This window comes from Rhodospirillaceae bacterium (assembly GCA_002728255.1).
In the GTDB taxonomy this organism is placed as follows: domain Bacteria; phylum Pseudomonadota; class Alphaproteobacteria; order UBA7887; family UBA7887.
This window is the reverse complement of sequence record PBWV01000001.1, coordinates 1-115,343: the sequence shown is the minus strand read 5'-3', so window position 1 is coordinate 115,343 and position 115,343 is coordinate 1. Positions and strand designations below refer to the sequence as shown.

Annotated in this window: 108 protein-coding genes and 1 tRNA gene (1 of these 109 running past the window's edge); 80 read left to right on the top strand and 29 right to left on the bottom strand. The window is 46.9% G+C overall.

Going from position 1 to position 115,343, the window contains the following annotated elements:
- The 10 genes from tkt to CMM32_00500 all read left to right on the top strand — a co-directional run.
- Positions 1-13, top strand: the 3' portion of a protein-coding gene (gene tkt / locus CMM32_00545; GenBank protein MBT05397.1) for a transketolase. The gene continues 1,994 nt to the left of window position 1, outside the view; 13 of the gene's 2,007 nt are visible here — the last part of the coding sequence; its start codon lies off the left edge, out of view; it ends in the stop codon at positions 11-13.
- 33 nt (positions 14-46) lie between these two features.
- Positions 47-1,057 (top strand): type I glyceraldehyde-3-phosphate dehydrogenase, encoded by a 1,011-nt coding sequence (gap, locus tag CMM32_00540; protein MBT05396.1) that lies wholly within the window; start codon positions 47-49, stop codon positions 1,055-1,057.
- A 27-nt stretch (positions 1,058-1,084) separates the two neighbouring features.
- Positions 1,085-2,296, top strand: coding sequence for a phosphoglycerate kinase (pgk, locus tag CMM32_00535; GenBank protein MBT05395.1), 1,212 nt, complete (start codon positions 1,085-1,087; stop codon positions 2,294-2,296).
- Entirely contained in the window at positions 2,289-2,726 is a 438-nt protein-coding gene (locus CMM32_00530) for a hypothetical protein (GenBank protein MBT05394.1), read from the top strand. The genes pgk and CMM32_00530 overlap by 8 nt, the downstream gene beginning before the upstream one ends.
- Positions 2,727-2,749: 23 nt before the next feature.
- Entirely contained in the window at positions 2,750-3,394 is a 645-nt protein-coding gene (gene thiE, locus CMM32_00525) for a thiamine phosphate synthase (protein ID MBT05393.1), read from the top strand.
- A 102-nt stretch (positions 3,395-3,496) separates the two neighbouring features.
- The gene (gene efp, locus CMM32_00520) at positions 3,497-4,063 is read left to right on the top strand and encodes an elongation factor P (protein ID MBT05392.1); all 567 of its coding nucleotides are present in this window, start codon (positions 3,497-3,499) and stop codon (positions 4,061-4,063) included.
- 28 nt (positions 4,064-4,091) lie between these two features.
- On the top strand, positions 4,092-4,862 hold the full coding sequence (locus CMM32_00515; protein MBT05391.1) for an inositol monophosphatase: 771 nt from the start codon (positions 4,092-4,094) through the stop codon (positions 4,860-4,862).
- 111 nt (positions 4,863-4,973) lie between these two features.
- Positions 4,974-5,897: a hypothetical protein gene (locus CMM32_00510; protein MBT05390.1), complete on the top strand. Its 924-nt coding sequence runs from the start codon at positions 4,974-4,976 to the stop codon at positions 5,895-5,897.
- A 56-nt stretch (positions 5,898-5,953) separates the two neighbouring features.
- Positions 5,954-7,018: a flagellar motor protein MotA gene (locus CMM32_00505; GenBank protein ID MBT05389.1), complete on the top strand. Its 1,065-nt coding sequence runs from the start codon at positions 5,954-5,956 to the stop codon at positions 7,016-7,018.
- 71 nt (positions 7,019-7,089) lie between these two features.
- Positions 7,090-8,241: a hypothetical protein gene (locus CMM32_00500; protein ID MBT05388.1), complete on the top strand. Its 1,152-nt coding sequence runs from the start codon at positions 7,090-7,092 to the stop codon at positions 8,239-8,241.
- Positions 8,242-8,263: 22 nt separating this feature from the next.
- On the opposite strand, the gene CMM32_00495 is transcribed toward CMM32_00500, so the two are convergent.
- A complete protein-coding gene (locus CMM32_00495; protein ID MBT05387.1) occupies positions 8,264-9,388 on the bottom strand; it encodes an FAD-dependent oxidoreductase in 1,125 nt (374 codons plus the stop codon).
- Between the two features lie 121 nt (positions 9,389-9,509).
- Between CMM32_00495 and CMM32_00490 the strand changes: the two genes are divergently transcribed.
- The 3 genes from CMM32_00490 (at position 9,510) to fieF (ending at position 12,126) form a co-directional block, all read left to right on the top strand.
- On the top strand, positions 9,510-10,448 hold the full coding sequence (locus tag CMM32_00490) for an acetoin utilization protein (protein ID MBT05386.1): 939 nt from the start codon (positions 9,510-9,512) through the stop codon (positions 10,446-10,448).
- Positions 10,449-10,580: 132 nt separating this feature from the next.
- Positions 10,581-11,168: a pyridoxamine 5'-phosphate oxidase gene (gene pdxH / locus CMM32_00485; GenBank protein ID MBT05385.1), complete on the top strand. Its 588-nt coding sequence runs from the start codon at positions 10,581-10,583 to the stop codon at positions 11,166-11,168.
- Between the two features lie 88 nt (positions 11,169-11,256).
- Positions 11,257-12,126: a divalent metal cation transporter FieF gene (gene fieF, locus CMM32_00480; GenBank protein ID MBT05384.1), complete on the top strand. Its 870-nt coding sequence runs from the start codon at positions 11,257-11,259 to the stop codon at positions 12,124-12,126.
- A 34-nt stretch (positions 12,127-12,160) separates the two neighbouring features.
- Here the strand turns inward: fieF and CMM32_00475 are convergent, their stop codons facing one another.
- From CMM32_00475 to CMM32_00420, 12 genes are all read right to left on the bottom strand, one after another.
- Positions 12,161-13,927 (bottom strand): 4-diphosphocytidyl-2C-methyl-D-erythritol kinase, encoded by a 1,767-nt coding sequence (locus CMM32_00475; protein MBT05383.1) that lies wholly within the window; start codon positions 13,925-13,927, stop codon positions 12,161-12,163.
- On the bottom strand, positions 13,824-14,516 hold the full coding sequence (locus CMM32_00470) for a xanthine dehydrogenase (protein MBT05382.1): 693 nt from the start codon (positions 14,514-14,516) through the stop codon (positions 13,824-13,826). Before CMM32_00470 ends, CMM32_00475 begins: the two co-directional genes overlap by 104 nt.
- A 3-nt stretch (positions 14,517-14,519) precedes the next feature.
- On the bottom strand, positions 14,520-14,843 hold the full coding sequence (locus CMM32_00465; GenBank protein MBT05381.1) for an XdhC/CoxI family protein: 324 nt from the start codon (positions 14,841-14,843) through the stop codon (positions 14,520-14,522).
- On the bottom strand, positions 14,843-16,006 hold the full coding sequence (locus tag CMM32_00460; GenBank protein MBT05380.1) for a VWA domain-containing protein: 1,164 nt from the start codon (positions 16,004-16,006) through the stop codon (positions 14,843-14,845). The genes CMM32_00465 and CMM32_00460 overlap by 1 nt, the downstream gene beginning before the upstream one ends.
- A 77-nt stretch (positions 16,007-16,083) precedes the next feature.
- Positions 16,084-16,998, bottom strand: a complete 915-nt coding sequence (locus CMM32_00455) for an ATPase (protein ID MBT05379.1) — start codon at positions 16,996-16,998, stop codon at positions 16,084-16,086.
- A gap of 37 nt (positions 16,999-17,035) precedes the next feature.
- Positions 17,036-17,830 (bottom strand): carbon monoxide dehydrogenase, encoded by a 795-nt coding sequence (locus CMM32_00450; protein MBT05378.1) that lies wholly within the window; start codon positions 17,828-17,830, stop codon positions 17,036-17,038.
- 28 nt (positions 17,831-17,858) lie between these two features.
- Complete coding sequence (locus CMM32_00445; GenBank protein ID MBT05377.1) at positions 17,859-18,323, bottom strand: carbon monoxide dehydrogenase; 465 nt, start codon at positions 18,321-18,323, stop codon at positions 17,859-17,861.
- A 91-nt stretch (positions 18,324-18,414) separates the two neighbouring features.
- A complete protein-coding gene (locus tag CMM32_00440; protein ID MBT05376.1) occupies positions 18,415-19,005 on the bottom strand; it encodes a carbon monoxide dehydrogenase in 591 nt (196 codons plus the stop codon).
- A gap of 90 nt (positions 19,006-19,095) precedes the next feature.
- The gene (locus CMM32_00435) at positions 19,096-19,476 is read right to left on the bottom strand and encodes a cytochrome c family protein (GenBank protein MBT05375.1); all 381 of its coding nucleotides are present in this window, start codon (positions 19,474-19,476) and stop codon (positions 19,096-19,098) included.
- A gap of 116 nt (positions 19,477-19,592) precedes the next feature.
- Positions 19,593-20,135 carry a sulfurtransferase gene (locus tag CMM32_00430; protein ID MBT05374.1) on the bottom strand — a complete coding sequence of 181 codons (543 nt, stop codon included), beginning with the start codon at positions 20,133-20,135 and terminating at the stop codon, positions 19,593-19,595.
- Between the two features lie 43 nt (positions 20,136-20,178).
- Positions 20,179-21,549, bottom strand: a complete 1,371-nt coding sequence (locus CMM32_00425; protein ID MBT05373.1) for a C4-dicarboxylate ABC transporter — start codon at positions 21,547-21,549, stop codon at positions 20,179-20,181.
- Positions 21,550-21,572: 23 nt separating this feature from the next.
- Positions 21,573-22,235, bottom strand: a complete 663-nt coding sequence (locus CMM32_00420; GenBank protein MBT05372.1) for a C4-dicarboxylate ABC transporter permease — start codon at positions 22,233-22,235, stop codon at positions 21,573-21,575.
- A 213-nt stretch (positions 22,236-22,448) separates the two neighbouring features.
- On the opposite strand from CMM32_00420, the gene CMM32_00415 reads away from it, so the two are divergent.
- Positions 22,449-23,723 (top strand): hypothetical protein, encoded by a 1,275-nt coding sequence (locus CMM32_00415; GenBank protein ID MBT05371.1) that lies wholly within the window; start codon positions 22,449-22,451, stop codon positions 23,721-23,723.
- Positions 23,724-23,734: 11 nt separating this feature from the next.
- Here CMM32_00415 and CMM32_00410 read toward each other — a convergent pair whose 3' ends face one another.
- The gene (locus CMM32_00410; GenBank protein MBT05370.1) at positions 23,735-24,454 is read right to left on the bottom strand and encodes an oxidoreductase; all 720 of its coding nucleotides are present in this window, start codon (positions 24,452-24,454) and stop codon (positions 23,735-23,737) included.
- Between the two features lie 129 nt (positions 24,455-24,583).
- On the opposite strand from CMM32_00410, the gene CMM32_00405 reads away from it, so the two are divergent.
- A complete protein-coding gene (locus CMM32_00405; protein MBT05369.1) occupies positions 24,584-25,330 on the top strand; it encodes a hypothetical protein in 747 nt (248 codons plus the stop codon).
- Between the two features lie 25 nt (positions 25,331-25,355).
- Here the strand turns inward: CMM32_00405 and CMM32_00400 are convergent, their stop codons facing one another.
- From CMM32_00400 to CMM32_00385, 4 genes are all read right to left on the bottom strand, one after another.
- Positions 25,356-26,141 (bottom strand): hypothetical protein, encoded by a 786-nt coding sequence (locus CMM32_00400; GenBank protein ID MBT05368.1) that lies wholly within the window; start codon positions 26,139-26,141, stop codon positions 25,356-25,358.
- Between the two features lie 342 nt (positions 26,142-26,483).
- Positions 26,484-26,684, bottom strand: coding sequence for a hypothetical protein (locus tag CMM32_00395; protein ID MBT05367.1), 201 nt, complete (start codon positions 26,682-26,684; stop codon positions 26,484-26,486).
- A gap of 21 nt (positions 26,685-26,705) precedes the next feature.
- Complete coding sequence (locus tag CMM32_00390) at positions 26,706-27,797, bottom strand: histidinol-phosphate transaminase (protein MBT05366.1); 1,092 nt, start codon at positions 27,795-27,797, stop codon at positions 26,706-26,708.
- Entirely contained in the window at positions 27,794-28,237 is a 444-nt protein-coding gene (locus tag CMM32_00385; GenBank protein MBT05365.1) for a 3-dehydroquinate dehydratase, read from the bottom strand. Before CMM32_00385 ends, CMM32_00390 begins: the two co-directional genes overlap by 4 nt.
- Positions 28,238-28,548: 311 nt before the next feature.
- Between CMM32_00385 and CMM32_00380 the strand changes: the two genes are divergently transcribed.
- Together CMM32_00380 and CMM32_00375 are read left to right on the top strand one after the other, a co-directional pair.
- Positions 28,549-29,586 carry a 5-methyltetrahydropteroyltriglutamate--homocysteine methyltransferase gene (locus tag CMM32_00380; protein ID MBT05364.1) on the top strand — a complete coding sequence of 346 codons (1,038 nt, stop codon included), beginning with the start codon at positions 28,549-28,551 and terminating at the stop codon, positions 29,584-29,586.
- 76 nt (positions 29,587-29,662) lie between these two features.
- Positions 29,663-30,298 carry a glutathione S-transferase gene (locus tag CMM32_00375; protein ID MBT05363.1) on the top strand — a complete coding sequence of 212 codons (636 nt, stop codon included), beginning with the start codon at positions 29,663-29,665 and terminating at the stop codon, positions 30,296-30,298.
- A 66-nt stretch (positions 30,299-30,364) separates the two neighbouring features.
- Here the strand turns inward: CMM32_00375 and CMM32_00370 are convergent, their stop codons facing one another.
- Positions 30,365-31,387 carry a dehydrogenase gene (locus CMM32_00370; protein ID MBT05362.1) on the bottom strand — a complete coding sequence of 341 codons (1,023 nt, stop codon included), beginning with the start codon at positions 31,385-31,387 and terminating at the stop codon, positions 30,365-30,367.
- Positions 31,388-31,574: 187 nt separating this feature from the next.
- On the opposite strand from CMM32_00370, the gene CMM32_00365 reads away from it, so the two are divergent.
- The 3 genes from CMM32_00365 (at position 31,575) to CMM32_00355 (ending at position 35,152) form a co-directional block, all read left to right on the top strand.
- Positions 31,575-32,978, top strand: a complete 1,404-nt coding sequence (locus tag CMM32_00365) for an amidase (GenBank protein MBT05361.1) — start codon at positions 31,575-31,577, stop codon at positions 32,976-32,978.
- A 7-nt stretch (positions 32,979-32,985) separates the two neighbouring features.
- A complete protein-coding gene (locus CMM32_00360) occupies positions 32,986-34,227 on the top strand; it encodes a Zn-dependent hydrolase (GenBank protein ID MBT05360.1) in 1,242 nt (413 codons plus the stop codon).
- A gap of 133 nt (positions 34,228-34,360) precedes the next feature.
- Positions 34,361-35,152 (top strand): hydroxyacylglutathione hydrolase, encoded by a 792-nt coding sequence (locus tag CMM32_00355; GenBank protein ID MBT05359.1) that lies wholly within the window; start codon positions 34,361-34,363, stop codon positions 35,150-35,152.
- A gap of 20 nt (positions 35,153-35,172) precedes the next feature.
- Here CMM32_00355 and CMM32_00350 read toward each other — a convergent pair whose 3' ends face one another.
- Positions 35,173-36,300 (bottom strand): glycosyltransferase family 1 protein, encoded by a 1,128-nt coding sequence (locus tag CMM32_00350; protein MBT05358.1) that lies wholly within the window; start codon positions 36,298-36,300, stop codon positions 35,173-35,175.
- Between the two features lie 144 nt (positions 36,301-36,444).
- Here CMM32_00350 and CMM32_00345 point away from each other — a divergent pair, with 144 nt between their 5' ends.
- Together CMM32_00345 and CMM32_00340 are read left to right on the top strand one after the other, a co-directional pair.
- Positions 36,445-37,146, top strand: coding sequence for a MarR family transcriptional regulator (locus tag CMM32_00345; GenBank protein MBT05357.1), 702 nt, complete (start codon positions 36,445-36,447; stop codon positions 37,144-37,146).
- Positions 37,143-37,640: a transcriptional activator RfaH gene (locus tag CMM32_00340; protein MBT05356.1), complete on the top strand. Its 498-nt coding sequence runs from the start codon at positions 37,143-37,145 to the stop codon at positions 37,638-37,640. The genes CMM32_00345 and CMM32_00340 overlap by 4 nt, the downstream gene beginning before the upstream one ends.
- 104 nt (positions 37,641-37,744) lie before the next feature.
- Here the strand turns inward: CMM32_00340 and CMM32_00335 are convergent, their stop codons facing one another.
- Positions 37,745-39,688: a hypothetical protein gene (locus tag CMM32_00335; protein ID MBT05355.1), complete on the bottom strand. Its 1,944-nt coding sequence runs from the start codon at positions 39,686-39,688 to the stop codon at positions 37,745-37,747.
- 149 nt (positions 39,689-39,837) lie between these two features.
- Between CMM32_00335 and CMM32_00330 the strand changes: the two genes are divergently transcribed.
- The 11 genes from CMM32_00330 (at position 39,838) to CMM32_00280 (ending at position 52,347) form a co-directional block, all read left to right on the top strand.
- Entirely contained in the window at positions 39,838-40,674 is an 837-nt protein-coding gene (locus tag CMM32_00330; GenBank protein ID MBT05354.1) for a hypothetical protein, read from the top strand.
- A complete protein-coding gene (locus CMM32_00325) occupies positions 40,671-41,651 on the top strand; it encodes a hypothetical protein (protein MBT05353.1) in 981 nt (326 codons plus the stop codon). The genes CMM32_00330 and CMM32_00325 overlap by 4 nt, the downstream gene beginning before the upstream one ends.
- Complete coding sequence (locus CMM32_00320; GenBank protein MBT05352.1) at positions 41,579-43,231, top strand: hypothetical protein; 1,653 nt, start codon at positions 41,579-41,581, stop codon at positions 43,229-43,231. The genes CMM32_00325 and CMM32_00320 overlap by 73 nt, the downstream gene beginning before the upstream one ends.
- Positions 43,107-44,480 (top strand): hypothetical protein, encoded by a 1,374-nt coding sequence (locus tag CMM32_00315; GenBank protein ID MBT05351.1) that lies wholly within the window; start codon positions 43,107-43,109, stop codon positions 44,478-44,480. Before CMM32_00320 ends, CMM32_00315 begins: the two co-directional genes overlap by 125 nt.
- On the top strand, positions 44,477-45,616 hold the full coding sequence (locus CMM32_00310) for a hypothetical protein (protein MBT05350.1): 1,140 nt from the start codon (positions 44,477-44,479) through the stop codon (positions 45,614-45,616). The genes CMM32_00315 and CMM32_00310 overlap by 4 nt, the downstream gene beginning before the upstream one ends.
- 164 nt (positions 45,617-45,780) lie before the next feature.
- Positions 45,781-46,518: an SAM-dependent methyltransferase gene (locus CMM32_00305; GenBank protein MBT05349.1), complete on the top strand. Its 738-nt coding sequence runs from the start codon at positions 45,781-45,783 to the stop codon at positions 46,516-46,518.
- A gap of 122 nt (positions 46,519-46,640) precedes the next feature.
- On the top strand, positions 46,641-47,633 hold the full coding sequence (gene pseB, locus CMM32_00300) for a UDP-N-acetylglucosamine 4,6-dehydratase (inverting) (protein ID MBT05348.1): 993 nt from the start codon (positions 46,641-46,643) through the stop codon (positions 47,631-47,633).
- Positions 47,634-47,865: 232 nt separating this feature from the next.
- The gene (locus CMM32_00295) at positions 47,866-49,032 is read left to right on the top strand and encodes a hypothetical protein (GenBank protein ID MBT05347.1); all 1,167 of its coding nucleotides are present in this window, start codon (positions 47,866-47,868) and stop codon (positions 49,030-49,032) included.
- A 41-nt stretch (positions 49,033-49,073) separates the two neighbouring features.
- Entirely contained in the window at positions 49,074-49,844 is a 771-nt protein-coding gene (locus CMM32_00290) for a nucleotidyl transferase (protein ID MBT05346.1), read from the top strand.
- Between the two features lie 122 nt (positions 49,845-49,966).
- Positions 49,967-51,226: a hypothetical protein gene (locus CMM32_00285; GenBank protein MBT05345.1), complete on the top strand. Its 1,260-nt coding sequence runs from the start codon at positions 49,967-49,969 to the stop codon at positions 51,224-51,226.
- Positions 51,217-52,347, top strand: a complete 1,131-nt coding sequence (locus CMM32_00280) for an alcohol dehydrogenase (protein MBT05344.1) — start codon at positions 51,217-51,219, stop codon at positions 52,345-52,347. Before CMM32_00285 ends, CMM32_00280 begins: the two co-directional genes overlap by 10 nt.
- Positions 52,348-52,355: 8 nt before the next feature.
- Here CMM32_00280 and aepY read toward each other — a convergent pair whose 3' ends face one another.
- From aepY to CMM32_00260, 4 genes are all read right to left on the bottom strand, one after another.
- Positions 52,356-53,483, bottom strand: a complete 1,128-nt coding sequence (gene aepY / locus CMM32_00275) for a phosphonopyruvate decarboxylase (protein ID MBT05343.1) — start codon at positions 53,481-53,483, stop codon at positions 52,356-52,358.
- On the bottom strand, positions 53,483-54,796 hold the full coding sequence (gene aepX, locus CMM32_00270; GenBank protein MBT05342.1) for a phosphoenolpyruvate mutase: 1,314 nt from the start codon (positions 54,794-54,796) through the stop codon (positions 53,483-53,485). The genes aepY and aepX overlap by 1 nt, the downstream gene beginning before the upstream one ends.
- 94 nt (positions 54,797-54,890) lie before the next feature.
- A complete protein-coding gene (locus CMM32_00265; GenBank protein ID MBT05341.1) occupies positions 54,891-55,133 on the bottom strand; it encodes a hypothetical protein in 243 nt (80 codons plus the stop codon).
- Positions 55,134-55,185: 52 nt separating this feature from the next.
- A complete protein-coding gene (locus tag CMM32_00260) occupies positions 55,186-56,673 on the bottom strand; it encodes a hypothetical protein (protein MBT05340.1) in 1,488 nt (495 codons plus the stop codon).
- Positions 56,674-56,837: 164 nt separating this feature from the next.
- On the opposite strand from CMM32_00260, the gene CMM32_00255 reads away from it, so the two are divergent.
- The 14 genes from CMM32_00255 to CMM32_00190 all read left to right on the top strand — a co-directional run bounded on the left by CMM32_00255 (position 56,838) and on the right by CMM32_00190 (position 72,954).
- On the top strand, positions 56,838-58,064 hold the full coding sequence (locus CMM32_00255; protein MBT05339.1) for a hypothetical protein: 1,227 nt from the start codon (positions 56,838-56,840) through the stop codon (positions 58,062-58,064).
- A gap of 296 nt (positions 58,065-58,360) precedes the next feature.
- Entirely contained in the window at positions 58,361-59,569 is a 1,209-nt protein-coding gene (gene pseC / locus CMM32_00250; GenBank protein ID MBT05338.1) for a UDP-4-amino-4,6-dideoxy-N-acetyl-beta-L-altrosamine transaminase, read from the top strand.
- Positions 59,539-60,195 (top strand): hypothetical protein, encoded by a 657-nt coding sequence (locus CMM32_00245; GenBank protein MBT05337.1) that lies wholly within the window; start codon positions 59,539-59,541, stop codon positions 60,193-60,195. Before pseC ends, CMM32_00245 begins: the two co-directional genes overlap by 31 nt.
- 126 nt (positions 60,196-60,321) lie before the next feature.
- The gene (locus CMM32_00240; protein MBT05336.1) at positions 60,322-61,371 is read left to right on the top strand and encodes a hypothetical protein; all 1,050 of its coding nucleotides are present in this window, start codon (positions 60,322-60,324) and stop codon (positions 61,369-61,371) included.
- Entirely contained in the window at positions 61,334-62,401 is a 1,068-nt protein-coding gene (locus tag CMM32_00235) for an N-acetylneuraminate synthase (protein ID MBT05335.1), read from the top strand. The genes CMM32_00240 and CMM32_00235 overlap by 38 nt, the downstream gene beginning before the upstream one ends.
- Before the next feature lie 54 nt (positions 62,402-62,455).
- Positions 62,456-63,301, top strand: a complete 846-nt coding sequence (locus CMM32_00230; protein MBT05334.1) for a hypothetical protein — start codon at positions 62,456-62,458, stop codon at positions 63,299-63,301.
- Entirely contained in the window at positions 63,298-65,520 is a 2,223-nt protein-coding gene (locus tag CMM32_00225; GenBank protein MBT05333.1) for a hypothetical protein, read from the top strand. The genes CMM32_00230 and CMM32_00225 overlap by 4 nt, the downstream gene beginning before the upstream one ends.
- Positions 65,517-66,644, top strand: coding sequence for a hypothetical protein (locus CMM32_00220; protein ID MBT05332.1), 1,128 nt, complete (start codon positions 65,517-65,519; stop codon positions 66,642-66,644). Before CMM32_00225 ends, CMM32_00220 begins: the two co-directional genes overlap by 4 nt.
- A gap of 2 nt (positions 66,645-66,646) precedes the next feature.
- A complete protein-coding gene (locus CMM32_00215) occupies positions 66,647-67,360 on the top strand; it encodes a pseudaminic acid cytidylyltransferase (GenBank protein MBT05331.1) in 714 nt (237 codons plus the stop codon).
- Positions 67,360-68,355: a hypothetical protein gene (locus CMM32_00210; protein MBT05330.1), complete on the top strand. Its 996-nt coding sequence runs from the start codon at positions 67,360-67,362 to the stop codon at positions 68,353-68,355. The genes CMM32_00215 and CMM32_00210 overlap by 1 nt, the downstream gene beginning before the upstream one ends.
- The gene (locus CMM32_00205; protein ID MBT05329.1) at positions 68,352-69,620 is read left to right on the top strand and encodes a pyridoxal-5'-phosphate-dependent protein; all 1,269 of its coding nucleotides are present in this window, start codon (positions 68,352-68,354) and stop codon (positions 69,618-69,620) included. The genes CMM32_00210 and CMM32_00205 overlap by 4 nt, the downstream gene beginning before the upstream one ends.
- Positions 69,621-69,627: 7 nt before the next feature.
- Entirely contained in the window at positions 69,628-70,680 is a 1,053-nt protein-coding gene (locus CMM32_00200; GenBank protein MBT05328.1) for a hypothetical protein, read from the top strand.
- A gap of 90 nt (positions 70,681-70,770) precedes the next feature.
- A complete protein-coding gene (locus CMM32_00195; protein ID MBT05327.1) occupies positions 70,771-71,448 on the top strand; it encodes a hypothetical protein in 678 nt (225 codons plus the stop codon).
- Between the two features lie 21 nt (positions 71,449-71,469).
- Complete coding sequence (locus CMM32_00190) at positions 71,470-72,954, top strand: hypothetical protein (GenBank protein MBT05326.1); 1,485 nt, start codon at positions 71,470-71,472, stop codon at positions 72,952-72,954.
- Positions 72,955-73,009: 55 nt separating this feature from the next.
- Here the strand turns inward: CMM32_00190 and CMM32_00185 are convergent, their stop codons facing one another.
- Positions 73,010-73,189 (bottom strand): hypothetical protein, encoded by a 180-nt coding sequence (locus CMM32_00185; GenBank protein MBT05325.1) that lies wholly within the window; start codon positions 73,187-73,189, stop codon positions 73,010-73,012.
- On the opposite strand from CMM32_00185, the gene CMM32_00180 reads away from it, so the two are divergent.
- From CMM32_00180 to CMM32_00080, 21 genes are all read left to right on the top strand, one after another.
- Entirely contained in the window at positions 73,188-74,468 is a 1,281-nt protein-coding gene (locus tag CMM32_00180; GenBank protein ID MBT05324.1) for a hypothetical protein, read from the top strand. The genes CMM32_00185 and CMM32_00180 overlap by 2 nt on opposite strands.
- Before the next feature lie 111 nt (positions 74,469-74,579).
- On the top strand, positions 74,580-75,437 hold the full coding sequence (locus tag CMM32_00175; GenBank protein ID MBT05323.1) for a hypothetical protein: 858 nt from the start codon (positions 74,580-74,582) through the stop codon (positions 75,435-75,437).
- Between the two features lie 35 nt (positions 75,438-75,472).
- On the top strand, positions 75,473-77,023 hold the full coding sequence (locus tag CMM32_00170) for a hypothetical protein (protein ID MBT05322.1): 1,551 nt from the start codon (positions 75,473-75,475) through the stop codon (positions 77,021-77,023).
- An 88-nt stretch (positions 77,024-77,111) separates the two neighbouring features.
- The gene (locus CMM32_00165; GenBank protein ID MBT05321.1) at positions 77,112-77,990 is read left to right on the top strand and encodes a hypothetical protein; all 879 of its coding nucleotides are present in this window, start codon (positions 77,112-77,114) and stop codon (positions 77,988-77,990) included.
- Positions 77,991-78,107: 117 nt separating this feature from the next.
- Positions 78,108-79,487, top strand: coding sequence for a hypothetical protein (locus tag CMM32_00160; protein ID MBT05320.1), 1,380 nt, complete (start codon positions 78,108-78,110; stop codon positions 79,485-79,487).
- Positions 79,488-79,516: 29 nt separating this feature from the next.
- Positions 79,517-80,362, top strand: coding sequence for a hypothetical protein (locus CMM32_00155; protein MBT05319.1), 846 nt, complete (start codon positions 79,517-79,519; stop codon positions 80,360-80,362).
- Positions 80,363-80,490: 128 nt separating this feature from the next.
- Positions 80,491-81,264: an N-acetylneuraminate synthase gene (locus CMM32_00150; protein ID MBT05318.1), complete on the top strand. Its 774-nt coding sequence runs from the start codon at positions 80,491-80,493 to the stop codon at positions 81,262-81,264.
- 31 nt (positions 81,265-81,295) lie between these two features.
- Positions 81,296-82,009, top strand: a complete 714-nt coding sequence (locus CMM32_00145; GenBank protein MBT05317.1) for an acylneuraminate cytidylyltransferase — start codon at positions 81,296-81,298, stop codon at positions 82,007-82,009.
- A 151-nt stretch (positions 82,010-82,160) separates the two neighbouring features.
- Complete coding sequence (locus CMM32_00140) at positions 82,161-83,747, top strand: hypothetical protein (protein ID MBT05316.1); 1,587 nt, start codon at positions 82,161-82,163, stop codon at positions 83,745-83,747.
- Position 83,748: 1 nt separating this feature from the next.
- Positions 83,749-85,335: a hypothetical protein gene (locus CMM32_00135; GenBank protein MBT05315.1), complete on the top strand. Its 1,587-nt coding sequence runs from the start codon at positions 83,749-83,751 to the stop codon at positions 85,333-85,335.
- A 29-nt stretch (positions 85,336-85,364) separates the two neighbouring features.
- A complete protein-coding gene (locus tag CMM32_00130) occupies positions 85,365-86,423 on the top strand; it encodes a hypothetical protein (GenBank protein MBT05314.1) in 1,059 nt (352 codons plus the stop codon).
- A gap of 6 nt (positions 86,424-86,429) precedes the next feature.
- Entirely contained in the window at positions 86,430-88,232 is a 1,803-nt protein-coding gene (locus CMM32_00125; GenBank protein ID MBT05313.1) for a hypothetical protein, read from the top strand.
- 3 nt (positions 88,233-88,235) lie between these two features.
- Positions 88,236-89,012 carry a hypothetical protein gene (locus CMM32_00120; GenBank protein ID MBT05312.1) on the top strand — a complete coding sequence of 259 codons (777 nt, stop codon included), beginning with the start codon at positions 88,236-88,238 and terminating at the stop codon, positions 89,010-89,012.
- The gene (locus CMM32_00115) at positions 88,940-90,841 is read left to right on the top strand and encodes a hypothetical protein (GenBank protein MBT05311.1); all 1,902 of its coding nucleotides are present in this window, start codon (positions 88,940-88,942) and stop codon (positions 90,839-90,841) included. The genes CMM32_00120 and CMM32_00115 overlap by 73 nt, the downstream gene beginning before the upstream one ends.
- A gap of 6 nt (positions 90,842-90,847) precedes the next feature.
- Positions 90,848-92,695 carry an asparagine synthase (glutamine-hydrolyzing) gene (gene asnB / locus CMM32_00110; protein ID MBT05310.1) on the top strand — a complete coding sequence of 616 codons (1,848 nt, stop codon included), beginning with the start codon at positions 90,848-90,850 and terminating at the stop codon, positions 92,693-92,695.
- A complete protein-coding gene (locus tag CMM32_00105; protein ID MBT05309.1) occupies positions 92,688-93,797 on the top strand; it encodes a hypothetical protein in 1,110 nt (369 codons plus the stop codon). The genes asnB (CMM32_00110) and CMM32_00105 overlap by 8 nt, the downstream gene beginning before the upstream one ends.
- Positions 93,787-95,010 carry a hypothetical protein gene (locus CMM32_00100; GenBank protein ID MBT05308.1) on the top strand — a complete coding sequence of 408 codons (1,224 nt, stop codon included), beginning with the start codon at positions 93,787-93,789 and terminating at the stop codon, positions 95,008-95,010. The genes CMM32_00105 and CMM32_00100 overlap by 11 nt, the downstream gene beginning before the upstream one ends.
- Complete coding sequence (locus CMM32_00095) at positions 95,011-96,171, top strand: hypothetical protein (protein MBT05307.1); 1,161 nt, start codon at positions 95,011-95,013, stop codon at positions 96,169-96,171.
- A gap of 19 nt (positions 96,172-96,190) precedes the next feature.
- Positions 96,191-98,149, top strand: coding sequence for an asparagine synthase (glutamine-hydrolyzing) (asnB, locus tag CMM32_00090; GenBank protein ID MBT05306.1), 1,959 nt, complete (start codon positions 96,191-96,193; stop codon positions 98,147-98,149).
- A gap of 14 nt (positions 98,150-98,163) precedes the next feature.
- Positions 98,164-99,435, top strand: coding sequence for a hypothetical protein (locus CMM32_00085; protein MBT05305.1), 1,272 nt, complete (start codon positions 98,164-98,166; stop codon positions 99,433-99,435).
- Entirely contained in the window at positions 99,422-100,294 is an 873-nt protein-coding gene (locus CMM32_00080) for a hypothetical protein (protein ID MBT05304.1), read from the top strand. Before CMM32_00085 ends, CMM32_00080 begins: the two co-directional genes overlap by 14 nt.
- Before the next feature lie 73 nt (positions 100,295-100,367).
- Here the strand turns inward: CMM32_00080 and CMM32_00075 are convergent, their stop codons facing one another.
- Positions 100,368-101,315: a 3-oxoacyl-ACP synthase gene (locus tag CMM32_00075; GenBank protein ID MBT05303.1), complete on the bottom strand. Its 948-nt coding sequence runs from the start codon at positions 101,313-101,315 to the stop codon at positions 100,368-100,370.
- A gap of 293 nt (positions 101,316-101,608) precedes the next feature.
- Here CMM32_00075 and cysQ point away from each other — a divergent pair, with 293 nt between their 5' ends.
- The 6 genes from cysQ (at position 101,609) to pyrE (ending at position 109,327) form a co-directional block, all read left to right on the top strand.
- Positions 101,609-102,391 carry a 3'(2'),5'-bisphosphate nucleotidase gene (cysQ, locus tag CMM32_00070; protein MBT05302.1) on the top strand — a complete coding sequence of 261 codons (783 nt, stop codon included), beginning with the start codon at positions 101,609-101,611 and terminating at the stop codon, positions 102,389-102,391.
- 91 nt (positions 102,392-102,482) lie between these two features.
- Positions 102,483-103,946 (top strand): glycosyl transferase, encoded by a 1,464-nt coding sequence (locus CMM32_00065; protein ID MBT05301.1) that lies wholly within the window; start codon positions 102,483-102,485, stop codon positions 103,944-103,946.
- Positions 103,947-104,308: 362 nt separating this feature from the next.
- A complete protein-coding gene (locus CMM32_00060; protein MBT05300.1) occupies positions 104,309-105,091 on the top strand; it encodes a glycosyl transferase in 783 nt (260 codons plus the stop codon).
- Complete coding sequence (locus CMM32_00055) at positions 105,052-107,031, top strand: nucleotide sugar dehydratase (GenBank protein ID MBT05299.1); 1,980 nt, start codon at positions 105,052-105,054, stop codon at positions 107,029-107,031. Before CMM32_00060 ends, CMM32_00055 begins: the two co-directional genes overlap by 40 nt.
- An 86-nt stretch (positions 107,032-107,117) precedes the next feature.
- Positions 107,118-108,704, top strand: coding sequence for a bifunctional phosphoribosylaminoimidazolecarboxamide formyltransferase/inosine monophosphate cyclohydrolase (gene purH, locus CMM32_00050; GenBank protein ID MBT05298.1), 1,587 nt, complete (start codon positions 107,118-107,120; stop codon positions 108,702-108,704).
- 59 nt (positions 108,705-108,763) lie between these two features.
- Positions 108,764-109,327, top strand: coding sequence for an orotate phosphoribosyltransferase (gene pyrE / locus CMM32_00045; GenBank protein MBT05297.1), 564 nt, complete (start codon positions 108,764-108,766; stop codon positions 109,325-109,327).
- Between the two features lie 7 nt (positions 109,328-109,334).
- Here the strand turns inward: pyrE and CMM32_00040 are convergent.
- Positions 109,335-109,409 (bottom strand) — tRNA-Gly (locus tag CMM32_00040).
- Between the two features lie 290 nt (positions 109,410-109,699).
- Here CMM32_00040 and trxA point away from each other — a divergent pair.
- From trxA to CMM32_00020, 4 genes are all read left to right on the top strand, one after another.
- Positions 109,700-110,614, top strand: a complete 915-nt coding sequence (gene trxA / locus CMM32_00035; protein ID MBT05296.1) for a thioredoxin — start codon at positions 109,700-109,702, stop codon at positions 110,612-110,614.
- Positions 110,615-110,618: 4 nt separating this feature from the next.
- Entirely contained in the window at positions 110,619-111,266 is a 648-nt protein-coding gene (locus CMM32_00030; GenBank protein MBT05295.1) for a peptidase S16, read from the top strand.
- A 62-nt stretch (positions 111,267-111,328) separates the two neighbouring features.
- A complete protein-coding gene (locus CMM32_00025) occupies positions 111,329-111,556 on the top strand; it encodes a hypothetical protein (protein MBT05294.1) in 228 nt (75 codons plus the stop codon).
- On the top strand, positions 111,553-111,918 hold the full coding sequence (locus CMM32_00020; GenBank protein MBT05293.1) for a hypothetical protein: 366 nt from the start codon (positions 111,553-111,555) through the stop codon (positions 111,916-111,918). The genes CMM32_00025 and CMM32_00020 overlap by 4 nt, the downstream gene beginning before the upstream one ends.
- Before the next feature lie 5 nt (positions 111,919-111,923).
- Here CMM32_00020 and CMM32_00015 read toward each other — a convergent pair whose 3' ends face one another.
- Positions 111,924-113,141 carry a 2-octaprenyl-6-methoxyphenyl hydroxylase gene (locus tag CMM32_00015; protein MBT05292.1) on the bottom strand — a complete coding sequence of 406 codons (1,218 nt, stop codon included), beginning with the start codon at positions 113,139-113,141 and terminating at the stop codon, positions 111,924-111,926.
- A 138-nt stretch (positions 113,142-113,279) separates the two neighbouring features.
- On the opposite strand from CMM32_00015, the gene CMM32_00010 reads away from it, so the two are divergent.
- Together CMM32_00010 and CMM32_00005 are read left to right on the top strand one after the other, a co-directional pair.
- Complete coding sequence (locus CMM32_00010) at positions 113,280-114,677, top strand: amidase (GenBank protein MBT05291.1); 1,398 nt, start codon at positions 113,280-113,282, stop codon at positions 114,675-114,677.
- Between the two features lie 158 nt (positions 114,678-114,835).
- Positions 114,836-115,343 (top strand): ammonia channel protein (locus CMM32_00005; GenBank protein MBT05290.1); only part of this gene is annotated, 508 nt, incomplete at its 3' end.

Genomic DNA, 115,343 nt, shown 5'->3' with positions numbered 1-115,343 from the left:
TGAGAAATTTTAATTTCAAACAATTGCGAAAGGAAACACCTGACTAATGACAACTAGAGTTGCAATCAACGGCTTTGGACGGATTGGAAGGCTCGTTCTGCGAGCTGCCTTTGAAAGCCGAAGGAAAGATATCGAATTCGTTGCAATCAATGATCTTGGAAGCATTGATGCCAATGCATTGCTACTGCAGCGCGACACCATCCACGGACCATTCCCAGGAAAAGTTAGAACTACTAAAACTGGGATTAATATTGGAAAAGGGAATATTAAAATTTTCTCGGAGCGCGACCCAGCCAAGTTACCATGGGAAAAGCTTGGCATTGACGTAGTCATGGAGTGCACAGGTATCTTTACTAAGCGTATACATGCGGAACAACACCTTGCTGCAGGCGCGAAAAAGGTATTAATTTCCGCCCCCGCTCAAGGTGAAGACCTTACAGTTGTGCGCGGTGTAAATGATGGCAAATTACGCAAAAGCCATAGGATTGTGTCTAACGCCTCGTGCACCACAAACTGCTTAGCCCCAGTAGCTGCTGTTCTTCACAAAGCAATTGGTATTCAGCAAGGCTATATGACAACTATCCACGCTTACACTGGCGACCAACGGCTGCAAGACACATTGCATCCAGACCCGCGCCGCGCTCGAGCGGCTGCCTATTCGATGATCCCGACTTCAACCGGGGCGGCAAAAGCCGTAGGCCTGGTATTGCCAGAGTTAAAGGGAAAGCTTGATGGAACGTCAATTCGGGTGCCTACAGCAAATGTTTCNGTGGTTGACCTGGCCTTTACGGCAAAGCGTAAAACGACCATCGAAGAAATAAATAAGAGCGTAGCTAAAGCAGCAAATAGCCAGCGTCTTAAAAATATTTTGGAGATAAACGATGAACCTTTGGTGTCTTCTGACTTTAATCATAACGCAGCAAGCTCCATATTTGATTTGACTCAAACTCAAGTTATTGAAGGTCGCCTTTGCCGGGTTGCTGCCTGGTACGACAACGAGTGGGGGTTTTCCAATCGTATGTCCGACACTGCCGTCATTATGGGGAAACTTGGATAGCTTCTTGATCAACCTGGGATGTGCTGCATGCCGCGTATTGAGACCATCGACACTTTATCGGTTCTGAACCAAAGAGCAGCTGGGACCCGCGTATTGGTAAGAGGAGATCTCAACGTTCCAATGCAAGATGGGCTAATTACCGATGCTACTCGCATCGAACGGCTTCTCCCAACAATCACGGAACTAACAGAGCGCGGCTGTAAAGTGGTAATTATGTCGCACTTTGATCGCCCTAAGGGAAAGGTGGTTCCCGAAATGTCACTAAGAGTCCTACTCCCTTTCCTTGTGAAGATTTTTGGTGGACGGGAAATAGCTTTCNTAGAGAATCCCCTTGGAGAAGCTGCCAAAGAAACTGTAGCTAACTTGCCTGATGGAGGCATTGCCTTAGCCGAAAATCTTCGATTTTTTTCTGGCGAAGAAAGTAATGACGAAAAATTTGCTCGCGCCCTTGGTAGACTAGGCGATGCCTTCGTGAATGATGCATTTTCTGTGGCCCACAGGGCCCACGCTTCGACTGAAGGGCTTGCCCGCATCATGCCAGCCGCTGCAGGAAGGTCCATGCAGTCGGAGCTAGAAGCCCTTGAAACAGCCCTGGCAAACCCTGAACGCCCAGTAGCCGCAGTAGTCGGCGGAGCGAAGGTATCAACCAAACTAGATATCCTTACGAATCTGGCCAGCAAAGTTGATCGATTAGTAGTTGGCGGCGCGATGGCCAACACCTTTCTTTTCGCCCAAGGGACCAATGTTGGTGTGTCACTGTGCGAAAAAGAGATGGCTAAGGCAGCTGTCACAGTAATGAAGAATGCAGATAAAGTTGGGTGCAAAATAATTCTGCCATCCGATGTGGTCGTCGCTGAACAGCTGAAGGTGGGTTCCAGCGCGCAAACAGTACATATTTCGGCAATACCGCCCAACATGATGATCCTGGACATCGGCACAAACACCATCCAGGCCATTGCCGCTGAGCTAGAAAGCTGCAGAACAGTCTTGTGGAATGGTCCCCTAGGTGCATTTGAATGTCCCCCTTTTGACGAAGGGACTAAAGTGGTCTCCCAAATGGTAGCCGAGTTGACAGCCNAGTCAAAACTCCATTCTATCGCTGGTGGTGGAGATACCATAGCCGCACTAGTCTCATCTAATACACTTTCGCGTTTTTCATATGTTTCTACAGCAGGTGGTGCCTTCCTAGAATGGCTTGAAGGCAAAAATCTTCCTGGGGTAGCGGCCCTTTATGGGTGAAAGCCAGCTAATTAACCGAGGCGAAATTATCTGTTACCTAGAGGAACACTTTCAGGCCACATTTGAGGTNATCTCAAAAATGCGCACGGACACTCAGCCAATTATCCGAACCGCACCCGGGGCCGCCGAATACGCCGGTGTTCAATTTCTGTGGGACTTAATTAAGCTAGCCCAAGGCCGATCGCAAAAGTATACTGAAGTAGTCTTAGACTGTGGTCACAACCCGGCAACTGTCTTTGGTGCATTAAGAACGGGCTGGAAAAACATTGGTTTTACAGGACCACCAAAATTACAAAGGAAAGTGGTCAGTCTACTGAACCAGCACGATGGACAGGTCTTTGACTTAAACAAGGGGCCAGTTTTAAGTCTTCAGCATAGTGCCGATCCGACCGAAGACTGTATTTGCTGGCTTAAAGGACTACAAAAGTGAAACGCCCCAACCAAGACCGAAGTATACCGGCTTGCCAACTTTATCTTATTAGTCCACCAGATTTTGAAGTAAGGGACTTTTCCACAAGCTTGCATGCAGCCCTAGCGACTACCCACGTTTCGTGCTTTCAGCTTCGCTTAAAGGGCGTCGAAGACGAAGATATCTTGAATGCAGGACGGGCCTTATTACCGATCTGTCGGGATTTCGAAGTTCCGTTTATTCTAAACGATAGGCCTGACCTAGCGGCAGAATTGAAGGCCGAAGGCGCACACTTAGGGCAGGACGACATGAGTTACAAAAACGCCCGCCAATGGTTGGGAAACGACGCTATAATTGGCGTAAGTTGCTATGATTCCTCACATGCCGCCATGGTGGCCGCGGAATCCGGGGCAGATTATGTCGCCTTCGGAGCGTTCTATGCCACCACCACCAAAAAGCCCCGGACCCAAGCGACCCCACAACTGCTTTCTCTCTGGCAACAGGCNACAACGATACCATGTGTCGCCATCGGCGGAATAACTGTCGATAACTGTCCACCTTTAATTAAGGCCGGAGCAGACTTTATAGCTGTTGTAAGTGGCGTGTGGAATCACCCGGAAGGACCATCCACAGCAGTGAACCATTTCAACCAACTGTGCCTATCGAACAAAGAGGCTTCCTCCAATTAGAGCTTGAACCTCTACACCCATCGCCTTACTCGTTGCCACGAGCGCTTCAAATTGATACCTTCCCAGTTATCCCTCACACGAACTAAACTCACAGTGGAAAAAATGAAAATAAATGGCAATGCCATTCGACCTGGCATGATTATAGAACATAAAGAACAGCTTTGGCGCGCCATTAAAACCCAAGCGACCCAACCTGGAAAAGGAGGCGCCTACAACCAGGTTGAACTTAGAAATCTTAGGGACGGGAGCAAATTAAACGAGCGCTTCAGAGCAGCTCAAGATGTAGAAAGAACGCGACTAGACGAACACCCGCACCAGTTTTTGTATCGTGAGGGAGACGAGCTGACCTTCATGAATGCTGAGAGCTATGATCAAGTTTCCCTTAACACCAGCTTTGTGGGAGATAGAGCAGCGTTTCTGCAAGATGGCATGGAAGTAATATTATTATCTTTTGATGGGGAAGTTTTGGATATCACACTTCCAGATAACATCACTGTCACGGTGGCTGATACGGAACCGGTGGTAAAAGGTCAAACAGCTGCGTCAAGCTTTAAGCCCGCCATATTAGACAACGGACTTCGGACNATGGTTCCACCACATATCGAACTCGGAGCACGTATTATAATCAATACGACCGACAGTTCTTATGTTGAACGCGCCAAAGACTAAAAATTAATATATAGAAATACCTGCAATCATGGCTGTGCGCTCACCAGTTATAAACGTGATGGTAACCGCCGCAACGAAAGTTGCCAGAGCATTAAATCGCGACTTCGGAGAAATTGAACAGCTTCAGGCCAGCAGATCAGGGAGCTGGGATTTCACCAATCGCTCCTTTCAACATGGCGCACGTATTCTGAGAGAGACCCTTTCTAAGGCTAGGCCAGTGAGCCAGGTCAACATACCGGGCTTCTCGGTTGAAGAGCCGAATAGTCGAGCCTCAGAGCTTTGGATAGCCGATCCGATTAGTGGAAAAACTAATTTTGCCCACGGCATACCGCATTTTGCGGTATCGATCGCATACCTTACGAATTCAGAGACAAAGAGTGCTGTCATATACGATTTTATTAATGACAACCTTTATTGGGCAGAGAAGGGTGCAGGAGCCTACCGAAATGACCGAAGAATACGTGTATCAAAACGGCACAATGTTTCCGACCTAGTTTTCGGGAATTTTGAAGCCCAACCCGATATTGATCGATGCCATACAGCACAAGCTGGTGTAGCTAAAATGGGTTCAAGTGTTCGAATTTTAGGTTCGCCGGCACTAGACTTAGCTCTCGTCGCATCTGGGGTTTTTGATGGATTTTGGAGCTTTTCTGCAAAACCCGCGGAACTCTCTGGCGGAAAACTGCTGATAGGCGAAGCAGGCGGCTTCAGCCAGACCGGTATATGTGAAAACTCAGGGATTGCTGCCAGCAATGGGCAGAATAACACCAAACTTATGGAGATATTAGGACTCAAATAGCCTACACTTGGATTGCGCAAGATATTTGGTTGTCGCGGGGGCCCTGGCTCGTTATTGTTGCTGTAATACCCCTGAGAGATCTCGGGCGACTAGACAACAGAATGCGACCATATGGGATACAAAGTTGGGAAAGGTAATATGCCTTTTGCTTCACACAAAATTAGCACATCTATTCGAGGAACGTCGGGCACTGGAATTATCTGGCTTCTTGTGACGTTGCTGCTAACCTCCGGGTGGCTGAACCCCGCAAAAAGCCAAGAGCCAGTTGTAATCGGATCAAGCCAACCTCAAATTCAAGTAAACGAAGAAGCCGTATTTGTAAGGGATTACCAAGGAACAAATGTCGGCCCTCGGCTGCCACTGTTTGATCCCACAAAGGATACACTAAAATCTCGAGTTATTTACCTTCCTCAAGCTGTTTCTAACGCTCCAAACCCTCAGGTTAACTCCACAAATAATAGCGGGAAAGAGCTAGTAGCTCCGGCTCCGATAACAATGGTGGAGATCAATGAAACAGGGGTTATTCCTGATCCATCTCCCCAAACCAATACTAGAGAGGAACGGGGTGAGCCTGAACTTAGCGAAAAAGGAACCGCCACCCCGATTGCGCAGGCTCAATCAGCTTCCTCCCGCGTGGAATCCACCGACAAAGAACTGGCCGCAATCCCGCCAAATTCACCAGGTATTAATGATCGAAGCGACCCCAGTAATACTAAAAGTATTTTAACAGGCCCACTCACTATTATTTTTAAGGACGGAGAAAAAGACATAAGAGCGGACGAGACAGACAAGCTGGCTGCCTTTGCAAATGAGTTAGTTGCTAATGGTAGCACACGTCTCCAACTAAGATCCTACGCAAGCGACGTTAACGAGTCGGCTAGCGCAGCACGGCGCCTGTCCCTAGCTCGTGCTCTTGCGGTCAGATCATTTCTAATCGAGGCAGGTGTAAACTCAACCAGAATAGACGTTCGCGCACTTGGTGCTAAAAATGAAGACGGCCCTGCTGACAGGGTCGACCTCGTGGTGGCAAATTGAACCAAAATAACGAGTGGTTGGTTAAGTGCGAACTCTGAAACTGATAGACCAGAGAAATGAATAAGCCAAACCGCTTTATTACTAGAATGATGCTTTTTGTAGCGGTTGCTATGGGCGTCACTGCAGTACTCTTTCCACCATTATCTAGTGCTTTCGTATCCAATCCGCCTCTTAACAGCTTGATAGTTGGCGTACTGCTTTTGGGAATAGGCTACTGCTTTCGGCAAGTGATTCAGCTGGGACCGGAAGTACGTTGGATAGAAACATTTCGAACCAATCGTCCCGGGTTGTCTACCCAAACAGCACCAAAGCTATTATCGCCTACTGCAAGAATGCTGAGTGAACGGAAGGGGAAAGTAACACTCTCGGCTACAGCCATGCGGTCCCTCCTCGATGGAATAGGAGCAAGACTTGATGAGTCGAGGGAAATTTCACGATATCTCATTGGATTACTGATTTTTCTGGGTCTCTTGGGGACTTTCTGGGGCCTGCTAGACACAGTGAGTTCTGTGAGCCGTATTATAGGAAACCTTTCGGTATCCGATAGCGACATTGTTGAAACGTTTACGGGACTAAAAGATGGGCTAGCTGATCCCCTAAAGGGCATGGGAACCGCCTTCTCGTCTTCTCTCTTTGGATTATCGGGCGCCCTCATTCTAGGTTTTCTAGATTTACAAGCTGGCCAAGCACAAAATCAGTTCTACAATGATCTCGAAGAGTGGCTATCCAGTGTAACACGCCTGAGCTCTGGTGCTGGGATGACCGATAATGACCAATCCGTACCTGCCTATGTTCAGGCTTTGCTGGAACAGACCGCTGAGAGCTTGAGCAACTTACAAACCACGTTGTCCAGAAGTGAAGAAGATCGTCGGGCAACAAATACCAATATTCTCCAACTAGCAGAGCGATTAGCAGCTGTTGGCGACCAACTACGACAAGCAGACAGCGGCATCGATGACGCATCCCGGGGGCATCTCCGCAATATTGAAATGTATTCGGGGCGTATGATCGAGGAGATGACTAGTGGCCGCGACCAAATGTTAGCTGAAATAAAAAGCGAAATTAAACTACTCGCTCGAACTATAGCAGCCACTGCAGAGCAACCCAAAGACCCTGGCTAGGCCTACAAATAAGCAGCCATCATAGATTATGCAAAATTTCCAAACCCAGTTTCACTCAGAAAAAACACAAGATGGCAGCACGTCGAAATAAGCCACTCCGGGGCCCTGATATTTGGCCTGGATTTGTAGACGCTATATCAACCTTACTTTTAGTATTGATTTTCTTGCTGGTGGTATTCGTTTTAGCTCAATTTTTTCTTTCCCACGCTTTGTCTGGCAGGGATGAAGCTTTAAGCCGCCTAAATCAACAAGTTGCTGAATTAGCCGATCTTCTCGCACTTGAAGAGTTAGCAAACATAGGCCTGCGCGAAGACATCGCCCAACTAGGCACACAATTGCAGGCTTCTAATAAGGACCGCGAAAACCTTAACCGAAGGTTATTCACGGCACTCGGGGAAAATGACGAAATAGCTCAGGAAATGGCCTCTCTTAAGCTTTCCCAGGCCGACGCCAAAGCAACCTCCCAGGAAGTATCATTGCGCCTTTCTGCCGCTCTCACGGCGCTGGAAGCCGAAAAGTTAGCCCTGAAGGAATCACAAAAGGCGTTGCTCTCAAATCAGGCTTTACTTGGAGAACAGAGGGAGCTATCCACTGCAGCCCAGAGACAAGTCGCTCTGCTAAATCAACAGATTGCGGCTCTCAGAATCCAGCTCAATAGCATTGAATCAGCATTACAAATAGCCGAGGCGCACATAAACGAGAAGGATATACAAATAGTTGACTTAGGCAAACGTTTGAACGTCGCCTTGGCAACGAAGGTTGGTGAACTTTCTCGTTATAGATCAGAATTCTTTGGTCGATTGCGGGACTCTCTATCCGATACCAGCGAAGTCAGCATTGAAGGTGACCGCTTTGTCATTCAGTCGGGCGTGCTTTTTGCGAGTGGATCCGCTGAGCTTGGTCCTTCTGGAGAGACCCAATTAGCTGGTGTTGCTGGTTTGCTGCTCAGGATAGCGTCAGATATTCCAAATGACATACAATGGGTATTAAGAATAGATGGTCACACAGATAAAAGACCAATTAACACCTCTCGGTTCCCCTCAAACTGGGAACTATCGGCAGCCCGTGCGATTTCCGTAGCCCGCTATCTAACCGCTCGAGGCGTCCCCCCGGGCCGCTTAATGACGGCAGGGTTTGGCGAATTCCAGCCAATAGTAAATCGTGACGATGAACAAGCCTATCGAAAAAATCGCCGGATAGAGTTCAAATTAACAGAGCGTTAGAAAAATTACTGCGTCTCAATAGTTAAAATAGCGCACCTCTTCCGGGAGCAAGCTCTCCTGCATCCACTCCGATTCTATCGAGACTAGCTGGCCAGCTATTCCCCAGGATAAGGGCTGTAGCAGCTTCTGCGATCGCGGGAGACGTCATAATCCCATACCCACCCTGACCCGCTAGCCAGAAAAAGCCATCTTTATTTGGGTCAAAGCCAACTACCGGGGTCTTATCTGCTACAAAACTCCGCAAACCAGCCCACTTGTGTTCTATCTGACCAACAGACACTTCCATAGCTTGTTCCACACGACTAATCGTAACGGCGATATCAATTTCCTCAGGTTGCACATCACATGGCAACGAAGGAGTTTCATCTGCAGGACTGGCGAGAATTTTGCCCGCCTCCGGCTTGAAATAAAACTCCTCGTCCACATCCATCACCATTGGCGCATTATCCGGCACCAACTCCCCAGGGGCCGAGAAAATGATTACCGTCCGTCGCTTAGGCACCAAGCCAATTGACTTAGCACCGGCCAACGCTCCCAATTGATCGGCCCAAGCGCCAGCCGCATTCACCAAGATAGGGGCCTGGTAGGTACCATTGTTTGTATGTGCAAACCACAAATCACCCTTTCTCTGGAGGGAGAGTAACTCCGACTGGCAAAGCAAAGACCCTCCATTAAGTTTTAATTTGCGAAGAAACCCAGAATGAATAGCACTCACGTCCATATACATACCTTGCTCCAGATAAGCATCGGAGCAATATCCTTTTCGGAGAATAGGACACATTTCCTCTGCTTCAGACGTAGCAACCCGGCAAATATCTGACCCCAGCTCTTGGGCAGTGGCAAAACTTTGAACAAAGTTAGCACGTTGGTCACCCCGAGCCACGGTAAGTATCCTATGCGGTGACATGAGTTCTGAATCGGAGAAACCATCGGGTGGGTTTTCAAAAAACAACCGAGAAGCTTCCGTCAATCGGCGTATGGTTGAGTTTCCATAATTAGTGGTAAAGAATGCGGCCGACCTGCCAGTCGTATGGTAGCCCGCAAGCTCCTCGCGCTCCAAAAGAACCACATCGCCATGTTCACTGAGCAAAGCGCTCACAGAAGCTCCTGCCACGCCTGCTCCCACCACTAGAAAATCCGGATTCATTACCCTTTGCTCCCGAATAAAATTCACGACTTATTCAAAGAAATACCGCCAATAGCAAATAGCTGGTTAGTTTAGTAAATGAGTTATACTTCCGCTACTTTAAGGTTCAGGGTAACAAAGAATGGATGCACATACACTGGTTTACTTTCACCCGGATTGCCTTCTTCATGATACGGGGGCCAACCATCCGGAACGGGCGGATAGGGTGGGGGCCATCCACGCTCATCTTACGAAGAACCTTAGCAGTGAAGTGCTATACCAAGAAGCGCCCCTAGCAACCTTGAAACAGATTTCTCGAGCTCACCCACCACACTTCATCCGCTTCATATTGGAGAAACTCCCCGATTCTGGAAGGGTGCACCTGGACCCTGACACCATTATATCTAATAAATCAGGCGATGCGGCACTCAGAGCAGCTGGGGCAGTATGTGCGGCAATAGATGCGGTGATCGATGGAGCGATGAGCAAAGCACTCTGCCTCACACGTCCGCCTGGACATCACGCGGAACCCACCCGCGCTATGGGGTTTTGTATTCTAAATAATGTTGCTATCGGTGCTCTGCATGCCCGGCACCACCATGGTATCACGCGAATAGCCATAATAGATTTTGACGTACATCACGGAAATGGAACACAAAGAATATTTGAAACTGATAAAAATACCCTCTTTATCAGCAGCCATGAGATGCCGCTCTTCCCGGGAACAGGAAGCAATTCCCAAAAAGGTGTGGGCAACATCCTAAATATTCCCCTGCATCCAGGGGCTTCCGGTGAGGACTTCCAGAAAAAGTGGAGGCTGAAAGGGCTTCCTCGACTGAAGTCCTTTCGACCAGAGCTAATTCTCATTTCCGCAGGGTTTGACGGGCACCGGAGCGATCCCTTAGCTTCCATTAACCTAACAACTGAAGACTATGCGTGGCTAACAGAGGAAGTCGTCAAGGTGGCGGAAATGTTCAGCAAGGGGCGTGTTGTTTCGACTCTCGAAGGTGGTTACGATCTGGCAGCTTTATGTGAAAGCGTGGCTGCTCATATAATGGCTTTGCAACCAAGCCAAAATTAAATGCCTATGCGCCCCAAACGAGGAAGACAGGCACCTTCATCATCGACATTCGTTATCAAAAATATTCAGCTGGTGTTTGTTATATCAAAATACGATACACTCACTCGACTATGGTAGATCTGGATTCTTACATTGATAAAAAAAAATAATGACCCACTGAGCTTGTTCCACGAATGGCTGGAAGAGGCCAAATCGCACGAGCCTAACGACCCGACCGCAGCCTGTTTGGCTACCGCCGATCAAAAGGCTGTCCCCTCCGCCCGAATGATACTCTTAAAATCTTTTGGTTCCAAAGGATTTGTATTCTATACCAACATGGAAAGTCGGAAGGGTGATGAACTAGCCAGCAACCCCTCCGCAGCACTTTGCTTCCACTGGAAATCTATCCGCCGCCAAGTGCGAGTGGAAGGTGTTACTGAAGAAATTTCCAGCGACATTGCCGATGCATATTTTCGAACCAGAGCGCGCTCCAGTCAAATCGGCGCGTGGGCTAGCGCTCAGTCCCAGACCTTACCAAACAGGGCCGCCTTGGAGGGTTATTTTGCGGAATACGAAGAGAAGTTTCGCAGTGAAGCTATACCCAGACCTCCCCACTGGTCAGGATATACATTAAAGCCGCGGAGGATCGAATTCTGGTTAAGCAGAGAATCGAGACTGCATGAACGGCTTTCTTATTCTCAAGAAAAAGGCGTATGGCGCCAAGATTGGCTGTTTCCATGAACAGCCAAGACAACCGACAAACAGTTTCAAAGTTTATCACTCGGATGCCATACAAGACGTGAGCTCGCTTGGACCCAATAGGAGACTTTTGCGCATCTCCACATATGCCTCCGTGGTGGTTGCATCGTCTCTAGTGGTTCTAAAGCTGCTAGCTTGGTTACTAAGTGATTCTGTTGCAATTTTGTCGTCCCTAATTGATTCTGGCTTGGATACGCTTGCTTCTGTTGTAACACTAGTTGCAGTTAGCCACGCCCTAGTGCCCGCGGATCGGGAGCATCGTTTTGGCCATGGCAAAGCAGAGGCTATTGCTGCCCTCGGCCAGGCCGCTTTTATTGCCGGCTCAGCACTATTTTTGATTTTTGAGTCTGGAAACAGGTTAATGCGTCCGCAACTCATAGAGTATGGCCAACTAGCAATATCCGTAATGGGTGTGTCTATTTTACTAACACTCGGCCTCGTTTTCTTCCAAAACTATGTGGTAGCACGTACACAGTCCATGGCTATCGGAGCTGACTCCGCCCACTATAAAGCTGATCTCTTCGTAAATTGTGGAATTATTACGTCACTCATCCTCACCACTCAATTGAATGTCCCAATTGCAGATCCGTTAATTGCTCTCGCCGTAGCTCTGTATATTCTGTATACAGCTCGAAAAATAGGCATAACTGCTTTAGATGCCTTGATGGATCACGAACTTTCTGAAGACGATCGTGAAAGAATTGCCAAAATAGTACGGACCCATGCAGAGGTAAGAGGGTTACATGATCTCCGTACTCGGATGGCGGGAACTCAACCATTCATCCAGCTACATTTAGAGTTACCGGGAGATATAACTCTAGACGATGCTCACATTATTTCGGATCAAGTAGAGGAGCAGTTACTACAAGAATTCCCAGACGCCGAAGTAATTATTCACCAAGACCCAGAAGGCCTAAACGAGGTCAACGATAATTTTTAGGCGGCTGTAAAGGGTCATTCCACCTTCTCTTGAGCTAGGCCTCTGACCTTACGGCACTCAGCACTTCCGGTGTATCGATATCAAGCAGAACACCTAGGCCTTCCATTTCTACCTCATACACCGCTTCTGAGTGTTCCCCAATCAAATGTCTTGCTCCCACGTCCCCTGCCACGTCTAAAATTTCTGAGAAATATTCCGAAGCCCACAACACTGGATTCCCGCGTTTCCCCTCTGCTGTCGGAACACAGATTGCTCGACCCTCTGCCGGGTCAAATGCGGCTAGCAATAGGTCAATATGTTTTGAGGATACTCTTGGCATATCGCCCTGGCACACCACAATGCCATCCACTCTATCTGCCAGAAAGCGAACACCCGCCTGAAGACTGGTACTTAGGCCCTCGCCATACCTTGAATTGTGAATGAATTCCACTTCAAAACCTTTTAGAGCTTCCTGGACCTTTCCCGCCTCATGCCCAGTAACAACGACTAGGGGTCGAGCACCAGACCCCTCTAACGCCGTCGCTATATGGCGGATCATTGGAATGCCATCGATTTCCTCCAACAGTTTGTTCAGCCTGCCCATTCTACGTGACTGCCCTGCTGCCAATAATAGCCCCGCCACAACTGGCGCCCTCTTTACTGCAACCGAAGGATTCTCGGACTCATTCCGAGGTTGAGGGCGAGATGCTATCTCTTTTAAGAGACCCCCTGCACCCATCCCCATAATATCCTTCGCCGTCACTTCTTGATCAGCAACCAAACGTTCTAGAACCCAATCAAAACCATTCAATTTTGGGGAACGCGCACAACCCGGTAAGCCCAATACCGGAACGGGGCCTAGATCATTTGTAATATGACCCAGCAAGAGTAAATTTCCCGGATCTACGGGCATGCCAAAATGATCAATATGACCGCCAGCTATTTCGATTCCCATTGGGACTACATCCCTCCGGTCCACAATTGCAGAGGCCCCGCTAATCAGAACCATGTCGCATCCCTGATCTAAGACCTGCCGAAGGGTCTTTGCTATTTCCGCTTCCTGGTGCTCTATTGTTCTCGTCTCAATCAACTCGGACCCAAGAGCTTCTATTCGATTAGTCACCGTTTTAATGGTGCCAAGAAGAACCTTATCCTTAGTACCGCAGAGCTGCGTCAAAATTAAACCAACTTTTTTTGCCGTAAATGGCACAACCTTAATTAATGGGCTTGGATTCTGTGCGGCCTTAACAGCTGCATCAACAACATGTTCCGGTGCAGAAAAAGGGATTACCTTCACCGTAGCGACCATTTGCCTGGGTGCCACCTTCTCATATGGCTCCAAAGTGGCAATTGTAAGCGACTCATCAAACAAATTAATACTGTCAACGCGCGCTCGATCAATAACTACCATTCCAGCAACATCTGCATAGATATTGCACCGGCCGGTAAATGCAGCCCGAGAACTAACACCACAGCCCATTGCAGCCTCAGTCACCCGCGTGGCAGCCACATCCTCTGGAACATCACCCGGCTCTAAGACAGCAGCAACGGCTTTCTCCACACCAACGGTATGCAATTGTGCGACGTCAGCCTCACTTAGAACACGACCCTTTTTAAAATTGACTTCTCCTACCCGAATACTGTGACCAAGCACTGCACCCTTTAGGTGATCAAGAGGAAAACGCGAAAATTTCACCGATTTTAACCCTTTTCTAGCATTAGGGCCTCGCTTGGGAATACCTAACCTGCGTAATCTGGGACATGATTGCCAACGCGATCTCCGCTGGGGATCGCGCCCCAATAGGTAAACCAATAGGACCATGTATTCGGGCGATTGCCTCTTTATCTATCCCCAACCGCTCCAGTCGTTTCAGACGGGCTCCATGAGTTTTTTTACTTCCTAAGGATCCTACATAAAATACCTCCGAGGCGAGAGCTACTTCCAAGGCGGCGTCGTCTAGTTTTGGATCGTGTGTTAACGTAACTACAGCACTCCGATCATCTAAAGCCAATTCCCGTAACGCTTCATCAGGCCACTCATTAGATATTTCTAAACCAGGAAACCTGTCTTCTGTAGCAAAAGCTCCTCGAGGATCTACTATAATGACCTCATAACCAACCGCGGACGCTATGGGCGCCAGCGCCTGCGCAATATGAACAGCACCAACAACCACTATTCGAAGCGGAGGATTATATACATGTATAAAATAACAATCGCCCTCATCATTGACCAACTGGCTCCTATCTTCAGCTAAGGCAGCACGCGCATTACCAACAATGTGATCAGGAGCACCTCCATCCGAATCGTTATCAATTAGCCACTGGCCTGGCTCCTTAAGCCTAGTAGCTACTGCAGCCGGCATTTTTTTCTCTCGCCTATGATTTAGAGAAGCAAGCAATCCTTTTTCCATAGTTCAGTCTACTTTCTCCACATAGATTTGGATTTTTCCGCCACAGGCGAGCCCTACTTCCCACGCCTGTTCATTGGTAACACCATAATCCAGCAGCCGAGAGTTTCCATCTGCAATAGCTTCACGGGCCTCAAGAATAACTGCTCCCTCAATGCAGCCTCCTGATACAGAACCCAGCATTGACCCTGTCTCATCAACCACAAGCTGACTACCAATAGGCCTGGGGCTCGAACCCCAAGTTCTAACAACTGTAGCTAACGCAACGCCTCTACCTTCCGCTCGCCACTTAGCCGCAACTCCTAACACATCCTCCAGATTATCTTCCATCAGCCATAACTCCCATCCCTATGTTTTGGTTCACGCCCAGCCACGAAATCATTTGCCGCTAATGCCTCAGCCAACGCAGCCATGCTCGCCAAATTGTGAACTGGCCTAAACTCATCGACGTGGGGTAACATAGCTTTAACACCTAATGCTCTTGGTTCAAACTCAGAATACCGCAAAAGTGGGTTTAACCAAATCAAGCGTCTGCAGGATTTTTGGATACGTTCCATCTCTTCGCCCAAGCCAACGCTAGGGTCTCTATCCAGGCCATCAGATATTAAAATCACTACCGCCCCCTGACTTAATACCCGCCGTGACCAATGAATATTAAACATCCGAAGGCACGTCGCTATCCGGGTACCACCAGACCAATCCCTAATTACTGCCTGAGCAGATTCTAAAGCCACGTCCACATCACGCGCAATCAAGAATCTCGTGATATTAGTCAGCCGGGTCCCAAATACGAAGGAATGCACCCGTTCTCTCTTCTTTGTAAGGGCATGAGTGAAGTGTAACAACAATCGTGAATACTTCGCCATTGAGCCTGAAATATCACAAATAACAACAAGTGGTATGGCCCTTTTCTTTGCCTTCCGATATTTTAGTTGGAGCATTGCCGAGCCTGTTCGGAGATTTGCCCGCAGGGTGGACCTGAGGTCCACCAAAGGGCCCTTATGAGATGGTATTAAGTGCCTCGTCTTGCGCTCGGGGATAGGCAGGGGCAAACCCTTGATAATCTTTTCAGCCTCCGTAATCTCCTTCACCGACATTTTCTCAAAATCCATTGTCCGAAAAACCTCGGTCGAGGAAGCTCCGGTATAGGCCTGTCTCTGCTCAGAGTCTAGCAGGCTAGACCCAAAATTTCTAAGTCCCAAAGCATCTGATAACCTCCGACTGCCTGCCGACTTTTTGTTGGCCGGTGGTGGGGGGCTTAACAAGCCCGTTTGAAGCAACTTGCCCAAGAGTTCGGGGCGTCTCCAAAAAATGTGAAACCCTTGGCTAAAAATAAGTTCGTGTTCCGGCCTACTCACAAAAATACCATGTAAGGCCCAATAGAAATCGTCCGAGGACCTAAATCCCGCAAGTTCTACCGCTCTGACTGCATCAATGATCTTTCCGGTACCTATCGGCAGCCCTGCTGAACGCAATGACCTGCCAAAGTGCATTATATTCAGGGCTAGCTTAGACGGCTCAGCCTGTTTTTGAGTTGTATTACCGGTCAATATTGGCGACCCCGTCTACTTTATGGTTTTTCTATATCCTCATTACCCAGTTCAATGCTTCTCAGAATTTCAGAAACTTCGCTGCCTCGAATTCGGCTTATGTCATCCTGATACTTCAACAACACACCCAAGGTAGAGTCTACCCCTTCTTGATCGAGCTCCAACTGGCTGATCAAATGCAAAGCACCCGCCCAGTCTATTGTTTCCGAAATCCCCGGAGGCTTATAAAGATCTAGCTTTCTAAGCTCTTGGACAAAGGCCACAACCTGATTTGCTAGTCTTTCCCCAATCCCAGGCGCTTTGAGATCCAAAATTTGTCTCTCCCGCTTCACATCAGGATAATCTAACCAATGGTATAGGCATCGACGTTTTACTGCGTCGTGCACTTCCCGAGTTCTATTAGAGGTAATTATGACGATGGGGGTATGGCTCGCATTGACCCTACCTATTTCTGGAATGGTCACCTGAAAGTCAGATAATAGTTCTAAAAGAAACGCCTCAAAGAGCTCATCGCTTCTATCTAACTCGTCGATAAGAAGAATACCTGGCCCTCGGCCATCCGCCTCTAAAGCCTGCAGTAAGGGGCGTTTTATCAGGAAGCGTTCAGAAAACACTGACTGAGATAGTTTTTCCGAGTGAGTTCCACCGCGAGCTTCGGCCAACCTAATTTCAACCATTTGGCCTTGATAATTCCAATCGTATAGCGCTGAAGCTTGATCCAGGCCATCGTAGCACTGCAGGCGAAAAAGTGGGCGCTCCAAAACTTGGGACAATACCTTTGCCACCTCAGTCTTACCAACCCCAGCCTCGCCCTCCAAAAACAGTGGGCGCTCCATTCGGAGAGCAAGAAACAAAGTGGTAGCTAGGCTTCTATGGCCAACATAATCTCCCCGGCGTAACAAGGCCAAACATTCATCTATGCTTTCGATAATCATTGGCGGGACTTTAAGAACTACTCAAGACCAGCGGGCATCACCCACACATTTCAACTGCTCTGGCTGCCATGACACTAACCAAGTTTGCTCTGTACTCCTGACCCGCATGGATGTCACTGTTAAGTTCGTCCGGCGCAACCTTCACCCCATCAATAGCCCCTATGCTAAATTGCGAAGCTAAAGCCTGTTCCATTTCCCCAGATCTAAAGACGGCTGGCCCCGCACCCGTTATTGCTACGCGAACTTCGCCCGGAAATTTGGCGACCATTACCCCAACAATAGCATAACGAGACGCGGGGTTCGCAAATTTCATATAAGCAGCTTTATCCGGAATATTAAATCGTACATGTGAAATCAATTCGCCTTCAACAAGGCTAGTCTCAAACATACCAATAAAAAATTCTTCGGCAGGTATCTCTCGCTGATTAGTAATAACGATAGCATCTAGACCAACTAGAGCCGCAGGGTAATCCGCAGATGGGTCATTGTTAGCGACAGATCCCCCCAGGGTGCCTTTATTTCGAACATGAGGATCACCGATCCCGCCCGCTAGGGCTGATAGAGCAGGAATTATCGAAGACACGACCGAATTTGCGGCCACGGCTGCGTGGGTGGTCATGGAGCCTATAGTCAACGTTTCAGCACTTTGCTTTACATCCGACAGCCCATCCACGCCACTCAAATCAATAACATCGCTGGGCTTTGCCAGACGCTGCTTTAGAGTCGGGATAAGGGTCATCCCCCCTGCTAGGTAAACCGGATCTTCGCTTTGGCTATAGATTTCTGCAGCTGATTCGAGAGACGTGGCTCGATGATAGTTAAACTCATACATGGTTCACTCACTTCTTTCGTGAAACGGGCTAGCTGCTTGCAGCGCCGGCTAAAACAGCCTTGACGATATTATGGTAACCGGTGCAGCGGCAAAGATTACCCTCCAACTCTTGCCTAACCAGGGCCTCGTCCAAGTGGGGGTGGCGAGCCGCAATATCAACTGCCGACATGACCATGCCTGGAGTACAAAAGCCACACTGTAGACCATGATTATCTCGGAAAGCCTCCTGCATGGGATGTAGCGTATCTCCGTCGGCCAAACCTTCTATAGTTACGATCGTCGAATCTTGGCATTGTGCGGCAAGGATAGTGCAAGACTTTATAGCTTTACCATCAACATGTACAACACATGCACCACACTGGCTCGTGTCACAACCAACGTGTGTACCAGTCAAACCAATATGGTCCCGAATGAATTGCACAAGCAACGTCCTAGCCTCAACTTCCGCCGATACCGCGTTGCCATTCACTGTCATCTTTACTGTTAAAGTCATATCCCTTCCCAACCTCTCAAACTGCAGAAGCCATAAGAGTGTGCTTTCTGATTGAACCCCCGTCAAGCACCTAACAATCCTCCCGACGAGCCTAGGAGCTTAACCACCAGGCTAGCACGACAATTACAATTACCCCGCCTATCCAAACTCCCGGACTAAGCCCCCTTCCACTCGATTCGGCAACTCCTTCAAGGCCCGTATTTACCCTGTCTTTATCAGGGCCCTCGCCCGCCTGGAAGATTTTGCCCTCTACCTCGACCTTAAATGCCTCAAAGAACTGATCCGCTGTCTTTTTTGCTACCCCGACAACCATTCGGGACCCAATTTGTGCAAGCTTACCGCCGACCTGCGCCTCAGCTTCATACCTCAGGTCCGTCTGGGCCTGTGCCTCAGTCAACCTGACCAAGCAAGTTCCTTTGGCAAAACCCGCCACTCCACCTTGGCCTTCTCCGCTTATTTTATAACCATTAGGTGGATCTAGGTCGCTTAAGGTAACCTCACCTGAAAACGTAGCCTTAACAGGACCCACTTTGGTAGTTACCGTCGCCGCAAATTCGGTATTAGATATTTTTTCCAGCGTTTTTACACCCGGGATACATCTGCTAAGGACCCTTTCGTCGTTCAAAGCCGCCCATACTTGATCCCGTTCGGCACAAACCAAATATCTTCCCTGAATTTTCATTAGGCCTAGCCTATTAGAGAATCAAAACCAATGACTTCAAGACAAGTAATTCGGTCATGCCAACCAGATCCTACTAAAGAAAAACCAAAGTTATTTGGACTTCTCAATAATATAGGCAATCACATTTTCAATCTGTTCTGGCTTTTTAAGGCCAGGAAATGGCATTTTGTTGCCAGGAAGAAATTCCTTAGGTTTGGTCAGATAAGCCGTCAAATTTGCTTCGTCCCAAACCAAACCAGATTCCTTCATCGCCTTCGAGTACTTGAAGCCATCGACGGCAGCAGCAGCCCTACCAACAACGCCATGCAGGTTTGGCCCAATTGTACTTTTCCCGCCTGCCTTAATTGTATGACAAGCCTTACATTTGCGAAAAACCTTCTTGCCCTTTTCTATATCCGCGGCGAGCGCAGATCCAGCACTTAGAAGGAACAGAGTACCAAAAAACGCGGCGAGGCAATTACGATAATTCATCGACATTAAATCCTGTTTAGTTAGTTCTACAAAACTTAGCTGAATCTCCGGCCGAGGCCAAGCCCCCATAGAAATCTCAGCGTAGGTCGATGCCTACAACGCCTGGCCACCCATCGTCAACAGTTGTCACAATCACGCATAGGTAAATCTCTCGCCACCCAGCCCGGCAGGGTGCCATTCCCCAGCATTCCTTCTCCAATATTATATACCTGAGAAAAGCCTGCCTCTCTCAACATTCCAGAAGCGTAGCCAGAGCGCCCGCCCGTAGCACAAATGAGTGCTATCGGTCTCCGCAAATCCCCATCCACAAGGTTTATAATATCCTTTGTGAAATCCTTCCGAATCTTTTTCAAAAAGTTTTGCAAACTTATACCATGGCTATTCGCTGGCATTCCTGTTTTACGCCACTCGCTGGCCCGGCGGATATCTACAATAATTAGGCCCTGGTTTACGGCTAAAGAGTGCGCCTCCCCTGCATCCAACTCATCCGCAGCAGCCGACAAGGAGAGAAACAAAACGCTGATTGCAACCAGGAGACAACGTAACCAAGGATTCGAGCGGCATAAAAGAGCAAGGACACACGGCCTAGAACAGACCTCTATGGGGACTAAGAAACTTTCTCCCCCCGCTTTCTCTCTCACNTTCCNCTCCTTAGGCATGTGCTCTATGNTACAGAATCAANCCNCTACANTGACCTCAAACTCAGTCCAAAAGTGCATGNGGGAGCCACAGNGCTAGNTGGGGAAANCCNATTACAAAGCCTAANCCTATCAACTGCAACGTAACAAACGGAATTATCCCACCATANATCTGTTGCATCTTNACATGTGGNGGNGCCACCCCCTTCATATANAACANNGCAAACCCGAACGGNGGCGTCAAAAACGAGGTCTGCAAATTAACAGCCAANAGTATGGCTATCCAAGGAACAATATCTACTGCCCCAAACGGGATATGNGNNCCAAAATCCATTAGCTTCATAAGGGGGGCAAAAAGAGGNANNACGATTAACGTGATTTCTATCCAATCAAAGAAAAAGCCAAGCAGAAAGACCATTCCCATCATCAGAAATAACAAGCCCCAGTCGCCAAGGCCAATGTGCATGATGAAATTGTGGACCACGTCATCCCCACCCAGAACCCGATAAACATATGAAAAACAAGTAGCCCCAATAAAAATTCCAAAGATCATTCCGATGGTCAGAGCCGAACGAATCAAGACATCTTTGAGGACTTGATAATTAAGACGTCGATTCATTAGTGCCAACAAAACTGCCCCCAAAGCACCAACGCCTGCCGCCTCAGTTGGAGTTGCCCATCCAGCAAAAATCGACCCGAGAACAAAGACAATCAAACTAATTGGTGGGACAAAACTCCTGATCACCATGACATACAGTTCGGCTCTGGTATCAGGGCCTAATGAGTCAGGCAATGGTGGAGCAAGGCTAGGGTTCAAGCGAGTCCGTATATATATATAAACAAGGTAAAGAAGGGCCAATAGTAACCCCGGAAAGATTGCTGCCAAGAAAAGCGTGCCCACCGAGATAGACAGTAGATCCGCCATAATCACGAGCATTATACTGGGCGGGATAAGAATTCCAAGGGTTGCCGATGCAGCAATGGTTCCAGAAGCCAGTTGCACCTGATAACCACGCTCCAACATTACAGGCAGCGCTAAAAGACTCATCATTACAACCGATGCGCCGATAATCCCCGTAGTAGCGNCCATTATCGTCCCCATTATCGTAACAGATAAAGCTAAACCGCCTGGGGTACGTTTGAGCAATACTTGAAGACAGTGAAGAAGGTCAGTTGCAACTCCCGACTTCTCGAGCATAGTACCCATAAAAATAAACATGGGGACAGCTACCAAAATAAGGTTTTCGGCCGCACTCCCCCAGATACGGGAAATAACATTGAAGAAGTAAATAAACTCAAACACACCATAGTGCATTCCGATAAAACCAAAACCTATCCCAACACCGCCCAGCACCCAAGCAACAGGAAAACCGCTGAACAAAAGCAAAGCCAACGCTAAAAACATCAAGGCTGGAAGCAAATAAACGAGATCCATGAATGCTACTCCGATTTAATTTATTAGGTGCTTTCAACGCCAGGNGGCTTCGCCCCTTCAGATGATAATTCAGGGCACATCTCCTTTGCCACAGCACTCTCCTCAGATGTTCCGAAAAGAAAAACCAGATTTCGCAAAAGAACTGCCAGCGCACCCAAAAATAATAAGACCATTCCCAGAGGGAGAAATGCCTTAATAATCCAACGATGGCTTAGGCCAGTCAAAGCTGCCGACACCTCATTCATCTGAAATGACCGTTCAGCAAAATTGAACCCAAAACGAAACAATAAATATGTATATGGAATGATAAAAATCACGATTCCAATCACTTCCAACCAGGACTTTGTCTCAGCGTCAAATCTCTCACGTACTATTTCGATGCGCACGTGTGAGTTCTTTACATAACCAAATCCCATNCACAACAAAAATAGGGCAGCATGAAGATGCCACTCCAATTCCTGCATCTTTGTTGATGTGATATATTTGTCTACTACATCGTGGGACCCCTGCATGCCACTAGCCAAGAAAAAGTCCTTAACACTGGTCAACAAGCCGAACTTTCGAGTGATTACATCAACTATTATTACCAACATCATGGGCAACAAAAGCCACGCCGCAATGCGCCCAATACTTGATAAAAAGCCATCTAGCGCGCGGCTTACTGTCAACAAATGTTGCATCAACATCTCTCCTCAAGCTCACGTTACCATCACACACCAGCTTCGCACGCAAAATCCTCGCGCTCCCACACTTATTAAAACTAGAAGTAGGGATTTATATCGGGGCGCATTCTTTCAGGGGTGGGCTAGAAATACAACACCATAATGATTGAGCCCGTCGTTTTAAGTTGACTAGTCTATAATGAGATTGCTACCCCACCAACCTCTTTGTTCACCTTTATGGCACCCNTAAATATGGCTCGCATAGTATCCATCAGGCTTACCGCAATGGTAGCTATACTTTGTTTTGCTTTCCTTATTAGCCAGTTTTACCGGGCATCAATAGGCGTCCTAGCTCCAACCCTAATGGAAGAGTTTGCCTTATCCGCTAACTTGCTGGGGACGCTAGGGGGCGCCTATTTCCTTGTGTTTGCAATGGCGCAGGTCCCATGTGGCGTTCTTTTGGACCGATATGGCCCCCGAAGAGTTAACGCCTTGCTTTTCTCACTCGTCGCCCTAGGAGCGATCATATTTGCTTCCGCCCAAACCCCCGCCCAACTTATTGCAGGGAGGAGCATAATCGGGCTTGGCTGCGCCACTTGTCTTATGGGAACGCTCGTAATCTTTTCGCGTTGGCTGCCAGTCCAGCGATTTCCTTTCATGGTCGCAATAGCCAGCGGCATTGGGGGGAGTGGAGCCCTAGTAGCCNCCCTGCCACTAGCTTGGGCAGAAGAGTGGCTGGGTTGGCGGGGGGCTATTCTCGTTATGGCCGCCGTTACGACGCTGATTGCCTACCTAATTTGGCTCCTGGTAAGAGATTATCCTCCAGGTACCAAATGTACACCAGCTGCATCTGAAACACTAAAGCAGACAGCACGTGGGATCGGGCACATCGCAAAAAATCCTCAACTGATTCTTCTTTTGCCATTAAATACCGTGGCTTACGGGGCCACGATGGTATTGTTAGGCTTGTGGGGCACCCCATATTTTCGTGACATACACGGAACCACGACTATCGAGGCATCACGTTTGCTTATGGGCATGGCAGCCGGCCTTATTGCTGGCGGCTTCCTCTATGCCTGGCTCGCTCCCAAGTTTTGGACGCTGAAAAGCATGGTTCTGTTCGGATCGATAGCTTCGGGGTTCATGTTTTTAGCTATAGCTTTTCTGCCCCCAAGCACTCCCACCTTGCTCATGGGCATCGTATGCTTACAGGGAGTCTTAAGTGGCTACGGAGTCCTAATAATTAGTCACGTGAGAACGCTTATGCCACAACACATGATGGGCCGCGGCCTCACTCTGGCTAATTTATTTGGGTTCGGCGGAGTGGGATGTATGCAGGTCCTGAGCGGGGGGGTGATGAACCAATATAACACTACAGATGGCGCCTATCCCACCACCGCTTATGCAGTACTTTTCACAATAGTCGGATGCCTGGTGCTAACTTCCAGTCTAATCTACTTTAAGACAGCGGAAGTAACTCTTGNCTCTGATAGTGAGCACCCNAACAATTAGCCAAACAAATCTTAAATGGCCCCGTGTTTTGGTAACACCATAACCTTGGGGATCAAAACATGCGCAGGCTGCGTCGCAACCTGGAGGACTATTCTAGCTATATCATCTGGCACTAACGGTTCATCTAGCCCTGACGCATCCTTCGGGTGCACATCAAAATGGTCATGTAAATCGGTCATTACTAGCCCTGGCTCCACGCACGTAACTTTTACATTTGTCTCGGATAGCTCCATCCGCATCGTCTCAGATAAAGCTTCAACCGCATATTTTGTTGCGCTATAGGCACCCGCGTTGGGACGCACTTTAGTACCCAAAACACTCGAAGTATTTATGATGTGCCCCGAATTCTGTTTGTAAAAATGTCTCACGAATAAATGGGCAACCCTAAATGCCGCCTCAATATTGACACGTACCATAGAAATAACGTGTTCGATATCAATTTCGTGACTTGCCCCCGCCCACATGACGCCCGCATTATTAACAACTATATCGCATTTCCCAAACCTTGATATTGCGGTATCCAAGAGGTGTCCTGCAAAATCGGGCTCGGTTACATCTCCAGCTACTAATTCTAACTGTTCATGCTGACCTAATCGTTCCAACTTCTTCATACGGCGGCCCGTTGCCACCACTGAAGCCCCGGACTTAAGAAATGATTGCGTCACGGCAGCACCAATTCCGCTGCCTGACCCAGTAACCACCGCCACCCTACCTTCAAGCAACTCTTTCATATTCCCCCCCCTCATCTATAATATTACCAAGCATTATGAGACGACAACCTCGCGCCTAATTCATCTCGATTGGCAACACACTACCAGTGTAAACCAAACGGCGCGTGTACATGATAATGGGAACTATCAATGGGAACAAAGGAAGATATTCAAANTCAGCGAGAAGATCTAGCGGCCGCTTATCGACTGGCCGCACAATTTTCATTCAATGAGGGCATTGATAATCACCTAACAGTGAAGGTGCCCGGGGCTCCAAACCAATTTCTTTTAATCCCTTATGGCCTGCATTGGGAAGAGGTTACCGCAAGCAACCTGCTGAGGGTCAACAATGAAGGTGAACGGCTAGAGGGAGAGGGCTTTGTGGAACCCACCGCCTTTCATATTCATAATTCCATCTACACAGCAAGACCTGACACAAACTGTGTCATGCATTGCCACCCACCTTACCCTTTGGCCTTGTGTATGATTGAGTCTGGGCGNCTAGAATATGCGGATCAGAACTCCTGTCGATTTTTTGGGAAGGTGGCCTACGACGATGATTATCCCGGGGGCGCTTTCNACGCCACTGAGGGAGAACGCATAGCCAAGGTACTCGGAGACAAGGACATTTTATTTATGGCTAACCACGGAATTACCGTCCTGGCAAATAGCATAGCACAGGCATGGGATAAGCTCTATTTTCTNAACCGCGCGTGCGAAGCCCAAGTTATCGCTATGTCAACGGGTAGACCTTTGCGAAAATTGCCAGAAGAAGTAGTGCGAACAACCGCTTTGCAGATAGAGGCTGAGGAAAGCGGTGCAGCAGCAAATTTCAACCGACATTTTGCTGCTCTAAAAAGGCTTCTCGAAAGAGATAACTCCAACTACAAAACCTAATGGATCCGATGCGCCTATAGCGGCTTTAGACGGCAGTCCATCCACCATCAACTGCCAATGTTTGTCCTGTCACCATACTGGCCGCCGGACTTGCTAGAAAAAGGAATGCTCCTGCCAACTCTTCTGGCTCAGCAAAACGCCCCATCGGGGTCTTATCGATAATCCACTGAGTAGCTATGGGGTCCGCTCTCACCGGAATGGTAAGATTTGTCTTCACAAAGGTCGGGGCAATTGCGTTAACCCGAATGCCACGTCCTGCCCATTCCGCCGCCAAGGCCCTGGTCATATTTACCACGGCCCCTTTGGTCGCGTGATAGGGCAGATTCGGGTAAAAACCGCCACCAACCAAACCCATAATTGAAGAGACGTTGATAATAGAGCCTTCCCCTNCACGCAGCATNTGTTTCCCAGCTTCACGAGAGCACACAAAAACTTGGGTCTGATTTACTTGGACAATCTCATTCCAATCTTCGAGGGATAACTTCTCCGTTGGCGCACGCTTTGCCAGNCCCACGTTGTTAACAAGAATATCGATCCTTCCATGCTGACCAATTATGCCCGCTATTCCTGATTCAATCTCAGGATTATTAGCAACATCCATTTTCCTGGCNTCGGCAGCACCCCCTGCTTTCATTATTTCTTCGGCTACTTTTTCGGCCCACTCGAGGTTTATGTCAGATACACACACATGCGCACCTGCCTCACCCAAAGCAAGCGCCGCAATCCGCCCCAAACCGTCCCCAGCGCCTGTTATAAAAGCAATTTTATTATCTAGTCGGAATTGGGCAAATACAGAATCCACTTTAGTCATCGCTCCCTTTAATCAAACGATAGAGTTAGTAGACAAAAAGAGGCCTCTTATTCATCTGCAGTGCTCGGCCGAAATCACCTGACTCTCCAATACTTACTAACCTCAGTCCCCGCCCCTCTTTACGACGAATCTGTTGCCGGCAGAACCAAAGTAGCCAGGACACTAAACCTGCATAGGGTTAACTACATCCCTATAATCTTGACAGCGCCTAGTCCAAATACCACTGGCACTATGAAAACAACAACCCAAGCCCGGGCCCACTTTATTAGTTTGGCGCCCATCTCCGAAACGAGAACTGCCCAACTGAATTTGAGCTTACGCCAGGGGCAAAGTGTCTAGCTTTTACAATAGAAAAATAGCCATCAGAACTAGTATCGCTATAACTCCAACTGTTCCATATATCGATAGCTTTATAAAAGTCTCCCAGGTCGCCTGGTGCTCCTGAGTGTATTGTTCAATATCCAAACTCATCTTTCCGCCCCTTATATTTCTCTTAAACTCCATCAACAGATATCCGAGAAGCCCCAAATAGGCAAGACACATTGCCCCGTCTTACTACTCCCACTAGTTATTTTGGAAATTCCTAAGCAATGTTAACAGCTTCTTGTTCTCGGCTTCCAACCCAATAGAAAACCGCAAATGTTCGGAAAGCCCATAACCATCAAGGCGTCGACCTATTACACCGTTCTCCATCAAGTAATTGTAAGCCTGTTTTGCTTTACCCACAGCACCCTCACCAAAACTGATAAGAATGAAATTAGCAGCACTTGGATGGATGGTCAGACCTATACCCCCAAGCTTCCCCTCCAACCATGGTCTCCACATTTCGTTATGCTTAATAGCTGCCTCAACAAATGCCGTGTCTTGGAGGGCAGCAACACCTGCTGCCTGGGCAGCTTCACTAACATTGAAAGGGCAACGGACTCGGTTCAGAATATCTACCACCTGGGGAGGGCCATACAACCAGCCAAGTCGTAGCGCAGCAAGTCCATAAATTTTAGAAAAAGTGTGCGTAACTACAGTATTGCTATAACTATCTACAAGATCGATGCCATCTGAGTAGTCCGGCTGCTGCATGTACTCGGAATAGGCTGCATCGATTACCAACAGAACATTTTCCGGCAGCTCCCTCCTTAACCTCGCAAGTTCTGCGGCTGGCAGATAAGTGCCCGTCGGATTGTTAGGGTTAGCCAAAAAGCAAACCTTTGTTTGGGCGGTAACGCCCTCTAACAAGTTATCTACNTTGCTACCAAGCTCCTCGTCCGCAGCAGCAATAGGGGTGGCCCCCACGGATTGAGCTGCAATTTCGTACATGGCAAAAGAATACCGGGNGAAAAGCACCTCAGACCCCCCGCCCGAAAACGCCCCAGCAAGTAGGTAGATGAGATCATCCGATCCGTTTCCGCAAACGATCNGGTTAGGATCAAGATTAAACCTNTGCCCNATNGCCAACCGCATTTTTTCTGCCGACCCATCTGGATAACGATGCAAATCAGGGGCAGACGCCCGGTACGCCTCTATTGCTAAATCACTTGTACCAAGTGGGGTTTCGTTGGAAGACAACTTTGCTATTGGCCCACTGCCTGGTGCCTTGGAAAGACCTGGAACGTAGGGAGCAATATCCATTATACCCGGTTGGGGGACTAGTTTGCTCATGCCTTATTATTTTTTAACAAATCCAACATACCATCTAGCGCCAAAACGTAGCCATGGAGTCCAAACCCCATTATCATGCCATCCGCCGCACTCACTAAAGCTGACTTAATATCACGTTTACCTAAGTTCGATATATGCACCTCTATGTAGGGCAACCCCCCACATGCCAAAATACAATCGCGCAANGCCTCTCCCCTATACGTAAAGCCCGCGGGGTTCATCACCAACCCATCAATAGACTCATCTACACCCTGATAAACCCGGCCAATCGCCTCACCCTCCAGGTGGGTATAGAAAATCTCAAGGTCGTAGGAGTTCTTAGCAGCATGAGCCTGCAGATCTTGATCTAACTGGTTAGCAGTGACGGTCCCATAGATCTCGGGTTGCCGACGCCCAAGCCAAGCCATATTGGCCCCCTGAATTAACAGTATCTTTGTCATACCTCGCCCAATCCTAGTAATCTGAATACCTGCATACGCAAGCACATCAAAAAGCACCCATAGAACAATCGTTTTAACCATTCCCCCTATAGTATGCCATCGTAAGCTAAAATTATCCACGCCTACCCACATCCCAACAAATTAGTATAAATTGTCTATCCTGCTAAAATCCGACCTACCACAAAATTATTTTCCAGTTGTAGAGCCATATGCTGTGCCAATATTATAAAGACTTGAGAAACTGAATTACGTACCCAGCGAGGCCACAAGTTAGACACGTTTCCCGCACTCAGAAATTGAAAGCCAAGATGATGACAAATACTACACCTCTCTTTCCGACCTCCGTTACAGGTAGTTATGCCCAGCCCGACTGGTTGATCGACCGCGAAACGTTGACTGCCGGGTCGCCACCTCGTGCCCAACGGCCCGATCTTTGGAGAGTTGAGGAGCAGTGGCTTTCTCAGGCCCAAGACGATGCGACAATTTTGGCAATACGAGATCAGGAACGCGCTGGCATCGATATCATTACCGACGGAGAGATGCGGCGCGAAAGTTACTCAAACCACTTTGCAACCGCACTAGAGGGGNCCGATCCAGAACAGACGGGCACCGCCATTTCACGAAAAGGAACCCCAAACCCTGTGCCTCTAATTGTGCAACCAATCCGAAGAAAACACCCAGTCGGCGTGGAAGATATCAAATTTCTGCGATCTCACACTGATCGAATAATCAAGGCTACCCTCCCCGGGCCTTTCACAATGTCAGAACAGGCCGAAGACCAATATTACAAAGACCCCAAAGCACTCGCCATGGATTATGCCATAGCAGTTAACGAAGAAATCAAAGACCTTTTTACGGCTGGAGCCGATATTGTTCAAATTGATGAGCCTTGGGTTCAAGCTAGACCAGGGCCAGCGAAAGAATATGCAATTGAGGTAATCAACCGCTCTCTTGAGGGCGTTACCGGAACCACAGCACTACATCTATGTATGGGCTATGCCGCTATGATCAAGGATCGTCCTGATGAGTATCAGTTCCTTGAAGAATTGAGCGAGTGCAGCATCGACCAGATCTCCCTTGAAACAGCTCAACCAACCCTTGATCTCTCTGCACTTGAGCCCATCGCACACAAGACNATTATTTTAGGTGTAATTAATCTCGATGATATGACAGTGGAGACCCCAGAAACGGTTGCCAAACGGATAGAACGGGCTCTGCCACATATCCGCCCAGAAAATATCGTCCCTGCACCCGACTGTGGTTTCAAATATGTCCCCCGCGAAGTTGCTTTTGCCAAACTCGAAGCGTTAGCCAAAGGATCCGAAATCGTTAGGCAAAAAATCAGCTAAACTGGCGCCTCATAGGAGTCGTTNCGTTCCACCAGNTGACTGAGGGTTTTCCACAATATGAAAGGCAGTATAACTGATGAAATTTTTTGATTTTGGAATGGCGCCGAATCCAAGGCGTGCGCGGATTTTTATGGCCGAAAAAGGGATCGAGGGAGTTGAGATCATACAAATCGATCTAGGCGATAACCGTGAAAACGTAGGAGACGAATATCGGTCGATTAATCCATCCTGCACCGTGCCCGCCTTGGTTCTGGAAGACGGAACCCTAATATCGGAATCCGTGGCAATCTGCAGATATTTTGAGGAAGTACAGCCTAATCCGCCTCTGATGGGTAGGGACCCGAAGGAAAAAGCAGTAGTAGAAATGTGGCAACGCCAAGTAGAACTGCAGGGTTACATGCCAGCTGGGGAGGCTTTTCGGAACTACAACAAGCGATTTGCTGGCCGCGCACTAGCGGGAAATGATAGCTATGAACAAATACCGGAACTGGTTACCAGAAGCCGCACTCGTGTAGAGCGTTTCTTCAATCTCCTTAACGACCATATGGAATCCCGGAAATTTATTGCGTCGGATATTTTCTCCATCGCCGATATAACGGCATACGTAATGGTAGATTTTGCGGGCTGGTCCAAAATGGGCATTACCGAGAGTCAAACTCATCTAAAAAGATGGTACGAGAACATCAAAGCCCGGCCAAGTAGCAGTGCATAAAAAGGAACAGACNGGACACCTACGATGCATTAGAAACCAGGTCTGGCAATGCGTCGGGCTTTGCTTCTAACCCGTTTTCAAGAACTCTAGGTTAACGCAATTACGGAGACGCCCATTCTCAAGGCGATCTATGCATGTCGTAATGGCTTTTTCTCTAAGCTCTCTTGACGACGTCGGACTAAAGAACGCTGAATGAGGGGTTGCCACAAAGCGGCCCTCGAGCCAANCCTCCCGAGCTCGCCACGCGGTAATTAGCGGATGGGTATTGGCTGGGGGCTCATGCTCAAATACGTCTAGCCCGGCCGCCCCAATCCGACCCGACTTTAAGCCATCATAGATCGCGTCCAAATCGCAGATCCCACCACGAGCCGTGTTCACAAGCACGGCCCCCTCCTTCATTTTGGATACAGCGGCCTTGTTAATAAGGTGATGGGTTTCATCCGATAAGGGGGAATGGATACTTACAAAGTCAGCAGAGCTTAACAACTCTTCTAAGGAGTGAACTCTGTCNACCTGCAATGCCAGCTCCTGACCATGAGGGATATACGGATCGTAAGCTATTACCTTCATGCCAAACCCCTTGGCCCGCATGGCTGCAGCCGTGCCGATACGACCTAGTCCCACAACCCCAAAACACTTGCCGACCATTCTCGTCATTACCGGAGTAATTTTGTAATCCCATCCGTCTGAGCCAGCGTTCCGATATGTCTCTGTATATTGAGAAATTCCGCGCGTTAACGAAAGAAGCAAGGCAAGGGCATGGTCCGCTACTTCGTTGGTTCCATAGTCTGGCACATTACAGACTGGAATTCCCTTGGCNCCTGCCGCCTCGATATCGATGAGGTCATATCCCACGCCGAGGCGGGCAATGATCTTGCACTCTTCCAATTTTGCAATAACTGCCGCGCCGATCGGCATAGATAGCCCTGTCACCATTGCCTCAGCCGAGCCCCAAACATCGTCTCCAATATTGCTAGGGCTCTTCTCATTAAAGATGAAGAACTCAGCTGAATCCCCCGAAATTTTCCGCTCCACCGCGTTATCATCCGCCGATAACACATCGGGATACAACACCTTGAATTTTGCCATTTTACTAACCTTTTCTCAAAAAATTACTCACACCGACTGTGGTAGCGTAAAAGACTGCTCTACAAAGAGCCTGATAAAGATGCTAAGTAATATAATAGAACAGCGCGCAAGAATTTTACGTATTTGGTCTCAGGTAGCAAGAAGGCAACGTTAATCACATCAACCCCGCAGTTAGGAAAGCCCCAAAATGTCTAATGACCTAGCCTTTATGTCAGCCACGGACTTGCTGGAGAATTATCGTAAGGGCTTTGTATCCCCCGTTGANGCATTAGAGGCGTGCTTAGACCAAATAGAACTTCACAATTCAAAACTTAATGCTTTCACCCTGGTTGACCGCGACAATGCCCGGCAANAAGCTTTGGAATCCCAGGCAAGATGGCAGTCTGGGAATCCTCTTGGATTATTGGATGGTATCCCAACAACCATAAAGGATATGGTGATCACCAAGGGCTGGCCAACACTAAAAGGCTCTAGGGCTACCAGTAAAGACCAGGAATGGAATGAGGATGCACCTTGTGTCGAGCGGCTCAAGGAGAACGGCGCTATCCTAGTTGGGAAAACAACCACCCCTGAGTTTGGTCATAAAGGGGTTACGGATAGTTTGTTGCAGGGGATAACTAGAAACCCTTGGAACCTGAAAAAAACACCAGGGGGCTCCAGTGGCGGCGCAAGCGCTGCCGTGGCATCAGGNATGGGCCAATTGGCCATAGGGACTGATGCTGGCGGATCTATTCGAATACCCGCTGGATTTGCAGGCATATATGGACTAAAACCTTCGTTCGGCCGTGTGCCTGTTTATCCAGCCAGTCCTTTTGGAACTCTCTCCCACGCGGGTCCAATGTCAAGGACCGTCACAGACGCAGCGCTCATGTTAGACGTTATTTCACAACCTGACCCAAGGGATTGGCAAAGCCTTCCTCCCATAAGTTGTAAATACCGAGGGTCTCTTAACCCCGATATTAGGGGCAAAAAAATAGCGGTTAGCATGGATCTTGGCCTAGACACTAAGGTCGATCCAGAAGTAGCTAATTCTCTGCAAGAGGCCTCTGAATGCTTCTCTTCTTTGGGTGCAGAAGTAGAGCATGTGGAAGTAAAGTGGCCTGTCGATCCACGAGAAATAGTTGTTCTTTTCTTCGCATCCGGCGCGGCACATATGGCTAGCAACTTGAGCGTGGAAGAAAGAGGGCTGCTTGAGCCGACTTTGACCGACATGGTCGAATATGGTGAAAAGCTCAGCATGCTCTCCCTCAAGGCAGCCGAGACAGATAGGGTCTCAAATGGCAGATACATGAAAAACTTCTTTCAAACTTTTGACTTTTTAATTTGCCCTNCTCTCCCAATCGCCGCTTTCGACGCAGGGCGACCAAACCCGCCGGAATACGATAACGATACGATTGGATGGACCCCTCTGACAGGGCCATTTAATCTTACAGGGCAACCAGCAGCTTCAATACCATCTGGATTTACTACACTGGGCCTGCCTATCGGATTACAAATCATAGGGTCCATGTACGATGACGCCGGGGTGCTGAATTGCAGCCGCGCCTTCGAAAAGGCNATTAGTTTTACTANCAAACGCCCACCACTATAGTTTGCNCATGCCGCANATTGATCCCAAACGCCTNTTAAATAGCCTTTCCGAAATGGCAAAAATNGGTGGAACNCAAAAAGGAGGCGTATGCCGCCTAGCAGCAACTGTTGAGGATAAAACTGCGCGCGACCTATTTGCCTCGTGGGCAAAGACCGAAAATTGCGAAATTTCAATAGACCAAATTGGCAATATTTTTGCTCGCCGGCCTGGCAAAAACAATCATTTCGCACCCGTTGTTCTGGGCAGCCATCTCGACAGCCAGCCAACCGGGGGCAAGTTTGATGGAGCCTATGGCGTCTTAGCAGCACTTGAAGTCATAAGATGTCTCAATGATAGCGGGATTGAGACAGATAGGCCTGTAGAAGCTGTCTCCTGGACAAACGAAGAAGGTTCCCGCTTCCCGCCGGCGATGATGGGATCGGGTGTATTCTCCGGATCTCTAAATTTAGAAAAAGCTCTTTCAACACAAGACATCAACGGCATTTCTATTGGCGAAGCCCTTGATGCAATAAACTATGCCGGCGAGCATCTCTGTGGAAACAGGGCCATCCACACCTACCTGGAAGCTCATATTGAACAGGGCCCCATTCTTGAACGAGAAAATACGACCATCGGCGTGGTACTTGGGATCCAGGGCATTCGGTGGTTNGACATTATCATTCAGGGGAGGGAGGCTCACGCCGGTCCAACCCCCATGCCAGCCAGGAATGATGCACTTATAGCCGCATCTGACTTAATCCTACAAATAGAGAATATTGCCCTTCAACACGCNCCCGATGGGCGAACTACTGTGGGAGAAGTGGACACCCACCCAAACTCCCGCAATGTCATCCCGGGCCAAGTTAAGTTGGGCATTGACATGCGGCACCCTGACGCGGGTGTATTGTCTGCAATGAAAAAGGAACTTCAGGCTGTCTTCCAAAAAATACGGAAGGAGCGGGGCGTGCAGGGAAGCATNNATGAAATTTGGTATTCGCCACCCACTATATTTGATGCTGAAACAGTGGATACCGTTGAGGCCATGGCCGCCTTCCGGCAATACACCTACCGAAGGATAACTAGTGGGGCAGGCCACGACGCAAAGTATATGGCGGATATTTGTCCAACAGGTATGATTTTTATCCCTTGTGATGAAGGCCTTAGCCATAATGAAGCAGAAAACGCAAAAGATGAGCACCTCGTAGCTGGGGCTCAAGTACTTCTGGATGTAGCCCTAAAAAGAGCCGGTGCGCTGAATGCCGGTAGTTGACTTTACCCCGCCACCACAACTCACTAAATTTCTGCAATGCTAGTGACACGTCACCTGAACTGCTAAGCTCTGCTTGGTGATAGCTGTTTTTCAAAAACATTTGCCTAACAACCGGGTAGTACGGAGAAGACACATGGAAGTTGAACAAATCTACACAGAGAATGACTACCGAAATTTCAACTACCTAATCGCGTGTAGCGAGACCGGGGACGCATTGGCCATCGACCCGTTAGACCATAAAAAATGTTTGGCAGCAGCGGATAAGCTAGGTTGGAACATAGTTAAGATCCTCAATACCCACGAGCATGGTGATCATATAGGCGGCAATGCCGAGATGGTTAAATCCACTGGCGCCCAGATCCTCGCTCATGCCAACGCAAAATCCAAGATACCAAATATGAATGTTGGGCTACAAGCAGGCGATATAATCAAAGTAGGTAAGACCGTCGAACTAGAATGTCTTGATACCCCCGGCCACACCATGAGCCATGTCTGTGTTTTATCCCACACCGATATACCTGCACTATTCAGCGGCGACACACTCTTTAATGCGGGAGCAGGCAATTGTCACAATGGCGGTCACCCGGAGGAGCTCTACCAAACCTTCGTTAAGCAGCTAGATAACCTCCCTGATACAACAAGGCTATACCCAGGGCATGACTACTTATTGAATAATCTTGAATTCACCATAGATCGTGAGCCCCTAAACACTAGAGCGAAACAGTTGCTCTCCGAAACTAAACAACAAAACCCTCATGACGCGCTAATCACCACTCTGGGCCTAGAAAAAGAAGTAAATACCTTTTTCCGCCTGCAGAGCCAGTCCGTTATTAATACTTTNCGAGAGTCCTTTCCTTCACTAGCCGAAAACCCTAGCCCTAAGGAAGTTTTTCTTCGCCTCAGGGAACTTCGAAATAAGTGGTAGGACCCCAAGCCACCAAAAAATCACAAAGAAAGTTCTTTGATCTGAGTGGCTATTACACCGCTTTCGTCAAATAACACACTTGCTTTCCGCAGGCCCGCTTGTCCCAGGGAACGCCGCAACGTCTCATCCTTTATCAAAGTGTCTAAAGCTTTTCTGAGGGCTTCAACGGCTCCGACGGCTACTAAAAATCCTGTAGATCCATGAGAAACTTCTTCACGAGAACCCCGTACGTCGGTGGCCACTACCGGAAGACCTGTCATCATTGCCTCTATAATTGAGCGTGGCATTCCTTCCCGATGGGAGGGAAGCACGAAAATGTCTGAGGCACGCAATAACTCCGGCACATCACTTCGCTGCCCCAAAAATTTTATCCGATCTTTGATTGGGTCATTATCCACAACTCGCTCAATTTCAGCCTCGATACTTCGAGCATGATCGCTTGGCAAACGCTCTCCTACAACCCAAAGCTCCGCATCCAAATGTTCCATAGCGCAAAACAATTCTCGGTAGCCTTTCTCCGCTACCAACCTTCCTACCATCATTATGACGCAGGCCTCNGGTTTTGTGCCGAGAGCAATCCGTCTCTGCTTCCGGTTCTCCATATTAGAATTTGGATAAAATACCTTTGGGTCTACTCCATTGCCAATGGCCCGTACTCTTCCAGTTTTACACAAATTGAATTGGCACGCTGTCGCCGCATCTTCCTGAGACTGGGTGAACAACACGTCTGTAAAACGTCCCAACAACCACTCTATCGCTATAAAAATTAGACGCTTTGGAAACCACATTCTGTCATGAAAATAAAAGCCGTGAGCCGTATAGACTACCGTCGGCACCTTTTCCCTCCAAGCAGCCAACCGTCCAATTGCCGCCGCAATAGGAGTATGAACGTGAATAATATCGAACCTTTCTTGTCTCAATAGTAAAACCAAGGCCCGATATGCTCTTACGTGACCCGACAGGGAAGAAATATTCCGCGAAAATGGAACGGCCTCAACCTTAAGGCCACTATCCCGAACATGCTCCGCGAAAGGTCCATCAGAACAAGCTGCCGTTACATGATGACCTCGCCGACGGAGCTCACCAATGAGGGGCAACAGAAAATGGTATAACGTAAAATCTACTGCGCAAACTTGTAAAATCTTCATGGTAAATCCAGCCACAAGTGGGATTACAAGTCCTATTAATTCAGAATTTTAGGATATTGTGAAGTTTTGTTCTCAAATCATATCTTAATAGCGAAGGACCATGGATGAAAGACGCCCGCCTGGTTGACGGGAGCATATTATCTAATGTACGTTCACGCTGTGAACGATGTGAGGGGCGAAGCAAAAATGCCTACAACCGGGGCTAAGAGAGATCCGCGTTTTTCTGAAGAAGACACAACTTTAAAAATCATCCATGCTATTGAGCATAATGGAGCTACCACCCAGCGAACTCTGGCAAAAGATGTCGAAATTGCCCTGGGCCTCACTAATGCATACCTAAAACGTTGCATAAAAAAGGGATGGGTGAAGGTGACTGAGGCACCGACACAACGATACTTCTATTATCTCACGCCTAAGGGCTTCTCCGAGAAGGCCAGGCTCACTGCCTCATACTTATCGAATTCTTTCGAAATGTTCCGGTCAGCCCGCGGACAGTGTGACGAAATTTTAGGACACTGTTATAAGAAAGGACTTAGTCGCATTGCGCTCGTAGGCAACAGTGATCTAGGGGAGGTAGCCATTTTATCTTCACTGAACAATGACGCTGAGATCATTGGGGTTTTAGATGAGNCGTCGAACCAACCTTCGATAGCGGGAGTTCCCATCGTCACAAAGCTAACAGACCTCCCCAACTTCGATGTGGTCATTATAACTGATATGCAAACCCCCCAAGCTACTTTTGAAAAATTACTGCTAGTTCTCCCGAGTGATAGAATCCTCGCCCCAGATCTCCTCNGAATAAATAGGGAACGGCCAAATATGGGCCAGGGGAAGGCTTACGGATGAAGCACTGGTACGTTGTTTATACTCAGGCTAATGGGGAAAATCTTGCGGCCCTGCACCTCCGTCGACAGGGATACGAGGTGTACCTTCCAAGGTACAGCAAGGTTGTAAGCCATGCTCGATACTTAAAGAAAGTTCTACGCCCACTATTTCAGAGGTATTTATTTGTCAGCCTTGATATAGAAACAGAATTGTGGCGATCTATAAACAACACACTTGGGGTTACCCATCTTGTGTCTGGCGGAGATAAACCAGTACCCGTCCCAGACTCAATAGTTGAGCAACTTCAAAGTCGTGAAGATGATTACGGGCTTATACCATTGGCCGAACCTAGGTTTACACCTGGTCAACAACTAGAAGTTGTTGACGGGCCGCTAGCCCTGTCCAATGTCCTCTTCAAGAAGCTCACGGACAATGAAAGAGTGGTGGTCCTAATAGAGCTTCTTGGGCGTGAAGTACAGGCCACGATACCCATTAAATCGGTAGCTGCGGCCTGACCTCTTGGGTGGCCAGCGCCACCCAGCCTGATCCTAATCGGATGGGATAGATCTCACCCGAGGNGCGGTAGCATGGCCATGCCAAGGCAAAAATGCAGACGCCCCTACAAACGATAAGATAAATAGAATCGTGCTAGTATGCCCGGACTTAAAAAGCCTGCTGCCTCCTCAAATTCGCGGTTAAATACATTGTCGACAGAAAGCGAGAGTTTCCAACCAGACCTTAGAGACCAGTTGGTGGAGATGTCTGCAACCTGATAGGCCTTCAAGATGCGGTCCCCCGTGGGGATCGAAGATCCCAATGCCCTCCCCACATGTCGAAAAGAGCCATTAAGATACAAGTTGTTCCCAGCATTCCACGACACATNCGCTCCAGCCCTCCATTCGGGCCTGTTTTTCAACCTCTCATTGGTTCCCCGAATATTATTTTTTGCTAAGTTTACATAGCCTTTGAGAAGAAGAGGGGACCTAGATTGCCATGAAAAGTCGACTCCGCCTCCCCAGTTAGAAACTACGGAACGATTAACAAGTTTGTTAATGGAACTATTGAAATCTATCGTATTGCTATAACGATTCTTAAAAAGAGATAATTGGATATTAGCACTCCCATCATACAGCTTCTGGCCAACCGACACTTCAAGGGCATTGTTGGACTCTGGCAGGAGCTCCGGATCACCTACTAATTCGTTACCCAACGCATACAAGCTTGGCAGCTTATATCCTTCACCCCAATTAAGCTTTATTGTTGTGCTCGTCGGCANCCTAGTGTGCACTAGTCCCAGGTTACGATTGACAACATTTCCAAAATCTTCGGGTGAATCNTGGCGAGCACTGCCACTTATGACCCATCCTGCTCGAACCCGCCATAGGACCTCCGCAAACACGCCTGTATTCTGTCGACCAAGCACAAACCTATTGTCACTTGGTGCCCCAGCGATAATAAGCCTCCCATTACTAACCCCCGCCTCGTGGCTGAAATCAGCCCCCAAAACCGCCGAGACCTTTTGACCGATTTCAACTTCGGAGGAACCNCCAACCACCACTTTTTCAAAAGTGGTTTCACTGCTATTGATGGGAATTCCCGCGGCGCTCCGAAGACCCGGAGCAACACCAGGAGAGTAAAAAATTTCCCGACGTTTGAAAGCTGAAGAGTGAGAACTAATACTCCACGTATCTAGTAAAGCGCTGTTATATTCGACACCTACCGACATCTCTGTAGCCCTGCGGTGATCCACAGATTGGCTTTTAGAAAAGAGTTCGCCACCGCTATCATCGGGAAGGGCGCTCCCTGCTGACTGTGCCGACCTTAATGCAATGTCCAGAACGTCCGAGCGTGATAAATTAAGGCCAACATTGCCCTTTATCACTGTATTCTTATAAGAACTTCCTTTTACTAACCTACCCTGATCTATACGAGTTGCCCCAAGAACTGCAAAGCCCTTGCCACCAACAATGGGTCCGCGAGCCGAAAAACTATGAGTATGACCACCGCTAGTTGAAAGCCCTTCCTTTAATACAACTAGAGCATCAGAAGAACCTCCTTTAGTAATAAAATTGACGGCACCCGCCAAAGAATCTGAGCCATATTTTGCCGACTGCGGACCTTTTAAGACCTCTATCCGTTGAACATTTGAGATATCAATCGTGCCTATGTCAAAGGAGCCTCCCCGACTATTGGTAGGATCGTTGACTGCGATGCCGTCGACAAACACCTGTGTATAATTTGGCTCGGCACCGCGTAAATATAGTGAACTTACCCCGCCGAGGCCCCCCGGATTGTCAATGTGAATATCCGAAAACTTTCTCAGCAAAGTCACGGCGTTGGCATCACCNAGAGCTTCAATAGNTGCCCTATTTATTAACAAAGCGTTGTTTGAGAGGGAGGCCATGCTAGCTGAAAGTCTCGAGGCAGTAACAACCATTTCAGGCAAAGGAGCCCGCACCTCTGCACTTAACTCCTCGCCTTTAACAGAAATAGATATAAACAAACCTACGCTTGCTATACCAATGTAAGAAAGTACTGCCTTCAATAAATAATTCTCTCTCACTTGTTGGCNACGCTTAGGGCCACCTCAAATAAAGTCGCCTAAATGTATTCGACTCATAATCTATGGGCGTCACCGGACGCATTGNAAAACCTAAGTTCCNGCATAGGGACAAGACCTCTGCATACTAGCCCCACTCTAGGACATCTCCAATGACCTTTTTTTCCACCTTGCGCTATCTCCGTCACGGCCCCCTCCAAAAGTTTGGCCCCCTATGGGTGCTTCTTGGAAAAATTTTCCGTTTTGTTCTCGCATATAGCCCTTTGAATTTTTCGGCACCGCACCTCATCGGCCCCTATGGACCTTTCATTATGGAAGGTAAGTTTGCATTTAGTGATTTTGCTTCCTGGGGAAGTGGACATAACCGGGGATTCGTCAAATGCATAGAAGCCTGCANAAAAGCAGAGTGTGTTTTTGACATTGGAGCCCATATCGGTCTGGTAACCATGCCAATGAGCAGCGCTGTAGGTGGTGAAGGTAAAGTCTATGCTTTTGAGCCTTCTACTGCCAACCGCCGAACATTAAAACATCATATGACCTTAAATAATATAAGTAATACAATTGTTATCAACTCGCTAGTAGGAAGTCAGAGCCAAGAGAATGTAATTTTTTACGAGAGTTCCTCTGTTAGCGGTATGAACACGTGCGCACCAATAAAAAATCGCTCGCAGTACACCAAAAACCACCATAAGCAAGTCTCGCTCGATGATTTTTGTAACATACATGGAGTGCAACCAAACATTATCAAAATAGATGTCGAAGGATTTGAGCTGTCTGTTTTGGAGGGGGCTAGAACGCTGTTAACCAGATCGAAACCCACAATATTTCTAAGTGTTCACCCCCAACACCTGATATCTCTAGGAAGATCACCGGAGGAGCTAAAATCTCTAATATCAGAAATTGGGTATATGGTTTCCGACATGGAAAAAAACCCCGTTAACACCTTCACCCTTGACGAGTATCTTTTGACACCGAAAGACCAATTATGAATGTATTTAGAAACATCCGCGAGGTTGCAAACACGCGAGGTTTACCCGCGCTCGCCATGGCCATCTATCACCATTTACGCGGGAAGCTACTACAAGCCCTCCTCAAGCGACAATATATCTGGCGAAAAGTAAACAATTATAAAATGCTCTTAGACCTTAAGGACCAGGGGATTAGCCGGTCACTTCTTTTATTTGGAACACGAGAGTTAGACCACAAATACTTGCTTGAACAAATAGTACGCCCCGACATGAACATATTTGATGTTGGCGCCAACATAGGCTACTACCCTCTCCTCGAACTGGGGTTACTCGATAATACTGGAAAAATATTGGCGATCGAACCCTCAAAAAGCAATATCACATTATTACAGAAAAACTTATCAGCCAATAACTACAGAGCTAAGATCACTGTTCTGGAGGGTGCTGTTTCCGACAAATCTGGCGCTTCTAGTTTTTATCTATCAACCCAATCTAATCTGGGCACTTTCCACCCAACTGGAAGCGCATCGAAACATTTGAGTGGCGATGTTATCAATGTTCGGACTTTCACCATTCCAGAGTTAGCGGTACAGCATGGCCCGCCAGACCTCATACGCATGGACGTTGAGGGCCATGAAGTAGAGGTTATAAACGGCATGATGAGTGCCATAAAGCAAGGAAAGATGCAGCCCACNATTATTTTCGAAACCCATTTAAGTCGTTATACACCCGATCACGACATGAAGGAGACTCTCCAGAAACTCTTCGGTTGCGGCTACGCAGTTTCCCTTGCAGCCACCTCTTGGAGAAGAGGCACAGAGCTTCTAGAAGCAGCTGGTTATTCGGGAGGCCAAGCGATCCAAACAGATGGAGTAGAGCGAGTAATTGTTTCCAACATTCAGTCAGGGGACGCGATCGATTTCATATGCAAAAAGGGTGGCCTGCGGACCGTGGTCCTAAGTCCGAAAAAATGGTTAAGCACATGCCAACACAAGTAATATACCTAAAGCGACCCGGATGGACGACATTTAAGCACCAAGACCTAGAAGTCTTTGTGCGAGGACTGCCAGAGACCATCAAACCTTTGCTTCACCAGGTAANTTCTAATCCCACCCGCAAGGATCAGGTGGTACAATCTTTGGAAGAAATTAAGGCTCATTTTGCGGTGATAATACGCGGTTCAAATTTTTGCCTGGCCTGCACGGATCTTTGCAGGTCCACCCCAGTCTTTTTCAGCGGAGCTGCAGTATCAAATGACGCTAACGCTCTGCGTCTGGAAAAACAGATCCACGAACCCGAGCGGCGTGGTCACCGGGACGCTGCTATGGCCGGATTTGTCACCGGGCCAGGAACCCTATACACACACTTNAGCCAGCTTGAAGCCGGAACATGTGCCCTATGGACATCCGAAAAAGAATCACCAGAGCTTTGGAGACATAGCATCTACGAGCCACATTGCATCCAAAACACCAATCACCGCTCCTTAAGTGATAATTTTCTAGCTGTAATGGATAATACCATCAAAAGAGGTATAGAGGAGGCTGCAGGCAGGCCCATTTGGGTCGCACTAAGCGGGGGTCTGGATTCACGCCTTTTATTGGCAAAATTAGTTGAGCATCGCTGCCCTAATCTATCTGCCTTCACATATGGTCCTAGAGGAAGTGATGAGGCACGAATTGCGCAGGAAGTCGCTGATCGTCTCAACGTACCCTGGTCGACGCACTTTACCACACCTCAACAGATGAAAGCGTTTTTCTTAACCCCTCAGCTAAAAGACTATTGGGCTTTTAGCGATGGCTTGTGCTCTGTACCCAATTTTCAAGACTTCCTATCACTGAAGATCCTGCAAGAACATGACAAAATTCCTAATGGTACTTTTATTATGAACGGGCAAACAGGAGACTACATCTCCGGGGGCCACATTCCAGAAACCTTGATGACCCNCTCGGTATCACCAGAAACTCTATTTTCAGCAATAATCGGAAAACATTTTTCTTTATGGCAATCACTGAAAACTCCCGAAACTTTATGTGAAATACGCGCTGAGCTTGCCACACGATTTAATATCACGTTTTCTAAAAACGTTGACCGTGAGGAAGCCATAGCGATATACGAAAGATTCGAGTACGAAGAAAGACAGGCAAAATACGTGATCAACGGGCAACGAAATTACGAGTTCCTTGGTCTAAATTGGCTCTTGCCTTTTTGGGAATCTGATATCGTCAACTTTTGGCGAGACGTACCAATTGAAGCCAAATTTCGACAAAAGTTATATCGCAACACTGTTGATTATTGGAACTATCGTGGAATATTTAGAGAAATTAAGACCACTGTAAGTCACTGGCCTGGCCTAAGGAAACTAGTCCTCGGTCCCTCCCGATTGCTGCGGGTCGCTTTCGGGAGACCGGTGAGGGATGCATATCTAAAACGCATGCTCTATTTTGGTCTCTACCATGACCAATATGCTCCTTTTGGTTACAGCACCTTTTTACGCCATGCTGCTGACCTCCGGAATCCGGTCTCACTCTTGTCCCGTGCTTGGCTGGATAACTTCAAAATACCATCGCTTCAGAAATAATTTCGTGAGGATTGCCTATATTTCCCGTTTGTTTAGCGGCATCGCTAATGGCCTTCGAAAGGGGCGCTGGGAACCTCGTGGGGTTCCTACCGTGTACCGGCTTTTGGAAAAACTGGATACGAGCTCACATGACTTACATATCGTATTCACAATCAAAGATGTATATACCGAGTGGGATGCCAACAAAACTTCGATGGTATCCGCATCAGGTTTAAGCAGCTCGATTACTGTCGTTCCTTATTTACCTTTTCAAAAATTAAAAGGTATGAAGGCAAGTGGATATCTTCGTGAGCTGTACCACTACGCACAAATACGAAAAATTCTCGCTAACATAAATCCTGATCTGGTGTACTTTGACAGGGTCAATATATATGCTGCAGCTTTGACTTCGCTAACATCCAGCCTTCCGGTTGTATGGAGGATTATGGGCGTTCCCCCTGCTATGCATGACGTTTTGATAGGAAAAGACCCGATCTCTAGGATCACCCGCCTCTCTTATCGTGCTCCATTTGCCAGAGTAATATGCTCACAAGATGGCAGTGGTGGCAAACAGTGGATGGAGAAAGCCTTAGCCCCGAATACCCCCCGCTCTCTCCTCTTAAATGGAGTAGACAAGCTAGACGGAAGGCCTTTACCTGAAAGTATAAGGTCACTCACTAACAGTGAAAAAACAAAAGTGCTTTTTGTATCTCGTTTAGTAGAACATAAGGGATGTCTTGACTTTACAAAGGCCGCTTGCAAGGTTCTTTCACAATTTCCCAATGATTTTAGTTTCTTTGTTGTAGGAACCGGACCTTTTGAACAAAGCATGCGCGAACTGGCACGAAAATCTGAATCTAGCCACAATATTCATTTCCTAGGCTCTTTAATCCACCAGGATATTGCACCCCTTCATCGGGAATGTGATATCTATGTCTCTCTAAATGAGATGAGCAATCTCACCAACGCAAACCTTGAGGCCATGCGCTCGGGGCTATGCATAATTATGCCATCCTCCCCAGGATTTCGACATATAGATGAAGACACCGACGGCTTGATATCTTCAAATCTGGTTTGGAGGCTTCCAGAAGCTAACCGAATAGATGCCTTGTCTAACGTCTTAATCCACCTACACCACAACCCCGAAGAACGGAAAGCACAGGCCCGCTCCATGCAATGTCGTGCAAATGAATTCATTCCTAGCTGGGAAGAAAGAATTCATAAAGAAGTTAGCCTACTAGAGAGAATAGTGGCGAGCCGTCCTAAATGAATATTTTCTCTGGCTTAAAACATAAGCTGACTGTGAGCTTGGATGAAAGGCTCGGACCAACTTTCTACTCGGAATTTGATAAAAATCCCATTGTAATTTACGACGTAGGCGCCGCGGGTGGAGTGTATACACCATTCAAATCGGGGGCAAAAGAGTGGGCTCAGGTTGTTGGCTTTGAACCAAACTTAGAAAGNTATGAAGAACTACGAGAGCGGATCAATTCAAAAAACATAAGAATTTTCCCTGTTGCAATTACCGACCAAGATGCACCTGTTACCCTTTATGCAGGAGTTGATCGTTCCCGCACCCAATCTTCTCTAATGCCAATAGAAGAACTCGGACTTGAACAAAGGCCAATGCCTGTGAATGGCATGCGCTTAGACTCACTAACTGCCAAATTGAACATACCCCCTCCAGATTTTTTAAAACTTGATGCGGAGGGAAGCGAGGACAAAATCCTACGTGGCGGCACAAAGATGTTATCGGACCACATTCTGGGCATAAGGATCGAAGTTTCTTTTTGGAAGGATGGAGCGCACGGAGCTTTGTTTGCAGAGGTTGATGCCCTTCTTAACAGATATGGTTTTATATTATTTGATCTGCAAACCAATCGATCCGATGTAAGATATCTTGGTGGGCGAAAGGACAAAATTAGAAGTGGCGATGCCCTTTATTTAAGGAATTTCGACTCTATATCTGAAGCCGTAACATCAAAACCTATNTTACGTAGAAAGCTACTTAAACTCATTAGCATTGCAGTGGCATGGCGATATTTGAATTATGCCTTAGAACTGGCTGACTATGGACGAGCCAAGTCTCTCTTGTCCCAGGTAGAGTTTAAGACAATCACCGAACCCTGGCTCTCAACTGTTGATATCTCTGATCGTATACCCCATTTCCGGGGTAGAATAGCATTAGCACGTCTCTTTGACTTTTTGTCGTACATTTTTAATCCCAACATTAAAAAGGGCGTGCCCTACATTTTTAACGGACTAGGAAACCATTGGGTTGTTTCGAGAATGGGCACAAATCCCAATAAAGTACAACTGCATTGCGCTGTGTTGAAACTTGGTAGGAAGAATCGCAAAAAAATTATCAACATACCCTCATCGCCATCCACGCAAAAAGGNGCATAATTATAGTGGGCGTAGAAGCAACCGGTACGCTAGGCCTCAAACCCNTAATTTAGGTCTAGTAATTATTTAACCCGCAACAGTCGATTTAGGAAATGCCTCATACGTTAAGACAACACTGGTTTTCTAGTGGCAAAGAACATCGTAAACAAAGTAAGTGAAATTTAGTGAATACTAGTCCTTCCATTAAGATACTAAATGAAGAAAGGGGGGTTTGGAACGCTAAGCCCGCCCTTAGAACCATTTATCAAGAGTGCTACCAACTAATACTTTCCACCTGCATTAAAGGGAACATTCTTGAGGTTGGAAGTGGATCAGGCAATCTTAAACGTTTCGCACCTGCCGTGATTGCCACTGATATAGTCGAAGTCCCTTNGGTAGATATAGTGACAGACGCCACCCGTTTGCCATTTCAAAATAGCTCCATATCTAATTTGGTATGCTTTGACGTACTGCATCATATTCAGTATCCCACGCACTTCTTGGTAGAGGCAGAACGGGTCTTAAGGCCGGGCGGACGCTTGATTGCATGCGAGCCAGCGATTACGCCTTTCAGCAAACTATTTTATGAATTCTTTCATCCGGAGCCTGTTGATATGAAAGCCAACCCATTTGCCTTCGGTCAACGGGATCCTTGCCGCGACCCTTTCGATGCAAACCAAGCCATACCCACCTTGTTGTTTCTGCGGGAAAATGAGCGATTTCACAGAGCTTTCCCCAATCTTATGATTCAACGCACTGATTTACTAAGTCTTTTTGCTTATCCTCTCAGTGGAGGTTTTCGATGGTGGAGCCTACTACCAAACAAGCTAATTCCATCATTATTGCGACTAGAGAAACGCCTCTTGCCTGCGGTAGGCAAATATATGGCCTTTCGTATGCTAGCCGTAATCCAACACATATGAAATCACTTATATATGCTATACATATTCCTCAAGTCAGGAGTGAAGCAACGAGACAATGCTTTTTTTAATAATCTCAAGACCAACATTTAACGGCACCAATGGCAAAATTAGCGCATAATTTCATGAATCTTGATGGTAGATCCATTCTTATAACCGGGGGAACCGGTTCGTTTGGCCAGCAGTTTGCTGAGATCCTGCTGAAACATTATAACCCACGGAAGATAATCATCCTGTCCCGGGACGAACACAAACAATATAAAATGCAACAATCGCCCACCTTTGCGGGCGTGGATAAACTTCGTTACTTTATAGGGGACGTACGGGATTTAGATCGGCTGCGAATGGCGATGCAAGGTGTTGATGACGTCTTCCATGCAGCTGCCCTAAAACATGTGCCAACAGCAGAGTACAATCCGCTGGAATGTATTCATACTAACGTTAATGGAGCCGAAAATATTGTCAGCGCAGCCCTAGATTGTGGAGTTAAAAACGTTGTGGCCCTATCTACAGACAAAGCCGTAAACCCTATTAATATCTATGGCGCCAGCAAATTTGCTTCTGATAAGATTTTTGTTTCTGCTAACCTTCTAGCTGGTGATCGTTTAACCAAATTTAGCGTTGTCCGTTATGGAAATGTGCTCGGTTCTAGGGGAAGTATTGTGCCCCTAATTAGAAACCTTGTCCGTGATGGCGCAGATACCATCCCCCTGACGGATGAGCGAATGACACGGTTTTGGATAACTCTAAATCAAGGTATTGAGTTTGTTCTTTCGAGCGCTGCAGCCATGAAGGGCGGAGAAATTTTCGTTCCTAAAGTACCCAGCATGAAAGTAGTGGACATGATGGCTGCACTAGCCCCGTCCATACCAAAAGAGGTGATTGGGGTCCGACCAGGCGAGAAGTTGCATGAAGTTCTTATTTCTGAAGAGGATACTAGCATCACGCTCGAGCAACCCGACNGCTATGTGATTTGCCCCCCGCTTGACCCTACAGTGCAGTCCTTCCATATGCAAAAAGGGGCTAAGTTATGTGCGCGAGATTTCAGGTATGCAAGCGATAACAATTCCGATTGGCTGGACGCAGCAATGTTGCAAACACTACTAGAAAATACATAATATAAAGCTGCGAAGGCGCCCTCACATACGTTGCATATATTACACCCAACTGCAAACCGAATTCTGCAGGNATATCTTTTCGGACAAATATGGTTACCTGTGATCAACGCTATCCATAACATTGGTGGGGCTTAGTTCACGGATGGAGGAGGGATTGTGAAAGAGCATTACTTCTGGTTACTTAAAGTTAATTCTTATGTAGACCCGGAGGNCAACGCTNTACAGAGGCAATATGTTTAAGCAATGGCAACAATCTTTTAGCGCATGGAAAGGTACAAAAGCTTTCTTGAGGGACTGCGTATCAAGCAGGGCTGTAACTTTTTTCTCTGAGGGCCGCCCCTACCTCGCCTTCCTGAGACCCGTCATAGATGAGTTATCAGAAATTCATAACGGCCCAGTATATTACCTATCATCTGATATTGACGACCCTTACTTGCTAAGTCCACCGAACGATGTAAAGGCATATTTCATAGGCAAAGGGGCGGCTATGATTTATCTATTCTCCAATATCAAATCTGGCACCATGGTGATGACCATGCCTGATCTCAATAAGTACCATATAAAGAGNTCGGCTCACCCACTCCACTACGTGTATATTTTTCATTCTATGGTTAGCACCCACATGGTATATCGTGAAGGTGCGTTTGATCACTTTGATACCATGCTTTGCGTCGGACCACATCAAAAGGAAGAAATTAGGGCGTGGGAAAAGTTACGGGCCCTGCCAGAAAAGAATCTCAGGGATCATGGCTATGGCCCTCTAGATACATTGATGTTATCCNCAAGAGAGCATCATACCCATGATGCGAACTGCCCAAACGTTTTAGTGGCCCCTTCCTGGGGACCGAAGGGTCTTTTGGAAACAGTCGGGCTGGACTTAATTTCCATTCTTCTATCTGCTAATTATAAGGTAATGGTACGACCACATCCCCGCACACAAGCTTTGTCGCCAAAAAAAATACTGCGCCTGAGGCAGAAATTTGGGAGGAATAAAAATTTTTCCCTTGATCTAGACACATCCAATTTTGATTCATTTTTGAAAGCGGATGTAATGATAGGTGATTGGTCAGGAGCGGCNATGGAATTCTCCCTCGGGTTACAAAAACCTGTTTTATTTATAGATCTTCCCCCAAAAATAAATAACCAGTGTTGGAGTGATNTCTGTCAGACCCCCTTTGAGGTCTCCTACCGCAAGGATGTAGGAACAATAATAACTCCCTCTCAACTAAATCGAGTCCCCCAACTTATCCGTGAGTTGCTGGCAAACACAGAACAATTTAAGTTAGCTGCCCTCGCCCTTAGGAAACGATGTATATTTAACGTTGGTAGCAGTGGCGGTGAGGGCGCCAAAATCTTGCGCGAAATAGCGCAAAACCCGCAAGCCTCTTCCATCTATTAACCTACGATGCCACTTCAACAATTGACAGAANACAAGCACACATGAACGGCCTAGACATCCCAAACGCTGTAATAATAGCTGCCGGCCTCGGAAGCAGATTGAGACCCCACACTAATTCCATGCCTAAATGCATGCTTGATTTTGGAGGAAAGACCCTTCTAGAACGACAAATGGAAGCCTACCGATCATGCGGTATTTCTGACATTAGTGTTGTCCGGGGTTATTTGAAAGAAAAAGTTAGCTACCCGAATATCACGTACTTTGATAACCGAGACTACGAAGCAAATAACATCTTGAACTCATTGTTCTATGCTGAGACCAAAATAGTTGGACCAACCATATGCGGCTATTCGGACATATTATTCGACAAAGAAATAGTCGCGAGTTTACTAACATCACCGCACGATTTTAGCATCGTTGTCGATACCGACTGGAGGGGTTATTATGAGGGTCGCACTGAACACCCTTTGGAGGAAGCAGAAAAAGTAATTTTTGACTCCGACGGAGTGGTAAGAAAAATTGGGAAGGGAATTAAAGACGAATCTAAGTTGGACGGCGAGTTTATTGGGATGCTGAAAGTGAGTGCCAAAGGGGCAAACAATTTCAAGCATTACTTTCATAAGGCGAAAGAAATGTTTTGGAACAAGCCATTTCAGAAAGCCGCCGTGTTTCAGAAGGCGTATATTACAGATATGATTCAGGAAATGGTGGATAATGGCGTGAAAATCCACTGCACTCTGATTAAAAAAGGTTGGAAAGAAATTGACACTGTTGAGGACTATAATAAGGCGCTNCAAGCCTTCCAGGAGTAGGGAATATTCCTAATAAGAAAGATTATGCTCAAAGGCTAGGATCGCGCCTCTTAGGGGAAGCTAACGATCTTAAGCGGACCCCTGCCTCTCTGGCTGCNGACCTTGGATGGAATTTGGGAGATGTGGAAAAGGTTCTCTCAGGAGAAGGAACTCCTGAGTTAGGACGAGATCTTTTGTTTCAAATGGCGGCATATTACCCGATATCGCTCCGCGATTTATGGGTAGAAACGGATGACACCGAGGATGGAATAGCAATTATGACGGCGGCCGAAAGTAAAGCCACTGCACGTATCTTTGATCGAAGCAATAGAAGTGGAACTATGTCCCCATATTATGAATATAGGGATACAGCTATGTCTAAATTTGCTCCCTACAGGCCCGAGTGGATCAAGGAACTACGAAAAGTCAACGATTGCAACCCTTCAAACCCAGACATAGCTTTTAATAATGGACATATACTCCACCAACTCACCTTTTTTGTTGGTGAGGTGAATTTCTACTGGAAAGTGAACGGGAAAACACACAGCCAAGAAATGAATACTGGGGACTCCGCCCTTATTACTCCCTTCGTTCCTCATAGCTTCGCCACTCGGAGCCTAGATCCTAAAAGGCAAGGGCTCATTATTGCAGTAACATACAGAGGAAATGTAAATCGCGCAGCCGATGATATGTCTCGTCTAGACTTGGCTGACCTCGCTACAATCACCGGAAGCCTGCGAGATCCCCTCGACACCTTAAATGCTCGCGTACACCGATACTGCCAAATCGAAAGCCTTTCTCGAACAGACCTGACACGGCGTCTTGAGCTACTCGGAATGGGAAAAAGTAAAGCTAAAACACTAGCAACTTTGTCCCAGCTACCAAATTCTGAAGAAATATCGGTGCTTTCTAATGCCTTAAATGTAAAAAATAGTGATTTATTGGTTACACCAATAAACCCAGANGAAGAAGTGGTAGTTACAACNAAAGCTAAAGGATTTAATAGGGAGTTTCCAGACTCTGTTGCGCCCTTTTGTACTCTTTCTGAACTTGCTCGCTCAAGACACCAGCCTAATCAACGAAGCTTTGACGTGCATATGACGGGAGATGACAAACATNAGTCTACTCCTGGCTTTAAGCATCATCTCCACGAATATTTATTTAATTACGGCAGCCACCCGATACAGCTAATGGTGGGNCAGGAGAAACAAAAAGAAATAGAACCTGGCGGATCTGCCTATATAAGCCCATCAATAGAACATTGGTTGCAGGGCCCTTATGGAGCCAAGCTTCTAATGGTAAGAGTTGCTGGAGGCCTCACTGACGANGCACTGAATGAATTTTCAGGATTTGCCGAAAATGGCAAGGAACGTGCCATAATGGAAAATAAACAGTGGTTTTAAGGCGGCCCTTCATTTGTTCCACGGAAATACACTTCACTAATCAACTAGAAGAACTGCTACCCCAAATAATAAAAGGCCGCTCTTTTGTCATTGTTACTAGCCCATTTTGGGCAAAAAATGCTCGCGTCAAAGAAATTCATAGTCAGCACTCCCAATGTAAAGGCGTAATTGGCTTCGTAGAGCCTAATCCAAAAGTCTCGAGTTTAAGTCAAATAGCAGCCCAGTTTCTGGACATAGAGCTTGTTATAGCACTGGGAGGTGGCAGCGTACTCGATACTGTCAAGGGTGCCGTTGCCCTTAGTGGCCTTAATGGAGATGCATCTGTTTTAACACAACACTTAATTCAGTCCACAAACTTACCGGATGATCTGGAGACACTTCCTATCATAGCAATCCCAACCACCGCCGGCACTGGCTCTGAGGTAACACCTTGGGGAACTCTATGGGGCGAAAATGGTGAAAAATATTCGGTATCCCATCCCCGGCTATATCCAGAACACGCTGTTTTACAACCTTCCCTTACTCTTTCCATGCCACTGGAACTTACACTAAGTACAGGGCTCGATGCCCTGTCGCACGCCATGGAGGCCCTCTGGAATAAACAGCACAATCCTCTAGCTGATCTACTGGCCGAACGCGCGATACATAGTATTTATGAATGTTTGCCCAAAGCCTTGACCCTTCCTCAGGACATGGACATTAGACAAAACATGCAACTAGCCTCCCTTACCGCTGGTTTGGCAATGGGCACTACACAAACTGCCCTGGCACACTCTATCAGTTATCCCTTTACTGCAACTTTTGGCATAGCTCACGGGCTTGCATGCAGCTTCACGTTGGCCGAAATAGCCAAATACAACCTTCCCGAAGGTCCCCAACGCCTAGCTATAGCGGCCAATGCTTTCGGATGCACGTCGTCTGAACTGCCTGACTTATTAACAACGTGGCTTAGGAACCTCGGTGTTGGTCGTCTCCTCTCACAAAAAACAAACATTGAGAAGATTGCAAAACTTGAAAATAATCTGATAAACCCTCAACGCACAAAAAATAACATTCGCAATGTTTCAGGAAAGATGGCACAACGTATTGCCCAAGAAGCTTTTAGGTCCTTAGTTAATTGAAAAATACTTCATCGCATTACCGATAGCGCTTCCATAAAGCCCTTTTTTGCCTCTACTGGGCTCTCTTTGGGCCGACCTAGAGCTGGTCGCGCACCGGGCTGTACAACTATTTCGAGAAAAGCAGACCCTTGACCTTTCATCATCTCACCAAGAGTTTGAGGGAGTTCNTCGGCACTCGAAACAACAAAAACAGACTTATAACCGCAAGCATTGGCTATCCCCGCCAAAGACAAATGCGACCCGCAAGTTGGTTGACCTCCGACAGAATCATGCACCCCATTGTTCAAAACTATATGACGCAAATTCTTGAAGGCGGCGGTGGTGGCCAACCCTCCCAAGTGCATAAAACATGAACCATCCCCATCTATACATACAACAGGATGATCAGCCTTAACCAAAGCTATCCCTGCTGCAATTTGAGAAGCATGGCCCATCGACCCGACAGTTAAAAAATCCCTTCCAGGCGCCTGTTTTTTCGCCTGCCTGATCTCGTATAATTCTCTGGAGGCCTTTCCTGTGGTTGCCACAATGGGAACGTCCCTTCGCAAGTGTTCAACTATTAATTCTATAGCATGTTCTCGCGTCAAACTGCTCTCATTCTCCTGAAGTTTTGGTGTCGCCCCCGAAATAGCCCCTTTCCGAACCAACAAAGCAACAGGCCGGCGACCGGCTTTACCTTTCGCTATTAGCCGGGCAATAGCATCTCCATCTTCCTCAGGTCCGACCACCACGTATGGTATTGAAAGAATGTCCAAAAGGTCGGGGGTGATTTTTCCCTGCTTCCGATGCTGCGGTTCATCTTTTAACTGACCATTCTCTGTGATTTCCCCCCTCCACCCGATGACTAAAAGAATTGGAATGCTATAAACCTCTTGATCTGCTAACGACGTTAACGGGTTTACTGCATTTCCTAAACCGGAATTCTGCATATAAACACACGGCATTTCACCAGTGGCTAAATGGTAGCCTGCCGCTAAACCAACTGCCAAACCTTCATTTGCTGAGGGGTAATGTTGGTAGTAGCCCGGATTTTCCTCAAGACACTGTGATAGCTGGGACAACAATGAATCGGGAACTCCGGTGAAAAATTTTATTTCATTGGACGTGAGTTTCTCTAGAAAATCAACCGCGCGCATTACAAGACACGATTAGGAATGAGGTCAAGCAATTCGTTAACAGGAAGGCATAGTTCATCAGCTTCTTTGGCTCGGCTATTACGCAATATACTGCTACATACCTCCCGCATCGCAGGAACCGACGCCCGTAGCATATGATTAGCGTAAATTACTATATTGACACCATGGGCCTTCAATTCAGGCTCCGTTACTACACTGTATTTAGTAGGAACAACAACTAAAGTCGTCTCTGAGTCCATGTCACGGAAGCGATCACAAAAATTTAAAACCTCGGATGGATCCTCGCTACGGCTATGGATCATAATTCCATCGGCTCCCGCAGCAGTATAGGCCGCCGCACGATCCAATGCATCCTCCATGCCAGCCCCAACAATCAAGCTCTCAAGCCTACCTATAATCATGAAATCATTGGTAACACAAGCCGCTTTGCCCATCTGAATTTTCTCTGCAAACAGATCCCTGTCTTCAAGAATATGATGTCCATCTCCCTGCAGCAAAGAGTTCCGCTTAGGGCCAGTTTTATCCTCTATTATAATCGCAGATGCCCCAAGCCGCTCCAGGGTTCTCACATTAAAAACAAAATGCTCAGGTAACCCCCCTGTATCACCATCGAATATTAGCGGTTTAGTAGTTACTTCAAACAAAGCATCCACAGCATTTATTCTACTGCTGGTATCAACAAGCTCAGTATCTGGTTTCCCTCTTATTGTGGAGTCTGTGAGGCTAGATACCCACATAGCTTCAAAGCGCGCCACACCCTCTTCTTTCTCGACTTCAACAGTCTCCGCTAATCTCCCACAAAGGGGACTATGAACTTCAATAGCGCGCACTATTTGCGCCGTATCTAGATACCTTTTTAGAGCTGTTCTTCTTATCTCCGAAGTATTGCCCAAACCACTCATTTGCTTATCGTAGCGCGCAGTATTCACTCCTCTTGTGTATGGCACCTCAATAAGACGCCCATCCCACTCTTTTATTACGTCCACAACCCGGTTGCGAAAAGTCTTCTGGGAGCCTGTCACCCAGTCATCCCCATGCATCACTATTCCAGGTTTATATTTCCGCAAATTTGGAACGAAATCCCAGTCGTTTTGTTCAACGACCCTGTCAACTCCCACTATGTTTTCTAAGATGCTTTTTCGCTGCTCAAAATCCAAATAAGGAAGTGGCTTATAAGTAGATACTGCTTTATCGGTGAGCAAGCCAATAGTTACAGGCCCAAGTTCACGCCCTGCTGCTATAATCTTAATTAGCCCATGATGCAGGATATCCGCCGTCATTCCAATGTACACACTATTATTTTTCTTCACCATTAGCCAAACACTTCTTTGTTAGGTGTTCAAAAGAAGCCAATACGTCTAAAGCACCTTCCGCACCAAGCTTGCATACCAAATCTCTTGATCTCGCTTAATCTTGGTTTTTCTTACCCCGTCCACCCATTTCCTTCTCAGTAGGACTAGAACCAAACAATTTCTTAAAGCTTTCCTTTATTCGTCCCCAATAGAATTTAACGATAACCAAACCCCCAGCAATGCCACCCAAAAGCAGCTGTATCAACATACTTCCAATGCCAAAGTCTATATAGGCCTGAGCCGGGCCAGTAGAAGCTAAAAATAAAACAGCAGCTGCAAACGGACACCACCCATCCACTGTGAATGTCCTACACGCGATTATTTTTCTAAGCGAGCCAGAAAATATTTTCCTACCTCCGTGTGGTGTCTTCAAGATATACCTCCTCTAGCTTACCATGGATTTTCTTAAAAAACCTATTGGGCAGTGTCTCTGGGACGACACCATCAATACAGGCAAATACCAAGCGAAAAGTATTAACAGGACTAAATTTATCTCCTACCTTCACATCACAGTAACTAGGCAATAGCATTGCAGAAAAATTGGCGAATCCAATGTATTCAGAAGGGACGGCAGGCAAATCCACCATCGCTTGTAAACTTGGCCCTCGAAACCCATGGTCTGACTGCAAGACAATGATTGGGTCACTGTTATCTTTTTCCAATATCAAATCAATCATATCAATAATATGGGGGTTTAGACAACGAAGGTCATTGACATAGCTCGCAACTGCATCTGCGTAGTCGCCCCCCAGGAGAGCTAACTCTACCCTTTCAATGTGCGCGCAGGCATCCGTATANCTTTGGGGGGGATGAGGTGAGAGCACATGTGCAAATAAATATTGCGGCTGGGCAAAATTAAAATCTATGTGTTCTCCGATGTCTTCCAGCCTAAGAAAATCGAAACTGATAAGATCCGGAAGCAATCTCCTTATAATCGGAAATAGGGGAGTAAGGCGCAGCAATCCAACCTCCGCCTCATTCACCCCATACCTTCCTGTCGTCTTTGCCTTTATGCACTCATCCTCCACCCCACCACAACGGGTCTTCAGATTTTCTCCACCGGGCTCAGCGTGAATATATCTGTAACCCAATTTTCTAAACCGCTGCACGACGGGGTTAAACCCTTGGATGCGGGACGTCCACAATGAGGGATGAAGCTGGGCGCCAGTGGGAATATAATAATTCATATTGACTGTTGTACTAATGGACAACTTGGTACTTACATAGTTGGCGTAGCTTTGCTTTGAAACCTGGAAGTTTTTCTCTTCAAGGCTCACAATAAAAGGAGAATTATCCATGCCAAAGTACTCACTCAAGACATCGGATCGTGCATAACCATCAAATACAAACCAATAAACATTGGGAAGTTTAGCGGCTTCTTTCTTTGTTGAAAAAGACTCAACCTTGTTGCCAACCTCGGANCCATTGTACAGGGCAAATTTTGTTAGGCTGGTGGTCGGAACTACCAACAACGCGACAGAAACCGTAAAGAGTGCTGCACCTCCCACTGCTAACCTTGCAAATCTCCAAATGAAAAAAAGAATGAGTGCGCTTAGCGCCAGCCATATAGATATGCGAATTGTTCCTAATGAAATACCGAGCCCAGAGACGAGATGTGATAAGGGAAGATAAAGAAATAGCAGCNCTCCAGCCACGCCCAAAGTGTTTGCTATTTGTGCCCAATAGGTCCAACCAAAAAATACTACAAGGACCACTGCAAATATAAGGCTTAGCGTTATAGCCAGAACACAATAAAGCGCTACTGACCAACCGTACAAATACAAGTCGTCTTGATTATGGCTTAAAAAGCTAAGGAACGGCCACGTCCAAAAAGCCATTATCGTGATCAAAGGGATTAATGACGAAAATTTCCTAAACATACAGGCACACTACTAGGTAACGACGTATCGTGTCATTTAGATTATGATAACACTCCCACCTTTCTTGGTAGGCATGACCTATAGGATTGTTGTAGTGTTGTTGCTCAATTAAACCTGATCCGATGGATATGAAAACTGAACAACAAACACAGAGCCCGGAACTACGGCACCTAGTTGCCGATCTACCGCCCGCCGCATCCGTGCAAATTAATGATGCAGTTTATCGCCTAAAACGCGACGGCAAAGATATTATCACTTTATCTCTGGGCGAGGCTTTTTTTGAACAGCCAATGATCAGTATTTCGGAGTCAGACTTTGCGGCGGGAATGCACTATTCTGACTCCAGAGGAGTGCCGGAGTTGAGAGAGAAAATTGCAACACATTACGAAAAAAAGTTCGGAGCCCAGGTGGACCCTGATAGGGAAATTCTCATTAGTGCAGGTTCAAAGGCTATACTGTATATGTGCATGCTAGCGGCAACCAATCCGGGCGGAGAGATTTTAATCCATGAGCCGGGTTGGCTCAGTTATCTGGAACAGGCCCGCCTAGCGGGCGCCTCGCCCCGCCAGCTGCAATACAAAGCAAGTACCAAAGATATTCTTTCAGAAATATCACCACGAACGAATATGTTAATTCTAAATAATCCCAATAATCCAGCTGGCCGCCTTTATAGCCGCCAGGAAATCTCCGATTTCTACAACGAATGCCTCCAGCAAAACACCTACCTTCTGCTTGACGAGTCCTACAGCGATTTTGCTCCACCTGGAGAGTTTGCTTCGCTTAGCTCAGTAGCCCCAAACAAAAGCCACGCGCTAGTTGTTAATTCTCTCTCTAAAAATCTAGGTGTGTCTGGATGGCGCATAGGCTACCTGATTGCTGAAGAACAGTTTGTGAATGCAATTTTGAAGCTAAATCAGCATCTTATAACTTGCGCACCCACACTCCTTTCTAATTATTGTGCAAAAAATTTTGAANCCATGGTAGCTAACACTGAACCGCAACTAACAACCCTCCAGGACAAGCGGACCAAAATCGCCAACGCCATAGCAAAACGCCAGCTTTCTTGCCTTACTGGCTCAACAACATTTTACTTTTTTCTCTCCATAGAAGGCTTTCCTGGAACTGATGTTGACTTTGCCAGAATGCTCTTGGTTGACGAAGGTGTTTCAGTTGTTCCTGGATCAGCCTATGGATCCAGCACCGATAGGTTTGTTCGGATCTCTATCGGCACAGAACCCACAGAACGTATAGAAACAGCCCTCGACAGCATAAAACAGCTAACGATTATCCGCAGTTTTGCCAAAGAAAACTACACAGCCAAATTTCATCACCTGGTTAATGGACCTTGAGAAAAATGCTCTGAGAGAGCAAANAAAATCATGGCGCCCTCCACCCACNTAGGAAGGCCTAGAGGTAACCTTAGCTTTTCAANACACTTTAGCTATTGTTTTTATTAAGGAAAAAAGCATCTGAATTTCACCATTCTTCAAAGTTCTATCATTGACTTAACTCTTGATACAAGTGTATGTTCACCAGATGAACGCGTGCTTCGGCTGGGGAGGGTGCGCATTGCCCGACTGGTGGGGCAAACACCCATCACCCAGTGTGCGGTAGCATGGGAATAACCTCAAAAAAATAGGTCAGCATTGTGGAACTTCCCTACGGGCGCCAAACCATCGATGATGAAGACATTGCTGCCGTGGTTNCAACGCTGAAAAGCGATTGGCTAACCCAAGGCCCCGAAATAGTAAACTTTGAAAGGGACCTGGCCAAGGTTGTTGGGGCAAAACATGCCATTAGCTGTAGTAGTGGAACAGCGGCACTCCATTTAGCACTTTTTGCGGCCAGAATAGGCCCTGGAACAAGCGTCATAGTGCCGGCTAACACCTTTGTGGCAACTGCAAATGCAGTCCGCCACGTCGGAGCCGAGATATCTTTTGCAGATATAGATCCAACCACAGGATTAATGNCGGCTGAGCACGCAGTAGAAGCGCTCCGCCAACGTAGCGACAGAGAAATATCAGGTATTATGCCTGTCCATTATGCGGGCCAATGCGAAAAACCGCCTTCGCTACGTAGCATGGCTGAGAAAGAAGGAATAACAGTTATTGAGGATGCGTGCCATGCCCTAGGCACCTCCTATAAGGTTGATGAGAATGTTCTCATGATTGGCGGGTGCCAACACAGCTCCATGGCAGCGTTCTCATTCCACCCGGTCAAAACNATAGCTATGGGTGAGGGCGGGGCAGTCACGACCAATGAAGATGTTTTAGCTGAACGCCTGCGGGAATTGAGAAATCATGGACTAACTCGCAATCCTCAACGTTTTATGCAAAAAGAGTTAGCCTTTGGTCCTGATGGCTCTCCTAATCCATGGTATTATGAGCTTTCTGAACCGGGCCTTAATTATAGAGCCAGCGGTCTTCACTGTGCACTTGGACGCAGTCAGCTTAAAAAACTTGGTCATTTCATCAGGGAAAGACGACGATTAGTCGTATATTACAACGGACTTATCAAACACCTTTCACCTCTGGTACAGCCGCTTAGAGCAATTGATTACTGTATACCCGCATGGCATCTCTACCCAGTGAGGATAGACTTTGCACAGCTTGGTATTGAGAGAAAATCCTTAATCGATGCTCTCTCGACGAATGGCATAAGGAGCCAAGTGCACTATATCCCAGTTCCATGGCAACCGTATTACAAGGATCGTTACGGGCCCATAAATTTACCAGGGACAGAAGCTTATTACAGACGCTGCTTATCCCTGCCACTTTTTGTAGGAATGGGGAAGAAAAATGTTGAACGGGTCGTGAATACTCTGTGCCAGATCTCTGGCCTTCCAAAACCATGACCCAAAACCAGCACAACAAGCTATTAGAATCGTGCGGGGGTTGGAATTTGGTTGTTGAGTGCGACAAAAGCCGATTGAAGCCTCTCAAATGTAACCATGTGTCCGCCAACTATTTAGCATGGCTCAATGACCCTTTGGTAAATGCCTATAGCCAGCGCTTAGGAAAGCTGTCTAACCAAGAAGATGTATGGCGCTATGTGGACGATGCCAACCAATCCGAAGACGTCCTCCTTTTGGGAATCTTTGATAAGGTTAAAAATTTACATATTGGCAACATACAGCTCAAATACTATGACCGCGTGAATGGACTGGCAGACCTCTCCACATTAATTGGGGAAAAGGAATATTGGGGCCAGGGGTACGCCAAAGATGTTTGGAAGCATATAATTCATTTTGGATTCCAGGTTATTAAAATCAGAAAGTTTACCATGGGAAATGCGGCTGGTAACAAGGCGGCATCTGGAAAAACCATATCCGTGGGAGCAACACTTGAAGCAACCAAGCGGAAGCATACGCAGATTGGTAAAGAGTACCATGATATTCTAGAGTACGGACTATTCCCTCAGGATTTTTACAAAACCTTCCCAAATCTCCGCACTACATGCCCCTGGAAACTCGGTCAATAAATTCTAATTCATGTTAGCCGGTAACAAAACAAGCAGATCTTTAGGGATACTTCTACGGCGGGTGGACATATACCACATCGAATTTATTGATGCCGAGAGGACGCCTGAAGAACTTGATAAACAGTCATGAAAGCTACTCACGTATTGCGCACAGATGGGGGCGCATCGCTGGGTCTTGGCCATGTGGCACGTTGCCTAACTATTGCGAAAGCAATTCGTGGACAGGGAGGCACCCCTGAAATTGCCTTAGGATATAGCAACCAACAAGTGTGTTCCCGGATCAAAGAAGAAGGCATTCCCTTTCGCTGTGTGGATCCTAAAAAGAGATTCAAGCCACAGCAAATAATGGATGGAACAAAGGTGGTTNTTTTTGACTTCTCCCACCAAGTCACTCGCGCCCACCATCAAGAAGTCGCAAATATTGTCGATGTTTTATCCCAAAGTAATATTAGGAGTGTGCTAATTGATGGGAAGGGAGGAGATTGCCTCAGTGCATTGTCACCCATGAGGGTGGATGCATTGATGATCCCATATGCGGGGGCTGAAAAACAAAAGGTTTTCCCGGGAGCTAAAATGGATGCCCGTGGACCGCATTATATGATCCTTGATGATACCTTTCTGAAAAAGTCAACCACAGCAACTGTGCAACCTTCGATTGCTCAAAATATTCTAGTTACAGCTGGAGGCAGTGATCCACACAACCTTACTCTATTTTTCATGAAGGTGTTGGCAAAGGTGACAACACATCCCCGGGTCCGGATAGTAATAGGGCCAAGTTTCAGTCGGGATCTAACACAATCGATTTCCTCAGCAGCTCATAAAGTCGGATACCCAACAACACTAGTTCGTGCCCCTGGAACACTTGCACACGAGATATGGGCAGCAGATCTAGCTCTATCGGCGAGCGGGTTAACAAAATACGAGCTCGCCTTTTGCGGAACTCCCTCGGTTTTAATTTCAATCGACGCAAATCATGCGGAAGCCAATTTACCTTTTACGAGAATGGGGACGTGCTACGATGCGGGGCGGTTAGACATGGCAAACATTGACAGTGTGGCTAAGGTGGTGGAAGAATTGATACTGAGCAAGGAACGTCGATGTAAGCTTGCCATGGCAGGCATAGCCGCTGTTGACGGACATGGAATTAAGCGCCTTATGGGTCTTATCAATGGTTGAACCCAAACAATTGAAAACACAGTTTGCAGTTGGGGATTACCCTATCGGTTCCACTGCTTCACCCTACTTTATTGCTGAGGCTGGTTCTAATTTTGACCAAAATTTGGATACCGCCCGAAGATTGATAGATATAGCAAGAATAGCCGGGGCAAATGCCGTAAAATTTCAGTTGTTCCGGGCAGATGTCTTGTTCCCCCAAGGAGGAGAAGCTCATGATGCATTCAAGGCTGTGGAACTTAACCCCGACTGGGTTCCAATACTAGCTACCCATGCATCTGATCAAGGCATAACCTTTCTTGCTTCGGCTTTTGACAAGCAATCCGTCAGCGTTCTAGAATCTGTCAATGTCTGCGCCCATAAGATTGCCTCGTCTGAAACAACGAATATGGAGCTAGTGGACACTATTGCTGCAACTGGCAAGCCTGTCTTTCTATCAACGGGGATGTGNGATCTCATTGATGTGCATGAAGCGGTATCCCGGTTTATAGCTCGGGATAATTTCGAGGTTGCACTACTGCAATGTGGTGCCATGTACCCCCTTCCGCCAGAACACGCTCACCTGCGAGTAATGGACTTATTCAAAAGCGTCTTTGACTGCCCTATAGGATTTTCAGACCACTCCTTAGGCCTACCCCTAGCGTTCGCAGCAGTAGCCCGTGGCGCCAATGTGATTGAAAAGCACTTTACCCATGATCGTTCTAGCAAGGGGCCCGATCATTTTTATGCTCTAGAACCAGAGGAATTGAAAAGCTTGATTTCNGGATCAAAATCAATATTTGAAGGGCTAGGAGTAGCCTGCAAGGAAATGCTGCCATCAGAAAAGGAATTTGGACGCCGTGAAGGCCTCTACACCGCCGAAGACATTAAAGAAGGGGCGGAGCTTACAACCAAAAATGTCACCGTTCGGCGGCCTGCTCTTGGTCTTCGTGAACGCTATTTCTCCAAAGTATTGGGTATGGTAACAAAACTTTCTATAAAAGCTGGCACACCTATCTACTGGCAAGACCTAGAGCCGAATGATCGCCAATGATCATTTACTTTTGCAACAGCATCACCTCATACTAGATTAAAGTAACCTAGATGCATGGCTAATATTAATGCTACGATAGAATCTCTGAACCGAGAGGGATACATCGTCCTTGACAATATTTTATCCCCTGAGGAATGTATCAAGCTCGTTGGTATTCTTGAGTCGCTNCACACTAACCTGTCGCCTCAATATGCGGCCAACGCTCCAGCCAAACACCGACTGAATTTTCATGAAGATGAAAAAATTGTCTACAATCTTCATAACAAGGATAGAGCATTTCTAAACTTCATTGATCGAGAACCAATATTTAATATTGTTCAAAACTTTTTACGACAAGGGTTGCACAACAAAAACGAGCCTATAACTCTTCGACAAAACACTGCGCGGACCCCAATTATAGGTGGACCTCAACAACATCTCCATATTGATTCACGAATCCCCGGGGGCACATTCCCGTTGATGGTTGTTGTGACTTGGATGCTGGAAGATTTTTCTAAGCAAAATGGGGCCACTAGAATTGTTCCCCGTTCCCACACCAAACCCGGATTTCCTCAAAACGAATCTGAAAAAGATACCGAAGTTATCATCACAGGGCCACGAGGAAGTGCAATTATTATGGATGGCGCCGTATGGCATGGAGGGGGCCCGAACCAGACAACCAACACTCGTTGGTGTATCCTCTCAACGTATACTCACTGGTTTCTGAAACCAGCTTTTGATTTCAGCAAAAACATGCCTGCTAGCTTTTATTCTCTTCTGACCCCCCGCCAGCGCCAGGTCATGGGCTATACAAGCCAGCCACCTCTTGATGAATTCACACGCATTAGCTCGAGATCATCGGAAGCTGAAGCTCCTGATAGCTACAGTTTGCCAACGTCGGAGGCGAAACTAGTAGAATGAGAAACCAAGAATGGCTTGTTTCTGTTGGAGCTGGGCGATGGCAATTATCCGGTATCTCTGCAGCTCAACGAAGCGGGATTAAGGTGCTAGCGCTTGATGGCGACACCAAGGNTCCAGGGCTTCTATTAGCTGATCACGGGATCGTTTGCGACATACGGGATACAGATGAGGTATTGGAGGTCGTTCAACAAAAGAAGTTGGTAATTTCTGGGGCGATTTCTTTTGCCACGGAAGCCGGCCTTCGTGCAGTTGGCAAACTTCGCGATACCCTGAGCCTACCTGGACCAGGATCAGAANTCATAGAAAACCTAACTAATAAAGTGGCGCAACGGAATGCTTGGGAGAAAGCCGGGNTACCTAATCCCGCTTTCTGGCGCCAAATATCAAGTTACTCTGAAGGCTACGATGCCATTAGGATGTATAATGGGGAAGTAATTGTGAAACCCATCGACTCCGCCGGAAGCCGGGGTGTGACAAGATTAGCANCAAGGGCTTCTAGAGAAAAACAAGAAGCTGCGTTACAAGCAGCTTTCGCCCACTCACTAAGTCACCGAGCTATAATTGAATCTATTCTACCTGGCAACGAGTATACAGTGGAGACCTTTGCCGATCAAAAAGGAACTCACGTACTTGCTGTTACAGTTAAAGAAAAAATACCCGGCACTAGGGGCACCGTTGCCAATGAATTGGCCACACCGAATGATAGTTGGGCTCAGTTAAGACCGCTAACTACCATTGCCACTCGCGCTCTTGAGGCGTTGGGCTACACTCAAGGGCCCGGTCACGTGGAAATTATGTGGGATAAGACAACTACTCCGGCGTTGGTGGAAGCAGCCGGCCGCGGGGCCGGGTTCATGGTATTCGACAAATTAGTTCCCCTTGTTAGTGGTTATGATGTGGTGACTGCGTCATCACTTCAAGCTGTTGGTCGCCAGACTGCCGTGGTNTCTGCACAAACACAAAAGAAGGCCATTATTAGGTTTTTCCCAAGTCGCCCAGGAGTAGTGCGGCATTTTTCCGGCTTCACCGAAGCAAATAGCAAGAGGGGTGTGGAAGCCGAAGCCTTTGTGAAGGTTGGCGAAAAAACCTCCAGCCCTGTCAGCGATGGTGATCGGCTGGGTTACATACTTAGCGTTGGAAAAACAAACGAGGANGCGAGGCAACGGATTAACCGTGCAGGGGCTCTCATCAGTTTTGAAATAACCCCCGAAGCAGCCAACAAAAGTAAGGACACAGGGCGGCCGAAACCACCTAGTAAGCTATGCTCTAGCAAATCCGAACTGCCCATTGCCCTTACGTTTGATTTAGATCCCGACTATTTCGATCCTAGCATGGGACCTAACTACAACTCGCAAAGGCTCAGCTGGCGAGGGATACAATATGGCGTGCCAGCTATAGCCGACTTTCTCTCTGGGATAAAGGATTCCTATGGGGGAAGAGCATGCGCTACTTGGCTACCCCGAGTAGATAATCAGATAGAAAATATTTATGGGGACTATGGCCAAATTCTAGACGAATTTGATCCCTTGTTGCGTAACCTTTTTAGCTCCGGCGATGAGATTGCCTGGCATCCTCACTTGCATAAGGAAGAAAACGGCACAGCACAACAAGAAACCAATGCCCAGCGACTAAAGCAGGTCCTTGTTCAGGCCCAAAATGCTTTATCACAAAGAAATTGGCGTCCCCGGGCCACCCGAATAGGAGGAAACTATGGATCTGGCCCCCTTATGCAAATTCTTGAAGACCTAGGAATTGAAGTTGACTCCTCCGCAATGCCTGGACGACGCAGAACCGACAATCACTACCTTTTTGATTGGTCATCCACCCCGACCCANGCCTATTGCCCCGCCCGTTCAAATTATCGCACTCCCGGCACACCTTCCCATACACTCGCCGAAATTCCTTTAACTATGCTGGATGTCCTGGCTGACTACGATGAAAGACCCCGAAAGAGATATTTTGACCTTTCCTTCCACTCTCGTGCCCTAAAGCCCGGGTTGGAGAAACTTTTGGCGGATGCGCCATATATTGTCACTGATACCCACCCAAGCACAATATTGGAAGAAGTTGCTCCTAGTCCTCATGGCTTGCTTTCATTTTCCCTGAAGACATTCCGCTCTAACCTGCAAACAGTGATGGAAAATTGCGCTCGTCTTAACCGACCCATCCGTTTTGTTACTCTCTCCGACCATTGCCTGCGTCCTANCAAGGTATCATGAGCTCCATTATAGAAGAGCTGGAGGATCGCCTTTGCATCCTTACTAAGAGAAAATTTTGTGTGCTTACCTCTAGGGCAACTGCCGCCTTGTTCTTGGCCTTTTCTAGTCTCCAACGAAAAACCGGATTTATTGCATTTCCAGCCATCCTTTGTCCTAGCCCTATTTTTGCTGCAATTTGTGCGGGCTACCAACCCATCTACTGTGATATTGATCCTGAGACAGGAAATATGGCACCCGACGCCCTGGAAACATTATTGAGTTCAAACCAGGAAATAGTTGCAGCTGTGCCGACACATCTATATGGCCAACCTGCCGAAATGAAACAGATCTGTGAGCTGGCAACGGCTTACAACGTTGATATCATCGAGGACGGGGCGCAGGCTTTGGGTGCCACTACAAAAGACGGCACCCCAATTGGGAACTTTGGAATAAGCAGTATTTTAAGTTTCGGACATACAAAGTTGGTGGATGTCGGCTATGGAGGCGCCCTAGTTACGGACCACGCTGAGTATGCTGACGTTGTACGAGCAGCTCAAAATCGGCTCCCTTTTACCAACCCCAAAAATACTAGGGCATTGGCTAGTGCGTACCGCAAAGAATACTACAGAATACTCAGTGAGACTCAGGTCAACCCGGATGCATGTACCCAACTTCAGAGCTTTCCCCGCAGATTTGCTAAATTGTTTATGGCTCGTTTTAATCCATTACACGCTCAAGCCATGATGGATGGCATTGACGGACTGCAAGAAACTCTCTGTGATAGGAGATACAAAGCGGCCCTGTACGATAGGCTCCTTGATAAAAAGCAAATCATCAAGTTGCGCTGGGATGAAGGGGCAGCTCCTTGGCGCTTTAATGTGCGGCTCCCGGAAGACTGCCAAGCTACGATTACCACCAAACTCNGGGAGGCTGGCTTCGACGCAAGTAATTGGTACCCTTCCCTGCACCGATTGTTTAGACCTACACACCAACCAGAAGCCGCGGACCTCCATCATGCCGTCCGTCATGAGGATTCCATAGTCAATCTATGGTTGGATGGCAAGACAAGCGCTCCGCGGGTGAAAGCATGCGCCACAGAATTGAATCGGCTATTAGCCAAACAAATGAACTTTGCTTCTGATTAATAATGCGTCGTATTGCTATAATTCCGGCACGAAGTGGAAGCAGCCGTATTAAAGACAAGAATATAGTCGAGTTCTGCGGAAAACCGATGCTTAGCTATAGCCTATCAGCCGCCAGCAAATCCGAGCTTTTCGATACTATACATGTTTCCACTGACAGCCCTCGGTACGCAGCAATCGCTAAAGCAGCTGGCCATCCCGTTGACTTTCTCCGTCCCTCCAAAATGGCAACTAATAATGTTTCGATCCCTGCTGTACTGCGCTGGGTCATTAAACAATATGAAACAAATGGATCAATCTTTGATGAAATTTGCCTTATCGTTGCCACCGCCCCCCTGCTTGAGGCAAAGGATTTAATTAAAGGGCAATTGTTGCTAGACGAGTCCCACGGTCAATTCCCAGTGCTCTCGGTAGCAAGTTTTCCTGCGCCTCTTGAAAGAGCCATGATAATTGGATCAGATAATATCTTGCGGTTTACGCAACCCTCGCTTCGATTTAAGCACTCCCAGGAATGTCCCACCCAGTATTTTGATGCCGGTGCATTTGCTTTTTTTACCAGAGATCAAATCCTAGAGAGCGATGAACCTGTATACCCAGAATACATTCCCTGTGTTCTGGAACGAGCAAAAACAGCTGACATAAACGATCCTGAAGACCTCGCCATGGCCGAGATACTATATCTAGGCCGTCAAGCCAGAGGCAAAAAGGATCTATTTTAATGACTAATGTGCCTCTTCGTGTACTGATAGTAGGCTGTGGAAACATCGCCGGTGGAACAGGGCTCCCTAGCCTTAATGGAGAAGCACTTTCTCATGCTGCCGCATATGCTGCCGATCATCGCTTCAAAATAACAGCATGCGTAGATACCAAACAACCTCAGGCAACCGCATTCGCACAAAGTTGGAACGTGCCTTTAGTGTACCCGACCGTGGAGGAGGCACTAGATGGGGGTGAAACTTTTGACATCGCAAGTGTTTGCGTGCCATCGGATCTCCATGCTCAAATACTCTGGAAACTAGTTGAATCAAGTGTCAGGCTTGTTCTATGCGAAAAGCCATTTACAGAAAACCTAGCCGATGCAAAAAAAATACTCACAGCCTTTGAAGAAAAAGGCAAACCCATTGCTGTTGCCTATACTCGTCTCTGGCATCGTGGATTCAGGAAAATATCGAACGAACTGAGTGATGGTAGTTGGGGAGAAATCGTGTCAGTGCATGCCCGATATAGCCGAGGCATTCTTAATACCGGAAGTCACATAATAAGTATGCTCCGTACTCTTATGGGCCCGTTAAACGTTAAATATGTTGGAAACACTCGCCACGACTTTACCAGAAAGGATCCCACCGTCGATGTAATTCTAACCAATGAGGAAGACATTGCCATACACTTAATGGGCAGTGATGGTCGGAGGTTCCGCTTCTTTGAAATGGAGTTCATCACCGAGCAAGGAGCTATTAGGTTTGAGGACTGGNGCACCAAGGTAAGAAGGCAAAGAATAATCCCCTACCGCTATGCCCCACACATCAAAACACTAGGTGTAGGAAATTGGGAGGATTTTGGACCAGGTGGCTCCTTTGAAGCTATGGTAGATAACCTCTATCAAACCATCACTAATAAATCTGCCTTAGCCTCTGACGGCTTGGGTGCCGTTGAAACTCTTTCTGTGATTCAACAAATCATTGATTTTACCTCCAATTCTGGAAACCCAAAATGAGCCAATTAGCAATTTTTGGAGGCGAGCCAGTAATTAAAGAGACACTCCAACCATTCAATCGGATTGGGTCCTTAGAACGGGAAGCAGTTTTGTCAGTAATGGATGGGGGCATCCTCTCTGGCTACATAGGCGCCCCTGGCCCAGATTTTGAAGGCGGTGTTAAGGTCAAGCAGTTAGAGGCACTTTGGTCCGATAAATTCTCTACACCCTATACAGTAGCAATGAACTCCGCCACCTCTGGTCTGTTTGCCGCCATGGGGGCCTCTGGCATCGGGCCGGGAGATGAGGTGTTAGTTCCCCCTTACACAATGTCTGCCACCGCTATGGCGCCCTTAGTCTACGGCGCCAGGCCTGTGTTTGTGGACATCGAAGCTGACACCTTCTGTATAAACCCAAGCCTAGCTGAGAAAGCAATTACAGATAAAACTCGCGCAATAATAGCGGTTAACCTTTTTGGACATCCGGCGCAGCTAGCACAACTTCGAACTTTGGCTGACAGTAAAGGAATATACCTGATTGAAGACAACGCCCAAGCCCCACTTGCGTCAGAGTTTGGAAGGCTAGCAGGTACTGTTGGGCATATAGGAGTTTTTAGCCTAAACAGACACAAACATATACAGACCGGTGAGGGTGGTATATGCGCAACGGACAATGAAGAACTCGCAATTCGTCTTAAGCTAATCCGAAATCANGGCGAGAACCTAGTCGACTATTTTGGCATAAAAGACACAGCAAGCATTGTCGGTTTCAACTATCGCCTGGGGGAGTTGGCAGCCGCNGTTGGTTTAGCGCAACTCCAGCGGTCTGACGACATTATCTCTGAACGCGAGGCCTTTGGAGCACAACTATCCGAAGGGTTAGGAGAATTAGGTGGTTTGACTCCACCAGTCGTACGAAAAAATTGCCGGCATGTTTATTATGCTTGGCCACTAAAATTTGATGCTGAGGTTGTGGGGGTATCACGCAACCTTTTTGTCAGGGCCATGGCGGCAGAGGGAGTACCATTAAATGAGGGCTATGTCGTCCCACTTTATAGGCTTCCAATATTTAGCCATAAGAACGGCAAGTCCGGTTCACGCACTAAATTAAANCTTGCCGCAACCACTGTGGGCCAAAATCCATGCCCTGTCACAGAACGAATGCATAGAGCGGAAGAAGTTGGCTTTGGAATTTGCGCTTTTGATTTATCTGAGCATCTCGTGAATCGTATTGTGGATGCGTTCCACAAAGTCTACGGAGCGCGACATAAATTGCTGGATTTGTAGAAAAGGAGTGGCTGTGGAAGAAAGTGGCCCCAGCTCATTAATGCTATTTGCACGTGACCCTGGTAGCGCTAATCAAATATTAGCTTTAAAAGACCTTCTCGAGGACGAAATAAAGCAAAAACAACAAAGCCTTAACCCTCCGATGGCTACCTTATTGAAAAGGCTTACCAAAAATCTTTCTATCTCTCAAATTAAGTTTGCAGCTAGTGGCCCCGCGCTTTCCCAACTGAGAGGCGAGGGACTCTCGCCAGAAAACTGGAATTGTGTTAATAGCCCGGAAAGAGCAAGAGCAAGCCTTTCGCGGCACCAGGTGCGGCGCTTAATAACTGGTTTATCGGACCGTGACGACCACACCCCCCAACTACTTTGGGCCGCGGCAAGTTACTATGGGGCTAACACTCTAGCGCTTTTAGACGATACTACTGTTACACACCCCGCTGCTGTGTCAGACTTAAATGAGCGTTTTAGGCTGCCCAATGGCTCAATGATTTTACCAGATACTCTGGGTGTTATTAACTCTGGGTCTCGTGAAAGCCTAATAAAAATCGGAATNCCACCTTCAAACATTATTGTCNTAGGTCATTTACACTTAAAAAGATTCAAGCGTCTAGCAGCAACTATTTCACCCGAAAAGATTGCTAAGCTACGTCACTACTGGGGAGTGGGGCCAAATGCGAACGTAATATTATTTGCATCTGAGCCGCTAAGTGAAATGGCGGAATTCGGAAAAAGCCGTGACAAAAATGAATTAAGTTGTCTACGGGAACTAATCAGACGCGTTGAGAGCCGTGACCCAATTGTAGTTGAACCCTCAAAGAACCCTACGGTAATAGTTGTACGCCCGCACCCTCGCGAATATCTGGAAAAATTTTCTGGAATGAAATCCGACCAGTTGCCTCGTGTAATTATCAGTCGTGAAGGCACCAGCGCGGAGGCAATATTAGCGGCAGACTCNGTTTTTGGCATCACTTCAATGTTGCTAGTGGAGGCAGCGTCTCTTGGACGGCGCGCGCAGTCACTAATTGATTTTAACCCCAATTCTGCGGCCTCCCCCAAATAATAATTTGGACATATCTCATTAACATTCGGACCCCCTTTAGTAACGTTTTTGCAGACGAATTTAAATACTCTCGAAGAAGGAAACGCCCAGATGTTCCAAACCGGTGACCAACGACAAAAAATGTGGGATACCTTTATCGACTTCCATTACCATTGTGATACACACAGGTTTCAAAAAATTATTGCTCGTGCCGAATTAATAAGAATGGTTGCACAACTACCGGGCGATATACTCGATGCAGGTGTTTTTAANGGCTCAAGTTCTTTAGAGTTTGCCCACATGATTGAAATTTTTAATCCACACTCCCGCAGCAGGGTATACGCTTTTGACACTTTTGAAGCGACATTTCCTGACCCGCATGATTATGAAAAAAGAGAAGCTGAAAGACACGCTGCAAATTTTGATCCGAAAGCGTACGCTCATATTGAAGAGGCCATCAAGCGGCTTGGGCTCCAAAAACGACTAGAATTAGTAAAAGGAGATATTGTTAAAACACTTCCGCAGTTACTTGATTCAAAGCCTGGCCTGCGCAGCAGGCTGGTCCACTGCGACCTCGATATTTACGAACCAACAATTGCCACTCTTCAAAATATATGGCCCCGTGTCGTCCTTGGAGGAGTTATAGCATTTGACGAATACGGAGAATACAATTGGGGAGAATCTAATGCAGTTGATGACTTTCTTAAAACCTTGGAAGCTCCTCCCAAATTGCGCATTTTAGACCTTGGTCCATCACCAACAGCGTATATCATCAAAGAATCGTATTGAGAGTTTCAAAAAATGAAANCCATGANTAAGCTTTTTGACGAAAAAAGCGCCTATCACGCGAATCCCAGCGAGAATACTGTCCACCGCTCATCNCTCTTAGTCACAGAAATGCCGGAAACCACGGCAGAGATCACCTTTCTTAATCACTTTTTCCTTAAGAGAAACTACAAAAACGTGGGATGCCGAATCACCGGGATAGATCCAGAGGGTGGGCGGATTAAGTCAGTACTCTACCCTATTACGGAACCTCGGGTTTATGAGTTCAATCTCAGCAAAGAGTTTTCAGGCCACGCTAGCAATTATCTCGTTGAATTCTTTGCAGCGGAAAATTTATTTATTCCCTTTCCCGCAGTAATGATCAACCATAGAGGTCAAGGGTTTCACAACACAGTTCATGTAAATAATAGAATCTTAAACGACGTTTTTGAAAACGATCAAATCAATGCTCGTGATGTGCAAGAAAGTGCTATCGACGTGCAAATAAACGATGATGGAAGTACATTTTTTATTTTTGCCACAGGCATTCTGCCTGTCCAAAATGTCTTGNATATTGAGTTACAGACAAATGCTGAAACCATAAATAAAGAAATTTCTGTTAACCTCCCNAGATTAAGCAGTCGTCTCTTTATACTAAAAGACATATTCCCTAATGTTAACATCAGNAACGGAGCGGCCACCCTTAAAATTAAACAGCCTAAACAACCGCTTTTCTTTGATCGNTTGATAGCAGGCATTCTCCGCAACGATGGCGCCTTTACCGCCAATCATTCATACTATGATAGTACTGAGGTGCTTGACTATTGGAAGGACCAGCACGAGGCATATGCAGTATATCCATTCATAAAGTCTTTGGATAATAGCATCCGCGTGTATCCCATAATGACCCCAAGCAACCTAAGAATGTTTATTTCCATACACAATAAAGAGGGGCAAACCCTCGCCAAGCTTCCGGTGGGGGAAATAAGCAGCCCAGGAGGAGAAATTCTGGAGGCATCGGTCAACGAGGTAATCACCAACCAGGGGTATAAACTAAGTGACGTGGCGTCGTTTTGTCTATGGGCCCAGTCTGAACTAGAAAAATTGCCAACAAGAATAAATCACCAAATGATTTATCGGGATAAGGGACTGGGATGCTCGATAAATACTTCGTTAACCAACGAGTCACATAAATCCTGGAACGCCGCCAACAAACTATCTTGGGGACAGTTGCTAGTGGGACGTGACTACAAAACATGGCTGGGTTTTGTCTTTCGCAGACCAAATGGCGCCTCACACACTCTCAAGATCACCTACTATGATAAGGCTGGGAAAATTCACACCACTGAAAAAGAACTTCCTGCCCGCGGAAGTGTAATCGTCAATGTCACGGCCGAATTTGGGGAACCAGAATCGGATGAGGCCAGATACATTTGGTATACTGCGGAGTGCCAACGCCAGGATCTCAGCGCCTGGACGGTATCACAAAATCTTACAACTGGGCATTGCTCCGGAGAGCATTCATTTTGAGGCTGGAATTAACTTCATCCCTGGATTTCCTTTTCAATGAGAAACGATAGTACCTTCAGTTAATATTGGCACCATTAGCAGGATCTGGTACTGAAAGAGCAACAAACACNGCACTATGAATAACCATTGTCAGACCTCCTCGATTCGGTGCAGCGTTGCGCCCAAGACTTGTTCTCTTTCCTACANATTCAATATTCTCAGACCTTAAAAAAACACCATACAAGAAGATATACATGCTGAACTTACGCCCACGTATCATTATCCGGGCTTTTACACTCCGTCGGGATGCGGCAACCGCTCTTTTACTTGCTAGACAACTGGAAAGCCTGGGCTGCGATGTGATTGTGGCTAGTGGCCGGGATTTTGTCAGAACAATGAAATTTTGGAGCCCAGATATTGCTGTGGTCAACACTGTGGGACAAATAGACCGATGTGCTCAGCTAGCNCCCAACGCCTCAATAGTGATGTTGCCTGGCGAAGGCGCGAATGCGAAAAAACATTGCGATGCCATCCATTTAGTTAACTCCCCCGGCACTTACGAAAGGGTTGAAAAATATTTATTATGGGGAAAAGCGACGGAGGATTTTTTTCGTGAACTGCTGCCCGAANCTGATCATTCTAAATTATTTGTCTGCGGCAACCCTCGTCTCGACCTTGCCAAATACATCCAAAAACCTAGGTTGCCACACGGCGATGAGGCCAAGACCATTGGCTTCATAGGCCGGTTTCACATTCTCAACCGCTACAATGCCGTCCCCGCTATTTTTTCTATGCAGCTACCGGAGAAACTCGATGGTGTGATGTCGCAAGTTGAAAATTTCTTTTGCATGATCACCCTTATTCGCCGAATCATAACTGAAACTGATTACCAAATTAGTGTAAGGCCTCATCCCTTAGAAGCCCCTGAGGGCTACTCTTTTCTCAAAGAAGGATTTTTTGCAGGACGTGTAGAGGTCGATGATTCACTTGATGTTGCAGCCTGGGTCGCACGCCAAGATGTAATCGTAGCACCATCCTCTCAGAGCTTCTACGAGGCGTATGTGCTTGGGGTTCCCATAATCAACGTAGATCCCCTCGCAGGAAATGAGGAGCAAATTCGGCGAATATACCCTAATTCCTCACTAGCACAGAAGGTGAGTCATACTCCACAGAACTACGACGACGCGATGGAATTGATTAAAGGTGAACTCCAGCCCGTCGCTCCTGTCCCAGAAATTGAGAAACACTTAGATGAGTTTCACTCGTGGTCTTGCCACCAATCAGCTACGATGGCAGCGGCTGAACAGATTTCTGCAATTGCGCAAAGAAAAGGAGCTAGATCGCCCTTCCGAATACCTGCTTCTATCATGAGGCTTTGGGATCGCCTATCATTCTATAAAATTCGTCTCCAGGAACCCCTACACCCAAACTTCAATTATCATTACAAATATCATAAATACCCCATGCATTTAGATGCCGTGCTTTCCAATATAAAAGAAAACCGTTCTATATTATCGACTACGCCGCCTGAGTAATTACATCGGCACCTGTGCTGTACCAAATGATACATAGAAGAATAATACCCCATCAGAAAGCATACTATTCATGGTGATTGTGAAATAACTTTGAAAACGGGCAATACGCATATGCCAGTCTCCACAACACACCCGGTCACCGTCTACCTTGGCTACCACAAGACAGCAAGCAAGTGGATTTGGAACCATTTCCTAACTAGCTACTACGAATGTGTGCAGACCAACCTGTTCAATCAGCCACTTTCGGAGCTCATTGAGCGAATTGCAATATCTAAGGGTCCATTTATCCTGCGACAGCGCCTTGAGGATGGCCTTATGGGACAGGAAATCCCCGATCTGGCTTCAAGGCTTTCAACCGCTTTTCCCCAGGCGAAAATCTGCGTCGGCATACGGTCTCAACGCTCTCTACTAGCATCCCACTACGGGCAATATGTCACTAATGGGGGTCGCCTAAGTTTCTCTGCTTACCTTAAAAGGGTTACAGAAACCAAATGGCATTACCTTTCCGTGCTGCAACCCTTCTTTGACAAATTTGATGGACGTGTTTGCGTCTATCTCTTCGAGGATCTCCAAAAGGATCCGTTTAAGCTTTTGATGGAGCTCCGGAACTTTATAGGGCTGCCTGCAGATGGCCTTCCAGATCACGTTGTTCAAGAAGTAGCTAATCTACCACCCATGAACCCACAACGCAGTGACCTTGTAATTGACTCCATGCTCGTACTTAACCGCCTGTTAATGAGACAAAGGAAAAATGCAATAATTCCTGAAATCCACCGACCGGGACACGACCATATATTCGTCGAGATGGCTGAATACATCTCTCGAAAGTACTCGGCATTTCGGGGCAGACCTCTCCGCTACAGAAACTTTGACGACGTTGGGCTTATTGATAAAGTGTATGGTGCAGAAAACAATAAATTGTCCAAGCTAATAGACAGATGTCTAGCAAACCATGGATACCCCCATTAACTTCACTGGACTTTAATATCTAGTAAACATTTACAATGTGCAGCCAATTTAATAAGGGTCGGTTATATAATTTGCTTAGCCTAGTAGCGTTTGTGTTTCTAGTGGGATGGCCCTTTGTCTCTTTTTTGGCAAGCAATACCACGGAAGCCCTAAGACTTCAGGATGTTGTCGCCCCTTGGGCCACATATCAGGCCTGTGTTTTAGGAGTAATATTAATTTTATCACAGTTGCTACAGCAGATCCCGATCCGTCGATGGTTTATCGTCTTCGGATTTCTAAGTGCCACATTTTTTAGTTTTGGTGTAATAGCCCACCTATTAATACTTGTGGGTATCCAAAGAGGAACAACCTGGTTAGTTACATGGGGCATCATATTTTGCTTGGTTAGTTGGCTAAGTTGGACTTTATCAAGAAAACCTGCGGCCAGCNCGGTCACCTTCGCTGTTGCCCTCGCACTAATAATTGGTCCATCAATGCAATTAGCATTTGAAGCACTGAAAGCTACCCGTTCAATACCCCAAACAGTCATAGTGAATAAGATAGAAGGGCACCTTCCCCTACGAAACGTATACTGGTTTCTCCTGGATGGTTATGTCCGGGGCGACAGCCTAAAACGCTATTTTGCTCACGATAATAGTTCTTTTACAGACTTTCTTGTGGCCAATGACTTTGAGATNGCAGATTTCGCATATTCAAATTATGACAATACAACGCTATCGTTGACATCCACTTTGACTACACACTACCAACAACTCCCCGAATCCTCACGCCCCGAATCGTCCTTTCAAGTCGCCATACTTTCAGGCTTTAATCCGGTTGTTGAAAAATTTTCCTCCCTTGGTTATCGCTACATACATGCACCGTATGGAGGAAGCGCAAAAACCCAATGTGGTGGAAACGAGCACCGCTGCATTCGCGCCCGACCCAGCGGGCGAATACCGCTGAATGAGGCACAGGTTAGCCTTCTTCAGTTAACTCCCCTGTTTCGTGTTTTTCGGCGGCTTTTCGAGAATGCATTTCGGTACGATCACATTTTCATCGATGACATCGTAGCCAATATAAAACCCTCTCGCGAACAGCCTTTTTTCCTATTTGCCCACATTTTATCTCCCCATGCACCCCCCAGATTCACCGCCGACTGCCAACGAATTGAAGGGGTGACTAAGCCCGTTAATATCCGCGAGTTAGCATATGACCCCAATCAGTTTCGGATAGACACCATCTGCACCAACCAATCGCTAGTAGAAGCGATAAGCTATATACAAACAACGGACAAGACTGACCCGATTATTATTATCCAAGGAGATCACGGTTTTAAGTTCCGGCTTCCAGGCGAGCATACACCCGATCCCAATAAAGTCACCCAAGGCAGTGAGCCATTTAGGAGATTGGCTATTTTAAATGCTATCCGATTACCACATTCTTGCAAAAGCTCTTTCTACAACTCAATATCCCCAATTAACACCTTTCCGTTGGTATTTGCTTGCCTCGAAGGGGTCCAACCAAAATACAAAAAGGACCAGCATTTTTTACGCCCCTGGGGTGCTAGTGGCCAAGTTGTGGCAGTTGATCCTTCTCCATTTTAGCTGAANGGCTCTCACTTTTTAACAGTACCTTGAACACNCAACACAACCCTGGNCTTAAGGAAGGATATTTTTAGGTTGCGCCAATCCGATGGAAGTAGAAAATAAAATAACTATGAAATTTAAGAGAGCCGCCCCAAACTTTTTGACCGCGTTCCCCCGCTTGATCTACCGGCGTATGCTCTCTGACTACGACAGGTATTTTTATGAGAGGCCCAGCCCCCTATATCGGCGTAATATTGCAAAGGCGTCCAGCCTTCCCGACTTCCTGGAATATGCTACGGCCTTATGTGAAAGGGGGATAGTTGTGATCCCAAACTTCTTTGGGCAAGAATGCCTTTCAGAAATGCGTATGGAGTTTGAGCGACTAGTGANAACTAACCCACCCAACGCACANGCCCAAAAAGAAAATAGTATTCATATTTCCACATCACGATTTAATGAGACGGCCGTCTTTGGGAAAATACTATTTGAACCCAACATGCTGCGGCTCGTCCAATATTATTGGGGCCGGCCAGTCGTCCTAAATGGCACAGGTGGCACCCGTTATGAGCCCGCGCAGTTAGAGGATAGGGGTTCCAACCAATGGCATCACGATGGCAAACGTAAACAAGTGCGGGTATTCATATTCCTAACCGATGTTCCGAAGGATGGGCAGTGCACCAAGTACATATCTGGTAGTCACAAGAAATATCATTACGACCTAGTGAACTCGAGACTAGACAAAGATGCCATGCCTGCAAACGCACAAACCATGTTGTGTAGCGGGCCGGCCGGATCTATCGCAATCATTGATACAAATGGTGCTCACCGCGCCAATCGCAATAATGGCCCACGGAGAGACACGTGGAACTTCTCGTTTCGTGCTGCCGACCCCTTATCAGCAAAGCTTAATCCTGTCCCGACCTTGCACCCCGCCATAATACAGAATTTAACCATGGAACAGCGCCTCATCGCCCGGATCACATAACCTGTATTCCCGCTCCTTGTCACAATTTTTGTGAAAAAGCCCGCCCCCAAATAATACTAAGAGCTGCCCGACTGGCGATAGTCAAATTCTGGTGGAGATGAACACTGAGATCAGTTAATGAATAAACAGCAAGCGGCAACGTTGTATTGTGTAGCGGTACTTATACGGCTTACCTATGTTGCCCTGGTAGCGTTCCTCGGTGGTGATTTTGCGAATGGAAGTGACTCGGGCAAGTTTATCAAACGAGCACTGAGCCTCCTGGAACATGGGGAAATCGTTTACCTTCATTACGGAATTTGGATCCCTGACACAGCTCGCATGCCGATCTACCCATACTTTCTAGCTGGAATACTCGGGCTGGGAGGAGCAGACAACCTTTGGATTGTAGGGGTAGCTCAGGCTTTCATTGATGGATCTACGGTAATTGCGATTGCCCTAGCCGCCGCCGCTATTGATAAGCGTTGGGCCTTACCCGCAGCACTCCTAGGGTGTGCTTGGATGACCCTAATCATCTATTCCTCGTTTGTGCTCTCAGATACAATTTTTACTGCGTTTTTCTGTTGGGGGTTATGTGCGTGTATGTGGGCCCCAAAAAGGAATCGCCCTGTTATTTTCCTCACTTTAGCCGGGGTTGCGTTTAGTTGTGCCCTGCTGACCCGTCCAATGCTTCTTTTGTTTCCATACCCTCTTGTACCACTGGTGACCTATCTATTGGTAACTGTAGCCCGAGTTAAATGGCCGCGGGCCCTTATGTTGGCTTCTATCCCTTCCCTATGCATGATCCTAGTATTAATTCCTCGCATTATTAGTATTAACAGCGATTATGGGACCGGTGTTGTAACGACGCAAACTGGGAATCACGCCCTTGATGTAGTTGATCAATTTCTGCGACTCTGCCCAGCCTGCGTTTCCTTAGATACCGAAAGCAGAATGCACCGCCACCTTGCTGACCAATTAGCACAGCTCACTGAGGATGATGGCCGGAACCCTGTTATCGTTGACCAAATCCGCAAGTCTGTTGCGTTTGAGTTTCTTAAAGACATCCCCATATCTACCATCTTTTTGGGAACAGCTGCGGCCACATTTCGCTCCTCGGTCCAAACCGGCCTTTATGAAACAGGTCACCAGATGCGATGGGATCCTCCCTATTTCTCATCTGTATCTGGTAAAAACCTAAAAACTAAAGCTGCCAATTTCCTCAATACTGTTAAAACAGATAAATTTTTAATTATCTGGCTGGTAGCCCAGACAGTTGCACTTACAACTTTTGTTGTGCAGTGCTTAGGAGTAGTAACGGGGATTAGCAACGCATCATATCGGCCCTATGTCCTTATATTACTATGCATAGCTGTCTACTTTCTTGCTCTGAACGGCCCTTTTGGAAATCCACGGTACGGGATGCCACTGACTCCTATATTAGTAATCCTAACTACATGCGGATTATTTTCATTAAGGAAGTTTGCCCAACGACAGACAAAAATTCATGTTGAGAACTAGACCCAACAATTACTAGTAGCCTATAAAATATGGAACATAACAGAAATTTGTCTTCACTTATCCCAGAAACCAAAGAAGCTTTTAAGAGAGATGGTTTCTTCCTTATGAAAGGCTTTTTAGCCACACATGAAGTCAGCAACTATCTCTCAATTATAGATGATATAATGGACCTTCCTAAGGGTAGCTACAAACTACCGTCAACTCACAAGCAGACTCAGACGATCGCCGATGGTGTAACAAAAAATAGTAAGTTGTGGCCCCTGATTTTTAACTCAAAGCTCCTAGTAACCGTGCGACATCTGGTGGGAAACGATATCAGATACACTCAACATTCTGACATTCATATAAATCTTCCCGGAGGAAGATGGCATCGGGATAATGCATATAGAGAGTTTGGCTGTGGTTCAGATTGGCAAGAGAATGCAGAGACTTACGGCGTGGTCCGCGTCGCTATTTACTTGTCTGATTACTCAAATAGCGGGTCTTCACTCCTAGTGTTGCCGGGCAGTCATCGACAAGAAAGCTCAATAAACCGCCGGGAATATGTGTTTTGGAACAAGTTGCGTTCGTTCGCTCGTCGCCGAAATGTGAATGGCGCCTGCCCACATATATTTCTTAGCCGGCCTTACGTTCGCCTGAAAACACACCCGGGGGATTGTCTTATCTTTGACCAAAGAGTAATGCATGCTGGAGGAAATCTTCATGGACCCCTTTCTAAGTACGCAATTTATATGTCATACGGAGCAAACAATTCCCACGCGGCTAACCACCGCACTTTCTTTTTAAGAAGGCCCACCTACAGTAAAACTATTCCCACTGCATTGAAAAATCGTCTCATAGACGAACAGTTATTGCTACCACAACATGATTTATAAATCGGCGGACACATCTAGTGTAACATATAAGGAGATTATTCGTGTCATCAGAATTTTCAGAGACACCAATTTTTCTGATTGCTGAAGTTGGTATTAACCACAATGGTTCATTGGAACTCGCTAAACAGATGATAGATGCAGCGTCCGACGCTGGTTTCGACGCCGTAAAATTCCAAAAGCGCACTATCAATGCTGTTTATACAGAAGAGTACTTGGACAGCCACAGAGAGAGCCCGTGGGGAAATACACAGCGTGAGCAGAAGGAAGGTCTGGAATTTGGGTTGCAGGAATACAAGACAATAGACGCCTATTGCCAGAGTAAAAATATATCGTGGTCTGCATCCTGTTGGGATCAAGAAAGCTTACAGTTCCTCCAAGAATTTGACCCGCCTTTTCACAAAGTAGCTTCTCCAATGTTAGGGCATATCCCTCTAATCAGGGACATAGCGGCACAAGGAAAACGGACATTTATATCAACTGGAATGTCCACTCTGGAGGAAATAGATCAAGTTGTGGGTCTTTTTCGTAAAGCCCAATGCCCCTTTGAACTCATGCACTGTAATTCGACTTATCCCATGAATGTGGAAGAGGCTAATTTGCGAATGATCCCAGCACTCAAAAGCCGTTATGGCGTTCCGGTGGGATATTCTGGTCACGAAACAAGTCTAGTCACCGTTTGCATCGCTGCCCTCGCATTAGGGGCTACTTCCCTTGAAAGGCATGTGACATTGGACAGAACTATGTATGGCTCTGATCAAGCCGCATCTATAGAAACAAAAGCACTGCGAAGCTTTACATCAGCCGTGAGGGTATTTCCCAAAGTGCTTGGGAATGGCGAGAAAACTCTACAAGAATCAGAACAATCCGCCCGTGAGAAGCTCCGAAAAAATGTCCCTGGCTAACCCATATCGTCGTTTTCCCAAATAAGGTGTTATGAAAATGGCTGAAAATATCGCTATAATTCTTGCCAGAGGCGGATCCCAAGGTATTCCTGGAAAAAATATAGCCACGTTCTGCGGGAAACCACTGGTTGCGTGGACCATTGAACACTCTCTTGACGCACAACATATCGACAGCGTTTGGGTGAGTTCCGACGATACCAATATCCTTAACGTTGCTAAGGAGTATGGTGCGGAGGTAATTCCACGCCCTTCCCACATATCTGGTGATACAGCTTCATCGGAAAGTGGTTGGTTACATGCCCTCAAATATATTCAAGAAACAGGCCGCTCGGTAAAGTTAATTGTAGGACCACAATGCACGTCTCCCGTCCGAAGCAGCGTGGACTTTGATGGAGCTATTCAACACTTCATTGAGCAAAACTTAGACTCGTTGTTCTCAGCAAGCTTGGTTACCGATTTCAACATCTGGAAGCCGTCCGCTGACGGCCAACTTTCTAGTTATACCTATGATTACAAAAACCGTGGCCGGCGACAAGAAAAGCCGGACCAATTCCTAGAAAACGGTTCTTTTTGGATCTTCACACCGGACTGCATCCAAAGCCACAATAACCGCCTAGGTGGTAAAATAGGCATATGGGAAATGGAACTCTGGAAAAGTTTTCAAATTGATGAACCCTCCGATTTAACTTTTTGCGAAGCCTTAATGAACTCTTTCCTTCTCAACGAAGGGTGCTCCACAAAATAAAAACTCACTCTTAATTAACACTATCAGATTACATAATCGTTATTCTGCCAAACACTCGGGGGAAATCATTAAACCGGATAAACCTCAAACGCTGGGACCTACACTTATAGGAGGTGCCGGAAGATCTGGGAAGACCTTACTTGCTGATGCTTTGTTTAATAGTCGAGGCCCAGTATTTGGGTTTCCGCTAGAGGCCGTCTTTCATGTATATGACAAACGCGTGTTTCTATTTTTCGAACAGCAGCTACACAAAATAGTTGAAGAGTACATCAACCGCCCTCGGTATATAGATGGTTCCCGCAGTGCAATAAAAACTCCGGCCGAATTTATCAATAGTCATGGCCGTCAGCTGCTTAACGACGTCCCAAAAACAATAGACAACCAAGTGTCGCTTTTAAGCTGGATATTACAACAAATAGCACTTTCACATGATAAGCGTACCTGGGCAGCCTTTGATCTTCATCCCGAATTTCGCTACACATTATATCGTTCAAAGATTCCTAATTTAAGATTAGCTGTAATGCAAAGGCAGCCAGAATCAGCTGTTGCCGCAGCCATGTACTGGCGAACTTGGCCACAGCCTCCCAGCGATCGACATACACGTTTCCGCAATATATTAGGCCTCTTAGCTCTTTCGCAGCAAGTGTCCCGCAATTTATCTCGAACAAATCCCAATGATGTAATCACGATGTCACTTGATTTACTTTGTGAGAAAAATGATCAAGAATTACGCAACGCCGCTAATTTTTTTCAAAGTGATAAAATAGATTTTTATTCAAACTTTGACTTTACTCCACACTTCCGATTTGAGAAGTCTCGAGGTTTCTACACCCCAGGTGGCACTTGGGAGCACCTATTAACCAAAAGTGAACTGGAGACAATTCGCTCAACCACACTGGGAAACCATACAGGAATATACCTCAAATCTATAATCGCAGTTGGGTGGCGAAGACCAATTGCAGCCCGCAAATTATCGGAGTTTTACCTTTACCCGAAGCAGAGCTTAATCAGACAATTAAACGCTGTAAAACAATGCTGGACCGACACTAGGCACGGCCTGCGGCTGAAACGCCAGGCCACTTTCCCATCTACTAACTCCTTGTCCCAGCATTTTTTTGTTGTTTCAGGGGCGCATGGCGTTGGCAAAAGTACCTCCCTAGGTATAGCACTCAATATACTTCAGGAAGAGGGGATCCCCGCCACGGGCTTTCACCATCGTCTCGACAAGATGCGCAACAACCCTGAGAGGATACGACCATATAACAGCAAGGGCGTTCTCCGTACCTGTTGGCATCTTTTACCAAGCGCAGTCCGATATCTCCTCCGTGCACTTATAGATGAATATACTTATGCTACATCGATTTTTTCTAAGCTTTTTGATATCTCCGAATCGGGACAAATAGCGCTTGCCGATCGTTATATATATGATCGTTTGACCGACCTAAAAATCCGCAAGCGCCCCTGGTACCATATTTGCGCCGTAGCAATATTTTGCCGATTGACACCACAGCCCGCCATGAGCTTCATACTCATTGACACACCCAAAAACATATACGATCGTAAACAAGAATTGGAGGAAAATGAAATAAATCGCTACCAAACACTACTACTTGAAACTACAAAAAAGAATAATGCATTCCTTAAAGTAATTCACATTGATCAAAGGGATGCTCACTCTGTCGCTAAGGAAATTGCGCTTAACATAAAAATATTTTTGCGCTGCAAGAAACCAGATTGAAATGGATAAAGTTTCGTCCTCAACCCCACTTGATATAGCTAGCTTAGGAGACGGAACTGCGGCCCTAAATGAGTTATCGTGGCATACCAACTACCACGACTATAGCGCCATATCTAATGCCATTACTACTCGCGTTCTTCAGGCCATTCTTCAGTTTCAGAAGAGTACTCTTCCCCGCATCCTGGGAGATGCAAAAGCCTACGATATAATAACCGACCTTGCTTTCATTTGCAGACTTGGGTTAGACCTTAATAACAACCCAACACCGCGCTATAGCCCAAGGGAAAGTCCTTTATTAGCCTTCCTAGATACGGGTAACACCCTAAACAATCTTTCTAGGATTCGGGTCTGGCACCACCCGCCTGATAGTACAATTTGGCCACGGATAAAGAAAACAGCCAAACGATGGATTACACATGGACAAGCAATTGCTGTGGCTAAGCACGACGATATTCTTAATCGGAATTACCTGCTTAGCGACTATCTCACATTGCACCCGGGTCGCCAAGTTGACTGGCCGGCCAACCTATTTAGTTGGAGAGAGCCTAGCCAAGGCAGAACAAAGTTTAATGATCTTACTATCTGTCTGACAGAGACTTTTAATTCTTTAGTATCCGAAAACCTGCCCGTGAAAGCGTTATTACTGAAGCGGCTGAAACAATTGGGGAATCTTTTAATACACTATCACTTAGGGAAAGCAGGGCTAGATTATACAATTATCAGTAGATCCACCCGCCGAAGGGCACTAGGACTCCGATTGCTCAGTGGCACACCAAAGCACCTTGGTCGTCTTACGTCATTTTTGTACCAGCAGGATGCCCGTCCAGTCATTCGCTTCGCACACGGCGGCGAACGGGCTTTTTTTGTTGATAATGAGTGGGCTGTGGCCGAGCTAGTAAATTGCGACAAGTACTATACCCATAGCACAGGAGAAGCCCACGCTATAAAAAAACGAATTGCAAATCGGGAGATCGCTGGATCCCCACAAGCAAATACAATAAAATTTCTTTCTAATGGATCAAGTCGACACCGACATATTTATGAAAATGGCCAAAAACGACGGCACGGTTCAAAAACAAGACAGGCATTATATGTGGCTGGCGGCTATCTGGGAGAGGCGTTGGCGGACTTCGCAAGTCGAAAGCCACCCGATGTTTTGTACCTAGACTGGCAAGTCTCACTTCTCAAGGAGTTGCGGTCACTTGGCTATCGCATAACCACCAAACTCCACCCCAGAGGGATAATGCCCAATAGATCGCTCTTGGAGCCCTATTCTGATAGGGTAATAACCGGGTTTTTTGACCCGCTCGACCACGAGGTAGATTTTCTAATCTTCGATTTCGCTGGCAGCGCCTTCTTCGATGCCCTCGCTTCCCACCACAATATTATTCTTGCCGACACAACCATTCGCGCCTTTGATAAAACAACCAAACCGGATTTACTAAAAAGGTGCAAAATCGTAAGCGCCTCTCAAGATGATCGGGGAAGATTTAGGGTTTCCCGTGATGATTTGGGCAATGCAATTGAATCTACATCAGATAACACGGGCTGTCCGCCCGATTTTTATAAGAACTACATAGCCCAATAGGTAATCACGTGCGCCAAGTTTCTCTGATAATGCAAAACCAACGACAACGCCTCCGCTCTCGCATAGCTAAAGTTGCCGCTAGTTTTTTACCAGTTTTCGCTCTCCGCCGTTTAATGGAACACACATTTATTAACTTTGGCGTCGAAACCACAAACTTGTGCAACGCTAATTGTTCTTTCTGCGGATATCGCTACATGCAACGTCCAAAACTCGAGATGAGTTGGAACCTATACAAGAAGGCCGTAGATGATTTTGTTGATAGTGGTGGCGGAAATCTGAATTTTACCCCAACAGTAGGAGACCCCCTCGTAGACCGGGACTTAGTGAAAAAGATACAGTATGCCCGCTCACAAGCCCGAATTGGTGATATCTTCCTCTACACCAATGCTATTCTAATTCAAAAATTTGGCTGTGAAACATTACTGAAATCCGGCCTGAGTCGCTTGGCTATATCAACATTCATAGGAAGTCGGGAGGGGTACTTAAAGTATTATGGGAATGATAAATACGAGAGAGTTGTACAAAACATCCTTGATATATCTCAGGCTAACTTAAAACTGGAGAGTCCCGTTAGAATAACTCTTCACCTAAGAGTAGAAGGAAGCCGCAAACTATGGCAAGGCACAAAAACATACAAAAAAATTGCTAAGCTAATTGGCGAAGAAAACATTGATTATCTTGATATTTATGACGCATGGGGAGGCCTCATAAAGAAAGATGACGTTCCTGAAGGAACATTCCTGGACGAGCCCTTGCCGCTGAAGGAAAAAATTGTGTCTCCATGCTTCGAGCTTTATCGGCGTCTTCATGTCCTCGCCGATGGGAACGTTGGCGCCTGTGTCTGTGTAGACCTAGAGAGCGAAATAAAAGTGGGCAACCTTAATACTCACACCCTTCAAGATATATGGCGCGGTCCTGCACTTAGACGATACAGGACAGAATGGCGCGCCGGAAAATTACCGAAGGTGTGCCAAACATGCACCAGATATGAAGGGGTAGATACATTTATAAAAAAGAACCGAAAAAGGGTGGTCATAGATTTTATGAGAAGGCAATTTCCCAAATTGTTAGACCAACTAACTAGGTAAACCCAATTGGCCTTAGAAACGAACTCTAACTCTATTTTCTTTAGTTATATGGGGCTATTCATAAGGTTTGCTCAATGGCGATTAGCTCTTTTAATATTTCTAATATTCATCGGAACGTTTATGGAGCTTTTGGGGGTAGTCACGTTGCTCCCACTTCTACAACTTTCCCTGGGTGAAGATCTCAATAACCCCATATCCCAAAAAGTCTTGGCCACAATCTCTAATCTCGGATTTAGCACTTCTTTTGCAAGCCTAGCGTTGATAATCTCGGCGATTTTTATCTTTAAGGCGTTAGTTTCTTTTGCCCAAAATTATTGGACCATTCGTACCATCGCCTTGGTTCGCCACTCTCTCCAAAGTTCTCTTGCTCGGGGATTAGAGCAGGCCCGATATGAATTTTATTTGGAACAAAAGACTGGATATCTGGCTAATTTAATGACGGTAGAAAGCGCCCGTTTTGCGGCCTCGCTCCGGATCTTCAGCCGCATTATTGTTTCCCTAGTTTATTCCCTTATATACATACCAACCATCATCGTACTAGAAATGGAAATTTCTCTTATAATTGTTGTGGTTGGACTGCTCGCCTTCCTTGTAGCGCGACCATTAATTCGCCATACCAAGGCTTTGTCCATGGATGTGTCCGATAAAACAGCCTCGCTGTCCTCCGAGATGGTACAATTTGTGGAGTCATTCGATTACCTGAAGGCAACCGCGAATTCTCGTAGGGTCAGACAACATGTGCTTAAGCGCGTCAATGACCTTGCAGATCGTCAAATCCGAATGGGTCGACGAACAGCTGCTTTAGGTGCCATTAAGGAGCCGCTGGCTGTGCTCTCTTTGCTAGGATACATATTCTACAATGTAGAAATGCTTAGTAGCTCCATGGCGAGCACGGTAGTGATAGCACTAATAATGTATCGAGTTCTTAGCCATGTCCTTACTCTTCCTCTTGCCATACAACGGCTCCACCAATTAATTGGAGGCGTCCATTATATATCTAATTTTTCCCGAGAAATATGGAAGGCCCACGAATGCAACGGAAGTATAGTTATAGACTCGTTAAATGACGATATCATTTTTCAGAATGTAAGCCTGCACAGGAAAAAACATCATATTCTTAAGGGCATCAATCTTACCATTCCGTATCATAAATCTGTTGCTATCGTTGGAGAATCTGGTGCTGGAAAAACTACGATCTTTCGTTTGTTGACCCGCCTAATAGTCCCTGATGAGGGGTCGATTACAATCGGCGAGCACAACTTCTCGGATTTAAATAACGAGGCATTCCGCAGTCGCCTCGGTTATGTGACGCAAGACCCTATGATTCTTAATGACACTATTGCGACTAACCTGACCCTCCGGTTAGGGCCTAACCAAAAAGAGAACAATATAGAAAAAATGAAGGAGGCTGCCCGTGCCGCTCACTGCCACGACTTTATCGAGGCGCTTCCCCAAAAATACATGACCCAAGTAGGTGAGCGTGGCGCTTCTCTCTCAGGGGGTGAACGACAACGCATTGCCATTGCAAGAGAACTGTACAAGGATCCCGATATTCTAATTTTTGACGAAGCCACCAATGCCCTTGATGCAGAAACCGATAAAATCGTGCAAGCATCCATAGAAAAACTTCATGGAAAGAGAACGATCGTTGTCATCGCCCATCGCTTGTCTTCTGTTGCCAAGTGTGACCATATCTACGTTATGGCAGCTGGCAGAATACTGGAAAGTGGTTCTTTTAAGAACCTTTACGAAAATAGGGGGTCGTTCTTTAGAAAAATGTGGGATCACCAAGTTGCTGATACGAAATAAGTAATGACTCCTATGAAACGAAATCTTGCCAACTTTGACCTCACTAATGCCATGGAATCCCTATACACCACTGGCCAATATTTTGTTAGAGTGCGGCCTGAAACGTCACAGGGCCTGACAACTGACTATTGGGGTGAATCCACAGATCCCGATGGCATTCAGCGAAATAGGTTGAATGAGAAAAACCAGTATTTGGAAAATCTGAAAACTGAACTACATTTTATTTCCTGTCTAAAACCAGGTAGGCTGCTGGATATTGGTTGTGGTCCTGGCTGGCTTCTATCATGTGTTGATAACCACTGGTCCAAGTATGGCGTTGAACCATCTGCCCAAGCCTCAACAGAGGCTTCTCCGCATGGAATTATATATAAGGGGGTTTTTGAGACGGTTGACTATGACGATAGTTTTTTCGATCTTGTAATCGCCTACCATGTTATCGAACACATGAAGGACCCCGTGACTACACTCAGGAAAATTCGCGACCTTTTAAGGCCAGGTGGAACAATAATTGTCGGAACCCCTGATTTTGATTCAGGTTGTGCGCGGCGTTTCGGAAACAACTACCGGTTACTAAATGATCCTACTCATATTAGTCTCTTCTCTAATGACTCTATGCATAGATGTCTGCGTGATTGTGGCTTCCAAATACTAAAAGTAGATTATCCTTTTTTCTCTACCAAGTGGTTCAATCGCACTAATTTATTAAGATGTTTCAATACAAACCGCATTTCGCCACCTGCTTATGGAAACTTTATGACCTTCTACTGCCGAAAACCCTAAAGGAGAGACCGACTATGTGGCCAGGTTTTACAAAGCAACTTTGTTTCCTCGCGCTCCCCTTCATAGGGGTTAGCCTCTCCGTAACAGGTTCCATGGCAGAAGAAGACCGAGCCAACATTTGGAAGGATGACTGGGCTGTGGCACAGGGTTTTTCATTGGAAATTGATTCAACAGGATATCGATTTCCATCAGATATAGAGTTTGTCCCTAACCCCGGAAACGAGCCGCTTTCGCCTCTATACTACGTCATAGAATTGAAGGGAGCTCTAAAAGTGGTAACCCGAAACCGGGAGGTATACACAGTCGCCGATAACTTTTTACCCGTCCCACTCAAAGAAGAATTTCAAACACTGGGAGCTGCAGGCCTTTGCTTGGATCCGCTCAATGGCTTCATTTTTATTTCCTTCGGCTATTTGGATAAAACCCAGGTGTTTCGAAACGGCCTAGTGAGATTCCAATCAAATCCTGGTACTTTCAGCTTGGAGGCAAAGGACCCCAAATTTCTTCTTGATATATTTGCGAATGAAAGAAGTGATACCAGCCACCAAATAGGCCCCTGTGTCATCGATGGCCATCAGCTCTTTGTGCCAGTTGGTTATGGAAAGGAACGCCACGAAAGCCAGAACCTAGCCTCTGCGCTAGGATCGGTATTGCGAATGGACTTAGACCTAGAACCATACGCTGACAATCCCTTTTTCGTTGATGATGGTCAGACAACATCTACGGACTTTATATGGTCCTACGGACACAGAAATATTTTTGGCCTTGTACTGGCTAAGAGCCGCCTATTTGCAACAGAAAACGGCGGATTTATAGATCGTTTTCTTGAAATCAACAGAGGTGAAAATTATTTGTGGGAGGGGAACGATTGGTCTTTTGCCGCAAGAGCTAACTATATATTTGGGCCAGCAGTGGGTTTAGTCCAACTGGATTTTCTAGAATCTGAGAGCAATATTTTCCCCGATCCGTACACAAACAAGTTCTTCATCGCCCTGGCCGGCACACCTGGTGCCCAAGGACCAAGCATGAGAGGACAAAGAACCGTCGTGGTGTTTGACTACGACTTTGACAATAATAGAGCCGCCACACCGCCTAAGCAGCTTTTAGCCTACCGCGGCAACGGTTACCAACTCCCTGTCTCCGTCCAGTTCGGGCCAGACGGCCTGTATTTGGTTGCGATGATGCCCCAAAATGATGGAACAACCCCCATCTTAAAGCTCTCTTACAACCCTTCCATCGGGCATCCCCATATAATTGAACAAGACACTCGGCCAACCGCCTTGCTCAGTCGTTATGGTTGCCGGGACTGCCATCAGATTTCCGGTATGGGGGGGAATTTTGGCCCTCCCTTAGACTCCGCCCTAATTGCTTCAATTGAAGCTCGGATAAATAATCAAAACTATGCCAAACAAGTGGCGCTCGTCGACACATTGGAAAGTGCTCCCTTTGTGGAAACCTACGATGCAAGACACAATGTACTTGCTTCTTCGGAAAAGGATCGTCTCCTAGTCTGGCTGACCCACTATCTTCAGGAACCGGCCTTTGATAATCCGCAATCGCAGATGCCGAACCTAGGTCTCACCCCACAACACGCGGCCGTCGTTGCAACCCACTTGATCCAAATCAACGAGCCAAAAAGCCAGCAAGAAAAAGCGATAAGTTCCCTTGATCGGCTTAGGTTTTTCATAGCGTATCTCCTTCCAGAATTGCGATATCGACATATTTTGGTAGCATTTGCAATGGGCACAGTCGCAACCATTATTTTCACCCTTAGTATTTGGATGCCATGGTCCCGCCGTTCCCATGGAAGGAAAAAGCAGAGTTCATAGCTTAATATGTGTGGGTTCGTAGTTTTATGCCAAAAGGAACGCCTTTTCTCCAGCCCACTGCTACGGAGGCTAGAAAAAGACATTCTACATAGGGGGCCAGACTCAGGAGGAATGATTGCCGAGCCCGGGATAGCCATGGTTTTTCGAAGGCTGGCTATACTGGACCCTGGATCCACCTCCGACCAACCCATGACCGATCCCACAGGCCGCTACTCCTTAGTATTCAATGGTGAGATCTATAATTTCAGAGAGCTCCGAAGGGAACTAGAGCAAAAAGGATACCTGTTCCAAACCGAGGGAGATACAGAAGTACTTCTTCATGGTTACGCTCATTGGAAAAAAAAGCTATTTCCCAAAGTTGAGGGAATGTTTTCACTTGTAATTTTTGATCGACACAGGTGCGAGGTGATAGCGGCACGTGATACCCTTGGAATAAAGCCTTTGTACATACTCAAAAGAGGTCATTTAATTGGTTTTGCCACAGAAATGCGTTCCTTCGCTGGGATCACTCCATTTGAGGTAGATACCAACGCCTTGCCTGAACTTCTAATTTTTCGCTATGCTTCAGGAACATTAAGTAACATCTCAGACATTGAGCTGCTTCCGGGAGGATATACATGCACTGCTAATATTAATGATGCCAGGACAAAGCCTGAACAATTTGACGACCCTTTGGAGCACCTGAACTCCGATAACTCCTTGAGCCAAGACGATGCGGTACAATTATCAAAGGAAACAGTATATGCCTCGGTTAAGGCTCACCTGGTCAGTGATGTAGGCTATGCCGTACAACTTTCGGGGGGTGTCGACTCTAGCCTTGTGACGGCGATAGCTGCAAAGGAAACTGCCGGAACACTTACATCATATGGCGTTCACATACCAGGATACCCACAGGACGAGCGACCCTATCGTCGCATTATCCAAAAACGCTTAAACCTAGAACATCATGAAGTAACACTGGACAATAACGATTTTGCCGATGCCCTGCCGCGGGCCATTAAACACATGGAGGGTCCAGTTCCACACTATGGCTGCGTAATGTTGATGCTATTGTGCGAAACCATTCGTAAAAAACACAAAGTGGTCCTAACGGGCGAGGGGGCCGATGAGCTATTTGGCGGATACAAACGATATGACATCTGGCGAAAACTAAAGAGGAACGGTCTATTTGCCGATCTAGTCCCCGGTTTTCTTTGGCCCATTCTTCAACGCTGGCGAGAAATCCAAAAGTTCTCAGGCAGAGATGCAGCGATTTTCGGAGCCGTTTATCATGATATTCTCGAATTAGAAGAACTTTTCCCACCCCTGATTCACAGAGGTGGCCAGCGTGAAGACACTGCCTCCCGATTTTTGGATTTCCGGGAAAGGATGTTTGCGGTTGATCAAACCTCATATTTATCATCGCTTTTGATGAGACAAGATAAAATGGCTATGGCGGCCTCCGTAGAGGCACGGGTGCCCTTCAGCCACGCCCCCCTGGCCAAGAAAATCAATCGAATACCAGTTCAACTTCGGGCCCCGGGTGGTGATACCAAACCCATACTCAAAAGGGTTGCAAAGCAATTTCTCCCATCGGAGATAGTGGATCGCCGCAAAGTCGGTCTTGCATTGCCACTTCGAAGTTGGCTTGAAAATGAGACCGGATTGGGTAGATATTTAGATCTACTAGTACAACCCGATAGCCAGCTTGCTTCGTATTCTGACCCCAAAAAAGTCCGCACCGCAGTGGACGACTTTCGAAACAAAAGGAACAAGAAACCCATACCGTTGGAACACCTAATAAACTTAGAGCTTTGGCTAAGGTCAGTAGCTGATATACGTAATGCCAATGCACCTCGGTTAGATGATGCATAAAATTCACATTCTCACTAAGGGCTTTCAGTCTCCTAACGGAATTGCATTCTTATTTCCATTCATTGTGTATCGAAAAGAACTCGCGGATTGCGGTATTCAAACTAAATTTTTCACGTCCATTGCACACCCGAAGCTATGCGATTGCGATGTGCTGTTTATAGAAAGTCGCAGCGTTAGCCATCGATGGGAAGTTGAGGGAGATCAGGCGGTCTTGATGGACTTATCAAGGCTAGCGGAGAGCGTGCCCTTAGTGTGGTTTGATATTTCGGACAGCAGTGGCTGGCTTCAGCCCCAAGTCCTGCCGTTTGTCCGCTGGTACTGCAAAGGCCAATTACTCAAAGATAAGTCCCTATACATGAAAAAATTATACGGGAATCGACTTTGGGCTGACTACTATCACCAGTCCTTTGGGGCAACTGATTCTACACCTGCTCGGAACCGAGTGCTGACCGATCCGAGTCGCCTTGGCCAGCTCAGATTATCATGGAATTCAGGCCTGGCGAACTACAGTATGTACGGCCCTCATATCATGGGATTAAGAAGGTTTATCCCGATCAACGCACTCTTTTGGCTACCCAAAAAATTCGTACCATCTAACTCCGAGAGGACCGTGGCCCTATCTTGCCGGATGGGAACCAAGTATGAACGGGAAACCGTTTCCTACCAGCGCAAGAAAATTCAAACACTCTTAAAAGATAGGCTCAGCACCAGGAAGCTGAGCCGGCGGGCTTACTACCAGGAAATGCGGGAAACACGATTGGTAATATCTCCATTTGGTTTCGGGGAGATCACACTCAAGGATTTTGAGGCTACCCTCTGTGGAGCCACCCTATTGAAACCAGATATGTCCCATATGGAGACCTGGCCTAACCTTTTTGTATATGGAAAAACAATTTTAACCCATTCCTGGGACCTATCAGATTTCATGGAGAAGCTGAGCATGGCCTATTCATGTCCCCATCAACTGAAAACGTTGGCTGAGTGTGCACAACAAACCTACCGGGAAGAGCTCGAAAAAAAAACAAGCGAGATAGGCTTCTGCAACCGTGTTGTTAGTATCGTCCACGACACAGTCTCAACTATCGAACCCGATGCAACGTAAAAAGCTCGTAATAGCACTTCCGACTTCAACCTTTTTACCTGCCATTGGGGGGGTAGAGATAGGTCTCCATAACATCGCTTCTGGACTACTGGCGCAGGGACATACCCCAATCGTTATTGCACCAGCAACCAACGTACGACAAATACAAGAAACTGGCCGCAGGTTAGCATACAAGCTCATCACGATGCCTCCAAAAACTATCTCTTTCACCCAAAACTTTCCAGAAACCGCCACTCTACTACTTGCAAGCTTTTTCAGAATTTTACAGTGGAAATATCGTTTTGATATCTGGCACGGCACGGTAGGATTCCCCATTGGCGTAGCTTTGGCACGCTTTGCTGAAAAGGATGTTCCTCATATTATCAGATGCGCAGGCGAAGACATCCAAGTTAACCATGACCTTGGATACGGCATGCGGCTCGACCCCCGTATCGACCAAATTATTAGAAAGTGGCTTCCGCGAGCTGATGCTCTGTCTGCTATTACGAAGTCAATGGCTCGAGAGTATGACGATATTAAAATAATAAGTGAAAAGGTATGGAACATCCCGAATGGGGTCGATCTACCCCGATTTCAACGCCCGTTTGACACTGTTTCTATTCGCAAAGAATTTGGAATAAACAACGATGCCTTTCTCTATCTCTCAGTAGGACGGCACCATCCAAAAAAGGGGTTTAGCGACCTAATATCGGCTGCCGCTTTGTTAAGGAAAAAGGCTAGTCGGCCGTTCCGTTTGGCTATTGCGGGTAAGCACACAGAAACTCTCAAGAGCCAGGTGGCAAAACAAGGCCTGACTGAACACGTTCATCTGCTTGGTGAAATTTCTGATCAAGACGCCGAAGGAAGTCCCTTTGAGGCACCAAGTAATAAATTAGTTGGACTGTACAAAAGTGCAGATGCGTTCGTCTTTCCATCGCATGTCGAATCCTTTGGAATAGCCATTATTGAGGCAATGGCGGCAAGCCTTCCGATAATCACTACAGATGGACCCGGCTGCCGGGACGTGATAGGCCAAGGAAAGTATGGAATAATGGTGCCCGTAAAGGACCATGAAGGGCTAGCGGAAGCAATGAACCAACTCTTGTCCCACAAGGATCTCAGGGAGAAATACATTAACATTTCAAGAGAACGGGCATTAGTGTTTGCGTGGCGGTCAATTGTAAATCAATACCTTGAGGCCTATCGTACAATAATTAGGCGGAAAGCATTGTAAGTGATGAAAAATGGGGACACCTCAAAGTTATTTGTGATTATTGGTTCGTTGGACATTGGGGGCACTGAAAATCATTTGCTTCGGGTCATGCCTAAATTACAAGGTAACGGCTTGGAGATTTCAATAATCGCTTTTCGGGCTCGGGGCGCTCTCGCTAATGAAATGGAACGCAAAAATGTGCCCGTACTGTCTCCTCCACCTACCAAATGGATTGCGCGCCAAAGGTTTATTAGACGCACCTTTATTGTCTTTTGGCTAGGATTCACCCTAGCCCGCGAACGCCCCAATATTGTCCATTTCTTTTTGCCCGAGGCCTACCTCCTTGGGGGGGTATGGTCTTTCTTTCTTGGAATTCCCTTTCGGATAATGAGCCGACGGAGCCTAAATTTTTATCAAAAAAAACACCCTTTAGGCGCTTGGATTGAACGCTATTTACATAAAACTATGGACGTGCTGGTCGGGAACAGCAAGGCCATTATACGAGACTTAGAGAAGGAAAGCGCCAACTCAAAAGCCCGGATACAACTAATATACAATGGCATCGACCCCAATGAATTTGTTGAAAAACTAAAACCTGATGAAGTGCGACGAGAACTCAACATTCCAGCTCAGGCACTTGTATTTATTACTGTGGCCAATTTCATTCCCTATAAGGGGCACAAGGATCTTCTCAAGGCACTAGCAAAGGTTAAGGGTAAACTGCCAGACCCTTGGCGATTAATTTGTGTCGGCCGAAACGATGGTATTCTCAACAACCTAGAACAGAGCGCAAGTCACCTCGGAATAAGTCAAAATGTGATTTGGCTTAGTTCACGCAGGGACATCTACGACTTGATGAAAGCATCAGATATTGGCATATCAAGTTCTCACGAAGAGGGTTTGTCTAATTCAGTGCTGGAAGGAATGGCTTTGGGGATTCCTATGATAGTGACTGATGTCGGCGGAAATACCGAGTTGATCACCGACCAGGAAACCGGGCTAGTTGTTCCCGCAAGAAGCCCTAGCCTACTAGGCGAGGCCTGTGAGTATCTCGCCCAAAATGCCGAGCTGAGAAATTCTATGAAACAAGCAGGAAAGAGGCGGGCGTTATCAAAATTTTCCATGGAGGTATGCGTTAGCTCCTATTTTCGATTGTACAATTCCTTGACCACTCCAGGGTAAACTTGGTGCAGGCCTGAATATGTGTGGAATAGCTGGCAGTTTCAGACTAATGGATCATGGCTCATCTTCTGATGCTATAGCAGAATTACGTAGCGCCGTAAGAGCGCTAACCCATCGCGGTCCTGACGACTCTGGGGAATGGTCGGACCAGCGAGCCGGCATATCTCTAGGTCACCGAAGGCTTTCAGTTGTAGACCTCTCACATCGAGGCCATCAACCAATGATTTCGAGGGACGGCCGGTTCGTGTTAAGCTACAATGGTGAGGTATACAATGCGCCCTCACTAAAAGGCTCGCTCTCTCAGATGGGGATAACATTCAAGAGTCGGTCGGATACGGAGGTTTTGGTTGAAGCCATCAGCAACTGGGGATTGCGCAAAACCCTTACGGCATTAAATGGTATGTTTGCTCTAGCTGTCTGGGACCGGAAAGATAGATGCCTTCATTTAGCTCGGGATCGCTTTGGCCAAAAGCCAATATATTATGCTTGGGCTGGAAAGTCGCTCGTGTTCGGCTCGGAATTGGCCGCTATAAAGGAATTCAGAAATTTCCCCGCGAATATAAACAGAGATGCTATTTCATTATTGTTGCGACACAGTAGCGTGCCTGCACCACATACAATTTACTTAGACTGCTGGAAGTTAGTCCCCGGTGCTATCCTAAGTGTTGATTACGAAACACTCCGCAGCCACTCTGTCCCTCAACCGAAGTTCTATTGGTCTGCAAAGGAATGTGCAGAACAAAATCTTGGCAATCCCCTCAAAACAAACGATCCAGAACTTTCGAAACAACTAGATGCGGTGTTGCAAGGGGCTGTCGCCGACTGCATGCTATCTGATGCACCCCTTGGAGCTTTTCTATCGGGCGGCATAGATTCTTCAACAATTGTAGCCCTAATGCAGAAATGCAGCTCACGCCCTGTTAAAACTTTCTCTATTGGTTTCTCCGAGGCGTCGTACAATGAGGCTGATGCTGCTGCATCCATTGCACAACACCTGGGAACCGAGCATACGGAACTCTACGTCACGCCCAGTGAAGCTCAAGCAGTGATCCCAAAGTTACCTACTATGTACAGTGAGCCTTTTGCCGATTCTTCACAAATTCCAACCTATATAGTATCAAATCTTGCGAGAGAAAAAGTTACGGTCGCCCTATCGGGAGATGGCGGAGACGAACTTTTCGGTGGTTATAATCGTTATGTTTGGTCGCGCAATATGGGAAAAATAATAGGAAACACACCACTACGGCTACGCCAAAACATCTCAAAAGCTATTTGCTCGATCCCATCACAGAGATGGGATACCTTCTTTACAAGAGTTTCCCCATTTATACCTCAGTCACTACGTCAAGCACAGTATGGTGAAAAAATTCATAAGTTGGCCGGGATTATGAATGCTAAGGATAAAGAAGACATCTACTGGAAGTTAATTTCCCAGTGGCAGAACCCCCATAACGCGCTTCTCAAGAGCACAGAACCTGCCACCCTTTTAAGTGAAAGACACAACTGGTCTTCCATTAGTAACTTCCAACACCAAATGATGTTAATGGATACAGTTACATACCTACCGGACGATATTCTGGTAAAACTAGACAGGGCTAGTATGTCGGTAGGCCTCGAGGCACGCGTACCTTTCCTTGACCATCGGGTATTCGAATTTTCTTGGCGCTTGCCCATAGAGACAAAGATTTATAAGAACTCAGGGAAGAGAATATTAAAACAAGTTTTAGCTAAGTATATTCCCAGGCACCTCTTCGAACGACCAAAAATGGGGTTCGGTGTCCCGATTGGAGACTGGCTAAGAAGAGATCTCCGATCTTGGGCAGAGGATTTATTATCAGAACATGACCTAAAACGGGGTGGTTTTTTCGAGGCTGGTACTGTCCGTCGTCTTTGGCTAGACCACCTGAAAGAGAACAGAAATCACCAACATCGTCTGTGGCCCGTGCTAATGTTTCAGGCGTGGCTCCATGCTCAGTAACGGGACATCGTGCCATGCAGGTTAAATATCCAAGCTGGGCACCCTCCGAGGGCGGTGTGCTTTGTGGACTTGCCATAATAACCCCAATCACAGCAGCTCTCGCGCCTCTCTTAATCGGGGTCCCTGGAATAGCCGCTGCCACAATAATCTTATTGCAAAGGTTTCTACACAGAACGCGCCTTTTGCCGACCCCATCCCACCCGTTTGCATTGACGGCGTTAGGCTTAGCACTATGGGGCTGCGCATCAGCTCTCTGGTCAGTAAATGAGACACAAAGCCTCCTGGCAGCACTGCGCATCTTAGCAATTAGCTGTGTACTTATTGTGCTACTTAGTGCCGCATTGAATATTGAACCTGAGGACAGCCATAACGTTGGCAAGTTTCTCGCATTTGGTATGCTTTTAGGTGTACTGGTCACGCTACTCCGAACGGGCGCAATTACGGCTATCACCATTTGGATTAACCAGGAGGAGATGGCGGCCCATAAGCTAACTGCCTTAAATAGGACTGCCAGTATCCTCGCTATTTTAGTATGGCCCTCTGTTTTTTGCCTAACCAAGAGTTTTGGGTTACTGGTGGCTGCAGCCTTCCTAGGAATAACCTTCGTCGCAATCCTTCTACTCGGCCCCACGGCTCCCTCTCTTGCCTTAGCACTTGGAGCTTGTGGATTTTTTGTCGCCTGGCTCAAACTCCGCGTGGCAACCACATTAGTGTGTGCGTCTTTCGTTGCCTCCATTGCAGTGATCCCGTTCTTTCCCCAGCTCTCTCCTTGGGCCACCCAGTTTCTAATAGCCAACGTCACTGACAATACAGCCGAGATCCACCGATTTGTTATATGGCAGTTTGCCGCGGACCACGTGTTGCAACGCCCATTTCTCGGGTGGGGCCTAGATACAGCTCGCATCTTTCCAGGTGGTGACACAGAGCTCTTTGTCAACACAACTACCGAGGGAGTGGCTGTTACCGCGCCAGCTATACCACTGCACACTCATAACGCGGCCCTACAAATTTGGCTGGAGTTAGGCGCAGTTGGCTTACTGTTATGGGGCACCTTATTCTTGTTAACCATTCGTAACCTAAGAGCAAACACCAGACTTTATGCAGCCGCCACTATAGGAACCTTAAGTTCCGCACTGGTGGTTGCCCACCTTTGTTTTGGCATCTGGCAGGGATGGTGGCTAGCGACCCTGGGTATGACTGCTATGTTTATGATTGCAATTAGAAAACATGATATACCGCCGCCTTCTAGCACAACGAATTTAGGTATGAATCATGAAACAGCCTGATGTCCTTTTTATGGGCTATTCTAAGGCAGGCTCTACATTCCTTCAGAAATTTTTTCAAACCCATCCGCAAGTTTTTATAGATCGAATTGCAGCTCGCCACCTATTTTCGCCAAGTCGAGTAACCTTCTCAGAGAAAGAACGAAGGCAAGCCGGACAAGCCAAGTTGTATATTTCCATGCAAGAGCGTCTCTGTGAATCTGTAATATATAAGAAGCCCGAGTTATGGCCTCAACTCAAATGGGAAAGTGTTCCATGGAATGATTTGAGTAAAGCTATCGACATAGCTCCAAGAAAAATCGCCTCTGCGTGGCGCACCCGCTTTCCAAACAGCAAGGTTCTAATGGTAGTCAGAGATCAGGTTACATGGTTAAGTTCAGCATACAGCTATTACCTTGATCACTTGCAACCGGGACACCGCTCTTTCATAGACTTTTGCTCCACATCAAAAGGAAAAGTGTTATTACGAGCCGGCCACTATGACCTCACGATACAAGCTTACATTGATGAATTTGGCCCTGAAAATGTTAAAGTATTAAGTTTCACTCAACTCTCAGAAAATAGAACTGACTTTCTCAGAGAACTCTGTGAATTTTTCGACCTCAGTCCAATGCCTTTTACTGCCCCTCCACAAAACTCTGGACGCTCAAAAACGGCAGCCAAGATATTAAAACACTTACCAAGATGGGCCCCGGACACTCCGAGCCTAAGAAAATTAGGCAAACAGCTCGTGCCCCTTCTGGGTTCCAAGAGCAAATATACGCTGTCATCCGAGGAGAAGAGGTTTGTCCAAAGTTTTTACGATCTCAGCAACCTTAGAATGATGCAGCTTTTAAGCGGAGCAAAGAGCTTCAAACTGTAAGGTCAGTAGAATGAAAATCGTTCTGCTCCACACAATACCTAAACCACGTTGCCGTGCTCTCCTGAAGCCCTGTTCACGTGCGCAAAATGCAGCCTGCCAAAGAATACCCAACTCCAAAGCCCATCAGAACCACCGTCATGCCCGAACGGAGCACGTCGGCACCCAGGGCCTCCTTCATTGCAACGGGTATAGTAGCAGAAACTGTATTTCCTACTTCCCTATAGTTTCTAAAGATTTTTTCCTCGTCCAAGGCTAACTTGGATCCAATGCGATCTAATACAACCTTACTCGCCTGATGAAAAATAAATAAATCAACTTCCTCTACCGACAAAGATGATCTGTTCAGCAGTTCGTGGACATACTTAGGAACTGCTTCCATGGTGAAATCTAAGACTTTAGGCCCATTCATATGAAGAACCTGGCGTCCCAATCCGTCATTATCGGATTTATGGAGAAGGGTTAAGTTAGGCGCACCACTACCATCCGTAGCGAATACAAACGGGCCAATATCACCCTCACCATCATTAACCACTAGAGCCGCGCTTGCGCCATCACTAAATATGGGACGGCACGTTCTGTCGTGAGGGGAAATATACTTGCTATAGGCCTCCGCACAGACAACCAAACAACTATCAATAGCTTGGCTTTTGATAAGCCCACTAGCTACTGACAAACCATACACAAAACCAGAACAACCTTGGTTAAGATCAAAGGCTAAACATGCCTCCTCTAACCCTAAAGTCTCGTGGAGAAGACACGCTGTAGTTGGTATTGTCGATTCAGGCGACTGGGTAACATAAATCAAGCCACCCACCTTACGTTTTCCAGTTCGCTGAAATAGGCGGTTGCACGCGCCTTCGGCTAACTGCAAAGGTGTTTCGTTAGATGCCAAAAGATGTCGGCGCTCAACGCCCGTTTTGGCAAATAAGCGGTCGATTTGCCACTCGGGATTATCGTCAGATAAGTCGGAAAGACCCTCCACTCTTGAGCCAAGCTGAAATTCTATAGCTTCGATCCGCATTTTCTCTACCTAAAGTACCTAAGCCCTTACCAGGCTCTTAAAATTCTGTTATGACATTAAACATCCATCCAGCTGGCGTCAAAAATAATGACACCAATACCCCCTGCAGCGTGTTGTGGTGGTCTCGAGTAAAAGATGAATGGCCGGAAATAAATCCCATGTTAATGTTTAATAATGGCAAACACTCCATTTTACCAATAAAATCCCTCGTGTGGAGGTCATGGCGTTAAAATAGATCATGTTATGGTAGACCTTAGCGTTACTCTATGCACTAGAACTATTGGAAAATCGTGATGGGTTCTCTCGTACCAACAGGATCTACACTCATTCATCAAGTATGCTCCATCGCCGCAGAAGCTGGTGCAATTATAAATTCCTTTGTCCCAATTAGCGGAGTGGTTGAGTACGACCTGAAGCATGATATGTCACCTGTCACTAAAGCCGACAAGGCAGCCAACGACCATATTGTGACAGCCCTAAAGCGCATACAACCGGGCGCTGTAATTGTTGCCGAGGAAAGCGTTGAGAGCATGGAGGCCATTAAAAACGTAAGTGAGCCGTTCTGGCTTGTCGACCCCCTAGACGGCACTAAGGAGTTCATAGCTGGGCGTGATGAATTTACCGTTAATATTGCCCTAATCGTCCACCGAAAACCGCAATTAGGCGTCATTTATCTCCCGGCACAAGACTGCATTTATTGGGGTGAAAACGGCGTTGGAGCGTTTAGGGCATCTGGCGGGGAAAATCCTATTCAAATCAGCACAAGGCCAATCCCTCCCGCCGGTCCCACCGCAGTGGGCAGCCGCTCCCATTCCAACGCGGCAACCGAGGAATGGCTTTCTCAAAAAAAGATAAGGGATTTCCAAGCCGCTGGCTCCTCCTTGAAGTTTTGCAAAGTCGCGGAAGGCAGTGCAGACATTTATCCCCGTTTTGGAAGGACCATGGAGTGGGACATCGCAGCCGGTCACGCGATCCTAGCGGCGGCGGGCGGGCGCATAAGGACTATTACCGGTGAGCGCTTACGCTACGGAAAACCTGGCTTTGAAAATCCCAATTTTCTCGCCGATGGAGGCTGATCCCGCTTTACATCCTCCGACACTCCAATACGATGGGTCCCAACCCCTTTGCTAATGAACTATCCTTTTTTATCCCAATCAGCCCAAATTGATGAAAAATAGCCTAGAAACTACACCTACAAACGCGCCATTATCACTGCGGAAGCAAACTATAAAGGCACTAGCTGACCAGGTAGCTGACCAGAGAACGACGTGGATTGCACGCAACCAATTTTACTACGATGATCACTATAGATTTATGCGTTTTTTAACACCATCCAATGCTCGGATACTGGATTTAGGGTGCGGCGTTGGGGATCTGTTAGAAGCACTCTCTCCAAGAAGCGGTGTGGGGGTCGACCTGAGCGAGAAATCTATTCAAATAGCGACAGATAATCTTCCACAATACAGGTTTTATGTAGGCGATATAGAAAACCCTGACACGTTCAAAAAACTAGGAGGCACCTTTGACATAATCATTCTCTCTGACACTATTGGAATGTTAGAAGATATCTCTGACACGCTTGCCTCTCTCAAGACACTATGTAAGCCACACACTCGGATAATAGTATCTTATTACTCTCTCCTTTGGAGCCCGGCGCTAAAACTAGCTGAACGTTTTGGATTTAAGCAGCGTCAGGTACCATCGAATTGGCTTTCCTCACGAGACATTGCTCACCTGCTGGAACTTGCTGATTTTGAAGTGGTAAAACGGAATTACCGACAGCTAGTTCCGAAACACCTTTTTGGGTTGGGCCGAGTGATCAATAAAGTTTTTTCTTGGTGGCCCGCTATAAGAAGTCTATGCCTTCGCCACTATATCGTTGCTCGACCTGAGGTTCGTAAACCACTTGCCAACCCGTCTGTTTCCATAATTATCCCCTGCCGTAATGAAGAGGGTAATATTGAAAACGCGATATCTCGCATGCCCCGATTTTGTCAAACTATGGAAGTGATATTTGTTGAGGGTCACTCTGACGATAATACCCTTCAGCAAATTGATAGGGTTATCCGCACATATCCAGATTGGGATATACGGAGTTATGTACAAGAGGGCATTGGAAAAGGTGATGCCGTTCGTAAAGGTTTTGCCGAAGCTAAAAACGACCTCCTCATGATATTGGATGCCGATCTCACTGTAGTGCCCGAGGCCTTACCCAAATTCTATAATGCCTACGTCCAAGGTAAGGGGGAATTTATAAATGGAAGTCGGCTCATCTATCCCCTTGACCCAAAGGCGATGCGTTTTCTTAATCTTGTGGCAAATAGGGGTTTTTCAATTTTATTTTCATGGTTACTAGATCAGAGGCTCACCGACACCCTCTGTGGCACCAAGGTACTTTCGAGGGAGGATTATAAGAAAATAGCGGAAAATCGTTCCTATTTTGGAGAATTTGACCCGTTCGGAGATTATGACCTCCTCTTTGGCGCCGCAAAACTCAACCTAAAAATAGCAGAAATACCGATTCGTTATGCCGCGCGGACCTATGGAGTAACCCAAATTTCTCGCTTTCGGGACGGATGGTTACTAGTGCGGATGATCACATTCGCATGGCGTAAATTGAAAGCCATATAGCGTATGTACCTTGCAAAATTAATTTTCCACAAAACAAAAGTAACCAATGTTGGGCTCGAAGTAGGACCAAAGTCCACGTCGGGATTCATGCCGTGCCGCCCCTTTCTAAAAGTTGCCACATCGGCCTTAGGCCCGTTGTGCCTCTAGACATCATGATACTAGCTGTGTCAGCCGGGATTGCCGCCGGCTCAACATGGTTATGCGCGGCATTCGCGCGTTCCTTGCTGTTAAGACATCGTATACTGGACAACCCAGGCACACGATCAAGTCATTGCGGTTCGGTACCAAGGGGCGGAGGAATTGCCCTGGTAAGCGTGATATTAATTGGATGGGCGGCTCTCAGCGCACTTGGGTTAGATCATATGCGCCAAATTAGTGTGATAACTTCAATGGCTCTACTAATAGCTATAGTCAGCTGGTTTGATGATATCAGCAATCTTTCAGTAATAAGCCGCTTATCTGCACAAACAGTGGTGGTAACAATAAGTATGCTTCTAATCCCAACAGATTTTATGTTGTTGGGTTTTCTAGCTCATCCCCTGGGAATGATAGTAGTCGGTATAGGTTGGATTTGGTTTATGAATGTCTTCAACTTTATGGACGGCATCGACGGCATAACTGGTGTTGAAACCATTTCAATATGTGCGGGGATAGCCCTCACGCTAGGCTTCCTTGGATCAGAAAGTTACATTTCCTCGCTCGCTATTATTGTTGCCGCCTCAACCTTGGGTTTTCTTTCCTGGAACTGGCATCCGGCAAAGTTATTTCTGGGCGATGTTGGCAGTATACCTTTAGGCTTCTTACTCGGGTGGCTACTTTTCAGCCTAGCCCGGGAAGGAGAGTGGGCCGCCGCTTTGATTTTACCGAGTTATTACCTAGTAGACGCAAGTCTGACCCTAATTGACCGGGCCATTAGACTTGAGCCCGTTTGGAAGGCCCACAGGCAGCATTTCTATCAGAGGGCTGTCGCTGGCCAACTCAGCCATTCTCAAGCTACTAGAGCAATCATAATAACCAACATTTGGCTGATTGCTTGTGCGTTGGTAAGCACCATTATAATCCTACCGGGTCTTATTGGGGCCTTTTTTGGGATAGTAGCCCTTTTATGCTATTTTCGGCTAGTATCTCAGTCCGTCGGACCCTAGTTGTTTCTCCAATGACTCACTTTCGCTTAAGATTAGACCGCCCTTACGTAGCCGCCGGCCATGATATAATTATGGCAGGGGTCGCTTTCATTTCCTCTTTATATCTTAGGATGGGCTCGGATTTTTGGCTCCAGGCTCAGGGATTTCTGCTAGAGGGCACGATCATTTTTACGACCATCTCTGGGATTGTATTCGTCAAAATGCACCTCTATCGGGGAATTTGGCGCTACGCATCCCTGGACGATTTTTTGGCCATTACTAAGGCTGTGTCACTAGCAATATTGATTTTTGCGTTGGCAATGTTTGTTCTTACTAGGTTGGAGTCTATCCCTAGGTCGGTATTAGTAATTACGTGGCTTCTACTCATCGGTCTTTTAGGAGGTCCGCGGCTCTTCTATAGGATCTTTAAGGACAGGGGTGTTGTTGGACTATTAGATAGCAGCGGCCTTAGCCGAATTCCCGTCATAGTAGTTGGCACGGACGATATCGCTGATGCTTTTCTGCGCCAGCAAAAAAGACCGGGGGAGCAATACCGCATTCTTGGTTTAATCGGAACCAACGGAGATGCTATAGGAAGGTACATCCACGGCATACCCATTCTTGGCGATTTGACAACCCTTGAAGGAGTGCTGAAAGACCTCAATCAGGCGAGCGTGAGACCTCAGCGAATACTTATTGCAGGGGCACCGGTAACCGGTGTGCAAATTCGTAGCTTATTGGAATTAGCTGATAGTCACGGCATGACACTTGCGAGGCTCCCCCGTCTTACTGACTTCAAAATGGAAAGCTCTAATGTAACCGAATCCCGCCCCATTGCCATTGAAGATCTTCTTGGAAGACCTCAATCCCGGCTCGATCGAGCGGCGATGACATCTCTGGTACGCGGTCGCAAAGTGTTGATCACCGGTGCCGGCGGATCGATAGGCAGCGAGCTCTCCCGCCAAGTTGCCGCAAAACAACCTCATCGGCTCATTCTCTTAGACCACGGCGAATATAACCTATATTGCATAGAAAAAGAGCTGGCCAAACAGGCTCCATCTTTGGATAAATGTGCTGTTTTAGGCGATATCCGAGACAAAAACTTTTTGTCCCAATTGTTCGAGGCAGAAAGGCCTGATTTGGTCTTTCACGCCGCAGCCCTAAAGCACGTTCCTCTCGCTGAGTCCAATCCTTGTGAGGCTATCCTCACTAATGTACAGGGTACCGTGAACGTTGCCGACGTCTGCAAAGCATTCCATGTTTCTGCTATGGTTCAAATTTCCACCGATAAGGCAGTCAAGCCTAGCAGCGTAATGGGGGCAACCAAATGGCTTGCGGAGAACTACTGCCAGGCTCTGAACACGCTGAACCCAAATAGTGGTACCCGTTTTATGACAGTCCGATTTGGCAATGTTTTGGGTTCAACAGGTTCCGTAGTGCCGCTATTCCAGGAACAGCTTGCTAACGGGGGGCCTCTTACAGTGACGCACCCGGATATCCAGCGGTATTTTATGACGGTGAGCGAGTCTGTAGAACTAGTATTGCAAGCCTGTGTATTAGCGCTCTCCCCAGGCAAAAAAGCTAACACCGCCTCTGAACCTTTGGGGAGTCTCTATGTACTGGATATGGGGGAACCAATCCGTATCCAAGATCTAGCAAAACAGATTATTCGTCTTTCCGGACTAAGGCCCGATGAAGATATCTCCATAAAATATATTGGCCTTAGAGGAGGTGAAAAGCTCTCGGAGGAGCTCTTTCATGACTGGGAAACCTTGATTCCCACCGACCACGAAGCAATCCGCCTTGCCGTCACTCAACCGACTGCTATAGATACATTGCAAATAACTCTTTCAAAACTTTCCTCGTTGGCCAGTGCAAGGGAAGAGGGGCCAACGCTTGAGTTCCTACACCAATTAGTGCCAGAATTTAGCCGGACTAGAACCACTGGAGATCCCGAGTAAAATCGTTTTTTATCAGGGCACTAGAACTGTCAAAGGCTGGTCGGCCACTACATTTTTTAGACAACTCCAATTACGAGGATACCTGCATGACTAATCCAAAAACCCTAAAACTCCGGCGGGCCCTAATTTCCGTATCTGACAAAACTAACCTTGTTTCTTTTGGCCAAGACCTACACGATTACGGCGTAGAAATATTATCCACCGGCGGCACGGCACTAACTCTGCAAAATGCAGGCATTCCCGTCACGGAGGTAGCTAGTTTGACGGACCTGCCAGAGATGATGGGGGGGCGGGTTAAAACACTTCACCCCAAAATACACGGGGGTATTCTCGCGCGTCATAACAATCAAAACGATGCTGAAGATATGAGCCGCCATGGAATAAAACCAATAGACCTGGTTGTAATTAACTTATACCCATTCCAAGAAACCGTTAAAAAGGGGAACAGTCGGCCAGATTGTATTGAAAAAATAGATATTGGCGGACCCGCTATGATCCGGTCAGCGGCGAAAAACCATGAGAGGGTTGTCATAGTTACCAACGTAAATGACTATGAGATGGTGGCTAAAGAGATTAAAGAAAATCAGGGTGCAACATCGCTTAAGCTCCGCAAGAAACTTGCCCGCCTTGCATTTGCAAGAACCGCTAGTTACGACGTCGCGATTGCCAACTGGTTTAGCGAAGACCTCGGAGATACAATTCCCTCCAGGCTTTTGCTCTCAGCCAACACCCTCATACCTTTGCGTTATGGGGAAAACCCGCACCAAAAGGCCGCTTTTTTCCCTTTAGACCATGGTCGTACAGGTGTGGGAAACGCCAAACAAATTCAGGGCAAGGAACTCAGTTATAATAATCTTAATGATACCGATGCCGCATTTGAGTTAATTCGGGAATTTGATAGCCCCGCGGCAGCCATTATCAAACACGCAAACCCATGCGGTGTTGCACTAGGGGCGAACGCTGTAGAGGCCTATAAAAACGCGCTTAAATGCGATCCAACCAGCGCATTTGGCGGGATTGTCGCCTTCAATTGCCCGATAGATAAAAACGTAGCTTCCGAAGTTGTCAAGAAATTTTCGGAAGTGATTATTGCTCCCAACGCGACTGAAGAAGCAAAAGTTGTGTTTTCAACAAAAAAGAACCTCCGGCTTCTTTTGACGGAAACGATGCCCGCATCTCATGAAAAGATCTTAAACATAAAATCAATAACTGGTGGTTTGCTGGTCCAAGAAAGTGACAACTCGCAGGTTACCGCATCCGACCTTAAAGTCGTAACGAAGAAAAGGCCCACGGATAAGCAATTGGATGATCTTCTGTTTGCTTTTCGTGTATGTAAACACGTTAAGTCGAACGCCATAGTATATGCAAAAGACGGAATGACAATAGGCATAGGAGCAGGACAAATGAGCAGGGTGGACTCCGCCCGAATAGCTGCGTGGAAAGCATCCGAAAACAGTGAAGAGGAAAATGCGACCCTCATCCCTACTGCCAACTCTGTGGCCGCGTCTGATGCTTTTTTTCCCTTCGCGGATGGAATCTTGGCGCTGGTTAAGGCGGGTGCAAAGGCTATTATTCAACCAGGCGGGTCCATACGTGATGAGGAAGTTATACAAACCGCAAACGATCACAATCTCGCAATGGTATTTACGGGCGTGCGTAATTTCCGACACTAATACTGCACTTCTTTTATAAACAGGAAGGCGCAGAGCGCCGAGGCAATGGAGAGAAACACATGACAAGCTGCACGAACATTAAGGAAAAACTCAAAAACCTAGTAAGAGAAAAGTCTCTATTATGTGGCGCTAATTTCACCCTGGCCTCCGGCGAGACGAGCCAATATTACTTTAATATGAAAAATACAACCTTTCACCCGGAGGGCTCCCTGCTCTTATCCGACCTTATCTTAGAGCTACTGGAACCATACAGAGTAGATAGCATAGGAGGCCTTGAAATGGGTGCAGTCCCTATTGCAGCCGCCGTAACATGCCGAAGCTTTCAGACAGACCTGCCTATTGCCGGGTTTTTTGTCAGAAAACAAACAAAAGGTCACGGCACCAAATCTTTGATTGAGCCCAACCAACCGGCGGGAACAAAGGTTGCTATTATTGAAGATGTTACCACCACTGGCGCTTCAGCCTTGCAAGCCGTGGACGCGCTTGAGGCAGCAGGTTGTAAGGTCTCCGTTATCATTACTCTGGTTGACAGACAGGAGGGTGCTACAGAAGCCTTTGCCAGCCGAAACCTCCCATTCCATGCATTATTCAGCGCTTCAGACTTTGACGTATCCGCCGCCTAAGTAATAGTGGAGCGGGCGATGAGATTCGAACTCACGACTTCAACCTTGGCAAGGTTGCGCTCTACCCCTGAGCTACGCCCGCATAAAAACTCCACACCTTTCCAACACGACCAGGTGAGAAGACCACAGGCACGCTCATATCAGACCCGCACGCCGAAGTCCACGGAGACTTTTCTTCATTTTACCCATGGCATAAGCATTAGGCCTAGTAATAACAATGGAATAACCCCAAAATCGGTGTATTATTTCGCAAATTGAGGATAAATCGCGCCTAAATATAATTGGGACTACGGAAGCAAACTATTTATTTACGGGCCTTTAAGAGCCAGGTTATGAATCAAATAATGGTCAGGAACCACGGAGCACATTGAAATGGAACCCATTATAGGTGGTCAGGCTGTACCTGACGACGTTGTAAAGGACAGCGACGCAGCGAATTTTATTTCTGATGTGATCGAGGCATCCCGCGAAACACCTGTGGTGGTGGACTTCTGGGCACCTTGGTGCGAACCCTGCAAACAACTTGGTCCTCAAATAGAAAAGGCGGTGACAGGAAAAAACGGCCAGGTAAAACTGGTTAAAATCAACGTGGATGAAAACCAAGAAATAGCAGCGCAGTTGCAAGTGCAGTCGATACCAGCGGTCTTTGCCTTTAAGGATGGCAGGCCGGTGGATGGTTTCGTGGGAGCCCAACCCGAAAGTCAAATTAAAGCCTTCATTGACCGATTGGCTGGAGATTCGGGGCCGTCACCTATAGACCTTGCTCTGGAGGAGGCCGAGTCCCTTGTTTCTCAAAATAACCACGCCCAAGCGCAAACTATCTTCGAACAAGTCATTGCACATGACCCAGCCAATACTGCTGCCATTGCCGGCGCTCTTCGCTGCCATGTTAGCATGGGACAGTTATCTGAGGGACGCGACTTGCTAAACTCGCTAGATCCAGCGCTTCACCAGCAAGCAGAAATTTCTGGGGCGATTGCCGCTCTGGAGTTGGCCGAGGAAGCCTCCGAATTAACCAACACCGATGCGGACCTGGAGCCCTTAAAGATGAAACTTGAGGCTTCACCTTCCGATCACCAGGCAAGATATGATCTAGCTTGCGCTTTGTGGGCTATAGGCGAACGAGCCAAATCCGTGGATGAGTTGCTTGAGATTATTCGCCAAAATCAGAGTTGGAATGAAGACGCCGCCCGTAAACAGCTACTAAAATATTTTGAGGCAATGGGCCCCACCGACCCGTTAACCATGGAGGCCCGCAGTCAACTTTCATCCCTTCTGTTCTCTTAAAGAGATGCAACCATATCAAATTGAGCATCTGCCCGAAACACTTCCCGTTTTTCCCTTACCGGGTGCAATTCTTTTACCCTCCGGTAAGTTACCCCTTAACATTTTTGAGGCTCGATACCTCAGCATGGTGCGAGATGCCCTCAAAACAAATTGGCTCATTGGCATGATACAGCCAAAACGTAAAGGCACCGAAAAAGGCGACCATCTATACGAGGTCGGTTGCGCTGGGAAAGTCGTGTCGTTTTCCGAAACTGAAGACAATCGTTTGCTAATAACACTAAGCGGATTAATAAGATTTAAGACTACAGAAGAACTGCCGCCGCAGAACGATTATCGCACATTTCAAATTGACTGGGAACCATTTCGGGCTGACCTTCAACCTGCCTCCGAAGGCGAAATTGATCGCAACAATTTGGAAAGAGTGTTGCGGCAATATTTAGAATCAAAAAATATTCCGGCAAAATGGGAAGAAATAACAAAGACACCCAGCTCCTCACTATTAACCTCCCTAGCCATGCAATGCCCTTTTACAGTGGAAGAAAAACAAGCTTTGCTTGAAACTCAGAACCTAGGAGAGTTGACCAGTCTCATAACGTCTTTATTAACTATGGCTACCGACAGTAATGCAACGTCTTCGACCGCTCAGCATTAAATCGTTAGAGCGCCACGCAAACAAGATGGGCGCACAATTTTTAACAGGGAGAAACACTTCTGATGGAACAGAATCCCAAACCACCTAGAACTCAGCAAACAGGTCCGAAATTGAATTCCAAACTACTCGAAGTGCTTGTGTGTCCGGTAACCCATGGCCCATTGCAATACGACGAACAGGCTCAGGAACTCATAAGTAAGAAAGCTGGGCTGGCATTTCCGATCCGTGAGGGCATACCTATCATGCTTGCCGAAGAAGCTCGCCCACTTGAACCAGGAACGAGAGAGTGAACTTATCTCCACCTATACCGACTGGAATTCGGGTTAAAACAAAGGAAAAAATATTAGAAATAGATTTTAATGATGGAAAATCTTATACGCTTCCGGCGGAGCTCTTAAGGGTCGAGAGCCCTTCCGCAGAAGTTCAGGGTCACAGTGCGAAAGAAAAAAAACTCGTTTCCCAAAGACGCCACGTCGGTTTTCTGGGAGTCGAAAACGTGGGCAACTATGCGATCCGTATACGCTTCGACGATTTTCACGATTCTGGAATATATTCGTGGGAGTACCTCAAATTTCTTGGAGAAAACGCCGGAGATATCTGGGCTAAGTATTTAAAATGTCTAACGGATACGGGTCTTAGCAGGGACCCATAGGACCCTCACGAAGGCTCCCCCTCTAAAAGTTTTGGAAGCTTACCCAAAAGGCCCATCGCGTGTTTTCGAAAAAGGGCCTTTAGTGGCCTATTGCTATTCACCGCAGTTAGCCCAACATTTCGCATAACCCGAAAGACCTCACTGTCGTGAGCAAATAGCCTATTCAAGCCATCCGTAACCGCAGCCATAGTCAATGCATCGAACCTCCTCCAACGGCTATACCGGCTCAGGGTCCCCTGGTCTCCGATATCGAGACCAAGGCGTCGAGCATCAGCTATCACCTCCACTAACACCGCCGCATCCCGTAGCCCTAAATTCAAACCCTGACCGGCAATGGGGTGGATTGCGTGAGCAGCATCACCAACCAAGGCGGTTCGTTGGGCCACTAGGTCTTTGGCCATGGTAAGGCTAAGAGGATAAGACCAGACCCTTCCAGCCAGGCCTAAATCTCCGAGAAAATCGCCCAAACGCCACCTCAACTCATCTAGGAAAATCTCCGCCTTCACTTTAAGCAATTCCCGTGCGAGTTCTGTTCTTTCGGTCCAGACCAGAGACGACCTCTTTCCTCTCATAGGCAATATTGCGAAGGGGCCTCCACGCAGAAAACGCTCGTGGGCGATTCCTTCATGGTCAAGTTCATGCGTCACCGTGCAAACTATTCCCATCTGCCCATAATCTTTGTACGTCGTGCCAATGCCAACACAAGCCCTTACGGAAGACACCCGACCATCAGCTGCGATGACCAATGGCGCCCGCACGAAAGTCCCATCAGAGAAAAGTGCTGAAACTCGAAAAGCATCCGTCTCTAGTTTTTCCAGGAAGGTTCCGTTTTTCAGAGTTATTCTCTCTTCACGCTTGGCCGCTAGATAGAGGGCACAGCGCAGAATTCGGTTCTCCACAATATAGCCCATTGGCTCTCCGCCAAGGTCATCACTATCATAGTGCAGAAACCTCGGCGCCTCCCCGTCAGAAACCCGGATTTGGTAAATGGGCTGGGCTTCGGATGAGACCATCCCCCACAACCCTAGCGCCTTAAACAAGTTGGCCGATCCTGCTGCGACCGACGAAACGCGACCATCGAATTCTGCACCTGTCGAATTTTCTGGTGTGTCTCGATCAATCACCACCACACGGAAACCCGACTGGGCAGCGGAAATGGCTAAGGTAAGCCCAACTAACCCACCGCCAACTACCAAAATGTCTGCGATTAGACTATCATCAATCGGGCTCAATTCGTTACACCACTCTACCGATCCGTATAATACACCACTCACTTCTCAACAGGAGAGTATGGGAAATATTAAACTATTCCAAGGTCCTCGCACTAGCCGTTTTACATTTGCTCCACGCACCTGAAGGAAATGCTGACAATGCAACATAACTGGGACACGATGACAGCACTTGAGCTAGGACAAAAAATAGCAGAAAACTTCATCAACCCTGTGGAATTGACCGAATATTTTCTTGAGCGCATGAAACATCATGACAGGGCCGGCTCAATTTATGTACGCCACACGAGAGCCCGGGCTTTTCAAGAAGCTGAGGCTGCAAGACAACGGGCTAAGGCAGGAATGACCCGGAGCCGACTCGATGGTGTACCAATATCTTGGAAAGACCTATACGATACTGCCAATATTCCCACCGAAGGGGGCTCTCCTTTGCTGGTAGGGCGAACACCCACGACAGATGCCCTAGTGCTTAAGCGAGCTACAATGGCTGGCCTAGTCTGCCTAGGTAAAACCAATACCGTCCAATTCGCGCTGGGTGGAATTGGCAGCAATCCTCATACCGGCACCCCGCCGAATGCTGTTATGAAGGATGCACCTCGCGCTCCCGGAGGTTCCTCTTGTGGAGCAGCGGTCTCAGTTGCCAGCGGGCTGGCCGCTGCGGCAATAGGATCCGACACTGGTGGATCAGTGCGAGTGCCAGCAGCATGGAATTGTCTCGTGGGTCTCAAAACTTCATATGGTGCACTCCCACTCGATGGGGTCCTGCCACTATCTCCAACCCTAGACACCGTTGGACCGCTAACTAAGAGTGTAGCTGATGCCGCCGAAATATTTGGAATCTTGGGGGCCCGTATTCCCGTGGACTTAGAAGGCCGTAACCCGGTTAATCGGCTCCGCCTCCTATGCCCAACCAATATAGTTTGGGATCAGGCTGATCCGAAAGTCGAGTCAAACACTCGCAAAGCCCTCGACGCCCTCGACAACTTAGGAGCCGCGGTGGTGCACGACACCGTGCAGGCGTTCGATGAAATTACCGACGCAATAATAAAACACGGTGGTATTGCTACGGCAGAGGCCTACACAACTTGGCGCCATTTGGTAGACACCAAAGGCGCGGCCATAGATCCAAATGTCTTAGCACGTTTTCACCAAGGTCGAGAGATGTCAGCGCCTGATGTGGAAATAGTTCGGGCCGAGGTCCGGAAACAGGCACCAGCTCTCTATGCGAAGCTTGCAGGTTTCGATGCGATGGTAATGCCAACGGTACCAATACTTCCACCAACGCTTGAGAGCGTCGATCGAGATCCAGAAGCCTATCGTATCGCAAACATGTTAGCGCTCCGCAACACAACACTCGGCAACATACTCCCATGCTGCGCCGTAACCCTTCCAATACCGGCAGAAATCCCATGTGGCCTTATGGTGATGGCACCAGCCGGACATGACAACAGGCTACTGCGAATAGCCGCAACGGTCGAAAATGCCTTGGGCTCTGCCCAGGAATCAACCAACACAAAGGCTCTTGACTAATATTTGTGCGGTTGTACAAACGGCCCAGAGATTAATGGTAGAAATTTGAGCATAAATGCCATAGTCTTATGCTCGGAAAGTTGGCTTTGGGTTTCAAGCCGTTCTGGTGCAATCAGCACAAATTATTGAGTGGTACAAAGATAGAGGGTAAAAAAACCATGAGACTAATGAATTACGTATATGGTCCCACGTTAACAATGGGACTGTCTCTCATTGCAGGACCGGCCCTTGCACAAGATGCCTTATCGGGCGCAAACACCGCATGGATTCTGACCTGTACGGCCTTGGTCCTATTTATGACAATGCCTGGACTGGCGCTCTTTTATGCAGGGCTGGTGCGTGCTCAAAACGTCGTATCTGTTTTGATGCATTGTTTTGCTATCTGCTGCCTTGCCTCTGTGTTGTGGTTTGTTTGCACATACAGTTTAGCCTTCAGTAACGGAAACGATTATGTAGGGGGACTTGGCAAAGCCTTTTTAGCCGGCGTCGGCCTAATGTCAATGTCAGGAGATATACCGGAAACTGTATTCTTTATGTTTCAAATGACATTCGCAATTATTACTCCTGCGCTAATGATTGGAGCGTTTGTAGAAAGAATTAAGTTTTCAGCAATGCTAATCTTTTTAAGTCTTTGGGTTTTAATAGTTTATGTTCCTGTAACGCATT

Excerpts from the sequence above, each read along its gene's own strand:
- CMM32_00120 (MBT05312.1), top strand. The coding sequence starts at position 88,236 with ATGACTCCTATGAAACGAAATCTTGCCAACTTTGACCTCACTAATGCC.
- CMM32_00375 (MBT05363.1), top strand. The coding sequence starts at position 29,663 with ATGAAATTTTTTGATTTTGGAATGGCGCCGAATCCAAGGCGTGCGCGG.
- CMM32_00515 (MBT05391.1), top strand. The coding sequence starts at position 4,092 with ATGGCTGTGCGCTCACCAGTTATAAACGTGATGGTAACCGCCGCAACG.
- CMM32_00030 (MBT05295.1), top strand. The coding sequence starts at position 110,619 with ATGCAACCATATCAAATTGAGCATCTGCCCGAAACACTTCCCGTTTTT.
- CMM32_00395 (MBT05367.1), bottom strand. The coding sequence starts at position 26,684 with ATGTGTCTTGCCTATTTGGGGCTTCTCGGATATCTGTTGATGGAGTTT.
- CMM32_00160 (MBT05320.1), top strand. The coding sequence starts at position 78,108 with ATGAATAAACAGCAAGCGGCAACGTTGTATTGTGTAGCGGTACTTATA.
- purH (MBT05298.1), top strand. The coding sequence starts at position 107,118 with ATGACTAATCCAAAAACCCTAAAACTCCGGCGGGCCCTAATTTCCGTA.
- CMM32_00500 (MBT05388.1), top strand. The coding sequence starts at position 7,090 with ATGGCAGCACGTCGAAATAAGCCACTCCGGGGCCCTGATATTTGGCCT.
- trxA (MBT05296.1), top strand. The coding sequence starts at position 109,700 with ATGGAACCCATTATAGGTGGTCAGGCTGTACCTGACGACGTTGTAAAG.
- CMM32_00475 (MBT05383.1), bottom strand. The coding sequence starts at position 13,927 with ATGGTCCTATTGGTTTACCTATTGGGGCGCGATCCCCAGCGGAGATCG.
- CMM32_00100 (MBT05308.1), top strand. The coding sequence starts at position 93,787 with ATGCAACGTAAAAAGCTCGTAATAGCACTTCCGACTTCAACCTTTTTA.
- CMM32_00080 (MBT05304.1), top strand. The coding sequence starts at position 99,422 with ATGAAACAGCCTGATGTCCTTTTTATGGGCTATTCTAAGGCAGGCTCT.
- CMM32_00010 (MBT05291.1), top strand. The coding sequence starts at position 113,280 with ATGCTGACAATGCAACATAACTGGGACACGATGACAGCACTTGAGCTA.
- CMM32_00065 (MBT05301.1), top strand. The coding sequence starts at position 102,483 with ATGAAAAATAGCCTAGAAACTACACCTACAAACGCGCCATTATCACTG.
- CMM32_00215 (MBT05331.1), top strand. The coding sequence starts at position 66,647 with ATGCGTCGTATTGCTATAATTCCGGCACGAAGTGGAAGCAGCCGTATT.
- CMM32_00175 (MBT05323.1), top strand. The coding sequence starts at position 74,580 with ATGCCAGTCTCCACAACACACCCGGTCACCGTCTACCTTGGCTACCAC.
- CMM32_00115 (MBT05311.1), top strand. The coding sequence starts at position 88,940 with ATGTTTCAATACAAACCGCATTTCGCCACCTGCTTATGGAAACTTTAT.
- CMM32_00085 (MBT05305.1), top strand. The coding sequence starts at position 98,164 with ATGCAGGTTAAATATCCAAGCTGGGCACCCTCCGAGGGCGGTGTGCTT.
- CMM32_00130 (MBT05314.1), top strand. The coding sequence starts at position 85,365 with ATGCAAAACCAACGACAACGCCTCCGCTCTCGCATAGCTAAAGTTGCC.
- CMM32_00075 (MBT05303.1), bottom strand. The coding sequence starts at position 101,315 with ATGCGGATCGAAGCTATAGAATTTCAGCTTGGCTCAAGAGTGGAGGGT.
- CMM32_00455 (MBT05379.1), bottom strand. The coding sequence starts at position 16,998 with ATGATTATCGAAAGCATAGATGAATGTTTGGCCTTGTTACGCCGGGGA.
- asnB (MBT05306.1), top strand. The coding sequence starts at position 96,191 with ATGTGTGGAATAGCTGGCAGTTTCAGACTAATGGATCATGGCTCATCT.
- CMM32_00155 (MBT05319.1), top strand. The coding sequence starts at position 79,517 with ATGGAACATAACAGAAATTTGTCTTCACTTATCCCAGAAACCAAAGAA.
- CMM32_00505 (MBT05389.1), top strand. The coding sequence starts at position 5,954 with ATGAATAAGCCAAACCGCTTTATTACTAGAATGATGCTTTTTGTAGCG.
- aepX (MBT05342.1), bottom strand. The coding sequence starts at position 54,796 with ATGGTGAAGAAAAATAATAGTGTGTACATTGGAATGACGGCGGATATC.
- CMM32_00435 (MBT05375.1), bottom strand. The coding sequence starts at position 19,476 with ATGAATTATCGTAATTGCCTCGCCGCGTTTTTTGGTACTCTGTTCCTT.
- asnB (MBT05310.1), top strand. The coding sequence starts at position 90,848 with ATGTGTGGGTTCGTAGTTTTATGCCAAAAGGAACGCCTTTTCTCCAGC.
- CMM32_00495 (MBT05387.1), bottom strand. The coding sequence starts at position 9,388 with ATGAATCCGGATTTTCTAGTGGTGGGAGCAGGCGTGGCAGGAGCTTCT.
- CMM32_00440 (MBT05376.1), bottom strand. The coding sequence starts at position 19,005 with ATGAAAATTCAGGGAAGATATTTGGTTTGTGCCGAACGGGATCAAGTA.
- CMM32_00490 (MBT05386.1), top strand. The coding sequence starts at position 9,510 with ATGGATGCACATACACTGGTTTACTTTCACCCGGATTGCCTTCTTCAT.
- CMM32_00460 (MBT05380.1), bottom strand. The coding sequence starts at position 16,006 with ATGCACTTTGGCAGGTCATTGCGTTCAGCAGGGCTGCCGATAGGTACC.
- CMM32_00315 (MBT05351.1), top strand. The coding sequence starts at position 43,107 with ATGACCAATATGCTCCTTTTGGTTACAGCACCTTTTTACGCCATGCTG.
- CMM32_00025 (MBT05294.1), top strand. The coding sequence starts at position 111,329 with ATGGAACAGAATCCCAAACCACCTAGAACTCAGCAAACAGGTCCGAAA.
- CMM32_00510 (MBT05390.1), top strand. The coding sequence starts at position 4,974 with ATGGGATACAAAGTTGGGAAAGGTAATATGCCTTTTGCTTCACACAAA.
- CMM32_00135 (MBT05315.1), top strand. The coding sequence starts at position 83,749 with ATGGATAAAGTTTCGTCCTCAACCCCACTTGATATAGCTAGCTTAGGA.
- cysQ (MBT05302.1), top strand. The coding sequence starts at position 101,609 with ATGGGTTCTCTCGTACCAACAGGATCTACACTCATTCATCAAGTATGC.
- CMM32_00445 (MBT05377.1), bottom strand. The coding sequence starts at position 18,323 with ATGACTTTAACAGTAAAGATGACAGTGAATGGCAACGCGGTATCGGCG.
- CMM32_00055 (MBT05299.1), top strand. The coding sequence starts at position 105,052 with ATGCTATTTTCGGCTAGTATCTCAGTCCGTCGGACCCTAGTTGTTTCT.
- CMM32_00470 (MBT05382.1), bottom strand. The coding sequence starts at position 14,516 with ATGGAAAAAGGATTGCTTGCTTCTCTAAATCATAGGCGAGAGAAAAAA.
- CMM32_00150 (MBT05318.1), top strand. The coding sequence starts at position 80,491 with ATGATAGATGCAGCGTCCGACGCTGGTTTCGACGCCGTAAAATTCCAA.
- CMM32_00410 (MBT05370.1), bottom strand. The coding sequence starts at position 24,454 with ATGAAAGAGTTGCTTGAAGGTAGGGTGGCGGTGGTTACTGGGTCAGGC.
- CMM32_00465 (MBT05381.1), bottom strand. The coding sequence starts at position 14,843 with ATGGAAGATAATCTGGAGGATGTGTTAGGAGTTGCGGCTAAGTGGCGA.
- pyrE (MBT05297.1), top strand. The coding sequence starts at position 108,764 with ATGACAAGCTGCACGAACATTAAGGAAAAACTCAAAAACCTAGTAAGA.
- CMM32_00060 (MBT05300.1), top strand. The coding sequence starts at position 104,309 with ATGCGCCAAATTAGTGTGATAACTTCAATGGCTCTACTAATAGCTATA.
- CMM32_00450 (MBT05378.1), bottom strand. The coding sequence starts at position 17,830 with ATGTATGAGTTTAACTATCATCGAGCCACGTCTCTCGAATCAGCTGCA.
- CMM32_00340 (MBT05356.1), top strand. The coding sequence starts at position 37,143 with ATGAAGCACTGGTACGTTGTTTATACTCAGGCTAATGGGGAAAATCTT.
- CMM32_00145 (MBT05317.1), top strand. The coding sequence starts at position 81,296 with ATGAAAATGGCTGAAAATATCGCTATAATTCTTGCCAGAGGCGGATCC.
- CMM32_00105 (MBT05309.1), top strand. The coding sequence starts at position 92,688 with ATGCATAAAATTCACATTCTCACTAAGGGCTTTCAGTCTCCTAACGGA.